Origin of the sequence: Hydrogenophaga sp. (assembly GCF_031426985.1) — a bacterium.
Taxonomy (GTDB): Bacteria; Pseudomonadota; Gammaproteobacteria; order Burkholderiales; family Burkholderiaceae_C; genus Hydrogenophaga.
On record NZ_JASJOY010000043.1, the window covers coordinates 1 to 114,577 of the forward strand.

Annotated in this window: 101 protein-coding genes and 1 other RNA gene (1 of these 102 cut by a window edge); 43 read left to right on the forward strand and 59 right to left on the reverse strand. The window is 67.6% G+C overall.

Annotated features, from left to right (window positions below):
• Positions 1-268 (reverse strand): acetolactate synthase small subunit (ilvN, locus tag RMP09_RS05530; RefSeq protein WP_310565003.1); only part of this gene is annotated, 268 nt, incomplete at its 3' end.
• A gap of 132 nt (positions 269-400) precedes the next feature.
• Positions 401-2,182: an acetolactate synthase 3 catalytic subunit gene (locus tag RMP09_RS05535; protein WP_310565004.1), complete on the reverse strand. Its 1,782-nt coding sequence runs from the start codon at positions 2,180-2,182 to the stop codon at positions 401-403.
• Positions 2,183-2,513: 331 nt separating this feature from the next.
• Here RMP09_RS05535 and RMP09_RS05540 point away from each other — a divergent pair, with 331 nt between their 5' ends.
• Genes RMP09_RS05540 through RMP09_RS05550 form a run of 3 tightly spaced genes read left to right on the forward strand, consistent with a single transcriptional unit; the run spans position 2,514 to position 3,992 of the window.
• Positions 2,514-2,996 carry an RDD family protein gene (locus RMP09_RS05540; RefSeq protein WP_409559687.1) on the forward strand — a complete coding sequence of 161 codons (483 nt, stop codon included), beginning with the start codon at positions 2,514-2,516 and terminating at the stop codon, positions 2,994-2,996.
• Entirely contained in the window at positions 2,993-3,382 is a 390-nt protein-coding gene (locus RMP09_RS05545) for a diacylglycerol kinase (RefSeq protein ID WP_310565006.1), read from the forward strand. The genes RMP09_RS05540 and RMP09_RS05545 overlap by 4 nt, the downstream gene beginning before the upstream one ends.
• Positions 3,383-3,404: 22 nt before the next feature.
• Positions 3,405-3,992: a TIGR00730 family Rossman fold protein gene (locus tag RMP09_RS05550; RefSeq protein WP_310565007.1), complete on the forward strand. Its 588-nt coding sequence runs from the start codon at positions 3,405-3,407 to the stop codon at positions 3,990-3,992.
• A 37-nt stretch (positions 3,993-4,029) separates the two neighbouring features.
• Here the strand turns inward: RMP09_RS05550 and RMP09_RS05555 are convergent, their stop codons facing one another.
• The gene (locus RMP09_RS05555; RefSeq protein ID WP_310565008.1) at positions 4,030-4,368 is read right to left on the reverse strand and encodes a P-II family nitrogen regulator; all 339 of its coding nucleotides are present in this window, start codon (positions 4,366-4,368) and stop codon (positions 4,030-4,032) included.
• A gap of 92 nt (positions 4,369-4,460) precedes the next feature.
• A complete protein-coding gene (locus RMP09_RS05560) occupies positions 4,461-6,149 on the reverse strand; it encodes an NAD+ synthase (RefSeq protein WP_310565009.1) in 1,689 nt (562 codons plus the stop codon).
• A gap of 25 nt (positions 6,150-6,174) precedes the next feature.
• Here RMP09_RS05560 and RMP09_RS05565 point away from each other — a divergent pair, with 25 nt between their 5' ends.
• The 6 genes from RMP09_RS05565 to RMP09_RS05590 all read left to right on the forward strand — a co-directional run bounded on the left by RMP09_RS05565 (position 6,175) and on the right by RMP09_RS05590 (position 9,857).
• Entirely contained in the window at positions 6,175-7,449 is a 1,275-nt protein-coding gene (locus tag RMP09_RS05565; protein WP_310565010.1) for a GNAT family N-acetyltransferase, read from the forward strand.
• Positions 7,450-7,543: 94 nt separating this feature from the next.
• Positions 7,544-7,861: a hypothetical protein gene (locus RMP09_RS05570; RefSeq protein WP_310565011.1), complete on the forward strand. Its 318-nt coding sequence runs from the start codon at positions 7,544-7,546 to the stop codon at positions 7,859-7,861.
• Positions 7,852-8,292 carry a polymer-forming cytoskeletal protein gene (locus tag RMP09_RS05575; protein ID WP_310565012.1) on the forward strand — a complete coding sequence of 147 codons (441 nt, stop codon included), beginning with the start codon at positions 7,852-7,854 and terminating at the stop codon, positions 8,290-8,292. Before RMP09_RS05570 ends, RMP09_RS05575 begins: the two co-directional genes overlap by 10 nt.
• Positions 8,293-8,316: 24 nt before the next feature.
• On the forward strand, positions 8,317-8,892 hold the full coding sequence (locus RMP09_RS05580) for a polymer-forming cytoskeletal protein (RefSeq protein WP_310565013.1): 576 nt from the start codon (positions 8,317-8,319) through the stop codon (positions 8,890-8,892).
• Between the two features lie 51 nt (positions 8,893-8,943).
• Positions 8,944-9,453, forward strand: a complete 510-nt coding sequence (locus tag RMP09_RS05585; RefSeq protein ID WP_310565014.1) for a hypothetical protein — start codon at positions 8,944-8,946, stop codon at positions 9,451-9,453.
• Between the two features lie 2 nt (positions 9,454-9,455).
• Positions 9,456-9,857, forward strand: a complete 402-nt coding sequence (locus RMP09_RS05590) for a polymer-forming cytoskeletal protein (protein ID WP_310565015.1) — start codon at positions 9,456-9,458, stop codon at positions 9,855-9,857.
• A 76-nt stretch (positions 9,858-9,933) separates the two neighbouring features.
• Here the strand turns inward: RMP09_RS05590 and ppa are convergent, their stop codons facing one another.
• Positions 9,934-10,470 (reverse strand): inorganic diphosphatase, encoded by a 537-nt coding sequence (ppa, locus tag RMP09_RS05595; RefSeq protein ID WP_310565016.1) that lies wholly within the window; start codon positions 10,468-10,470, stop codon positions 9,934-9,936.
• A gap of 312 nt (positions 10,471-10,782) precedes the next feature.
• Here ppa and RMP09_RS05600 point away from each other — a divergent pair, with 312 nt between their 5' ends.
• Positions 10,783-12,846 (forward strand): sodium-translocating pyrophosphatase, encoded by a 2,064-nt coding sequence (locus tag RMP09_RS05600; RefSeq protein WP_310565017.1) that lies wholly within the window; start codon positions 10,783-10,785, stop codon positions 12,844-12,846.
• A gap of 57 nt (positions 12,847-12,903) precedes the next feature.
• Here RMP09_RS05600 and RMP09_RS05605 read toward each other — a convergent pair whose 3' ends face one another.
• On the reverse strand, positions 12,904-13,527 hold the full coding sequence (locus RMP09_RS05605; protein ID WP_310565018.1) for a TetR/AcrR family transcriptional regulator: 624 nt from the start codon (positions 13,525-13,527) through the stop codon (positions 12,904-12,906).
• Positions 13,528-13,665: 138 nt separating this feature from the next.
• Between RMP09_RS05605 and RMP09_RS05610 the strand changes: the two genes are divergently transcribed.
• The 5 genes from RMP09_RS05610 (at position 13,666) to RMP09_RS05630 (ending at position 18,498) form a co-directional block, all read left to right on the forward strand.
• On the forward strand, positions 13,666-14,484 hold the full coding sequence (locus RMP09_RS05610) for a metal-dependent hydrolase (protein WP_310565019.1): 819 nt from the start codon (positions 13,666-13,668) through the stop codon (positions 14,482-14,484).
• 81 nt (positions 14,485-14,565) lie between these two features.
• Complete coding sequence (gene moaA / locus RMP09_RS05615; protein ID WP_310565020.1) at positions 14,566-15,681, forward strand: GTP 3',8-cyclase MoaA; 1,116 nt, start codon at positions 14,566-14,568, stop codon at positions 15,679-15,681.
• Between the two features lie 161 nt (positions 15,682-15,842).
• A complete protein-coding gene (gene mobA / locus RMP09_RS05620) occupies positions 15,843-16,478 on the forward strand; it encodes a molybdenum cofactor guanylyltransferase MobA (protein WP_310565021.1) in 636 nt (211 codons plus the stop codon).
• Positions 16,479-16,503: 25 nt separating this feature from the next.
• Positions 16,504-17,784, forward strand: coding sequence for a gephyrin-like molybdotransferase Glp (gene glp / locus RMP09_RS05625; RefSeq protein WP_310565022.1), 1,281 nt, complete (start codon positions 16,504-16,506; stop codon positions 17,782-17,784).
• Positions 17,785-18,015: 231 nt separating this feature from the next.
• On the forward strand, positions 18,016-18,498 hold the full coding sequence (locus tag RMP09_RS05630; protein WP_310565023.1) for a GreA/GreB family elongation factor: 483 nt from the start codon (positions 18,016-18,018) through the stop codon (positions 18,496-18,498).
• Positions 18,499-18,815: 317 nt separating this feature from the next.
• On the opposite strand, the gene RMP09_RS05635 is transcribed toward RMP09_RS05630, so the two are convergent.
• Positions 18,816-19,868 (reverse strand): AraC family transcriptional regulator ligand-binding domain-containing protein, encoded by a 1,053-nt coding sequence (locus RMP09_RS05635; RefSeq protein WP_310565024.1) that lies wholly within the window; start codon positions 19,866-19,868, stop codon positions 18,816-18,818.
• A 389-nt stretch (positions 19,869-20,257) separates the two neighbouring features.
• Between RMP09_RS05635 and RMP09_RS05640 the strand changes: the two genes are divergently transcribed.
• The 3 genes from RMP09_RS05640 to RMP09_RS05650 all read left to right on the forward strand — a co-directional run bounded on the left by RMP09_RS05640 (position 20,258) and on the right by RMP09_RS05650 (position 24,365).
• Positions 20,258-21,226 (forward strand): bile acid:sodium symporter family protein, encoded by a 969-nt coding sequence (locus tag RMP09_RS05640; RefSeq protein WP_310565025.1) that lies wholly within the window; start codon positions 20,258-20,260, stop codon positions 21,224-21,226.
• An 11-nt stretch (positions 21,227-21,237) separates the two neighbouring features.
• Positions 21,238-22,872: an AMP-binding protein gene (locus tag RMP09_RS05645; RefSeq protein ID WP_310565026.1), complete on the forward strand. Its 1,635-nt coding sequence runs from the start codon at positions 21,238-21,240 to the stop codon at positions 22,870-22,872.
• A gap of 185 nt (positions 22,873-23,057) precedes the next feature.
• A complete protein-coding gene (locus tag RMP09_RS05650; protein WP_409559688.1) occupies positions 23,058-24,365 on the forward strand; it encodes a serine hydrolase domain-containing protein in 1,308 nt (435 codons plus the stop codon).
• A gap of 150 nt (positions 24,366-24,515) precedes the next feature.
• On the opposite strand, the gene RMP09_RS05655 is transcribed toward RMP09_RS05650, so the two are convergent.
• The 4 genes from RMP09_RS05655 to RMP09_RS05670 all read right to left on the reverse strand — a co-directional run bounded on the left by RMP09_RS05655 (position 24,516) and on the right by RMP09_RS05670 (position 30,430).
• Positions 24,516-27,605 carry an efflux RND transporter permease subunit gene (locus RMP09_RS05655; RefSeq protein WP_310565027.1) on the reverse strand — a complete coding sequence of 1,030 codons (3,090 nt, stop codon included), beginning with the start codon at positions 27,603-27,605 and terminating at the stop codon, positions 24,516-24,518.
• A gap of 18 nt (positions 27,606-27,623) precedes the next feature.
• Entirely contained in the window at positions 27,624-28,856 is a 1,233-nt protein-coding gene (locus RMP09_RS05660; protein WP_310565028.1) for an efflux RND transporter periplasmic adaptor subunit, read from the reverse strand.
• 137 nt (positions 28,857-28,993) lie between these two features.
• On the reverse strand, positions 28,994-29,425 hold the full coding sequence (gene rnhA / locus RMP09_RS05665) for a ribonuclease HI (protein ID WP_310565029.1): 432 nt from the start codon (positions 29,423-29,425) through the stop codon (positions 28,994-28,996).
• 117 nt (positions 29,426-29,542) lie between these two features.
• Complete coding sequence (locus tag RMP09_RS05670; protein ID WP_310565030.1) at positions 29,543-30,430, reverse strand: methyltransferase domain-containing protein; 888 nt, start codon at positions 30,428-30,430, stop codon at positions 29,543-29,545.
• Between the two features lie 109 nt (positions 30,431-30,539).
• Here RMP09_RS05670 and gloB point away from each other — a divergent pair, with 109 nt between their 5' ends.
• Together gloB and RMP09_RS05680 are read left to right on the forward strand one after the other, a co-directional pair.
• Entirely contained in the window at positions 30,540-31,313 is a 774-nt protein-coding gene (gene gloB / locus RMP09_RS05675) for a hydroxyacylglutathione hydrolase (RefSeq protein ID WP_310565031.1), read from the forward strand.
• Entirely contained in the window at positions 31,310-33,019 is a 1,710-nt protein-coding gene (locus RMP09_RS05680; protein WP_310565032.1) for a transglycosylase SLT domain-containing protein, read from the forward strand. The genes gloB and RMP09_RS05680 overlap by 4 nt, the downstream gene beginning before the upstream one ends.
• A 15-nt stretch (positions 33,020-33,034) precedes the next feature.
• Here the strand turns inward: RMP09_RS05680 and RMP09_RS05685 are convergent, their stop codons facing one another.
• From RMP09_RS05685 to dnaX, 5 genes are all read right to left on the reverse strand, one after another.
• The gene (locus RMP09_RS05685; RefSeq protein WP_310565033.1) at positions 33,035-34,009 is read right to left on the reverse strand and encodes an ABC transporter substrate-binding protein; all 975 of its coding nucleotides are present in this window, start codon (positions 34,007-34,009) and stop codon (positions 33,035-33,037) included.
• 206 nt (positions 34,010-34,215) lie between these two features.
• Positions 34,216-34,620 carry an MAPEG family protein gene (locus tag RMP09_RS05690; protein WP_310565034.1) on the reverse strand — a complete coding sequence of 135 codons (405 nt, stop codon included), beginning with the start codon at positions 34,618-34,620 and terminating at the stop codon, positions 34,216-34,218.
• A 42-nt stretch (positions 34,621-34,662) separates the two neighbouring features.
• Positions 34,663-35,268, reverse strand: coding sequence for a recombination mediator RecR (gene recR / locus RMP09_RS05695; protein WP_310565035.1), 606 nt, complete (start codon positions 35,266-35,268; stop codon positions 34,663-34,665).
• A 17-nt stretch (positions 35,269-35,285) separates the two neighbouring features.
• Positions 35,286-35,618, reverse strand: a complete 333-nt coding sequence (locus tag RMP09_RS05700; RefSeq protein WP_310565036.1) for a YbaB/EbfC family nucleoid-associated protein — start codon at positions 35,616-35,618, stop codon at positions 35,286-35,288.
• A 78-nt stretch (positions 35,619-35,696) separates the two neighbouring features.
• Complete coding sequence (gene dnaX, locus RMP09_RS05705; protein ID WP_310565037.1) at positions 35,697-37,664, reverse strand: DNA polymerase III subunit gamma/tau; 1,968 nt, start codon at positions 37,662-37,664, stop codon at positions 35,697-35,699.
• Between the two features lie 75 nt (positions 37,665-37,739).
• On the opposite strand from dnaX, the gene ffs reads away from it, so the two are divergent.
• Positions 37,740-37,836: signal recognition particle sRNA small type (gene ffs / locus RMP09_RS05710), an RNA gene on the forward strand.
• Between the two features lie 81 nt (positions 37,837-37,917).
• Here the strand turns inward: ffs and RMP09_RS05715 are convergent.
• From RMP09_RS05715 to RMP09_RS05730, 4 genes are all read right to left on the reverse strand, one after another.
• Positions 37,918-38,919, reverse strand: coding sequence for a tripartite tricarboxylate transporter substrate binding protein (locus RMP09_RS05715; RefSeq protein ID WP_310565038.1), 1,002 nt, complete (start codon positions 38,917-38,919; stop codon positions 37,918-37,920).
• A 79-nt stretch (positions 38,920-38,998) separates the two neighbouring features.
• Positions 38,999-40,267 carry a TIGR03862 family flavoprotein gene (locus tag RMP09_RS05720; RefSeq protein ID WP_409559689.1) on the reverse strand — a complete coding sequence of 423 codons (1,269 nt, stop codon included), beginning with the start codon at positions 40,265-40,267 and terminating at the stop codon, positions 38,999-39,001.
• Between the two features lie 71 nt (positions 40,268-40,338).
• Positions 40,339-43,659, reverse strand: a complete 3,321-nt coding sequence (locus RMP09_RS05725; RefSeq protein WP_310565040.1) for a UvrD-helicase domain-containing protein — start codon at positions 43,657-43,659, stop codon at positions 40,339-40,341.
• Positions 43,656-46,286, reverse strand: coding sequence for a PD-(D/E)XK nuclease family protein (locus tag RMP09_RS05730; RefSeq protein WP_310565041.1), 2,631 nt, complete (start codon positions 46,284-46,286; stop codon positions 43,656-43,658). The genes RMP09_RS05725 and RMP09_RS05730 overlap by 4 nt, the downstream gene beginning before the upstream one ends.
• 116 nt (positions 46,287-46,402) lie before the next feature.
• On the opposite strand from RMP09_RS05730, the gene trxA reads away from it, so the two are divergent.
• From trxA to RMP09_RS05750, 4 genes are all read left to right on the forward strand, one after another.
• The gene (gene trxA, locus RMP09_RS05735; protein ID WP_310565042.1) at positions 46,403-46,735 is read left to right on the forward strand and encodes a thioredoxin TrxA; all 333 of its coding nucleotides are present in this window, start codon (positions 46,403-46,405) and stop codon (positions 46,733-46,735) included.
• Positions 46,736-46,917: 182 nt separating this feature from the next.
• Entirely contained in the window at positions 46,918-48,180 is a 1,263-nt protein-coding gene (rho, locus tag RMP09_RS05740; RefSeq protein WP_310565043.1) for a transcription termination factor Rho, read from the forward strand.
• 370 nt (positions 48,181-48,550) lie between these two features.
• Positions 48,551-48,808, forward strand: coding sequence for a type B 50S ribosomal protein L31 (locus RMP09_RS05745; protein WP_310565044.1), 258 nt, complete (start codon positions 48,551-48,553; stop codon positions 48,806-48,808).
• Positions 48,809-48,941: 133 nt separating this feature from the next.
• Positions 48,942-50,651, forward strand: coding sequence for a hypothetical protein (locus RMP09_RS05750; RefSeq protein ID WP_310565045.1), 1,710 nt, complete (start codon positions 48,942-48,944; stop codon positions 50,649-50,651).
• Positions 50,652-50,669: 18 nt separating this feature from the next.
• On the opposite strand, the gene phoR is transcribed toward RMP09_RS05750, so the two are convergent.
• From phoR to RMP09_RS05820, 14 genes are all read right to left on the reverse strand, one after another.
• Positions 50,670-51,992, reverse strand: coding sequence for a phosphate regulon sensor histidine kinase PhoR (gene phoR / locus RMP09_RS05755; protein WP_310565046.1), 1,323 nt, complete (start codon positions 51,990-51,992; stop codon positions 50,670-50,672).
• Positions 51,989-52,696, reverse strand: a complete 708-nt coding sequence (phoB, locus tag RMP09_RS05760) for a phosphate regulon transcriptional regulator PhoB (protein WP_310565047.1) — start codon at positions 52,694-52,696, stop codon at positions 51,989-51,991. The genes phoR and phoB overlap by 4 nt, the downstream gene beginning before the upstream one ends.
• 28 nt (positions 52,697-52,724) lie before the next feature.
• On the reverse strand, positions 52,725-53,426 hold the full coding sequence (gene phoU, locus RMP09_RS05765; RefSeq protein ID WP_310565048.1) for a phosphate signaling complex protein PhoU: 702 nt from the start codon (positions 53,424-53,426) through the stop codon (positions 52,725-52,727).
• A 17-nt stretch (positions 53,427-53,443) separates the two neighbouring features.
• Entirely contained in the window at positions 53,444-54,232 is a 789-nt protein-coding gene (gene pstB / locus RMP09_RS05770) for a phosphate ABC transporter ATP-binding protein PstB (RefSeq protein ID WP_310565049.1), read from the reverse strand.
• Positions 54,233-54,272: 40 nt separating this feature from the next.
• Positions 54,273-55,127, reverse strand: coding sequence for a phosphate ABC transporter permease PstA (pstA, locus tag RMP09_RS05775; RefSeq protein WP_310565050.1), 855 nt, complete (start codon positions 55,125-55,127; stop codon positions 54,273-54,275).
• Between the two features lie 2 nt (positions 55,128-55,129).
• Positions 55,130-56,110, reverse strand: a complete 981-nt coding sequence (gene pstC, locus RMP09_RS05780) for a phosphate ABC transporter permease subunit PstC (RefSeq protein WP_310565149.1) — start codon at positions 56,108-56,110, stop codon at positions 55,130-55,132.
• Between the two features lie 110 nt (positions 56,111-56,220).
• Positions 56,221-57,252 carry a phosphate ABC transporter substrate-binding protein PstS gene (gene pstS / locus RMP09_RS05785; RefSeq protein ID WP_310565051.1) on the reverse strand — a complete coding sequence of 344 codons (1,032 nt, stop codon included), beginning with the start codon at positions 57,250-57,252 and terminating at the stop codon, positions 56,221-56,223.
• Positions 57,253-57,671: 419 nt separating this feature from the next.
• Entirely contained in the window at positions 57,672-58,643 is a 972-nt protein-coding gene (locus RMP09_RS05790) for a cation diffusion facilitator family transporter (protein WP_310565052.1), read from the reverse strand.
• Positions 58,644-58,676: 33 nt separating this feature from the next.
• Positions 58,677-59,087, reverse strand: a complete 411-nt coding sequence (locus RMP09_RS05795) for an OsmC family protein (protein WP_409559690.1) — start codon at positions 59,085-59,087, stop codon at positions 58,677-58,679.
• Between the two features lie 68 nt (positions 59,088-59,155).
• Complete coding sequence (locus tag RMP09_RS05800) at positions 59,156-59,389, reverse strand: thioredoxin family protein (RefSeq protein WP_310565053.1); 234 nt, start codon at positions 59,387-59,389, stop codon at positions 59,156-59,158.
• Positions 59,390-59,392: 3 nt separating this feature from the next.
• Positions 59,393-60,331: an MBL fold metallo-hydrolase gene (locus RMP09_RS05805; RefSeq protein ID WP_310565054.1), complete on the reverse strand. Its 939-nt coding sequence runs from the start codon at positions 60,329-60,331 to the stop codon at positions 59,393-59,395.
• A gap of 39 nt (positions 60,332-60,370) precedes the next feature.
• Positions 60,371-61,417 carry a permease gene (locus RMP09_RS05810; RefSeq protein ID WP_310565055.1) on the reverse strand — a complete coding sequence of 349 codons (1,047 nt, stop codon included), beginning with the start codon at positions 61,415-61,417 and terminating at the stop codon, positions 60,371-60,373.
• Positions 61,418-61,494: 77 nt separating this feature from the next.
• Entirely contained in the window at positions 61,495-62,058 is a 564-nt protein-coding gene (locus RMP09_RS05815) for a TlpA disulfide reductase family protein (RefSeq protein ID WP_310565056.1), read from the reverse strand.
• Positions 62,055-62,663, reverse strand: a complete 609-nt coding sequence (locus RMP09_RS05820) for a sigma-70 family RNA polymerase sigma factor (protein ID WP_310565057.1) — start codon at positions 62,661-62,663, stop codon at positions 62,055-62,057. The genes RMP09_RS05815 and RMP09_RS05820 overlap by 4 nt, the downstream gene beginning before the upstream one ends.
• Positions 62,664-62,814: 151 nt before the next feature.
• Between RMP09_RS05820 and RMP09_RS05825 the strand changes: the two genes are divergently transcribed.
• From RMP09_RS05825 to RMP09_RS05835, 3 genes are all read left to right on the forward strand, one after another.
• Positions 62,815-64,296: a Ppx/GppA phosphatase family protein gene (locus tag RMP09_RS05825; RefSeq protein WP_310565058.1), complete on the forward strand. Its 1,482-nt coding sequence runs from the start codon at positions 62,815-62,817 to the stop codon at positions 64,294-64,296.
• 131 nt (positions 64,297-64,427) lie between these two features.
• Positions 64,428-65,549, forward strand: a complete 1,122-nt coding sequence (locus RMP09_RS05830; RefSeq protein WP_310565059.1) for a response regulator — start codon at positions 64,428-64,430, stop codon at positions 65,547-65,549.
• Between the two features lie 16 nt (positions 65,550-65,565).
• Positions 65,566-68,511: a hybrid sensor histidine kinase/response regulator gene (locus RMP09_RS05835; RefSeq protein ID WP_310565060.1), complete on the forward strand. Its 2,946-nt coding sequence runs from the start codon at positions 65,566-65,568 to the stop codon at positions 68,509-68,511.
• A gap of 34 nt (positions 68,512-68,545) precedes the next feature.
• On the opposite strand, the gene RMP09_RS05840 is transcribed toward RMP09_RS05835, so the two are convergent.
• The 5 genes from RMP09_RS05840 to RMP09_RS05860 all read right to left on the reverse strand — a co-directional run bounded on the left by RMP09_RS05840 (position 68,546) and on the right by RMP09_RS05860 (position 74,358).
• Positions 68,546-69,028 carry a SixA phosphatase family protein gene (locus RMP09_RS05840; RefSeq protein ID WP_310565061.1) on the reverse strand — a complete coding sequence of 161 codons (483 nt, stop codon included), beginning with the start codon at positions 69,026-69,028 and terminating at the stop codon, positions 68,546-68,548.
• A gap of 189 nt (positions 69,029-69,217) precedes the next feature.
• Positions 69,218-71,299, reverse strand: coding sequence for a polyphosphate kinase 1 (ppk1, locus tag RMP09_RS05845; RefSeq protein WP_310565062.1), 2,082 nt, complete (start codon positions 71,297-71,299; stop codon positions 69,218-69,220).
• A gap of 58 nt (positions 71,300-71,357) precedes the next feature.
• Complete coding sequence (locus tag RMP09_RS05850) at positions 71,358-72,464, reverse strand: glycosyltransferase family 1 protein (protein ID WP_310565063.1); 1,107 nt, start codon at positions 72,462-72,464, stop codon at positions 71,358-71,360.
• 37 nt (positions 72,465-72,501) lie between these two features.
• On the reverse strand, positions 72,502-73,383 hold the full coding sequence (locus tag RMP09_RS05855) for a UDP-2,3-diacylglucosamine diphosphatase (RefSeq protein ID WP_310565064.1): 882 nt from the start codon (positions 73,381-73,383) through the stop codon (positions 72,502-72,504).
• Positions 73,384-73,509: 126 nt separating this feature from the next.
• Positions 73,510-74,358, reverse strand: coding sequence for a GNAT family N-acetyltransferase (locus RMP09_RS05860; protein ID WP_310565065.1), 849 nt, complete (start codon positions 74,356-74,358; stop codon positions 73,510-73,512).
• Between the two features lie 199 nt (positions 74,359-74,557).
• Between RMP09_RS05860 and RMP09_RS05865 the strand changes: the two genes are divergently transcribed.
• From RMP09_RS05865 to RMP09_RS05900, 8 genes are all read left to right on the forward strand, one after another.
• The gene (locus RMP09_RS05865; protein WP_310565066.1) at positions 74,558-74,908 is read left to right on the forward strand and encodes an ArsR/SmtB family transcription factor; all 351 of its coding nucleotides are present in this window, start codon (positions 74,558-74,560) and stop codon (positions 74,906-74,908) included.
• A complete protein-coding gene (locus RMP09_RS05870) occupies positions 74,905-76,218 on the forward strand; it encodes a hypothetical protein (protein ID WP_310565067.1) in 1,314 nt (437 codons plus the stop codon). Before RMP09_RS05865 ends, RMP09_RS05870 begins: the two co-directional genes overlap by 4 nt.
• A gap of 82 nt (positions 76,219-76,300) precedes the next feature.
• Positions 76,301-77,344, forward strand: coding sequence for an ArsJ-associated glyceraldehyde-3-phosphate dehydrogenase (locus RMP09_RS05875; protein ID WP_310565068.1), 1,044 nt, complete (start codon positions 76,301-76,303; stop codon positions 77,342-77,344).
• Positions 77,344-78,621 (forward strand): organoarsenical effux MFS transporter ArsJ, encoded by a 1,278-nt coding sequence (gene arsJ / locus RMP09_RS05880; protein WP_310565069.1) that lies wholly within the window; start codon positions 77,344-77,346, stop codon positions 78,619-78,621. The genes RMP09_RS05875 and arsJ overlap by 1 nt, the downstream gene beginning before the upstream one ends.
• A gap of 29 nt (positions 78,622-78,650) precedes the next feature.
• Complete coding sequence (locus tag RMP09_RS05885; protein WP_310565070.1) at positions 78,651-79,163, forward strand: arsenate reductase ArsC; 513 nt, start codon at positions 78,651-78,653, stop codon at positions 79,161-79,163.
• A 12-nt stretch (positions 79,164-79,175) separates the two neighbouring features.
• Positions 79,176-80,204 (forward strand): ACR3 family arsenite efflux transporter, encoded by a 1,029-nt coding sequence (arsB, locus tag RMP09_RS05890; RefSeq protein WP_310565071.1) that lies wholly within the window; start codon positions 79,176-79,178, stop codon positions 80,202-80,204.
• 14 nt (positions 80,205-80,218) lie between these two features.
• Positions 80,219-80,824, forward strand: a complete 606-nt coding sequence (locus tag RMP09_RS05895; protein ID WP_310565072.1) for a DOMON-like domain-containing protein — start codon at positions 80,219-80,221, stop codon at positions 80,822-80,824.
• Positions 80,821-82,023: a DUF1343 domain-containing protein gene (locus RMP09_RS05900; protein WP_310565073.1), complete on the forward strand. Its 1,203-nt coding sequence runs from the start codon at positions 80,821-80,823 to the stop codon at positions 82,021-82,023. The genes RMP09_RS05895 and RMP09_RS05900 overlap by 4 nt, the downstream gene beginning before the upstream one ends.
• Before the next feature lie 109 nt (positions 82,024-82,132).
• On the opposite strand, the gene RMP09_RS05905 is transcribed toward RMP09_RS05900, so the two are convergent.
• Positions 82,133-82,750 (reverse strand): Crp/Fnr family transcriptional regulator, encoded by a 618-nt coding sequence (locus tag RMP09_RS05905; protein WP_310565074.1) that lies wholly within the window; start codon positions 82,748-82,750, stop codon positions 82,133-82,135.
• A 108-nt stretch (positions 82,751-82,858) separates the two neighbouring features.
• On the opposite strand from RMP09_RS05905, the gene RMP09_RS05910 reads away from it, so the two are divergent.
• Positions 82,859-84,706 (forward strand): sensor histidine kinase, encoded by a 1,848-nt coding sequence (locus RMP09_RS05910; protein WP_310565151.1) that lies wholly within the window; start codon positions 82,859-82,861, stop codon positions 84,704-84,706.
• 52 nt (positions 84,707-84,758) lie between these two features.
• Here RMP09_RS05910 and RMP09_RS05915 read toward each other — a convergent pair whose 3' ends face one another.
• From RMP09_RS05915 to RMP09_RS05935, 5 genes are all read right to left on the reverse strand, one after another.
• Positions 84,759-85,247: a GNAT family N-acetyltransferase gene (locus RMP09_RS05915; RefSeq protein WP_310565075.1), complete on the reverse strand. Its 489-nt coding sequence runs from the start codon at positions 85,245-85,247 to the stop codon at positions 84,759-84,761.
• Positions 85,247-86,581 carry a phosphoglucosamine mutase gene (gene glmM, locus RMP09_RS05920; RefSeq protein WP_310565076.1) on the reverse strand — a complete coding sequence of 445 codons (1,335 nt, stop codon included), beginning with the start codon at positions 86,579-86,581 and terminating at the stop codon, positions 85,247-85,249. Before glmM ends, RMP09_RS05915 begins: the two co-directional genes overlap by 1 nt.
• Positions 86,582-86,679: 98 nt before the next feature.
• A complete protein-coding gene (folP, locus tag RMP09_RS05925; RefSeq protein ID WP_310565077.1) occupies positions 86,680-87,510 on the reverse strand; it encodes a dihydropteroate synthase in 831 nt (276 codons plus the stop codon).
• Positions 87,511-87,576: 66 nt separating this feature from the next.
• Positions 87,577-89,493 (reverse strand): ATP-dependent zinc metalloprotease FtsH, encoded by a 1,917-nt coding sequence (gene ftsH / locus RMP09_RS05930; RefSeq protein WP_310565078.1) that lies wholly within the window; start codon positions 89,491-89,493, stop codon positions 87,577-87,579.
• A 175-nt stretch (positions 89,494-89,668) separates the two neighbouring features.
• Positions 89,669-90,331 (reverse strand): RlmE family RNA methyltransferase, encoded by a 663-nt coding sequence (locus tag RMP09_RS05935; RefSeq protein ID WP_310565079.1) that lies wholly within the window; start codon positions 90,329-90,331, stop codon positions 89,669-89,671.
• 44 nt (positions 90,332-90,375) lie between these two features.
• On the opposite strand from RMP09_RS05935, the gene RMP09_RS05940 reads away from it, so the two are divergent.
• The 3 genes from RMP09_RS05940 to RMP09_RS05950 all read left to right on the forward strand — a co-directional run bounded on the left by RMP09_RS05940 (position 90,376) and on the right by RMP09_RS05950 (position 93,674).
• The gene (locus RMP09_RS05940) at positions 90,376-90,846 is read left to right on the forward strand and encodes a YhbY family RNA-binding protein (protein ID WP_310565080.1); all 471 of its coding nucleotides are present in this window, start codon (positions 90,376-90,378) and stop codon (positions 90,844-90,846) included.
• Positions 90,847-90,923: 77 nt separating this feature from the next.
• A complete protein-coding gene (locus tag RMP09_RS05945) occupies positions 90,924-92,996 on the forward strand; it encodes a M3 family metallopeptidase (RefSeq protein WP_310565081.1) in 2,073 nt (690 codons plus the stop codon).
• Between the two features lie 45 nt (positions 92,997-93,041).
• A complete protein-coding gene (locus tag RMP09_RS05950; RefSeq protein WP_310565082.1) occupies positions 93,042-93,674 on the forward strand; it encodes a glutaredoxin family protein in 633 nt (210 codons plus the stop codon).
• Positions 93,675-93,732: 58 nt separating this feature from the next.
• Here RMP09_RS05950 and rpiA read toward each other — a convergent pair whose 3' ends face one another.
• Entirely contained in the window at positions 93,733-94,404 is a 672-nt protein-coding gene (gene rpiA, locus RMP09_RS05955) for a ribose-5-phosphate isomerase RpiA (protein WP_310565083.1), read from the reverse strand.
• A 41-nt stretch (positions 94,405-94,445) separates the two neighbouring features.
• On the opposite strand from rpiA, the gene RMP09_RS05960 reads away from it, so the two are divergent.
• A complete protein-coding gene (locus RMP09_RS05960) occupies positions 94,446-95,525 on the forward strand; it encodes a quinone-dependent dihydroorotate dehydrogenase (RefSeq protein ID WP_310565084.1) in 1,080 nt (359 codons plus the stop codon).
• Here RMP09_RS05960 and RMP09_RS05965 read toward each other — a convergent pair.
• Entirely contained in the window at positions 95,509-96,627 is a 1,119-nt protein-coding gene (locus tag RMP09_RS05965) for an NAD(P)/FAD-dependent oxidoreductase (RefSeq protein ID WP_310565085.1), read from the reverse strand. The genes RMP09_RS05960 and RMP09_RS05965 overlap by 17 nt on opposite strands.
• A gap of 96 nt (positions 96,628-96,723) precedes the next feature.
• Here RMP09_RS05965 and galE point away from each other — a divergent pair, with 96 nt between their 5' ends.
• Positions 96,724-97,734: a UDP-glucose 4-epimerase GalE gene (gene galE, locus RMP09_RS05970; RefSeq protein ID WP_310565086.1), complete on the forward strand. Its 1,011-nt coding sequence runs from the start codon at positions 96,724-96,726 to the stop codon at positions 97,732-97,734.
• 55 nt (positions 97,735-97,789) lie between these two features.
• Here galE and RMP09_RS05975 read toward each other — a convergent pair whose 3' ends face one another.
• The 12 genes from RMP09_RS05975 to RMP09_RS06030 form a co-directional block, all read right to left on the reverse strand.
• Complete coding sequence (locus RMP09_RS05975; RefSeq protein ID WP_310565087.1) at positions 97,790-98,572, reverse strand: serine protease; 783 nt, start codon at positions 98,570-98,572, stop codon at positions 97,790-97,792.
• Positions 98,559-99,668, reverse strand: a complete 1,110-nt coding sequence (locus RMP09_RS05980; protein WP_310565088.1) for a nucleotidyltransferase family protein — start codon at positions 99,666-99,668, stop codon at positions 98,559-98,561. Before RMP09_RS05980 ends, RMP09_RS05975 begins: the two co-directional genes overlap by 14 nt.
• Complete coding sequence (locus tag RMP09_RS05985; protein ID WP_310565089.1) at positions 99,665-100,585, reverse strand: HprK-related kinase A; 921 nt, start codon at positions 100,583-100,585, stop codon at positions 99,665-99,667. The genes RMP09_RS05980 and RMP09_RS05985 overlap by 4 nt, the downstream gene beginning before the upstream one ends.
• A complete protein-coding gene (locus RMP09_RS05990; RefSeq protein WP_310565090.1) occupies positions 100,582-100,845 on the reverse strand; it encodes a hypothetical protein in 264 nt (87 codons plus the stop codon). The genes RMP09_RS05985 and RMP09_RS05990 overlap by 4 nt, the downstream gene beginning before the upstream one ends.
• A gap of 56 nt (positions 100,846-100,901) precedes the next feature.
• Positions 100,902-101,513, reverse strand: a complete 612-nt coding sequence (locus RMP09_RS05995; RefSeq protein ID WP_310565091.1) for a hypothetical protein — start codon at positions 101,511-101,513, stop codon at positions 100,902-100,904.
• Positions 101,514-101,699: 186 nt separating this feature from the next.
• Positions 101,700-104,486 carry an XrtA/PEP-CTERM system TPR-repeat protein PrsT gene (prsT, locus tag RMP09_RS06000; protein ID WP_310565092.1) on the reverse strand — a complete coding sequence of 929 codons (2,787 nt, stop codon included), beginning with the start codon at positions 104,484-104,486 and terminating at the stop codon, positions 101,700-101,702.
• 16 nt (positions 104,487-104,502) lie between these two features.
• Positions 104,503-105,864 carry a PEP-CTERM-box response regulator transcription factor gene (gene prsR / locus RMP09_RS06005; protein WP_310565093.1) on the reverse strand — a complete coding sequence of 454 codons (1,362 nt, stop codon included), beginning with the start codon at positions 105,862-105,864 and terminating at the stop codon, positions 104,503-104,505.
• Positions 105,861-107,954 (reverse strand): XrtA/PEP-CTERM system histidine kinase PrsK, encoded by a 2,094-nt coding sequence (gene prsK / locus RMP09_RS06010; RefSeq protein ID WP_310565094.1) that lies wholly within the window; start codon positions 107,952-107,954, stop codon positions 105,861-105,863. The genes prsR and prsK overlap by 4 nt, the downstream gene beginning before the upstream one ends.
• Before the next feature lie 24 nt (positions 107,955-107,978).
• Positions 107,979-109,373: a TIGR03013 family XrtA/PEP-CTERM system glycosyltransferase gene (locus RMP09_RS06015; RefSeq protein ID WP_310565095.1), complete on the reverse strand. Its 1,395-nt coding sequence runs from the start codon at positions 109,371-109,373 to the stop codon at positions 107,979-107,981.
• Between the two features lie 85 nt (positions 109,374-109,458).
• The gene (locus RMP09_RS06020) at positions 109,459-111,444 is read right to left on the reverse strand and encodes a hypothetical protein (protein WP_310565096.1); all 1,986 of its coding nucleotides are present in this window, start codon (positions 111,442-111,444) and stop codon (positions 109,459-109,461) included.
• On the reverse strand, positions 111,423-112,628 hold the full coding sequence (locus tag RMP09_RS06025) for a pyridoxal-dependent decarboxylase, exosortase A system-associated (RefSeq protein WP_310565097.1): 1,206 nt from the start codon (positions 112,626-112,628) through the stop codon (positions 111,423-111,425). The genes RMP09_RS06020 and RMP09_RS06025 overlap by 22 nt, the downstream gene beginning before the upstream one ends.
• Positions 112,615-114,267, reverse strand: coding sequence for an acyl-CoA ligase (AMP-forming), exosortase A system-associated (locus tag RMP09_RS06030; protein ID WP_310565098.1), 1,653 nt, complete (start codon positions 114,265-114,267; stop codon positions 112,615-112,617). Before RMP09_RS06030 ends, RMP09_RS06025 begins: the two co-directional genes overlap by 14 nt.
• 73 nt (positions 114,268-114,340) lie before the next feature.
• On the opposite strand from RMP09_RS06030, the gene RMP09_RS06035 reads away from it, so the two are divergent.
• Positions 114,341-114,577: the 5' portion of an acyl carrier protein gene (locus RMP09_RS06035; RefSeq protein WP_310565099.1), read on the forward strand. 24 nt of this gene lie beyond the right edge of the window; 237 of the gene's 261 nt are visible here — the first part of the coding sequence; its start codon is at positions 114,341-114,343; its stop codon lies off the right edge, out of view.

Consider the following 114,577-nt stretch of genomic DNA (forward strand, 5'->3'; position numbering starts at 1 on the left):
TCACCAGCATGAGCTCACGCTCGGTGTAGGCGCCCTCGGTCAGGTCCACCACCTTCACGACTTCGATCAGGCGGTTCAGGTGCTTGGTGATCTGCTCGATGACGTCATCCGACCCCGTGGTCTGGATAGTCATGCGCGAGAGCGACGGGTCTTCCGTCGGCGCCACGGTGAGCGATTCGATGTTGTAACCACGGGCAGAAAACAGGCCCACAACGCGCGAAAGTGCGCCGGCTTCGTTTTCGAGCAGGACTGCGATGATGTGTTTCATGATGAGGATTCCTCTTTTCTGAGCCCTCCCCTGCGCACGGTAATGCGCAGGCTCGGCTGCAGATAGATTCGTCGAAGGGATGCACCAGAGCGTTGCGCACTGTCTCGCGCGCGGCGCCCGGTGCGGGGTGACTCAGAGCTCTTCGGAGCCCAGCAGCATTTCGGTGATGCCCTTGCCGGCCTCCACCATCGGCCAGACGTTCTCGGTCGGATCGGTGCGCACATCGATGAAGACGCAGCGATCCTTGATGGCCCGTGCTTCGCGCAGCGCGGCCTCGACGTCTTGTGGACGCTCGACCAGGATACCGACGTGACCATAGGCCTCGGCCAGCTTCACGAAGTTCGGCAGCGCATCCATGTAGCTGTGGCTGTACCGGCCCTGATAAATCAGTTCCTGCCACTGGCGCACCATGCCCAAGTAGCGGTTGTTCAGCGCCAGAATTTTCACTGGCGTGCCGTACTGCTGGCAGGTGGACAGCTCCTGGATGTTCATCTGGATCGAGCCTTCACCGGTGATGCACCAGCAATCGGCATCGGGCTTGGCCAGCTTGATGCCCATGGCGTAGGGCAAGCCCACGCCCATGGTGCCCAGGCCGCCCGAATTAATCCAGCGGCGCGGCTCGTTGAACTTGTAGAACTGCGCGGCGAACATCTGGTGCTGGCCCACGTCGGACGTGATGTAGCAATCGTCGTCCTTGGTCAGGTTCCAGAGCTGCTCCACCACCGCCTGCGGCTTGATGACCTGGGTGTTGGAACGGTCGAAGCGCAGGCAGTCTCGCGAGCGCCAGCCTTCGATCGTGTCCCACCAGGACGACAACGCCTTTTCGTCGGGCTTGGTCTGGCTTTCCTTGATCATGTTGATCAGCTCCGTCAGCACATCCTTGACGTCGCCGACGATGGGCACGTCGACCTTGACGCGCTTGGCGATGCTCGACGGATCGATGTCGATATGGATGATCTTGCGTTCGACGGACGCGAAGTGCTTGGGGTTGCCGATCACACGGTCATCAAATCGCGCACCCACGGCCAGCAGCACGTCGCAGTTCTGCATGGTGTGGTTGGCCTCGACCGTGCCGTGCATGCCCAACATGCCCAGGAACTTGCGGTCGGTCGCCGGGTAAGCGCCCAGGCCCATCAGCGTGTGGGTCACGGGGTAGCCCAGCAGGTCCACCAGCGTGCGCAGCTCGGGCACGGCGTTGCCCAACAACACGCCACCACCGGTGTAGATGTAGGGACGCTTGGCCGCCAGCAGCAGCTGCAGGGCCTTGCGAATCTGGCCACCGTGACCCTTGCGCACCGGGTTGTAAGAGCGCATTTCGACCGTCTCGGGATACCCCGTCCAGGCGGTCTTGTTGAACGAAATGTCCTTGGGAATGTCCACCACCACAGGGCCCGGACGGCCAGTGCGGGCGATGTGGAAAGCCTTTTTCATCACCATGGCCATGTCGCGCACATCCTTCACCAGGAAGTTGTGTTTGACGACGGGTCGTGTGATGCCGACGGTGTCGCACTCCTGGAAGGCATCCGAGCCGATGGCGGCCGAAGGCACCTGGCCGGTGATGATGACCATCGGAATGCTGTCGGTGTAGGCGGTGGCGATGCCGGTGATGGCATTGGTCACGCCAGGGCCCGAGGTGACGAGGGCCACACCGACGTCACCAGTGGCACGTGCGTAGCCGTCGGCCGCGTGCACCGCCGCCTGCTCGTGGCGCACCAGCACGTGCTGCATGGTGTCCTGCTTGTACAGGGCATCGTAGATGTAGAGCACCGCACCGCCCGGGTAGCCCCAGATGTACTTGACACCTTCGGATTGCAGGGCGCGCACCATGATCTCGGCGCCATTGAGCTGCTCGGGAGCGGGGGATTGCGTGGCAGCAGCGGCTGCAGAAGCCATTTCGGCCTTGGTGATTTCCATGATGAACCTTTCGAGAATTTCTCTGACGAAATACCTTGGGTGCTCCTTCACCCACCCTTGTGGGGCGGCGTTGGAACTTGAGGCCAAAGGACATGAGCGGACACATACCCCGCCGGACCTAGACCCGTTTGCTTTTTTGAATTGCAGCCCAATATTATTGCACTGCCGCATGGGTTTGGTGCAGACGCGGTGGTGGAAAACCGGCCGACTTCGCCGCGATGCGACAATTCCGGGCCTTTGCAGACGCCCAGACATGACCGCCACACAGCACACTACAGCCGCACAAGCGTCTGCTCCCGCCCCACTCACCGCCCCGCCCATCGCCCGCCGCATGGCCTGCTGGCTCTACGAGGGCATGCTGATGTTCGGCGTGGTGTTCATCTCGGGCTACCTGTTTTCCACCCTCACCCAGACGCGCCACGCGCTGGACAACCGGCACATGCAGCAGGCCTTCCTGTTCGTGGTGTTCGGCATCTACTTCACCTGGTTCTGGGCCAAGGGCCAGACACTGGCCATGAAGACCTGGCACATCCGCGTGGTGGACCGCCATGGCGCGGCCCTGACCCAGCCGCGTGCCCTGCTGCGCTACACGCTCTCGTGGCTGTGGTTTCTGCCGCCGCTGGCGGTGGGGGGGCTGTACGGCCTGCCGGGTGGTGAACTCGCGGTGATTGTGATCGGCTGGGTGGCCATCTGGGCCACCTTGTCGCGTTTCCATCCGCAACACCAGTTCCTGCACGACGTCCTGGCTGGCACGCGTCTGGTGCACCACAAACCCGCCGAGCCCACCAAGCGCAGAAAGTTCTGGCACCCATGAGCTCACGCGAACCCGTCAACGCCCAGAAGCAACGCACCGGGCTGTCCCGCATGGCGCACGCCTTTGGCTATTCCGTGGCCGGGCTGCGCGCCGGCTGGGGTGAAACCGCTTTCCGGCAGGAGGCCATCGCCGCGATGGTGATGCTGCCGCTGGCGTTCTGGCTCGGCCAGAGCTGGGTGGAAGTCGCCTTGCTGGCCGGCTCGGTGGTCATGGTCATGGTGGTGGAACTGCTCAACACCGGCGTGGAGAGCGCGATCGATCGCATCGGCCCCGAATGGCACGATCTGTCCAAGCGGGCCAAAGACATGGGCAGCGCGGCGGTGCTGCTGAGCTTGCTGGTGTGCGCCGGCATCTGGGGTGCCGCCCTGTGGGCTCGCCTGAGCTGAAACCAACACACGCCCGTTCGACATGACCTCCCCCGCCTTCTCTGTTTGCGTCTACTGCGGCTCACGCCCGGGCGCCGAGCCGCACCACACCGATGCCGCCGAACGTGTCGGCCGGTGGATCGGTGAGCACGGCGGTCAACTCGTATACGGCGGCGGCTGCAATGGCCTGATGGGCACCGTCGCACAGGCCACGCTGGCTGCGGGTGGCCGGGTGGTCGGCGTGATTCCCCAGGCGTTGGTCGAAAAGGAATGGGCCAACCACAACTGCACCGAACTGCACGTGGTGGACACGATGCACGAGCGCAAACGGCTGATGGCCGAGCACGCCGACGCGTTTCTCGCGCTGCCGGGCGGCATCGGTACGTTTGAAGAGTTTTTTGAGGTCTGGACCTGGCGCCAGCTGGGCTACCACGACAAGCCCATCGGCCTGCTCAACCTCGGGGGCTACTACGACGGGCTGCTGCAATTCCTGCGCGGCGCGGTGCAGCAGCAGTTCATGGGCGAGTGGCAGATGGACCTGGTGCGCGTGGACAGCAACGCCACGCGCCTGCTGCCCGACCTGGTGCAGGCCGCGGGGCTGTCACCCGCGGCGCGGCTGGACGCGATCTGAGTCTGAGCGAACCTGCGAAGCGCGCCTGAGCAGTGCGTCAGACCGCGGTTTCGTCCTGCTCGCCGGTGCGGATGCGCACCACGCGCTCGACCGGCGTCACGAAGATCTTGCCATCACCGATCTTGCCGGTGCGTGCGGCGCGGATGATGGCGTCGACGCAGCGGTCCACGTCGTCGGTCTTGACCACCACCTCCACCTTAACCTTGGGCAGGAAGTCCACCACGTACTCGGCGCCGCGGTAGAGCTCGGTGTGGCCCTTCTGGCGCCCGAAGCCCTTGACCTCGGTCACCGTCAGACCGGTCACGCCCTGCTCGGCCAGGGCCTCGCGCACTTCTTCGAGCTTGAACGGTTTGATGACGGCGGTGATCTGCTTCATGGGGGTCTCCAATGCGGGGGATGGCGTGAGCCGTCGATTATGCCCAAGGGTCTCGCGCCAGACCGTCTGCCCGCCGCATGACCCCGCGCCTTTCAGGCACGGTATTGGCTCGTGATGGGATAGCGCCAGTCCTTGCCGAAGCTGCGGTGCGTCACGCGGATGCCCACCGGCGCCTGACGGCGCTTGTATTCGTTGATGCGGATCAGCCGCACCACCTTGTCCACATCGGCTTTGGCAAAACCCTCGGCCACGATCTGCGCCGGGCTGAGGTCGTTCTCCATGTAGCGCTCGATGATGGCGTCCAGCACGGCGTACTCGGGCAGGCTGTCCTGGTCCTTCTGGTCCGGCCGCAATTCGGCGCTGGGCGGGCGCGTGATGATGCGCTCGGGGATCGGGTTCGCGCCGGTGCCATACGGGTCGTGCGCGTTGCGCCAGCGCGCCAGGCGGAACACCATGGTCTTGGCCACATCCTTGATGACCGCAAAACCGCCGGCCATGTCGCCGTACAGCGTGCAGTACCCGGTGGCCATCTCGCTCTTGTTGCCGGTGGTCAGCACGATGGAGCCGAACTTGTTGGACAGCGCCATCAGCAACGTGCCGCGGATGCGCGCCTGCAGGTTCTCTTCGGTGGTGTCTTCGGGGCGCCCCTCGAACAGCGGCGCCAGCGAGCCCTTGAAAGCCTCGAACTCGGGCGCGATAGCGATCTCGTCGTACCGCACCCCCATGCGCGCGGCCATGTCGCGCGCGTCGATCCACGAAATGTCGGCCGTGTAGGGCGAGGGCATCATCACCGCGCGCACCCGGTCCTTGCCCAGCGCGTCCACCGCGATGGCCAGCACCAGGGCCGAATCGATACCGCCCGACAGGCCCAGCAGCGCACCGGGAAAACCGTTCTTGCCCAGGTAGTCACGCACTCCGAGCACCAGCGCGTGCCACAGGTCCGCCTCCTGGCTGTGCGCCCGGTCGGTCTCGGCGGTGATGCGCCAGCCCCCGCCTTCGCGCGCGAACACGGCATCGAACCGCGCCTCTTCGAAACTGATGGCGCGGCCGGCCAGCACACCGTCGGCGTTCAGCACAAAACTGCGGCCCTCGAACACGATCTCGTCCTGCCCGCCCACCAGGTGGGCATAGACCAGGGGCAGCCCGACGGCACGGGCGCGTTCGCGCATGGTGGCCTCGCGCTCACCGCCCTTGCCGGTGTGGAACGGCGAGGCATTGATGACCGCCAACACCTCGGCGCCCGCGGCTTTGGCATCCGCCGCCGGCGTGTCGAACCAGGCGTCTTCGCAGATCAGCAGGCCCAGGCGCACCGGCTGTCCGTCGTCGCCCAGCACGTCGAACACGCAGGGCTGATGGCCCGGAACGAAATAGCGCCGCTCGTCGAACACCTGGTAGTTGGGCAACTCGCGCTTGGCGTAGGTGTGCGTGATGCGGCCTTCGCACAGCACGCTGGCCGCGTTGTGCAGACTGGCCACCGACACGCTGCGCTCGCGCCGCCCCGAGGCGTCCAGCCGGGCCGGATGCCCCACCACGATGTGCAGGTCTTTCAGATCGGCCGTCTCGGCCGCCAGCGCTTTGAGCGCATCATCACAGGCGTCGATGAAGGCCGGTCGCAGGAACAGGTCTTCGGCCGCGTAGCCGCACAGCGCCAGTTCGGGCGTGAGCAACACGCGCACACCGCGGGCCTGCGCCTCGCGTGCGGCCTGGGCGATGCGACGGGCGTTGCCCGCCATGTCGCCCACCACAAAATTGAGCTGGGCCACACTGATTTTGAGCGTCATGGATTCGGAACAACGAGGGAAACAAATGGGGGTCAGCGCAGTGCCGTCCAGCGGCGAAAGCAGCATCGCGCCAGAGCCAAACGATTATGTCATCCGGGTGTTCGACCACCCCGGCAACATCCCTGCGGCCGCGTGGAACGCCCTGCTCGCCCACGAAGCCGATCCCAGCCCTTTCATGCGGCACGAATACCTGTGCGCCTTGCACGACAGCGGCAGCGCCTGCGCCGACACGGGCTGGCAACCCGGCTTCGTGACGCTCTGGCAGGCCGGGGCGCTGCAGGCGGCCTGCCCGTTCTATCGCAAGCAGCACTCTTACGGTGAATACGTGTTCGACTGGTCCTGGGCCAACGCCTACGAACAGCACGGGCTTCGCTACTACCCCAAAGGCCTGGTGGCCGTTCCCTTCACACCCGTGCCCGGCGCGCGACTGCTGGCCGTGGACGGCGCCGCGCGCGCTGCGCTGGTGCAGGCGCTGCTGCAACGGGCGCGGGCTGAAGATCTGTCGTCGCTGCATCTGCTGTTCCTGCAGGAACACGATGTGGCGGCCTGTGCCGACGCCGGCCTGATGCTGCGCCACACCGTGCAGTTCCATTGGCACAACCACGCACCCGGCAATCCCGCTTCGGATGGCGGGCGCGCCGAGACCCCCTTCCACGATTTCGATCATTTCCTGGGCAGTCTGCAGCAGGACAAGCGCAAGAAGATCCGGCAAGAGCGGCGCAAGGTGGCCGAGGCCGGTGTGGTCTTTCGCCACGCGCAGGGAGCGGCCATCACCCCGGACGACTGGGACTTTTTTTACCGCTGTTACGAACGCACCTACCTGGAACACGGGAACGCGCCCTACCTCAGCCGTGACACCTTTGCCCGGTTGGCCCGCACCCTGCCCGAGCACTGGCTGCTGTTCATCGCCGAGCGCAACGGCCAGCCCATCGCCAGCAGCCTGATCGGCCTCGACGCCCCGCACGGCGTGGCCTATGGCCGCTACTGGGGGGCGCTGGAACGGGTGGACTGCCTGCACTTCGAAGCCTGCTACTACCAGCCCATCCAGTGGTGCATTGCGCAGGGGTTCCGGCGCTTCGAGGGCGGCGCCCAGGGCGAACACAAAATGGCCCGGGCCCTGCTGCCCGTGCGCACCACCAGCGCCCACTGGCTCGCGCACCCGGCCTTCGCCGACGCGGTGGAGCGTTTTCTGGCGCGCGAAGGCGCGGGCATGGACGACTACCTGCGCGAACTGGCGCAACGCAACCCGCTCAAAGCACCGGGCGAAACCCCTATGTCATTGCCGCACAATCGGCCATGACCCGTTGCGCGGCGCCTGCCATGGCGTGACATGCGTCATGGACCGCAGCCGCCGGCTGTAATCATTAGTTACACACTCTGTACACTCCGCCCCCATGGATGAGACCGACGCCTTTTTCACCCACACCATCGTGGGAGCCCCGCTCTCGGTGTTGCTGGGCCGGCGTCAGGCACATCCCAACACCCAGGCCTCGGGCCTGAAGGTGGACCTCGGCACCGGAGAGACCCGCCTCAGCCGCCTCTGGCAGGAATGGGTGGTGCTCAGCCATGCCTGCGATCCGGTTGGCCAGCCGCGCCTGCGACCCGGTCGCTTGCGCCGCGCACTGGAACGCCACGCACTGTGGATCGCCCTGGCCGGTGCGCTGGCCCTGGTCGGCACGGCCGTGTTCTGGGGGGTCTGGCTGTGGAGCTGAAAACCCCACAGGACACCCTGACCCTGGACCCGATCGCCATGAACGTGGTCAACCGCGTGGCGGCGGGCACGGTGCTCGACGGCGACCTGATGTTCGATGGCGGCCTGCTGGTGCAGGGAGAAATTTCGGGTCAGGTGCGGGTCAACGGGCGCCTCATCGTCTGGACCGGCGGCGTGGTCCGTGGGCGCATCCGCGTCAATGGTGACCTTTACCTCTTCGGCCAGCTGGGGGCGGTGGGCGGCAACCCGCACGACACCAGCCTGGAATGCCAGGGCATGGCCTATGTGTCCAAAACCGGCGTGTCCACCGGAACGCTCATGGCGCGGCGCCTGCAGCTCTACGAAGGCGCCGACTTGCAGGGCCCGTTCAAGACGCTCAAACTGGGGGACAACCTGCCGGTGCTGCACGACGTGCACGCCGGGCCGACCTGAAGCCCCCAACCGCCGAGCGTCGCCATGAAAGCCCACCGCTACCAGCACCCGGACCGACACCTCGAACAAGACATGGGAACACCCGACATGAACGACCAGGGATCGCCTGAGAACGGCTACAGCAACGATTTCGCCAACCCGAGCACGCTCGAAGTGGACGTGGGCCGTTCCATGCCGCCCAGCCAGGCCGCCACGCTGCCCACATTGCACACCGAAGTGCAGGCGCTGACCACCGCCAGCGGGCACGACAGCGGCGCCAGCCGCAGCATGGTGGCCGAGGGCATGCACTTTGTGGGCAACGCCTGGCTGCGCAGCCCCTGCAGCGTGGCCGGGCTGGTGGAGGGCAACCTCACCCAGGCCGACGGCGTGGAGGTGTCGGTGGTGGTGACCGAGACCGGGCACGTCAAAGGCGACATCACCGCTCAGAAGATTTCCGTGATGGGCCGTACCGAAGGCATCCTCGATTCCGGACAGGGCGAAGTGGCCCTGCACGACACCGCCAGCGTGCACGGTCTGGTGCGCTATGGGCGCATCCAGGTCAACGGAGCCGACCTCAACGCCACGCTCGAACGCGTGGCCCCCCAGAAGACCGGGGCCTGACGTCTGTCCATGCTGTGGCGCCGATCCGCATCGCACCTGACGATTCCACCCGTGGCGCCCGTTCCGGACGCCGAGTCCTTGCGCCGCGCCGCGCTGCAGGCGAGCTGGGCGCGTGGCCGCTGGGTGGCCCGGCGCCGCGTGGCCCTGCGCTGGGCGCTGTGGGCATCGGCGCGCTACCTCATGCCGGCGCTGGCGGTGTTCGGGATGGCGGCCTGGCTGTGGCTGGGTGTGCTGCCCGGCGTGCGCAACCCGTGGCCGCAGTTGCAGCAGTGGGCGGGATGGTCACCAGCCCCGGCGGTCGTCCCTTCGGCGCCCGTTGCACCCGTTACCCCCGCATTGCCTGCGCCGGCGGTCACCACGCCCAGCGAACCGCCTGCCGCCGTCGAATTCAGTCCGGAAGGCGAGGAGCTGCCCCGGCCCCTGGCGCTGAAGTTCGAAGCCCGCTGGGCTTCGGCGGCCCGGACGTCGCCACCCAGCGCAACGCCCACCTCCGCCGCGGCTGACCCCGAACCCTCCCCCCCTCTGAAACCCGAAAACTGGTTGCATAGCAAGGAACCCTGACCATGAACACACCCGCCTCCACCCGCCTCGTCCCGGCCGAACGCCTTTCGGCCATCACCAGCCTGATCGCCGAAGGGGCCGTGTTCGATGGCAACTTCCACACCACGCGCGATCAGGGCATCAAGGTCGACGGCCAGCTCAAAGGCAACATCACGTTCGAGAACGGCGGCACCCTGCACGTGGGCGCCACGGGCGTGATCGAGAACACCCGCCTGGAGGCCGACTACGTGTTCATCGAGGGCAAGGTGATCGGTACCGTGATCGCGCGCAAGGCGCTGGAGATCACCGGCTCGGCCACCCTGATCGGTGACGCCAGCTACGACGAACTGATCGACATGCACCCGCGTGCCCGCGTGCGCGGCAAGATCGAATACCGCGGCGACATCGACGCCGCACAGTCCTGATCGCCACCTCTGGCGTCCAGCAAAAAGGGCCTACCGGGTTGCCCCGGCAGGCCCTTTTTTCAAGGTCGGCTGAAGATCAGCTGTTGGCCTTGTTGTAGGCGGCGATGCCGTCCAGGATTTCCTTGTGGGCGGAGTCCTTGCCTTCCCAGCCCTGCACCTTGACCCACTTGCCCGGCTCCAGGTCCTTGTAGTGCTCGAAGAAATGCTCGATGGCCTTCAGGCGCATCGGGTTCAGATCGTCCGGCTTTTGCCAGCGGCTGTAGAGCGACAGGATCTTGTCGGTCGGCACGGCCAGCACCTTGCCGTCTTCGCCGGCTTCGTCGGTCATCTTCAGGATGCCGATGGCACGGCAGGGCACCACCACGCCGGGGATCAGCGGCACGGGCGTGATCACCAGCACATCCACCGGGTCGCCGTCGCCCGACAAGGTCTTGGGCACATAGCCGTAGTTGGTCGGGTAGTGCATGGCGGTGCTCATGAAGCGGTCCACGAAGATCGCGCCGGTTTCTTTGTCCACCTCGTACTTGATCGGGTCAGCGTTCATCGGGATTTCGATGATCACGTTGAACGCTTCGGGAACCTTGCTGCCAGGGGTGACGTTGTCGAGGGACATAGCTTCTTCTGAGAGTTGATGGAAAAGGGAGGCGGTCCTCGGGACACCACAGGTGTCACGGACCAGACATGGAACGCTGCGATCGTGAGCGCCAGCGCTGGGGATTAACCCTGATTTTACTGATTCCAGCCTGACTTCCTGACACAGATCAGTTCGCGGCCGAAGCAATTCCCGCTACATTGGGCCCGTTGGCCAATCGCCCTGCCCCACCCACCTTCGGGTGTGCGACGGACGCGAGGAAGCAACGCAGCGGGGGCCTCCCTCACAGCGTTGCCCCCTCCAAGTCAAACGCATTTCGAGCAGGAGTAAACGATGGTTGGACAATCTGCGCTGATCTTTGCGCTGGTGTGCGGGCTGGTGGCCGTGGTCTACGGTTTCTGGTCCCGCAGCTGGATTCTTTCTCAAGACCCGGGCAACGCCCGCATGCAGGAAATCGCCGGCGCGATCCAGGCCGGTGCTGCGGCCTATCTCGCCAAGCAATACACCACGATCGGCATCGTCGGCGTGGTGCTCGCCATTCTCATCGGGGTGTTTCTGGACGGAGCCACCGCCATCGGCTTCGTGCTGGGTGCGGTGCTCTCGGGCGCCTGCGGCTTCATCGGCATGAACATCTCGGTGCGCGCCAACGTGCGCACCGCGCAGGCGGCCACCCGGGGCATCGGCCCGGCGCTGGACGTCGCCTTCCGCGGCGGCGCCATCACCGGCATGCTGGTGGTGGGGCTGGGCCTGCTGGGTGTGGCCGGCTTCTTCTGGTTCCTGGTCGGCAACGGCAACCTCACGCCCGACAAGGACCTGGCCAAGCTGCTCAACCCGCTGATCGGTTTTGCCTTCGGCTCCTCGCTGATTTCCATCTTCGCGCGCCTGGGCGGCGGCATCTTCACCAAGGGCGCTGACGTCGGCGCCGACCTGGTGGGCAAGGTCGAAGCCGGCATTCCCGAAGACGACCCGCGCAACCCGGCGGTGATCGCCGACAACGTGGGCGACAACGTGGGCGACTGCGCCGGCATGGCGGCCGACCTGTTCGAGACCTACGCGGTGACGCTGATCGCCACCATGGTGCTGGGCGCGCTGATGGTGACCGCAGCGCCGATGCAGGCGGTGCTGTACCCGCTGGTGCTGGGTGGCGTGTCCATCATCGCCTCCATCATCGGCTGCTTCTTCGTCAAGGCCAGCCCGGGCATGAAGAACGTGATGCCCGCGCTCTACAAGGGCCTGGCCATCGCCGGTGTGCTGTCGCTGATCGCGTTCTATTTCGTGACCACGGCGATCATGCCGGACAACGCGATCGCGGCCGCCGGCAGCCAGATGAAGCTGTTCGGCGCCTGCGCCGTGGGCCTGGTGTTGACGGCCGCACTGGTCTGGATCACCGAGTTCTACACCGGCACGCAGTACGCGCCGGTGCGCCACATCGCACAGGCATCGACCACCGGCCACGGCACCAACATCATCGCGGGCCTGGGCGTTTCCATGCGTTCGACCGCCTGGCCGGTGCTCTTCGTCTGCGTGGCCATCATGGTGGCCTACTCGCTGGCCGGTCTGTACGGCATTGCGGTGGCTGCCACGTCCATGCTGAGCATGGCCGGCATCGTGGTCGCACTGGACGCCTACGGCCCCATCACCGACAACGCCGGCGGCATTGCCGAGATGGCCGAACTGCCCAGCAGCGTGCGCGACATCACCGACCCGCTGGACGCCGTGGGCAACACCACCAAGGCCGTGACCAAGGGTTATGCCATCGGCTCGGCCGGCCTGGCCTCGCTGGTGCTGTTCGCCGACTACACCCACAAGCTGGAGACCTATGGCCAGCACGTCACCTTCGACCTGAGCGACCCGATGGTCATCATCGGTCTGTTCATCGGCGGCCTGATTCCCTATCTGTTCGGCGCGATGGCCATGGAAGCGGTGGGCCGTGCGGCCGGTGCGGTGGTGGTGGAAGTGCGCCGCCAGTTCAAGGAGATCCCCGGCATCATGGAAGGCACGGCCAAGCCAGAGTACGGCAAGGCCGTGAGCATGCTGACCGGTGCGGCCATCAAGGAAATGATCGTGCCCAGTCTGCTGCCGGTGGTGGTGCCGATTCTGGTGGGCGTGCTCCTGGGCCCCAAGGCGCTGGGCGGCCTGCTCATGGGCACCATCGTGACCGGCCTGTTCGTGGCCATTTCCATGTGCACCGGTGGCGGTGCCTGGGACAACGCCAAGAAGTACATCGAAGACGGCAACCACGGCGGCAAGGGCAGTGAAGCCCACAAGGCGGCCGTGACCGGTGACACCGTGGGCGACCCCTACAAGGACACCGCCGGCCCGGCCGTGAACCCGCTGATCAAGATCATCAACATCGTGGCGCTGCTGATCGTGCCGCTGCTGCCGATGGCGACCTGAACAGCCCCACGCCCAAACAAAGGCCCGCTTCGGCGGGCCTTTTTTCATGGGGATGGGTCAGTGTTCGGGCGGCACATGCGCCAGCGCCCGCACGATCTCGCTGGCCGCCGGGGTCAGGCGGGTCAGCTGTTCGGCCTCGCCGCGCTCGATGGCCATCAGCACCAGTTCGTTGATGCCCCCCACCGCGGCCATGGCCATGGTGGGCGAGAGCGCGGGTGATGTGGTCGCGGCACCGGCGGGGCGGTTGACCGTCTCCAGCAGAAAGTCGGCCAGGTGCTGCATCACCTCGCGGCGCACCGCCGCCCCCTCGTCGCCCAGGTGGTGCACTTCCACGAACAGGGTGCGCAGCAGGCGCGGGCCGGCTGACAGTTGCCCAAAGTAGGCGTTCAGGGCGGCTTCGATCTGGTGGTGCCAGGGTTTTTCGGCCCGAACCGATTCGCTGAGCGTGCGCAGCGCCGAGGCGCTGAGCCCGCGGTACAGCGCCAGGAAGCAGGCTTCCTTGCTGGCGAAGTGTTCGTAGAAGGTGCGCTTGGACACCCCGGCTTCGCGCACGATGTCGGCGATGGTTGTGCCCGCGAAACCGCGGTCGGCCGCGCTGCTGCCCATGGCCTGCAGCAGCCGCGTGCGGTGTTCGGGCACCGGCTCGGCGGTTTCTGAAGAGGGTGGGCTGAGGGTGAACATGGTGCAGAGATGTTAGCCGCCGTACCCTGCCATCGGCTGACAAGCCTGGCCGCTCATGGCAAGCACCGGTTGACACCTGCTCGCGCAGCCGACACCATGCGCACAGGTACCAACAAGTACCAACCCCTTTGCCACACCATGACCGAACTGACCGTCCGCCGCCTGCTGATCGACCTGGAGCAACCCGTGGCCCGCCACTGGTGCAACGACGACGCCTTCCTCACCGCCTGGTTCAACGCCCTGTCCATGAGCTTTCCGGTCGGGGAGCAGTTCTTCATCGACGCGGTGCGCCGCGGCCACCAGGCCCTGCCGGCGGCCGAGCGGGGACGGCTGACACCGGAGATACAAGGTTTCATTGGTCAGGAGGCCACGCACCGCCGCATCCATGCCCTGTTCAACGCGCAGATCCAGCAACACGGGCTGGTCAATGAATGGGAACCGCGTGCGCGCCGGCGGCTGCAATGGATGGAAGGCAGCGACCTGCGCCACGGCCTGGCCATCACGGCGGCCAACGAGCACTTCACTGCGCTGTTTGCCGAATGGATGCTGGCCCACCCGGACCGGCTGGACGGTTGCGAGCCACGCCTGAAGGCCCTGTGGCTGTGGCACAGCGCCGAAGAAGCCGAACACAAGAGCACCGCGTTCGACCTCTACAAGGCGCTGGGCGGCAACCACGCCTGGCGGGTGAAGTGGATGCGGCGCGTGACCCTCATCTTCCTGAGCGACACCCTGCGCCAGACCGCCCACAACCTGCGACGCGACGGCACGCTCTGGCGCTGGAGCACCTGGCGCAGCGGCTGGCACCACCTGCTGGGCCACGACGGCCTGCTGCGCGCCAGCGCCCGCCCCTGGCGGGCCTATTTCAAACCCGACTTTCACCCCAGCCAGCAACACAGCGAGCGGTCGGCACAGTGGCTGGACGACAACCGCGCGCTCTACACCCGTGTGGGCGCCTGAGCACCGATCGGCGCGCAACATCCCCGCCGGGTCACAAGGTCGTGACGCCTCGTGCACCATGGGCTCGCCGATAATCCGCCCATGTCCGAACGCGTCATTCCCCTGATCGATCAACGCCTGCGCTCGCTGACCGCGCAGGTCCCGACCCAGGCCATCCCCGCCACGGGTTTGCTGGGCGACGCCCTGGGCCGGCCGCTGCGCGACCTGCGCATCAGCGTGACCGACCGCTGCAATTTCCGCTGCAGCTACTGCATGCCCAAGGAAATTTTCGACAAGGACTACGCCTACCTGCCCCACAGCGCTCTGCTCTCGTTCGAGGAAATCACCCGTGTGGCGCGCGTCTTCGTGGCACACGGCGTGCAGAAAATCCGCCTGACCGGTGGCGAGCCGCTGCTGCGCAAGAACATCGAAATCCTGATCGAACAGCTGGCCGCGCTGCGCACCACCGAAGGCCGGCCGCTGGACATCACGCTCACCACCAACGGCTCACTGCTCGAACGCAAGGCCGCCAGCCTCAAGGCCGCCGGCCTGCAGCGCGTGACGGTGAGCCTGGACGGACTGGACGACGCCATCTTCCGCACCATGAACGACGTGGACTTCCCGGTGGCCGACGTGCTGCGCGGCATCGAAGCCGCCCAGGCCGCTGGCCTGGGCCCGATCAAGGTCAACATGGTGGTCAAGCGCGGCACCAACGACCACCAGATCCTGCCCATGGCGCGCCATTTCCAGGGCAGCGGCATCGTGCTGCGCTTCATCGAGTACATGGACGTGGGCGCCACCAACGGCTGGCGCATGGACGAGGTGCTGCCCAGCGCAGAGGTGGTGCAACGCGTCCACGCCGAACTGCCGCTGGTGCAGCTGGAGCCATCGGCCCCGGGCGAGACCGCCGAGCGCTGGGGCTATGCCGACGGCTCGGGAGAGATCGGCGTCATCAGCAGCGTGACGCAGGCCTTCTGCGGCGACTGCAACCGCGCCCGCCTCTCCACCGAAGGTCAGCTCTACCTATGCCTGTTCGCCACCCATGGCCACGACCTGCGCCACCTCATCCGCGGCAGCGCGAGCGACGCCGAGCTGGCCAGCGCGATCGGCGCGATCTGGCAGGGCCGCAGCGACCGCTATTCGCAGCTGCGCGCGAGCATGCCGCCCGACCAGTCCACCGGCGGTCGCCGCGTGGAGATGAGCTACATCGGAGGCTAGATGACCCACCCCTGCGCCGCCTGCGGCGTCACCCCCTCAAGGGGGCGATGCGTGCGGCCCGGCAAAGCCGGTTCCGCCGCATCCTGGGTTTCGGTCACCTCGCGCCGAACACATCGATTGCGCCACCTGTTGCCCCATGCATCCCGTTCGCGAGGTCTCGCTTGATCCAATCTTCTGAAATCACCGCTCTGGTCCTGGCCGGAGGCCGAGGCTCGCGCATGGGCGGGGTCGACAAGGGCTTGCAGAAATTCCGCGACACGCCGCTGGCGCTCAACGCCCTGCTGCGCCTGCAACTGCAGGAAGGCGGTCTGATCGGCGACCTGATGGTCAACGCCAACCGCAACCTCGCCGCCTACGAAGCCTTCGGCCACCCGGTCTGGCCCGACAGCCTGCCCGACTACGCCGGGCCGCTGGCGGGTTTCCTGACCGGGCTCGCGCACTGCGAAACGCCCTACCTGCTCACCGTGCCCTGCGACACGCCGCTGTTCCCGCTGGACCTGGCACAACGTCTGGCCGCGGCCTTTGACGACCCGGCGACCGACATCGCCATGGTTTCAGCCCGCGAAGGCGGCGACGACACGGCCAGCGACCTGCGCACGCAGCCCGTGTTCTGCCTGCTGCGCGCCGACCTGCTGCCCAGCCTGACGGCCTTCACCCAGGCCGGCGGCCGCAAGATCGACCGCTGGACCGACCAGCACCGCACCGTGGTCGTGCCCTTCGACCGGCCGGGCGACGACCCGCAAGCCTTCTTCAACGCCAACACCCTCGCGGAACTGCAGTCGCTCGAAGGCGGCTGAGTTCGCGTTTTTTCCCTTTTTCGCCATGTCATCGATCGACCAGATCGCCGCCGCCCTGCAGGGCTACGACCCCAAGGCCCTGCCCGCCGAGCAGGTCAACCAGTTCCTCGCCCGCCTGGTCGAACCGGTGAGCGGCACCGACACCCTGGGGGTGTTCGACGCGCTGGGCCGCGTGCTGGCCGAGGACGTGGTCTCGCCCATCAGCGTGCCGCCGCACGACAACTCGGCCATGGACGGCTTTGCGTTCGACGGTGGCCAGCTGCGCGCCGGCGAGCCGCTGACGCTGCAACTGGCCGAGGGCACCGCCTTTGCCGGCACCGCCTGGGCCGGCACCGCACAGCCCGGCCAGTGCGTGAAGATCATGACCGGCGCCATCATGCCCAGCGGGCTGGACACGGTGGTGCCGCTGGAATTCGTGAACATCACGGCGGACCAGGTCACCATCCCGGCCAACGTGCTGCAACAGGGCGACAACCGCCGCCTGCTGGGCGAAGACCTGATGGCGGGCCAGGCCGCGCTGCGACGGGGCCAGACGCTCGGCCCCGCCGCGCTGGGCCTGATCGCCAGCCTGGGACTGCCCCAGGTGCCGGTGTGCCGGCGCCTGAAGGTGGCCTATTTCTCCACCGGCGACGAAATCCTCAGCCTGGGCGAGACGCCACGCGAAGGCGCGGTGTACGACAGCAACCGCTACACCGTGTTCGGCCTGCTCACGCGCATGGGCGTGGAAGTGATCGACATGGGCGTGGTCAAAGACGAACCCGCCGCGCTGGAAACCGCCTTCCGCACGGCCGCGGCCAAGGCCGACGCCATCATCACCAGCGGTGGCGTCAGCATGGGCGAGGCCGACCACACCAAGGCCATGATGAAGCAGCTCGGCGACGTCGCCTTCTGGCGCATCGCGATGCGACCCGGCCGGCCCATGGCCGTGGGGAAGATCGAACAAGGTGGTCAGTCGGCGGTGCTGTTCGGTCTGCCGGGCAACCCGGTGGCCGTGATGGTCACCTTCCTCGCCTTCGTGCGCCCTGCCCTGCAGCGCATGATGGGCTGCACGGCCTGTGAGCCGGTGCTGCTCAAGGCCCACAGCGCCGAAACCCTGCGCAAGAAACCCGGCCGCACCGAATACCAGCGCGGCACGGTCACGCGCGCGGCCGACGGGGCGCTGCAGGTGCGCACCACCGGCAACCAGGGCTCGGGCGTGCTCAGCTCCATGGTGCAGGCCAACGGCCTGATCGTGCTGCACCACGGCCAAGGCAGCGTGGCGGTGGGCGACGAGGTGGACGTGATGATGTTCGACGGGGCGATCTGAGGTCGACAGCCTCCGAACAGCAGACCGCAGGGGCTCATGCGACCCCGTGGCCACCGGTAGCGATCAAGGGACATCCGACCAGATCGCGCGAATGACGCCTGCTGCCCCGGTCCACCGGCAAACCCCACCCATGGCTGACGTTGACCTGCGGCCAACAGAAGCGTCAAGGGCTGGTGCAGCCCACCAGAATCAAAGCCTGCCCCCGCTTGTTCGAGATACCGACCTTTCATCATGGATAAATTTTTGCTGCAGCAGCAGGTGCTGGAACGGCTTGCCGCAGACCTGCTGCAGGCCGAACAGGCCGTTCGGGTGGCCCATGAAACGGCGACTCACGAAGAAAACATCGCCGAAAACAAATACGACACGTTGGGACTCGAAGCCGCCTACCTGGCCACCGGCCAGGCGCGTCGCGCCGCAGCCATCCGCCAGGCCATGGCAAATTGGCGCCAATTCCGCCCGAGCCCCTACGACGCGGGCAAAGGGATACAGCTCGGCGCGCTGGTCTGCCTGGTCGATGCCGACGACAAGCAGCAACTGCTCTTCCTCGGCCCGGTTGGGGGCAGCATGAAGTTGGTCAGCGGCGATCAACTCGTTCAGGTCATCAGCAACGAATCCCCTTTGGGCAGGGCCATGCTGGGTAAATGCGAAGGTGATGAGGTGTCGATACAGGTCGCGCCAATCCGACAGCAGTTTGAGGTGCTGCGGGTTCATTGAGCCGCGAGGATGCCGCTGTGAGGCCAAACCGTGAATGCACGGGGACACAACATCAAAGGCTGCAACCGTTCAGGTTTGTTCACCGACCCGTTGCGGTCATGGCGCCCCGTCAAACGGCCGCCTGGCTGCCGGCGTTCATCGGCTTGTGCGCAGACGTCGCATGAATGCTTCCGGGGCGTTTCAATCTCCAAGTTGACTTCGCCTGATGAGCCAGGAACAGGTCTTCAAAACCGCCAGCCCATTGAAATTCAACCTACAGTTTTCACTGAAGAAGGATCGGCGAGTTCTACCTGAGTGACAGAGAGATGAAAGGGAACCTACACGTCCGCCGTGCCATTCGAACGCCGGCCTTGCGCCCGGACATTGCGCGGACTCGTGCCTGCCCAACGACGGTAGGCTGCCGAAAATGCACTCTGGTTGGCGTAGCCCAGCATCAGGCCGATCTGTGTCAGTGAAAAGTTGTTTCCGCTGACCCATTCGGTGGCTCTGGTTCGTCGGTATTCGTCCTGAAGGTCGGCAAACGAAGTCCCCTGCTCCAGCAGCCGCCGGTGCAGGGTTCGGGGGTGGATGTGCAAAAACGCCGCCACGCTGTCGCGTGTGCAGCGCCCCGTGGACAGCAATTGTGCGATCAGGCGCCGGGTGACCATCACCACATCTGAGTCGGCTTGCAGGCGCTCCTGCTGGAGATAGGCCTGGACCAGCGGTGCATAGGCGTTGTCACGCACCACCGTGGGAGCCTCGAGCAGCTGTGGGGAAAAACAGATGGCATTGCGCACGCCCCGGTAATGCAGCGGGCAGTCAAAAAACTGTTGTGCCGACTTCGATGAACCCACAGGCGCATGCTGGAACGTCACCTCCCGAATCTTCACCCGATCGGCGCCCGACGTCAGCGCCAGAAACTGGTAAATGCGGCACAGACTCAGCTCCACCATTTGGGGGCCGCACCCGGAGCCGGGCTTGGGGGTATAGGCGATGCTGGCCGATTCACCAGTGATGCTGTCGCCGGGCTCGATATCCAGGCTGTAGCCGTTGGAATGGATCGATATGTTCATCTGGATGGCGTGGCAGGCCTCGCCCACGGTGTCGCTGAGCCGTGCCACCAGCCCCACAGCGCCCATGTAGTCCAGCGTTTTGACATGGCCCATTTGAATACCCAGGTCCGGGCATTTCCACTGCCGCGCGCAGGCCTCCAGAACCCCCACCGCAGCGGTATAGGAAATGAGGGCCTGCGGATCGTTGAGCAGCTCCAGCGTCAGCCCAAAACGCGCCAGCATCGGCGCCAGGGGTTGGTGGATGGACTGCGCAAACGACTCCAGCCCTGTCAGCGTTCTGGGGTGGGTGTAGTAGCCAGGGCTGGCGGTTTTCTTCATCGCAGGCCGTCCACTTCGGTTCATGGGGTTGGCAAATTATGTCCTCAATTCATAAGTACTTGTCCTGCATTCATAAGTCAAAGCAGCCGCCTATCTCTACCATCGGGGAACAAATAGAGCAGGAGACGCGCATGGGGTGCCCAACGGGCCAGTGCCACTCCGCCCCCGTTCGTACCCAACGACAGGAGACAAGCATGCACTTTCCCCGGACCACTCCCATTGGCACAGCCATCGCCAGCTGCCGCATCGGCACCGCGCTGGCACCGAGTACGCCAGTGAACACCGCCCAGTAAGCCGCGCCCTGCCGCGCAGCTGCACCACCAGCGCGGCAGGCTGTCGCGCACCTCACAACACCGGGACTTGCCAGCGCACCGCCCACGTCGCTGCGGATGCCCGCGGCTGCACAACCCACTTTTGAACAGAGAAACCTCATCATGCAAGCTGACATTGTTTCGTCCGTACTGCTGCCAGCCATCCTGGCATTCATCATGTTTTCGCTCGGCCTGGGCCTCACGACCGGCGATTTCCGGCGCATCGTGGCGCAACCGCGTGCATTGCTGGTGGGCGTGTTTTGCCATTTCGTGCTGCTGCCACTGGTGTGCTACCTGATGGTGCGCGCCTTTGGCATCACAGGCGCGTTTGCCGTCGGTTTCATGATCATTGCCTCCTGCCCGACGGGCAGCACCTCCAACATACTGACCTACCTGGCGCGTGGCGACGTGGCACTGGCCGTGAGCTTCACCGCCGTGGCCAGTGTGATGACCATGTTCACCCTGCCGTTCATCGTCGCCTGGTCGCTGGCCGAATTCATGGGCGCCCAGCAGACCGTTGCGGTGCCTGTGACCCTGATGATGGGGCAGATCTTCATGATGCTGGCCGTACCCGTGGCTGCCGGCATGCTGGTGCGCCACAAGTGGCCCGCCGCAACACAGCGCCGCGAGCCGGTGGCGACCCGCATTGCCACCGTGCTTTTCATCATCATTCTGGCGCTGGCCGTCGTCAAAAACTGGGCCTTGCTGCGCGACAACTTCACCACGCTGGCACCGTTTGCCATGGGCCTGAACCTGGTCATGCTGGCCGTGGGCTTCCTGGTGGCCTGGATGGCGCGCCTGTCGCGTCGACAGTCTGTCACATTGGGCATTGAGACCGCCGTTCAGAACGCCACGCTGGCCCTGGTGATTGCCAGCAGCGTGCTCAAGCAGGACGCCATGGCCGTCCCGGGCGCACTGTACGGCGTGCTGATGTACGCAGGCGGCCTGCTGTTTGCCAGCCTGATGCGACGTTTCACACAAGCGGACGCAACCCCAGCCTCCCAGCAGTCCTGTCCGGGTGCTGTCACCGCTGCTTCCGCCAAATAAGGAGACCCACCATGACTTCACGGCACTGGACCCAGAGCTACGGCAGCATGCCCCACGAGATCGACCCGGATCGCTACCCCAGCGTCACCGCCATGATGGACGAGGCCATGGCGCGCTATGCCGACAAGGTGGCCTTCAATTGCTTTGGCCAGACGCTGAGCTACGCGCAGGTGGACCAGCTCTCGGCCGCCTTCTGCGCTTACCTGCAGCACACCGTGGGCATCCAGAAGGGCGACCGCGTGGCGGTGATGTTGCCCAACCTGGCGGCCTTTCCGCTGGCCTTGCTGGGCATCATCCGCGCCGGTGCGGTGCAGGTGAATGTGAACCCGCTGTACACGCCACGCGAACTGGAGCACCAGCTCAACGACGCAGGCTGCAAAGCCATCGTCGTCTTCGGCGGCGCAACGCCCACGCTGGCCGAGGTCATCGCCCACACCCCCATCAAGTCCGTGATCACGGTGGGCCTGGGGGATGGTCTGGGTGCGCAGTTGCCCAGCCCGGCGGTGGATGCGCGCCTGACACAGGCCGTGCCCTTCACCAGCGCCCTGGCCGAAGGCGCCAAACTGGCGCGTGTGCCGGTGCAACTGAGCGGCGCTGACCCCTTGTTCCTGCAGTACACGGGCGGCACCACGGGCCTGTCCAAAGGCGCCACGCTCTCGCACCGCAACCTGGTGGCCAACACCGAGCAGTTCAAGGCCTTCATGGCCGGTGCCATGCGCGCGGGCGAAGAGGTGGTGGTCACGGCCGTGCCGCTTTACCACATCATGGCCCTGATGGTCAATTTCATCACCTACTTCTCCATCGGTGCTGAGAACTGGCTGGTGGCCAATCCGCGCGACATGGACGGCTTTGTGGCCACGCTCAAGGCCGCACGACCGAGCGTGTTCGTGGGCGTGAACACGCTCTACCAGGGCCTGACCCAGCACCCCGGACTCAAGGATGTGGACTGGTCGCGCCTGCGCCTGAGCGGAGGCGGGGGCGCCGCCGTGGTGGGTGTCACGTCCGACCGCTGGAAAGCCATCACCGGCAACTTCATTCGCGAAGGCTACGGCCTGTCGGAAACCAGCCCGGTGTTGTCTTTCAACCCCTTGTTCATCCACGACTTCTCCGGCTCCACCGGCTTGCCGATGCCGTCCACCGACATCAAGCTGCTCGACGAAGCCGGCCGCGAGGTGGCCCTGGGCGAGGCCGGTGAAGTGTGCGCCAAAGGCCCGCAGGTGATGAGCGGCTACTGGAACCAGCCCGAAGCCAACGCCGCCGCCTTCACCCCCGACGGCTACTTCAAGACCGGCGACGTGGGCGTGTTCGACGCGCGCGGCTTTCTCAAGATCGTCGACCGCAAGAAAGACATGATTCTGGTCTCGGGCTTCAACGTCTACCCCAACGACGTGGAAGCCGTGGCCAGCGCTTGCCCGGGCGTGGTCGAATGCGCCTGCATTGGCGTGCCGGATGAGCGAACCGGCGAAGCCGTCAAACTGGTTGTCGTCAAGGCTCCCAACTCGAATTTGACCGTTGAGGATGTCATCGACTACTGTCGAAAGGAGTTGACTGCCTACAAAGTACCCAAGCAGGTGGCATTTGCAGCAGCACTGCCCAAATCCTCCGTTGGCAAGATATTGCGACGGGATTTGCGCACAGCAGTCTGAATCATTCAAAACAGGGATTCCGCCATCAACAGCAAGGTCATTTCCTGAAAGGTCGCGCATGGATGAACGCTAACCACCTCAAGAGAATCAACCCAATTCAATGACTGAGCAGAGTGCAATTAACCTGGCACAACCTTCAAATTCCAGCCTGTCTTTGCCATCCACAACCACCTGTCAAAAACCCAATGAAACAAAAAATCACTTTGGCTGTCGTGACTGCAGTTCTCACCATGAACGTCGCGCATGCCCAGGCACAAAAAGCACCACTGACTGCAACCGAATCCGATCCGGTCAAGATGGGTTGGATGGTTGGTTCACCACCGCCCGCGGACAAACTGGTGCTGTTTTCGAACATGACGCACTACCGTTTTCCTCAGACGCGCTGGTCATTTGCGAATTTTCGCCAATTGGCTCCAACCAGCAACATTTCGCGCGGCGATGGCGTGGTGGCCGTGCTGCCGCGCGCGGAGCGCAGCGATATCGATGCGGTGACTTTCAAACCCATGGGGCGCAGCGAATCGATGACTTGGGCACAATCGCTGGAGGCCAATTACACCGACGCGATCGTGGTCCTGCACAAGGGGCGCATCGTTTACGAGCGCTACTCTGGCGTCATGAAGCCCAGCCAGCCGCACATGGCGATGTCGGTGACCAAGTCATTTTTCGGCACGCTGGGTGCGATGTTGGTTGCAGAGGGCAAGCTCGACGCCGATGCGCTGGTCAGCAAATACATTCCCGAACTGAAGGATTCCGCCTACGGCGATGCCACGGTGCGCCAAGTGCTGGACATGACCATCGGTGTCAAATACTCCGAAAACTACGCTGACCCAGGTGCTGAGGTCTGGCAGCATGCGCGCGCTGGTGGCGTCTTTCCGCGTCCGCCGGGCTATGCTGGCCCCACCACCTTCTACGAATTCCTTCAATCGCTGAAAAAGGAAGGCGAGCACGGTCAAGCCTTTGCATACAAAACCGTCAATTCCGACGTGCTGGGCTGGCTGATCCGCCGTGCCACGGGCCAAAACGTGGGCGAAGTCCTTAGCCAACGCATTTGGCAAAAACTCGGGACAGAGAATGACGCCTACATGCTCATCGACAGCGTGGGCACCGAGTTTGCCGGTGGTGGCTTCAACCCGACGCTGCGCGACATGGCGCGTTTCGGCGAAATGATGCGCCTGGATGGCCATTTCAACGGTCAGCAGATCGTTCCCAAGGCGGTCGTCGACGACATCCGAAACGGCGGTAACAAGTCAGACTTTGTGAAGGCCGGCTACGCCACGTTGCCGGGCTGGAGCTACCGCGACATGTGGTGGGTGTCTCACGACGATCACGGCGCTTATTCGGCCCGTGGCATCCACGGTCAGGCCATCTACATTGACCCGAAGGCCGAAATGGTGATCGCCCGCTTCGCATCATCCCCGCTCGCCGCAAATGCCCATCTGGATCCCACCTCGTTGCCGGCGTACCGCGCCTTGGCCGAGCACTTGATGCGCTAGTTAGGCACCAGGAACATCCGTGCAGTTCTTTCCCCGGGGCGGTTCACCGCTGCAAAGCGGTCCTCGACCCAATAGAACTGCGCGGATCTCGGTGGATCACCAGCCTCACGGCTGACTGCCATCAACGAACAAGGGCCCGCAGGCCCTTGTTCATTTCGCCACCAGCACATCCCCAGGCGCAGGCACCGGCGCCTCCGCCGGCAGCACCCGCGAGCCGTGCCTGGCCCGCGAAAGCAGCATGTACATGGTGGGCACCACAAAGAGGGTGAGCAGCGTGCCCAGGCTCATGCCGCCGACGATGACCCAGCCGATCTGCTGGCGGCTCTCGGCTCCGGCACCGGTGGCCAGCGCCAGCGGGATGGCGCCCAGCACCATGGCGCCGGTGGTCATGAGGATGGGGCGCAGGCGCAGCGCAGCGGACTCTTTCACCGCGTCGAGCTGGCTCTTGCCTTCTTCGCGCAGCTGGTTGGCGAACTCGACGATCAGGATGCCGTGTTTGGTGATCAGGCCCACCAGGGTGATGAGCCCGATCTGGCTGAACACGTTGAGCGTGCCCCCGGTGAACTTGAGCGCCAGCAGCGCGCCCAGCATGGACAGCGGCACGCTGAGCATGATGATGAAGGGGTCGACAAAGCTCTCGAACTGCGCGGCCAGCACGAGGTAGATGAACAGCAGCGAGAGCGCGAACACGATGGCCAGCGAACCCGAGGAGTTCTTGAACTCGCGGCTCTGGCCGTTGAGGTCGGTGGTGGTGCCCGGCGGCAGCACATCCTTGGCGATGGCGTCCATGATCTTGAGGGCATCGCCCAGCGCCAGTTCGGGCGCCAGGTTGGCGGTGATGGACGCGCTGCGGCGCTGACCGAAGTGGTTGAGGTCGCGCGGCACCACCACCTCGCGCAGCTGCACCAGCGAGGCCAGCGGGATCATGGCATCGCCCCGGCCGCGCACGAAGAGCTGGTCGATGTCCTCGGGCGCGCTGCGCTGCGTGCTGTTGGTCTGCACCACCACGTCGTACTGTTCGCCGCCCTGCTTGTAGCGGGTGACGATGCGACCGCCCAGCAGGGTTTCCACGGTGCGGGCAATGGCGTCCACGCTCACGCCCATGTCGATGGCGCGTTCGCGGTCCACGTCCATGCGGATCTCGGGTTTGTTCAGGCGCAGGTCGGTGTCCACCTGCACGAAGCCGGGGTGCTTGGCCATCTCGTCCTGGAAACGGCGTACCGTCTGCGAGAGATTCTGGTAGCTGTCGCTGGTGACGATCACGTAGTTGATCGGCCGCTCGCGAAAGCCCTGGCCCAGCGACGGCGGCGTGATGGGGAAGCCGCTGATGCCCGGCAACGCGCCGATGCGCGGCGCGATCTCGCGCGCGATCTGCTGCGTGCTGCGCGTGCGCTCTTCCCAGGGTATGGCGCGTAAAAACACCGTGCCTTGGGCCACCGTGGGGTTGCCGATGTTGCTGAAGACGCGGTCGAACTCGGGGTAGTCGGCACCGATGCGTTCGACCGCTTCGGCGTAGCGCCGGGTGTAGGCCAGGGTGGCGCCGTCGGGGCCGTTGATGTTCACCAGGATCACGCCCCGGTCTTCCAGCGGCGCCAGTTCCTGCTTGGTGGTTTGCAGCAGCCACCAGCTGCCCACGGCGCTGGCGACCATCACGCCCACCACCAGCCAGCGCAGGTTCAGGCCGACCGCCAGCAGCCGGCTGTAGCCCTTGGTGATGCCGACCAGCACCCGTTCCATGCCGCGGTCGAACCAGCCGGGGTGGGGGTTGTGGCGCAGCAGCTTGCTGCTCATCATGGGCGAGAGCGTGAGCGCCACAAAACCCGAGACCACCACCGCACCGGCCAGGGCCAGCGCGAATTCGGCGAACAGCCGGCCGGTGCGCCCGGGCGTGAAAGCCAGCGGCGCGTACACCGCCGCCAGCGTCAGCGTCATGGCCACGACGGCAAAGCCGATCTCTCTGGCGCCCTTGATGGCGGCCTCAAAAGGCGGCATGCCTTCTTCGATGTGGCGGTAGATGTTCTCCAGCACCACGATGGCGTCGTCCACCACCAGACCGATGGCCAGCACCAGCGCCAGCAAGGTGAGCGTGTTGATCGAAAAGCCGAACAACGCCATCAGCGCAAAGCTGCCGATCAGACTGACCGGAATGGTCACCAGCGGGATGATGGACGCGCGCACGGTGCGCAGGAACACGAAGATCACCAGCGCCACCAGCACCACCGCCTCGGCGATGGTGGTGTAGACCGCCTTGATCGAGCGGTCGATGAACACCGAGTTGTCGTTGGCGATGTCGACGTTGACGCCCGGCGGCAGATCGGTGCGCACCTTGTCGAGCAACTGGCGCACGCCGGCCGAGAGTTCCAGCGGGTTGGCCGTGGCCTGGCGGATCACGCCCAGCGAGATCGAATCGCGCCCGTTCAGGCGCACCGAGCTGCGCTCATCCTGCGGCCCCTGCTCCACCCGCGCCACGTCGCCCAGGCGCACCGGCAGACCGCCCACGTTGCGGACCGTGACCTCGCGAAACTGCTGCGGCGTCTGCAGGTCGGTCGCCGCGGTCACATTGAATTCGCGCTGACTGCTTTCGATGCGGCCAGCCGGCACTTCCAGGTTGGAGCGGCGCAGCGCATCCTCCACGTCCTGCACCGTCAGCTTGTAAGCGGCCAGTCGGTCCGGGTCGATCCAGATGCGCATGGAATAACGGCGCTCGCCATAGATGCGCACGTCGGCCGCGCCGGTGGCCGTCTGCAACACCGGCTTGGCGATGCGGTTGGCCAGGTCGGACAGCGCCAGTCGGTCGATGCGATCGGAATTCAATGAGATCCAGATCACCGGGAAGGCGTCGGCCTCGACCTTGGCGATGACCGGCTCGTCGATGCCCTGTGGCAGGCGCTGGCGCACGCGGCTGACCTTGTCGCGCACGTCGGCGGCGGCCGAGTCCGGGTCGCGCTCGAGCTTGAAGCGCACGGTGATGTTGCTTTGCTCCTGCCGGCTGGTGGAGGTGATGACGTCCACCCCCTCGATGCCGGCCAGCGAATCCTCCAGCGTCTTGGTGATCTGGGACTCCATCACCTCGCTGGACGCACCGGCAAAACGCGTCTGCACCGACACCGTGGGTTCGTCGATCTTGGGGTACTCGCGCACCGTCAGGCCCTGGAAGGACACCCAGCCGACCAACAGGATCAGCAGCGACAGCACGCTGGCAAAGACGGGACGGCGGATCGAGATTTCAGGCAGTTGCATGGCGCAGCTCCTGCGGGATCAACCGGCGTTCGGGGCTTTGGGGGCCGCCGGCGCACCCGTGGGCTTGCCGCCACCCTGCGGGCCGCCCGGCTGGCCGCCGGGGCGGTTCATGTCCACCATCCGCACCGGCGAACCGTCTTTCTGCAAGCGCTGCTGCCCCGCCACCACCACGGTGTCGCCCTCGGCCACGCCGCTGATCACCTGCACCTGCGCCCCGCGGCGCACGCCCAGCTGCACTTCGACACGGCGCGAGACCAGCTTGGCGCCATCGCCCTCGCCGTCCTTGACCAGCACCACCACGAACTGCTTGCCGCCCTGCGGCACGATGGCTTCTTCGGGCACCACCAGCGCCGCGTCGTTGGTCGCAAACACCGTGGTCACACGCGCGAACATGCCCGGGCGCAGCTCGCCGCCCGGTGCCGGCGGCAGCACCGCGCGCACGGCGATCGAACGGCCATTGGCGTCCAGCAGCGGGTCCACCGCCTGCACGCGGGCGTTGAAGGTCTTGTCCGGCAGCGCGTCCAGCGCCACCTTCACCGACTGCCCCGTCGCGATGCGGGTCTGGTAGCGCTCGGGCAGGCGGAAGTCCACCGTCAGCTGCGAGGTGTCTTCCAGGTTCACCAGGTCGGCGCCGTCCTTGACGTATTCGCCCAGGTTGATGTTGCGCAGGCCCACGGTGCCGTCGAACGGCGCCACCACCCGCATGCGCGCCAGCCGCGCCTGGGCCAGCGCCACCTGGGCATCGGCCACCTGCAGTGCGGCACGGCTTTCGTCCAGCACGCGCTGGGCCACAAAGGCCTGCGCCACCAGCTCTTCGTTGCGCTGGAGGTTGGTGCGCGCAATCGACCGCTGGGCCTGTGCCTGGCTGAGCTCGGCGCGCTGCAGCACGTCGTCCAGCTGCACCAGCAACTGCCCTTTGCGCACCCGCTGGCCTTCAGCGAAGCCGATCTGCGCGATGCGGCCGGCCACCTCCGGCCGCAGGATCACGCTCTGGCGCGAGCGCAGCGAGCCGACCGCCTGCGCGTCGTCCTGCAGCGCCATGGTCTTGACCTTGGCCACCTCGACGCTGACCGGGCCACCGCCTGCGCCGCCGGCACCCGGTCCACCGCCCCCCTGCCGCCCGCCCTGCCCGCCCGCTGCAGCCGGTTCGCCGGCCGGTCGGGCGGCACCGTTCTGGAACCACCAGGCCCCGCCAGAAGCCAGCGCGATGCCAGCGACGGCGACCCAGGTGTAAAGCGACTTGTTGGACATGTGGTGGGCGCGTGTGCGGAGGAAAACAAAGGATGACCGCCTCACACGGCGGTCATTTGTCAATCAATGTATCAGCGCAGATGCCGCTGCGCCCGCACAAGTTCCATGCACCTGTCACGCGCAGGGACGGCGCGGGATCAAGGCACGCCGCGGTTGGCCAGCGCATCGGCCCGTTCGTTGCCGGGGTCGCCCGCATGGCCCTTGACCCAGTGCCACTCGATGTGGTGCACCCCGTCGTGCACCAGGGCGTCCAGGCGCTGCCAGAGGTCGGCGTTTTTCACCGGCTGTTTGGCCGCGGTCTTCCAGCCCTTGGCCTTCCAGCCGTGGATCCACTCGGTGATGCCCTTGCGCACGTACTCGCTGTCCAGGTAGACGGACACCTTGCAGGGGCGCTTGAGCGCGCTCAGGCCCTCGATCACGGCCATCAGTTCCATGCGGTTGTTGGTGGTCCCGCGTTCACCACCCCACAGGTCTTTCTCGTGTCCATCGGACTGGAGAAAAACGCCCCAGCCACCCGGGCCGGGATTGCCCTTGCAGGCGCCATCGGTGTACATCACCACGTGGTTCAAATCAGATCACTCCAAAAGGTATGGGCAGGGCGCCAGCGGGGCCAGCACACCATGCGACGGGCTTGGCCAAGCCACTGTTGGGTCCCTTGAGGCCAGACGCGCGCTGGCGCCGAAGGCCTATTTCCGGTTCGCCACCGACACTGGCGCCACGGCCTTCATGCGGCGGGGTTTCCAGGACGGGCCCAGCAAGCGCACGCCGCGCACCCGCTTGACCGCCACAAAAAAATACACCGCGCCAAAAATGGACCACCAGCGGGCGCCGGCCGGGTCCATCCACGCGGTGCGCTGCAGCCACTTGTCGGTCCGCACAGCGGGCCGGTAGCAGCCAAAGCGCTCCGACTCTACTTCAAATCCCAGCAGCCGCAGCCAGTCGCGCAGGCGCCAGGGGCCGATGAATTCCCCCGCGTCGGGCAGGTACAGCGTGCCCATGCCCAGACCACCGAGGTGCAGCCGCTGCGCCAGGCGCGCACGCCCCTGGCGCAGACCCCAGAGGCTGGCCGGGTTCAGGCCGCAGATGACCACCCGCCCCTCGGGCACCAGCACGCGCTCGACCTCGCGCAGCACCTGGTGCGGGTCGGCGCTGAGCTCCAGCGTGTGGGGCAGCACGACCAGGTCCAGGCTGGCGGCGGGAAACGGCAGGGCCGCCGCGTCGGCGACCAGGGCCACGCGCGGGAGGTTCATGGCGGGGTGCACGGCGGCGTCTTCCGCCCTGGCGTCCCGGGATCGCGCAACGCCCGGGTGCACGTCCACGCTGTGGCGCCCTTCGCCGGTGAACAAGCCCTCGGTGGGCAGGCTCCAGGGCAAGGCCTCTTCGGGCAAGGCCACCCAGCGGTGCGGCATGCGGTTGGCCTGCAAAGCCTGCAGCTCCGGCAGGCCCAGCTGCAAGGCGTTGAAGCCAAACAGGTTGGCCACCGCCTGGTCCAGCCGTGCCTGTTCCCAGGCCAGCAAATAGCGCCCGGGCGCGGTGCCCAACCAGTGCTGCAAACTTATAATCGGAGGGTTCATGGACAGGGGGAAGCCCGACCCGGGCGGGTGATCTGCACAGGTCTTCGGCGACGCTGCCGCACTACTCTACACGCTCCCCCTCGCGCCCACTTCTTTCCTGCAAGGCCCCATGATTCTTCATCCCGTCCCCGCCTTCAACGACAACTACATCTGGGTGTTGCACGACGGCCAGCGTGCGCTGGCGGTGGACCCGGGCGAGGCCCATGGCCTGGCGCAGTGGCTGCAGCAGCAACGCCTGCAGCTGGACACCATCCTCATCACCCACCACCACCCCGACCACACGGGTGGCGTGGCGCAGTTGCGCGAGGCCACCGGTGCCCAGGTGTTCGGACCGCTGCGCGAGCGGGTGCCCGGCCCCTTCACAGGTGTCGAAGGGGGTGACGCCATCGAAGCATTGGGTCTGCGGCTGGAGGTGATCGATGTCCCCGGACACACCGCTGGCCACATCGCCTTTTTCGCCGCAGACGTGGACGGCGCGCCGCTGCTGTTCTGTGGCGACACGCTGTTTTCCGCCGGCTGCGGGCGCCTGTTCGAGGGCACGCCGGCGCAGATGCTGGAGTCGCTCACGCGGCTGGCCGCGCTGCCCGCCAACACCCGCGTGTGCTGCACACACGAGTACACCTTGTCCAACCTGCGGTTTGCCCTGGCGGTGGACCCTGGCAACCCGGTATTGGCCGAACACGCCAGCCGTTGCCAGGCCCTGCGCGAGCGGAACCTTCCCACCCTGCCCAGCTCCATTGGGCTGGAACGCCAGATCAACCCCTTTCTGCGCAGCCACGAGCCGGCCCTGGCCGCCGCTGCACAGGCCCACGACCCCTCGTCACCCGCCAACGCCCTGGGTGTGTTCACCACCCTGCGCGCCTGGAAAAACGTTTTCGCATGATCCCGACCCGACACCCCTTCACCCTGTGTGCGCTTGCACTGACCTTGCTGGTCGCCGGCTGTGCCAGCGCGCCGTCCAGCCCCTCCGTCGTGGCACCCGACGCCGCCGCGGTGGCGGTGCCCAAACCCTCCGCCCGCCCCAAGGCCAAGGCCGCACCGGTCACGAGCACCACCGACGCTGCGCTGAGCGCCATCACCACCGAAACCGCGACGACCGCCCCGGTGGTGTACCTGTCGGCGCCGGCCGACATCTGGGAACGCATCCGCCGCGGCTACGCCATGCCGGACCTGGACAACGAACTCGTGCGCGACCGCGAGCAGTGGTACGCCACGCGGCCCGACTACATCCAGCGCATGACCGAGCGCTCCGAACGCTACCTGTTCCACATCGTCGAAGAGATCGAACGCCGCAACATGCCGATGGAGCTGGCGCTGCTGCCCTTCATCGAAAGCGCGTTCAACCCGCAGGCGGTCTCCAGCGTCAAGGCCGCGGGCATGTGGCAGTTCATGCCCGCCACCGGCCAGTCCTTCGACCTCAAACAGAACGTCTTCCGCGACGACCGGCGCGACGTGCTCGCCTCCACCCGGGCCGCGCTGGACTACCTGCAGCAACTGCACGACCGTTTTGGCGACTGGCACCTCGCGCTGGCGGCCTACAACTGGGGCCAGGGCAACGTGAACCGCGCCCTCACCCGCAACCAGAAGGCCGGCCTGCCCACCGCCTACACCGACCTCACCATGCCGCTGGAGACGCGTCAGTACGTGCCCAAGCTGCAGGCGGTCAAAAACATCGTCGCGCGCCCCGAGGCCTTCGGCACCCAGCTGCCCCCCATCGGCAACCGGCCCTTTTTCGACACCATCACGCTCCAGCGCGACATGGACGTGGCGGTGATCGCCAGCCTGGCCGGCGTCAGCGAAAAGGACTTCCGGGCGCTCAACCCCTCGATCAAACAACCGGTGGTGATGGCCTCGGGCACGCCCAACATCTTGCTGCCCTGGGACAACGCGGTGGATTTCCAGCGCCAGTTGCAGTCGCACAAGGGCCAGCTGGCCAGCTGGACGGCCTGGATCGTGCCCAGCACCATGACCGCGGCACAAGCGGCCGACCGCGTGGGCATGAGCGAATCGGAACTGCGCAGCGTCAACAACATCCCGCCGCGCATGCTGGTGCGCGCCGGCTCCAGCCTGCTGGTGCCCCGCAGCGAGCACCGCGACGCCGACGTGCCCGAGCATGTGGCCGACAACGGCCAGCTGAGCCTGCAGCCCGAAATCATCCTCAAGCGCACCACGGTGAAAGCCCGCAAGGGCGACAACCTGGCACGCCTGGCCAGCCGCTACGGCGTGAACGCGGTGAGCGCCGCCGGCTGGAACAAGCTCGCCATCAACGCCCGACTCAAACCCGGCCAGCGCGTGACGCTGATGCTGCCGCAACGGGTGGCCCTGGCCAGCGCCAAGCCGTCGCGCAAAGCCGGTAAAACGCGCATCGAGGCGCGGCAGAGCCACCGTGCCGTCAAGGCCACCTCGGCAGGCGCCGGCAAAAAGGGCCAAACCGAGGCCGTGATCGCCCGGGCGGCGGTCAAAGGCAAGAAAACGGCGCGTCAGGCCCCGGCCAAAAAGTCGGCCCAGCTGGCCAAAACACCGATCACCAAGAAGGCCCGTGGCGACACCAAGGTCGCACTCGACAGCAAAACCGCCAAAAAACGCTGAGACCGGGCCGGCCGATCAGGCCCGAAAACGGGCCTTGGCCACGCGGGCGAACTCGTTGGTGAAGGTGCGCGCCAGGTCCACGCGCTGCAGCTGCGGCGCATCGCCAAACTGCGACAGCATGCGCACCACGGTCTGCGGTCCGTTCTCGGGCATCAGGCCGTCCGGCACCCACGACTCGCGCGCCCGGCTGAAGGCCGCCAGGTACAGGCTGCGGTCGCCCTCGAAATAGCTCTCGGGCACGGTCTTGTTCAGGTCGGACGGACCGGCCGTCTGCAACCACTTGAGTGCGCGCACCAAGGCACTGGCCATGGCCTGGCATTGTCTGGGGTGCTCGCCGACAAACCCGCTGCTGGCGCACAGGCTGCCGGCCGGCAGCGGGCCACCAAACACCTCCGCGTTGCCGCGCATGGTGCGCGTGTCGGCCACCACCCGCAGTTCGCCGCTTTGCTCCAGCTGGGTGATCAGGGGGTCGTGGTAACAGAGCGCATCCACCTGCCCGGAGCGGAACGCCGCCTCGGTGGCCGTCGCATGGGCAAAGACCTGGAAGTGCACATCCTGCGGACCAAGGCCTGCCCGGCCCAGCAGCAGGCGCGCGATGCGGTGGCTGGCCGAGCCCAGCGAGGTCACCGCCACACGGCGGCCACGCAGCTCACGCAGCTGGCGAAAGCCGCCCATGGTCTGCTGCGACACGCCCAGCACCAGCTGGGGTGTTCGCCCTTGCAGCACAAACGACCGCAACTGCTGCCCCCGCAGCTGCAAACCGATGGTGTGGCTGTACGGGCCCGACACCACATGCGCCGCCCCCGTGAGCACGGCCTGCAAGGCCTGGCCCGGCTCGCTGAAGTCGCGCACCAGCACGTCCAGCCCCTCGGCCGCGAAATAACCCAGGCGCTCGGCGATGGTGAGCGGCAGGTAACAGAACGAGGCTTTGTGGTCCACCGCCACGACCACCCGGCCCAGCGGCGCGCGCACGAGCGGGGGGGCGTTCACCGCGGCGGTGGGCGTTTGCGCTTTCACCGCAGGCAGGCCTGCGGTCAGCAACGCCGACGCGCACACACGACCCAGTCCCCGGCGACTCCACATGCTCTGCCCCACCTGCAAACAACTTGAATGCTTTGGAGCCTAGGCGCAAGGGTGGCCTGCCGCATCGGGACCACTCCCGAGCGGGTTTCCCCCAAGGGAACTTTTGAACGACGTCAGGCGAAGAGGATGGCGATGTTCACCGCCAGGGCCAGCGACCAGACGGCGCTGCGCGCGGTGGCCTGATCGGCCACGTAGAGCAGGATGTACACCAGCCGCAGCGTCACAAAAAGAAACGCCAGCAGGTCCAGCCGCGTCTGGTGGGCGCCCAGCTGGTGGGCGATGATGACCGCCCCCATGAACAGCGGCAGTGCCTCGAAGCTGTTGGCCTGGGCCGCGTTGGCGCGAGCGCGCCAGTCGCTCTGGCGCGCCAGCCAGGCGCGCGGGTGGTGGTTGTCGTATCCGCCTTCGCGGCGCGGCACAGCGAACATGCCCCACTTGGCCAGCCCGGCACAGCCGATGGGCAACAGCGCGGCCACCAACACGGCCCAATAGGCCACGGTCAGTCCGGCAAACGTCATTGAAAAACCCGTTTCAAAAAGTCACTTGGCCGGGTGCTGCGCTCAGCGCCGGTCCACCAGGGCGTGGGCGATGGTGCCCAGGTCCACATACTCCAGCTCGCTGCCCACCGGCACGCCACGGGCCAGGCGCGTGACGGTCACGCCGCGCTGTTTGAGCGCCTGCGCGATCACATGGGCCGTGGTTTCGCCTTCGGCGGTGAAGTTGGTGGCCAGGATCACCTCGCGCACCACCCGCTCACCGCCTTCGAGCGTGTCGATGCGCTCGAACAGCTTCTGCAACCCGATGTCGCGCGGCCCCACCCCGTCCAGCGGGCTGAGCTTGCCCATGAGCACGAAGTACAGACCTTTGTAGGCCCCGGTGCGCTCCATGGCCGCCTGGTCGGCGGGGGTTTCCACCACACACAGCTGGCCACGGTCGCGCCGCGGGTCCTCACAGGTCGGGCAGACCGGTGTTTCGGTGAAGGTGTGGCACATCGCGCAGTGCTGCACCGAAGTGCAGGCGTGCTGCAGCGCCTGCGACAGGCGCTGGGCCCCCTCGCGGTCGTGCTGCAGCAAATGAAACGCCATGCGCTGGGCCGACTTGATGCCCACCCCCGGCAGGCAGCGCAGCGCCTGCACCAGCAGTTCGAGCGAATGGGTTTCGGCCACGCGGGATCGGCCCGTGGTCAGAACGGGAACTTCATGCCACCGGGCAGACCCGGCATGCCGGCGGTGAGCTTGCCCATCTTTTCGTTGGACGTTTCTTCGGCCTTGCGCACGGCCGCGTTGAACGCCGCCGCCACCAGGTCTTCGAGCATGTCCTTGTCATCGGCCAGCAGGCTGGGGTCGATGGTCACGCGGCGCACGTCGTGCTTGCAGGTCATCAGCACCTTGACCAGACCGGCGCCGGATTCGCCCGTCACTTCGATGTTGCCCAGCTCGTCCTGGGCCTTCTTCATGTTTTCCTGCATCGCCTGCGCCTGCTTCATGAGGCCAGCGAGTTGTCCTTTGTTGAACATGGTGTTCCTTGGTGTCGTTTGTGAATGAATGGAATTCGATGCGGGCGCGAAGACCCGCGAAGCCGCAAGGCCAGGGGGCTAGGCCTTGAGCGTGCCGGGCACGATTTTGCCGCCAAAGTCGCGCATCATTTGCTGCACGAAGGGGTCGTCACGGATGATCTGCTCGGCTTCGCGCTGGCGCCGCGCCGCCTCGGCCGCCTGGCGCAAGGCCGTCGAATCGTCCACCGGACCGATCTCCACCGCCAGCCGCACGGCGTGCCCCAGGGTCTGCAGCGCCGTGGCCAGACGGTCCGGCGCGCTGCCCTGCTTGAGCGACTCGCGCTCCACACGCAGGACCCACTGGCCGGCATCGCGCGCCACCAGCTGCGACTGCAGGGCCAGTTCGCGCACCAGCGCCGTCACGGCTTCGGCACGCACCAGCTGCGTCACGGCATCGAACCAGAAGTCGCCTTCGGCACTGCGCACCGGCTCGCGCACCGGCGCGGCTTCGCCGGGGTCGCGCAAGCGGTCCAGCCGGCTCGACGGCCCCGGATCGCGCACCGGCACAGGCACCACACGGCGCGAGGTCATCACGCCTTCATCGGCCGGCGCCTCATCGGGCTCTTCGACCCAGGGGGCGTCTTCCGACTCGTCCAGTGGGACCAGTTCGTCGGGCGACGGCACCACACGGGCCGGCGGCACCGGGTGCGCCGGCGAGGCCACCGGTGATGCGGCGGGCGGGGGTGGCACCGCCGGGCGCACGGCGGGCGGCGGTGCCAACGTGGCCGGAGCAGCAACAGGTGCGGCGGGGGCAACAGCGATGGGCGCTGCGCCCGGGGCAGGCGCGCCGGTACTCGGCGGCACAGGCGCGGGCGGAGCCACAAGCGCGGCCGCCACCGGCGGTGCAACAGGGGCCTCAGCCCCGGTTTTCAGAGTTTTTTTTTCCGCCGCGGCGCCAGCCGCCGGCTTGAAGGCCAGCAAGCGCAACAGCACCATGGTCAGGGCGGCGTATTCGTCGGGCGCCAGGCCCAACTCGCCGCGCCCGTGCAGGCACAGGCTGTAGAGCAGCTGCGTCTCGTCGGCCGGCAAGGCATGGGCCAGTCGCACGATCTCGGGCGTGTCCGGGTCGTCCGACGCCATCAGCGCCTCGCGCTCGGGCACCGCCTGCAGCACCGCCATGCGCTGCAGCAGGCCGGTCATTTCTTCCAGCGTGGCGGCGGCGTTCAGGCCGTTGGCGCGCAGGGTGTCGATGGTGTCCACCACCGCAGCACCATCGGCCCGCGCCAGACCGTCGATCAGACGCAGCACATAGCTGCGGTCCACCGCGCCCAGCATCTGGCGCACGGTCGCTTCCTGCAGCTGGCCGCCACCGAAGGCGATGGCCTGGTCGGTCAGCGACAGCGCATCGCGCATGGAACCGCGCGCCGCGCGCGAGAGCAGGCGCAAGGCCAAGGGTTCGGAGGCCACGCTCTCGGCCTGCAGCACCCGGCCCAGGTGGTCGAACACGGTCTCGGGCGCCATCGGCCGCAGGTTGAACTGCAGGCAGCGCGAGAGCACGGTCACCGGCACCTTCTGCGGGTCGGTCGTGGCCAGCACGAACTTCAAATACTCGGGCGGCTCTTCGAGCGTCTTGAGCATCGCGTTGAAGGCGTGCCCGGTGAGCATGTGCACCTCGTCGATCATGAAGACCTTGAAACGCCCCTGCACCGGCTTGTAGACCGCCTGCTCCAGCAGCGACTGCACCTCGTCCACGCCGCGGTTGGATGCGGCGTCCAGCTCGGTGTAGTCCACGAAACGGCCCGAGTCGATGTCGGTGCAGGCCTGGCAGACGCCACAGGGCTCGGCGGTGATGCCGCCCTGCCCGTCGGTGCCCAGGCAGTTGAGCGACTTGGCCAGGATGCGCGAGACCGTGGTCTTGCCCACGCCGCGCGTGCCGGTGAACAGGTAGGCGTGGTGCAGGCGCTGCGTGGTCAACGCGTTCGACAGGGCCTGCACAACGTGCTCCTGCCCCACCATTTCGCTGAAATTGCGCGGACGGTATTTGCGGGCCAGGACGACGTAGGACATGGCGGCGATTCTAAGCGGCGCCCTCCCCCGCTCTGGCGGCAGCAGGCGGGTCTGGCATCGCCTACAATGCACCCCGACGGGCCTTCCCGCATGGCGAAGCGGCCAACCGGGTCAGGTGGGGAACCAAGCAGCCCTAACTGTGGAGTCAGTGCCGGGGTAGAGGCTCGTCACCTTATTCGTTCAGCGCCATCGGCGCACACCAAACAAAGGCCGCATCAGCGGCCTTTGTCGTTTCCGGGCTGGTCGTTCGCTTTCAGAACGCGTCGATCTTCAGGCCTTGCTGCTGCACCACGCGCTGCCAGCCTTCAAAGTCCTTCTGCAAAAACTGCCCCAGCTGTGCGGGCGTGCCGGTGGCGGGCTCCAGTGCGTCTTTGGCCAGGCGCTCTTTCACGTCGGGCATCTGCACCACCTGGGCCAGCGCAGCGTTGATCTGCCGCACCACGGCGTCGGGCGTGCCTTTCGGCGCCACCAGAGCGAAATAGTTGAGCACGTTGAAGTCGGGCATGCCAGCTTCCTGCATGCCGGGCACCTGCGGCAGCGCCGGGCTGCGGCCCGGGCTGGTGACGGCCAGCGCCTTGAGCTTGCCTTCGCGGATGTGCGGGGCCAGCGCCGGGATGGTGCCGGTGAGCAGCTGCAGCTGGCCGCTGATGGTGTCCAGCGTGGCCGGCGCGATGCCGCGGTAGGGAATGTGCGTGATGTAGGTGTGGGTGCGCGCCTTGAGCGATTCGAGCACCAGGTGGTTGACGCCACCGACACCGGCCGAGCCGTAGTTCAGCGCGCCCGGCTGCTGGCGCGCCAGCGTGACCAGCTCGGGCAGGGTGTTGGCGGGCACGTCCTTGTTGACCGCCCAGATCAGCGGCCCCTGGGCGATCATGCCGACGGGGGCAAAGCTGGCCAGCGGGTCGTAGCCGGCGCCGGGCAAGGCAGCGGGCACGGTGGTGAACGGCGCCGCGGCCAGCAGCAGGGTGTGGCCGTCGGGTGCGGCCTTGGCCACCTCTTGCGCGCCGATGGCGCCGGACGCGCCGGTGCGGTTCTCCACCACCACGCTGGCCTTGAACAGGTCCGACAGCTTGGCGGCCACCAGGCGGCCCATGGCGTCGGTGCCGGCGCCGGGCGCGAAGGGCACCACGATCTTGACCGGGCGGCTGGGCCAGCCGTCGGCCCAGCTCACGGGTGACGCGGCCACGCAGGCAGCGGCGACCAGGGCTTGCAGCAGCGGCCGGCGGCGCAGAGAACGAGAGGTGAAAGGACTCATGAAACGGCTCCGTGGAAAGGGGGATGACAGATCGGTGTCAAGCCTATGCCGGGCACATGAACCGCCTGTGACAAGCGCATCAGGTCCGCTGCAGCCAGGCCCGCACGCCCTGGCCGGCCCGCACGCCGCTGGCCAGGCAGGCGGTGAGCAGGTAGCCGCCGGTGGGGGCTTCCCAGTCCAGCATCTCGCCGGCGCAGAACACGCCCGGCGCGGCCTCGCACATCAGGTGCTCGTCCAGCACCTCGAACAGCACGCCGCCGGCGGTGCTGATGGCCTCGTCCAGCGGGCGTGCGGCCACCAGGTGCAGCGGCAGCGCCTTGATGGCAGCCGCCAGCTGGGCGGGGTTGTTCATTCCGTCCTTGCCCAGCACCTCGTACAGCACAGCGGTCTTGATGCCGTCCAGGCCCAAGCGGCTTTTGAGGTGGCTGGAGAGCGAACGCGAGCCGCGCGGGTGCGCCACTTCGCGCGCCACCCGTTCGGCGCTGAAGTCGGGCAGCAGGTCCAGCTGCAGCGTGGCGTGGCCGGTGCGGATGATCTCGTCGCGCAACAGGGCCGAGGCGGCGTAGATGAGGCTGCCTTCCACCCCGGTGGCCGTGGCCACGAATTCGCCCTTGCGTTCGAACGCCGCCCCCTGCGGCGGCTGGAAGCGGATGGCCACGCTCTTGAACGGCTGGCCGGCGTGGCGGTTGCTGAAGTGTTCGCTCCAGCCCACGGCGTGCGCGGGCACGGCCTGCACCGGCAGCGGCTGGCCGTCGCTCAACGGGGGGGCCTGCAAGGCCAGGTCGAAGCCGCAGTTGGCCGGCAGCAGCGGCGCCACCGCCACGCCGCGCGCGGCCAGCAGCGGCACCCAGGCGCCGTTGGACCCCAGGCGCGCCCAGCTGCCGCCGCCCAGGGCCAGCAGCACGGCGCGGGCACGCACCCGCACCTCGCCGGTGGGCGCGTCGAAGCGCAGGGCCTGTCCATCGGGTGTCCAGCCCAGCCAGCGGTGGCGCATGTGGAACTGCACCGCCGGGCCGCCACTGGCCGGGTGGCGCAGGCGCTGCAGCCAGGCGCGCAGCAGGGGTGCGGCCTTCATGTCGGTCGGGAACACGCGGCCCGACGAGCCGACAAAGGTCTCGACGCCCAGGCCCTGCGCCCAGGCGCGCACCTCGGCCGCACCGAAGGCGCGCAGCAGGGTTTCGATCTGCTGGCGGCGCTCGCCATAACGCTCGGCAAAGCGGTCGGCCGCTTCGGAATGGGTCAGGTTCAAGCCGCCCTTGCCAGCCAGCAGGAACTTGCGGCCCACCGATGGCATGGCGTCGAACAGGTGCACGGCGATGCCGGCGTGCGAGAGCACTTCGGCGGCCATGAGGCCGGCGGGTCCGCCGCCGATGATGGCCACCGGCAAATCGAGGGGTTCAGGGGAAACGGTGTCAGCGGTCACGTGGTTGCGGCGTCGGCCGGTATTTCAATGAGTTGCCCCAGCGGATTGATGAAGGCCAGGCGCACGGGCTCGCCCGGGTGCGCGAGGGAAAGCGCGCGATGGTAGCGCTGCAGCTGCGCGCGCAGTTCGGCCTGGCGCTCGGGGCGGGCGGCGCTCTTGTAGTCCAGCACCCACCAGCAGGCGGTGTCGGCGCGGCGCACCAGGCGGTCCAGCCGCTGCAGCTGGCCCTGGTCCCAGATGTCCACCTCGTTGCCCCAGTGGCTCAGCTGTGCAGCGTCCCAGGCCCAGGCGGCCTCGCCCCCCAGCATGGCCTGGGCCATCGCCAGGGCATCGCGGGCCTGGGCCGGCGTCAGGGCGAATTCGCGCGCCACCGCCTGCTGGTGCACATCGCCCCAGGCAAAACCGCCCAGCGGCGTGGGTACCCATTGCAGCAGGCGGTGCAGCGCCAGGCCGATGCGCGCGCGGGTGTCGTCTTCTGCCAGGCCCACTTCGACCGGGTTCGGCACGGGCGGCAGTGCGGTGCACACCGGCAGATCCAGCAGTTCGCACACCGAGGCTTCGGCGTCATCGCCCGTGGCGTCCACCGGTTCGGGCACCACCAGCGGCTGCGCCTGCGGTTCGATGCGCTGGCGCCAGCTGGGCGTGCTGGCGCTGCGGTGCGGCGTCACGCTGGAGATCACGATGCGCGCCTCGGCCCGCGTGAGGGCGACGTACAGCGCGTTCAGTTCTTCCAGGCCGCGGGCCTGCTGCTCGGCGGTCAGCAGCGCGGTGGCGCAGACCGGCGGAGCCTTTTCGCTGGCCAGGAAGATGAAGCGCTGGGGCCGTTCGGCCTCGCCGGGCCAGTCCACCAGCACGCCCATGCTCTCGGGCTTGGGCGGCTGGGCTTCGGTGTCGAGCATCAGCACGGTGTGGGCTTCCAGCCCCTTGGCGCCGTGGATGGTGAGCAGGCGCACCGCCCCGGTTTGCGCGGTCTGCGGCAGGCGGATGCCGCCGGCCTTGAGCGCGCGCACCAGGCGGTACGCCGTCAGGTAACGCCCGCCGTCCTGCGCCAGCGACTGGGCCAGCAGCGCGCGCAGCGAGGCCAGCACGGGCTCGCGCAGCCGCGGCGGCACGGCGGCGGCGTAGCGGGCCAGCAGGTCGCCGTCGCGGTAGATGGCGGCCAGGGCGTCGTGCGGCGGCAGCGTGCCCAGCCACTGCCGCCAGCGCGCCAGGCGTTGTGCGGCCTGCACCAGCCGGGCGTCGGTCGGCGCGTCGTCAGAGCCGTCCACGCTCAGCGTCTGCAGCAGGTCCCACCAGGCGGTGCGCGGCGGGGTTTCACCCGGCTGCGCAGCCGCCGCCAGGGCGGCGTCGGCCCGCCGGCACAGGCGAGCGATGCGGGCCAGCGCCGCGTCGTCCAGGCCCCCGATGGGGCTGCGCAGCGCCTGCGCCAGGCTCAGGTCGTGCGCGGGCGAGACCAGCGCGTCCAGCAGCGCCACCACGTCCTGCACGGCGGGGGCGTCGGCCAGGTCCTGCTTTTCGGGCTGTTCGGCGGCGATGCCGCGCTCGGCCAGCGCCTCGTGCAGCCAGCCCAGGCGTTCGCGCTTGCGCGAGAGCACCATCAGTTTGTCGGCCTTCACCGCGCCACTGGCGATCTGGGCCGCGATCCAGTCGGCCGCCCGCTCCGCCTCGCGCGCGCTCAGGCTGTCTTCGGGCTCCACGCGGGGCGTGTTCAGGCTGTCGCGCCAGACCGGCTCGCCCCCCCCCGTCGCCCCGTCGTCGCCACCATCGCGCGGCACCGGCGGCAGGGCCAGCACGGCGCCGGCCTCGTGGCTTTCGGTGGTGTGCTCACGGAACCCCGCGTAACCCGCGTCCAGCGCGGCACCGCCCATCACGGCGTTGAGCGCAGCGATCACGCCGGTGGCGCAGCGGCGTGTGTGGTCGCAGCTGAGCAACGCGCCCGACAGACCGTCGACCACAAAGGCCTGGGCGGCCTTGAAGACCTGCGGCTCGGCGCGGCGGAAGCGATAGATGGACTGTTTGGGGTCGCCCACCAGGAACACCGCCGGCGCCTCGCCCGAGCCGGCGCCGGCGTAGCCCGAAAGCCAGCCGTACAGTGCCTGCCATTGCAGGGGGTTGGTGTCCTGGAATTCGTCGATCAGCAGGTGGCGCACGCGCGCGTCCAGCCGCTGCTGCATCCAGCCCGAGAGTTCGGCGTCGCCCAGCAGACGGCGGGCCGCACCCTCGACGTCGTTCATGTCCACCCAGCCGCGCTCCTGCTTGAGCGTGCGGTAGGTGGCGATCAGCGTGCGCGCCAGGCGCGCCAGGCGCTGCTGGTGTTGCCAGGCCTGCTGCTGCACGCGCGCGGCCAGCACGCGCTGGCACAGGTCCTGGGCTTCGCGCACGGCTTCAATGCCGGCGAGCTTGTCGTTGAACTTGCGCGGCTCGTTCTTCTGCGTGAGCAGCGCGGTGATGGCGTCGTCGGGCCGGGCCGCGGTCACCGCGGTTTCCAGTTCCACGCCCTTGGCCGAGAAGGTGGGCGCGCTGGCCCGCCCCAGACAGGCCGCGGCCGCCAGCAGCAGAGCCCTGTGGTCGGCCAGCAGTGCCTGCGCCGGGTCGTCGTGCGCGGCCAGGTCCGGGTAGGCCACCGACAGCGGCTGCACCGACGCGTCCACGATGCCCTGTTCGTCGGCCAGCGCGAACTCCACCCGCTTGTTCAGCGCATTGCCCAAGGCCTTGAGGGTCTGGTGGCGACCGTGGCGCGCCACGCTGTCCATGAAGTCCTGCCGCAGGGCCGCGTCGGCCGCCACCGCGGCGTAAAAGCGCGGCCACACCAGGGCCACGGCTTCGCTGTCGTCTTCGAGCAGGTCGTGCTCGGCCGGCAGGCCCAGCTCCTGCAGCACCGCCAGCGGTGCGCTGCGCAGCAGCGATGCGAACCAGCTGTGGAAGGTGCGGATCTGCACCGGGCGGCCGGCGGCCAGCAGGCGGGCGTGCAGGTCGCGCAGGTCGGCGGCCCTTGCCTGTGCGGTCGCGGGGGCCATGCCGCGCAACACCAGCTCGGTCGCCAGTTCGGCGTCGGTCTTGTGGGCAAACACCCGCAGCCAGTCCTGCAGGCGCTGGCGCATTTCGCCCGCGGCCTTCTTGGTGAAGGTGATGGCCAGGATGTCCTGCGGCGCCGTGCCTTCCAGCAAAGCGCGCAGGATGCGCGAGACCAGCATCCATGTCTTGCCCGCGCCGGCGCAGGCCTCCACGGCCACGCTGCGCGCGGGGTCGCAGGCCACGGCATAGAACGCGGCGCGTTCAACCAGCGCGCCGTTGATGCGGTAGGCAGCCTGCGTCATGATCTGAAGTCCTTTCGGCACAGGCCGCGGGCGGCGCAGAAGTCGCACACCCGGCCCTCGCCCAGCGCCGGCAACGCGTGACCGGCGGCGACGCGTGAGAGGTCGTGCTGCAAACCCTCGATGAGCTGGTCGCGCGCCAGCGCGATCTCTTCCTGTTCGACCCAGCGGGTGGGCGTGTTGGCGCCATCGGTCTCGCGGGCGTCGGTGATGCTGAGGTAGGCGCCGCGCACGGTTTCTTCGCCCAGGAGCGCGGCGTAGAAGGCGATCTGCGTGTCCTCCAGCGGGTTTTTCACGCGCTCCAGCGTGGTCGCGCGCGGCTCGGTCTTGTAGTCGATCACCAGCGGAATGGGGCCTTCAGGGCTGGCCTGGCGGTCGATGCGGTCGAGCTGGCCGATCAGGCGCCAGGGGCCGACGCTGCGGGTCAGCGAAACCTCGGCCTGGTCGAACAGCGGCCCGCTGCCTTCGTGCGTGGCCAGCCAGGCGAGATAGCCCTCGCGCATCGCGGGCCAGGCGGCCATGAAGGGCAGGAAGCCGGCACCGGCCGCCCCTTCGTCCACCGACAGGCCCCGCGCTTGCACCTCGGCCTGGGCCAGGGCGTCCAGCCGCTGGCGATCATCCAGTCCGTCGGTGGGGTCGGCGGCCCGCGCTTCATGGAACGTCTTGAGCACCGCGTGCAGCCAGTTGCCCAGGTCGCGCTTATCGGGTTCGGCTTCGATCTCGTCGATCTGCTGCAGCCGCAGCTGGCGCAACGCAAAAAAGCGGTACGGGCAGTCGCGCAGGTCCTGGTAGGCACTGGCCGACAGGGCCTGGGGCAGCAGGTCGGCGGCGGTGGGCAGCGGATCGGCTTCGGGCACCACGGCCACGGTCCGGGGCACGCGGGGATCGGGCGCCACCAATGCACGCCCCTCGTTCTGCAAAGCCTGCACCCAGGGTGCGGCGGCCACCGCATCGCCCTGCTGCTGGCCGCGCCAGAGCAGTTGCAGGTGGGGCTGGGTCAGCAGATGCGCCCAGGCCGCCTGCCCGGCCAGCGCCAGGGCCTCGCGGCTGGGCAGGCCCAGCAGGGTGCGCTGCGCCGCGCTCCACTGGCCGGGGGGCTCCGGGCTGGGCGGCAGGTTCACCTCGTCACAGCCGGGGGCCACCACGGCGGCAAAGTCGCGGCCCAGCAGCTGCGCCATGGGCAACACCACCACCTGCGGCTCGGCGGGGTTGGCGGGCTGGAAGCTGGCCGCCTCCAGCGCGTCGCGCACCCAGGCACTGAACGCGGCCAGCGACCAGCGCCGGCCGGCCTTGCCCGGGGTGGGGGCATCCGCCGTGTCGACCTCCAGGGCCGCCAGCTCGTGGGCGGCGCCGTCCTGCAGCCGCAGCACGTCGATCACGCGCTGACCGGCGGCGTCCTGGCTGCAGGCAGACCACCAGCCATCGCGGCGCAGGGCTTCGGCCAGGTCCGTCAACCACTGCGGCAAAGGCCGCGGCGCCTGCAGACAGGCCAGCCCATCGGCCACGCCCGACGGCAGCAGCGGGCCGGTGGCCGGGTGGACCAGCACAGCCCCCCACGCGGCCAGGCCGTGGGCCCGGGCTTGGCGCTCGATGGCGGCGCTGGCGCCCGCGTGCGGCCCAGACTTGAGCCAGTCCAGCACGTCGTCGGTGCGCGCCCGGCGGTCGGCGGCGCGCAGCAGGCTCATCAGCCGGGCGGCGGCGTGGGTGGTCGAGAGTTTCCAGCCCGTCTCGTCGCGCACCGAGAGCCCGGCGCCATGCAGCAACGCGCCGATGCGGCGCGTCAGCGCCCGGTCCTGCGCCAGCAGTGCCACCGGGGTGTGCCCGGCATTGACCTGCGCCACCACGCAGGCGGCGGCGCGCTGGGCCTCGTCTTCGGCGTCGCTGCAGGCGTGCACCGCCACGGGGTCGGGCTGGGCATCGGCTGCGGCGAACGGCAGCAGCACACCGCGCTCGCCCCAGCGCAGCAGCAGCGCCTGGGCCAGCGGGTCGATTTGAAAACCGGGCACGACCAGCAGAGCGTCGGCCACCTGCCCCGGCGCGGCCAGGTCGGACCACAGCACATCGGTGGCGTAGGCCGACAGGCCGGCCCAGGTGAGCGCCAGCGTGGCGACCAGGCCTTCCCACTGCAGCGCCTGGCTGGCCGGCGCCACATCGGCGCGCAGGGCGTCGGCCCAGGCGGCGCGTTCGTGCGGCGGGCGGGCCGCGGCCAGCGGCGCCAGCTGGCGGGTGGCTTCCACCAGCCGCCCCACCAGCGTGGCGCGCAGGTCCGCGTCCAGCGACCGGCCCGCCACGCGGTCCAGCAGGCTGGCGGCGATCAGGCTGTCGCGCGCCATGTCGCCCGACCAGTCGGTGCTGCCCGGCACGAACGGCTGCAGCGACGCGGCCCAGTTGCGGGTCGATTCGAAGCGGGGGGTAAAGCCCGTGGGCGATCGCTGCGCCCAGGCCCGGCGCCCGGTGTCCATCATCTGGGCGTAGGGCACCAGCACCACCACGCGCGAGGCGTGCCAGCCCCGGGTGGTCATGTGTTCGCGCACCCAGTCCAGGCCGTGTGCCCACACCGGCGTGACCGTGTTTTCACTCTCGGCGCGGGCCGCCAGCTCGGCGAAGGGTTCAGGGCTGGCGGTCATCATGGCGCGGGCGTTTCTGTCACAATTGAAGTCGTTTTTCGGCATGTCGCGGCGCACACCGCCCCGACACCCGACGCCACTGTACCTTCCCCACCCTGACGCAACCCCTAGGACCGACCATGGCCAGCGACCTGATCAAACACGTTTCCGATGCTTCCTTCCAGGCCGATGTGCTGAACGCACCCGCGCCCGTGCTGGTGGATTTCTGGGCCGAATGGTGCGGCCCCTGCAAGATGATCGCCCCCATCCTCGACGAAGTGGCCGGCACCTACCAGGGCAAGCTGCAGGTGGCCAAGGTGAACGTGGACGAGAACAGCGAAGTGCCCGCCAAGTTCGGCATTCGCGGCATCCCCACGCTGATGCTGTTCAAGGATGGCCAGCTGGCCGCCACCAAGGTGGGCGCCCTGAGCAAGGCCCAGCTGACCGCCTTCATCGACCAGCAACTGGCCTGATCCCGCGCAGGCCTGGCCCGGGTGCAACGCCCGGGCCCGCTCAAAGCGGCTTTTTTTGCTGTCATAATCCGCCGCACCGCTGGCCACACACCGCCCAGCCTGTCTGCACCGCGCTCCGCCAACACCGCGGCACCAGCGCCCCTCCCCCGGTTCTGACAAGACTCCCTTTCGGAGCAATTTCCATGCACCTCAACGAACTCAAGGCACTGCACGTGTCTGAAGTCCTCAAGCAGGCCGAAGCGCTTGAGATCGAAAACACCGGCCGCATGCGCAAGCAGGAGCTGATGTTCGCCATCATCAAGAAGCGCGCCAAGGCCGGCGAGCAGGTGAACGCCGACGGCGTGCTGGAAGTGCTGCCCGACGGCTTCGGCTTCCTGCGCAACATGGACACCAGCTTCACGGCGTCCACCGACGACATCTACATCTCGCCCAGCCAGATCCGCCGCTTCAACCTGCACACCGGCGACATGATCGAGGGCGAGGTCCGCATCCCCAAGGATGGCGAACGCTACTTCGCGCTCAACAAGCTCGACGCCATCAACGGCCTGCCTCCCGAATCGAACAAGCACAAGGTGATGTTCGAGAACCTGACGCCGCTGTTCCCCAAGGAACAGATGCGCCTGGAACGCGACATCAAGACCGAAGAGAACATCACCGGTCGCGTCATCGACATCATCGCCCCCATCGGCAAAGGCCAGCGTGCCCTGATCGTTGCCCCGCCCAAGAGCGGCAAGACGGTCATGATGCAGCACATCTGCCATGCCATCACCGCCAACCACCCCGAGGTGGAACTGATGGTGCTGCTGGTGGACGAGCGTCCGGAAGAAGTGACCGAAATGCAGCGCACGGTGCGTGGCGACGTGATCGCCTCCACCTTCGACGAACCGGCCGCCCGCCACGTGCACGTCGCCGAAATGGTGATCGAGCGCGCCAAGCGCCTGGTCGAACTCGGCAAGGACGTGGTGATCCTGCTGGACTCGATCACCCGCCTGGCCCGTGCCTACAACAACGTGCTGCCCTCCTCCGGCAAGGTGCTGACCGGCGGTGTGGACGCCAACGCCCTGCAGCGCCCCAAGCGTTTCCTGGGCGCAGCCCGTAACGTGGAAGAAGGTGGCAGCCTGACCATCATCGCCACCGCGCTGGTCGACACCGGCAGCCGCATGGACGAGGTGATCTTTGAAGAGTTCAAGGGCACCGGCAACTGCGAAATCCACCTGGATCGCCGTCTGTACGAAAAACGCGTGTTCCCGTCGATCCAGCTCAACCGCAGCGGTACCCGCCGCGAGGAACTGCTGCTGGCGCCCGAGATCCTGCAGAAGACCCGCATCCTGCGCCAGTTCATGTACAACATGGACGAGATTGAGGCGATGGAAATGGTGCTCAAGAGCATGAAGGCGACCAAGAACAACTCCGAGTTCTTCGACATGATGAGAAGGGGCGGGTGAGTTCGGACTCCCCCCTGCGCCGCTGACGCGGCTTCCCCCCTCCGTGGCGCGCCGCTTTGCGGCGCTTCGAGGGGGGACAACACCAGCGGCCTGGCGAAGCCAGTTCCGCGGTGTTTCTGGATTGACTGCCCCTCACCTCCTGTACCCAGTTCGGTCCGCACCTCTACGGGGCGCGTGCCTGATTCAAGGATGCGGCGGAACTGGCTCCGCCAGGCCGCACGCATCGCCCCCTTGAGGGGGTGACGCCGAAGGCGGCGCAGGGGTGGAAGATAGCCCGCGCAGGGGTGGTACAATCGAAAGCTTTGCAACTTGCGGCAAGTACGAGAGAACGGTTCTTTCGCGGCTGTCGCACCTGACCTTAGGAATCGCCATGAAAGAAGGCATTCACCCCAACTACCGCGAAGTGTGCTTCGTGGACCTGTCGAACAACTTCAAGTTCGTGACCCGTTCCTGCGTGAACACCAAGGAAATGGTCAAGATGGACGACGGCCGCGAGCTGCCGCTGTTCAAGCTGGACACCTCCAGCGAGTCGCACCCGTTCTACACCGGCACGCAAAAGAGCGTGGACAACATGGGCGGCCGCGTCGAGAAATTCCGCAACCGCTACGGCAAGACCGCTGCCAAGTGATCTGGCCCGCGTTGTGCGTCAAGGCACAACCCACAAAAAAGCAGCCGCCTCGCCGGCTGCTTTTTTTTCGCCCGCCGATGGCTCCCGGCCCACAACGGGCCGGCCCCCGCCCTGCCCTGTATAGTCAGCCGCCGTGACCCAAACCACCCCCGCCATCGTGCCGCAATCGGCGGTGCGCCGCCTGCCCCGGCTGGCGCTCATCCTGTTTTGTGTGGCCTATGTGCTGCCCGGCTTTCTGGGCCGTGAGCCGTGGAAGCTGGCCGATGTGTCCGCCTTTGGTGTGATGCTGGAGATGGCCGCCGGCCACAGCAGCTGGTGGCAGCCGCAGGTGTTGGGCGAACTGGTGGACGAGCCCGGCCCGCTGCCCTACTGGTTGGGCGCGGCGTTCATCCGGCTGCTGCCCTTCCTGCCAGCCGACCTCGCGGTGCGCATCCCGTTCGGCGGTTTGCTGGCGCTCACGCTGTCCTGCACCTGGTACGCCGTCTACCACCTGGCACGCCAGCGTGGCGCGCAGCCGGTGGCGTTTGCCTTCGGCGGTGAGGCCCAGCCGGTGGACTACGCCCGCACCGTGGCCGACGCGGCCCTGCTGGCCCTGGTGGCCAGCCTGGGTCTGGCGCAGTTGTCACACGAAACCACACCCGACCTGGCCCGGCTCGCCGCCACCAGCGCCCTGCTGCTGGGCGCCGCGCGCCTGGCGCAAACCGATGACGCCCACCCCGCGCGCAGCCTGCTGCTCTGGGGCCTGGGAGCGGCCGGACTCGCGTTCAGTGGCGCGCCCTGGATCACCCTGGCCGCTGGCGCGGGCCTGCTGTTGTGGATCGGTTTGCCCCGCCCAGATGGCCCCGAAAACGGCGCCTTCCGCCGCCCCCTGGTCTGGGCGGCGGCCAGCCTGGCGGTGGTGATGCTCGCGGCTGCCGCGACCGGCCTGCTGCAGGGCCCGGCGCTGGACATGCCCGAGCGCTGGAGCGACTGGACGCGCTGGGGCCGGTTGCTGGTGTGGTTCACCTGGCCCGCCTGGCCGCTGGCGCTGTGGACGCTGTGGCGCTGGCGCCGCCAGCTGCGCCAGCCGCACGTGGCCCTGCCCTTGTGGATGGCCCTGGTCAGCGTTGTCAACAGCGCGGTCAACCCCGACTTCGACCGCGCCTTGCTGCTGGCCCTGCCCGCTCTGGCCACGCTGGCGGCCTTTGCCCTGCCCACGCTCAGCCGCAGTGTGTCGGCGCTGATCGACTGGTTCACGCTCATTTTTTTCACCGGCTGCGCGCTGATCGTCTGGACCGTGTGGGTGGCCATGATGACCGGCGTGCCCGCCAAACCGGCGGCCAACGTGGCCAAGCTGGCACCCGGCTTTGTGCCCGAGTTTTCCTTCCTGCTGTTCGCCGCAGCCGCGCTGGCCACACTGGCCTGGATCTGGCTGGTGGGCTGGCGCGTGGGCGCCCACCGCCAGGCGCTCTGGAAGAGTCTGGTGCTGCCCGCCGCAGGCGCCACGCTGTGCTGGCTGCTGCTGATGACGCTGTGGTTGCCCCTGCTGGATTTCGGGCGCAGCTACGGCCCGCTCTCGCGCCGTGTCGCCTCGCTGGTGCCGGCCGATGCCTGTGTGCTGGTGGACGGCCTGTCCAGCGCGCAGATCGCGGCTCTGCAGTACCACGGACGGCTCACGCTGGTGCGCACGCAGCGGCCCGAACACGCGGATGCACGGGCTTGTCACGCGCTGGTGGTGAACCCGAGCACCCAGGACACGCTGGACCAACGCGTGCAGCTGACCCAGTGGGCCTTCAAGGCCAGCGTCAGCCGTCTGACGGATCGCAAGGAGCGGCTGCTGGTGTACCAGCGCGTGGGCCAGTGAGCCAGGCCCTGGGCGCGATCAGTCGCCCGTGACCACCTCGCGCACCCGCGTGGGGGGCAGGCTCAGGATGAAGGTGGAGCCCTGCCCCTCCACGCTCTCGATCTGCACCTGCCCGCCGTGGCGCTGCACCACGTGCTTGACGATGGCCAGGCCCAGGCCCGTGCCACCGGTCTCGCGCGAACGGCTGCGGTCCACCCGGTAGAAGCGCTCGGTCAGGCGCGGCAGGTGTTCGGCCGCGATGCCCGGACCGCTGTCGGCCACAAAGAACTCGACGCCGCCTTCTGCGCGCGGACGCCAGCCCAGCCGGATGTGCCCGCCGCCCGGTGTGTAGCGCACCGCGTTGCTCGCCAGGTTGGACAGAGCGCTGAGCAACTCGCTGCGCACCCCCGACACCTGCACCGACAGACCGGGCTGCACTTCAATGGCGTGCGGCGGCTCGGCAATGGTGTGCGACAGGCCCTGCGCTTCCTGCACCACCTGGCGCAGCAGATCGTCGCCGTCCACCCACTCACCGGATCCCGGCGCCGGACTGCCCTCCAGGCGCGAGAGCGTGAGCAAATCGTTCACCAGCGTCTGCATGCGGTGGGCCTGCTGGCTCATCAACCCGAGGTAGCGGGCACGGTCCGCCTCTTCCAGCGGGATGCTCTGCATGGTCTCGACGAAACCGCTGAGCACCGTCAGGGGTGTGCGGATCTCGTGCGAGACGTTGGCCACAAAGTCGCGCCGCATGGTTTCGGCCAGCTGCACCGCCGTCACGTCGCGCGTGAGCATGAGCTTGCGCTTGTGGCCGTAGGCGTGGATCTGCAAGGAGATCTTGTTGGGCTGCGACGGTCGCTTGCCCGGGCCGTCGATCTGGATTTCGTGGCCGAAGTCGCCCTCGGCCAGGTAAGCCACAAAGGTCGGCGAACGCACCATGTTGCGGATCGCCTGCCCCAGGTCGCGCTGGGGGTCCAGCCCCAGGTGGGCGGCGGCGGTCTGGTTGCACCACTCGATCGCGCCGCTAGCGTCCAACAGCACCACGCCGTTGGGCGATGCCTGGATGGCCGACAGAAAATCCTCCAGCCGGGCGTCGCTGCTCTGCGCCTTTTTCTCCAGCTTCTTGAAGATCTTGCGGTTGCGGTCGAGCAGTTCACCCCACACCCCCGTCAGACGGGGTGTGCCGGTGACCTCGCCGTTGTTGAGCCAGCGCAACAGGCGCACGGCGCTGATGCCGTCCTGGATGCCCCAGGCCAGCGCGCCGAGCAAGGCGCCCACCAGCGTCCAGATGAGCGAGCCGCGGCTCCAGCCCCAGGCCGCTCCCAGCAGCACCAGGAACAGCAGGGTCAGTGTCCGGGCGATCATGAATGGGCGGTCTGCGTGCCTTGCGCGGTCAGGCGGTAACCGGCGCCGCGCACGGTTTCCACCATGCCGGCCGCATCGCCCAGCGACTCCCTCAGGCGTTTGACATGCACGTCCACGGTCCGCTCTTCGATGAAGACGTGGTCGCCCCAGATCTTGTCGAGCAGCGTCCCACGCGTGTGCACGCGCTCGGCGTGCTTCATGAGGTAGTGCAGCAGTTTGAATTCGGTCGGCCCGACCTTGAGTTCCTGGCCGCGGTAGCTGATGCGGTAAGTCCCCGCATCCAGCACCAGTTCACCGACCTGCACCGAGTCGTTGACGATCTCGGGCGCGCGACGGCGCAGCACGGCGCGGATGCGCGCCAGCAGTTCCTGGGTCGAGAACGGCTTGGTGATGTAGTCGTCGGCGCCGGCGTCCAGCCCCTGCACCTTGTCGCTTTCGTCGCTGCGCGCCGTCAGCATCAGGATGGGCACGGTCTTCGTGCGCTCGTGCTTGCGCCACTGGCGCGCCAGCGCGGCGCCGCTTTCGCCGGGCAGCATCCAGTCCAGCAGGATCACGTCGGGCAGCACAGCGTCCACCTCGCGCTGCGCGGCCTGGCCGTCGAACACCACGGTGGGCGCAAAGCCGTTGTGGCGCAGGTTGACGGCGATCAGTTCGGCGATCGCCGGCTCGTCCTCCACCACCAGCACACGGGGCAGCTTTCTCATGCTCGGGCCTCCAGTCTTGGCGAACGCTTCATCGGACCAGCGACTCCACCTTGTCGACCGACGAGTGGCGCACGTCCTCGCCCTTGACCACGAAGATGATCTGCTCGGCGATGTTCTTGGCGTGGTCGCCCACACGTTCGAGCGACTTGGCCAGGAACAGCAGGTTCAGGCTGGGCGAGATCGTGCGCGGGTCTTCCATCATGTAGGTGATGAGCTTGCGCAGGAAACCGTCGTACTCGGTGTCGATGGCGTTGTCGTCCTTGATGATGGCCAGCGCCATCGTGGTGTCGAGCCGGGCGAAGGAGTCGAGCGTCTTGCGCAGCATGCCGGCGGCCAGGTCGGCGGCCAGGCGCAGTTCGGACACGGGCAGCGAGCGCGGCGTGCCGCCTTCGATGATGGACTTGACCATGCGTGCCACGCGGGCGATCTCGTCACCGGCGCGCTCCAGGTTCTGGGTGGTGCGCGAGATGGCCATGAGGAAGCGCAGGTCGCGCGCCGTCGGCTGGCGACGGCCGATGGTGGAGATGATCTCGTGATCGATGTTCACCTCCATCTGGTTGATGCGGTTTTCGGTCTCGATCACCTGCTCGGCCGTTTCCAGGCTCATGTTGGTCAGCGCATAGACCGCCTGGTGCAGCTGCGACTCCACCAGCCCGCCCATTTCGAGCACGTGGGTGGAGATGGAATTGAGTTCGGCGTCGAACTGGCTGGAGATGTGTTTGTCGCCCATGCTGGTGCTCCCGTGGATCAGCCGAAACGGCCGGTGATGTAGTCTTCGGTCTCGGTCTTGGTGGGTTTGAAGAAGATCTGTTCGGTCGAGCCGAATTCGATCAGTTCGCCCAGGTACATGTAGGCCGTGTAGTCGCTGCAGCGGGCGGCCTGCTGCATGTTGTGCGTGACGATGGCGATGGTGTAGTCCTTCTTGAGCTCGTGCACCAGCTCTTCCACCTTGCCGGTGGAGATCGGGTCCAGCGCCGAAGTCGGCTCGTCGAGCAGCAGCACCGAGGGCTTGACCGCCACGCTGCGCGCGATGCACAGGCGCTGCTGCTGGCCACCGGAGAGCGACAGGCCGCTCTGGTGCAGCTTGTCCTTCACCTCGGTCCACAACGCGGCCTTGGTCAGCGCCCATTCCACGCGGTCGTCCATCTCGCTCCTGCTGATGTTTTCATACAGCTTCACGCCGAAGGCGATGTTGTCGTAGATCGACATGGGGAACGGCGTGGGCTTCTGAAACACCATGCCGATGCGGGCGCGCAGCAGGTTGATGTCCTGCTTGGCGTCCAGGATGTTCTGGCCGTAGAAGTTGATCGAACCCTCGGCGCGCTGGCCGGGGTAGAGGCTGTACATGCGGTTGAGGGTGCGCAGCAGCGTGGACTTGCCACAACCCGAGGGGCCGATGAAGGCGGTGACCTTGCGCTCCTCGATGTTCATGTTCACGTTCTTGAGACCGTGAAACTGGCCGTAGTAGAAGTTCAGGTTGCGCAGTTCCAGCGCATTGCGGGTGGTCGTGGCGGCAGCCGTGGCGGTAGCGGTCATGATCGGGTCCGGTTGGAGGAGGTGGAAAGGTCGAAGGACTTCACTTGGGCGACTTGTCGCGCAGGTAGACGCGGGCCACGATGTTCAGCGCCAGCACCGACAGGGTGATCAGCAGCGCACCGGCCCAGGCCAGGCGGATCCAGTTGTCGTAGGGGCTCATCGCGAACTGGAAAATCACCACCGGCAGGTTGGCCATGGGCTTGGTCATGTCGGTGTTGAAGAACTGGTTGTTCAGCGCGGTGAACAGCAGCGGCGCGGTTTCACCGCTGATGCGGGCCACGGCCAGCAGCAGGCCGGTGACCACACCGCTCTTGGCGGCACGCAGCGTGATCAGGGTGGCCACCTTCCAGCGCGGCGCGCCCAGGGCAAAGGCCGCTTCGCGCAGGCTGCCGGGCACCAGGCGCAGCATGTTTTCGGTGGTGCGCACAACCACCGGCACGGCGATCAGCGACAGCGCCAGCGAACCGGCCCAGCCCGAGAACCCGCCCAGCGTGGCGACCGCGATGGCGTAGACGAACAGGCCCAGCACGATGGACGGCGCCGACAGCATGATGTCGGTGACGAAGCGGGTCAGCTCGGCCGTCTTGCTGGTGTCGCCGTATTCGGCCAGGTACACACCGGCAAACACACCGATGGGCGTGGACACCAGCACCGAGAAACCCACCATGAGCAGGCTGCCGACGATGGCGTTGGCCAGGCCACCGCCTTCGGAACCCGGCGCGGGGGTGGACTGGGTGAACAGGTTCCAGTCCAGCGCGGCCAGGCCGTTGGAGAACAGCACGAACAGGATCCACAGCAGCACGGCCAGGCCCAGGCCCATGGCACCCATGGACAGGGTCAGGCCCACCTTGTTGGACAGCTGACGGCGGCGGTAGAGCGTCTGGTTGAATTCCATGATCACAGCCCCTTGGCCTTTTCGGCGCGGATGATCATCCACTTGGCCAGGGCCAGCACGATGAAGGTGATGACGAACAGCAGGAAGCCCAGTGCGAACAGGGCCGAGATGTGGAAGTCGGCGGCTTCGCCGAATTCGTTGGCCAGGGTCGAAGCGATCGAGGTGCCCGGCGAGAACAGCGAGGTGGGCATGCGGTTGGCGTTGCCGATCACGAAGGTGACCGCCATGGTCTCGCCCAGGGCGCGGCCCAGGCCCAGCATCACGCCGCCGATCACGCCCTTTTGGGTGTACGGCAGCACCACGCGGCGCACCACCTCCCAGGTCGTGCAACCCAGGCCATAGGCCGATTCGCGCAGGATGGGGGGCACGATTTCGAACACGTCACGCATCACGGCCGCCACGAAGGGCAGCACCATGAAGGCCAGCACGATGCCGGCGGCCAGGATGCCCATGCCGTTGGTGGAACCACCGAACAGGAAGCCGATCAGCGGCATGGAGCCCAGCAGCTTCTGCGCGGGCACCTGGAAGTAATCGGCGAACAGCGGCGCGAACACGAACAGGCCGAACATGCCGTAAATGATGGACGGCACGGCGGCCAGCAGTTCGATGGCGGTGCCCAGCGGGCGGCGCAGCCAGGGCGGGCAGGTTTCGGTCAGAAACAGCGCGATGCCGAACGCCAGCGGCACCGCGATCAGCAGCGCGATGCCGGCGCTGGCCAGGGTGCCGACGATGGCGATCGCGGCCCCGAATTCTTCATTGATGATGTCCCACTCGACGTACCAGATGAAGTGGGCGCCGAATTTCTGGAACGCCGGCCAGGCGTTGATGAACAGCGACACGATGATGCCCAGCAGGGCGACCAGCACCAGCAGCGAGAACAACTGTGTGATGCGGTGGAACGCCATGTCCTGCAAGCGCTGCTTGCGGGCGATCGACAACATCTGGGGATTGCCCGTATCGGCGGGCGCTTCTGTAACGGTCATGCTGGCTCCAGCGATGCTCATGGGAACTCCGTGGCCGATTATGTCGGTTCAATGACAAAAAAAAGACCCGCCGGCATGGATGCATACCGGCGGGTGCCCAGGCGAGCGGTTTACTTGGCGACCTGGTTCCAGACCTTGGCGCGGATCTGATCGGTCAGGCTGTCGGGCAGCGGCACGTAGTCGAGGTCGGAAGCGAGCTTCTTGCCGTTCTTGAAGGCCCAGTCGAAGAACTTCAGGGCTTCGGCGGACGCAACCTTGTCGCCGGGCTGCTTGTACATCAGGATGAACGAAGCGGTGCTGATGGGCCAGGCTTCAGCGCCCTTGGCGTTGACCATGGACACGCCCATGCCGGGCACGCTGAACCAGTCGGCGCCCGCAGCGGCGGCGGCGAAGGTCTTGTCGTCGGGGCTGACGTACTTGCCATCGGCGTTCTGCAGCTGCATGAAGTTCATGCCGTTCTTCTTGACGTAGGCGTATTCCACGTAACCCACGGCACCCTTGACGCGGTTGACGTTGGCGGCCACGCCTTCGTTGCCCTTGCCACCGACGGACGAAGCGGCCGGCCACTTGACGGCGGCGCCCTTGCCCACGGAACTGGACCACTCAGGGCTGACCGCGCTCAGGTAGTCGGTGAAGTTGAAGGTCGTGCCCGAACCGTCGGCGCGGTGCACCACGGTGATGTTTTCGTCGGGCAGCTTCTTGCCGGGGTTCAGGGCAGCCAGCTTGGCGTCGTTCCACTTGGTGATCTTGCCCAGGAACATGTCGGCCAGCACGGCACCGGTCACGCGCAGTTCGCCCGGCTTGAAGCCTTCGAGGTTCAGCACCGGCACGGTGCCACCGACGATGGCGGGGAACTGGACCATGCCGTCCTTGTCCAGATCGGCACCCTTGACCGGGGCGTCGGAGGCGCCGAAGGTCACGGTCTTGGCGCGGATCTGCTTGAGGCCACCCGAGGAGCCGATGGACTGGTAGTTCAGGCCCGTGCCGGTGGCGGCCTTATAGGCCTCAGCCCACTTGGCGTAGACCGGGAACGGGAAGGTGGCGCCCGCGCCGGTGATGTCGGCGGCAAAGGCCGTGCCCATGGCCAGGGTGGCCAGCGTGGCGGCGGCAACGGTCTTCAGAAGGGTGCGCTTGGTGTTCATTTAAAAGTCCTAGCGGGGTTGGTTGAAAGGATGAAGCGGACTGTAGTGAGGCTCTGTGACAGGTCTGTGACATTCACAAGACTTTTCAGCGGCGCCGCCCAACGCGGGGACGGGCGACGGATGGGCGCCGGGTGTTGCAGGCGGCCCGGAGCGGCGGCCCGCCAGGAGGCTGCGCGGCAGAAGGCATCGAAGCGAAACGCGCGACAACCGAGGATCGTGTGGTGCTACCGGCGAACCCAGGTTGGCCACCTGGGCGCAGAAGGTAGTACCGCAGGAGACCGGTTTGTCGCGTGTTGCAGCCGATGTTCCTTCTGCCGCGCAGCCGCCAAGGCCGCCCCGCCGGGGGGCCGATGCCGTCGAGGTGACCGGCTGGCGGCCGATCAGGGCCCGCGGCCCCCCCGCCTGATGGCGCACCACCGTCAGTGAGGATGGTGGTGGTCGTGGTGATCGTGGTGGTGCGCCGGGGTCGGCGCCTGCGCGGGCGCTGACCGCCAGTCGCCACAAGGCGCGGTGAACGGCTCGTTCACCACCTGCAGGGTGACGTGGGTGATCTCGAACCGGTCGTGCAGCAGGTCGGTTGCGGCCTTGAGAAACGCGTCGTCGGCGTGGCCGACCGGCATCACCAGGTGGGCGGTCATGGCCACTTGAGACGTGTCCATGGCCCAGATGTGCAGGTCGTGCACGCGTTCGATGCCGGGCAGGCCCATCAGGCTGGCGTGCACCGCCTGCGGGTCCACACGGTCGGGCACGCCGTCGAACAGCAGGTGCAAGGACTGGCGGAACAGGCTCCAGGTGCCCCAGAGGATCACGCCCGCGATCAGCAGGCTGACCACCGGGTCCAGCCAGGCCCAGCCCTTCCAGAGCGTCAGGGCACCGGCCAGCACCACCCCGGCCGAGACCAGCGCATCGGCGGCCATGTGCAGAAAGGCCCCGCGGATGTTCAGGTCGGTGTCCCGACCGCGCATGAACAACCAGGCCGTCACCGAATTGACGACGATGCCCACGCCGGCCACGGCCATGATGGTCACGCCCTCGTGGTCCGCCATCGGCTCGGGGGCCAGCAGGCGCCCCACCGCCTCCCAGACCAGCGCCCCCATGGCCACCAGCAGCAGCAAGGCGTTGGCAAATGCGGCCAGGATGCTGCCCTTGCGCCAGCCGTAGGTGTGGCGCGGGTTCGGTCGCAGCTGGCCCGCCAGGGCGCCACCCCAGGCCAGCACCAGCCCCGCCACGTCGCTCAGGTTGTGCCCCGCGTCGGCCAGCAGGGCCAGGGAATTGATGCGCCAGCCGTAGAAAGCCTCGATGCCGACGAAGGCCAGGTTCAGGGCGATGCCGATGGCAAACGCCCGGTTGAAACTGGCGGGGGCGTGGCTGTGGTCGTGACCGGCGCTCATGGCGTGTCCCTTCGTGCGGCGCTCAGGTGGCGTTCAGACGGTGTGGGCCTGCCGCCGCATCACGCCGCTCAGCTCGGTGCCCGGGGCCACGGTGTTGAACACGGTGCCGAATTTCTTCACGTTGTCGTGCAGCAGGGCCAGGCGCCGGTCGTCTTCGTCGGTGTCCACCACGATGTCGTAGGTGATGGACTCCATGCGCGGTGGCACGTCCTGGCGCACTCCGTGCACCCGCACCTCCACCCCGCGCAGCTCGAACTTGAGGATGGGCACCACCCGCTCGATGCCCTTGATCATGCAGGCCGAGAGCGCCGCCAGCAGCAGCTCGGCCGGGTTGAAGGCGTCCGGATTGCCGGCCAGGTCGGTGTCCAGGTCAATCTGCGCGTTCTTGCAGCTGGAACGGCTGAGGTGCGCGCTCTCGCGGCACGAGACCACATGGAACTGCATCTTGGTCGACGTCTGGTCGGGCATGTGGGAGGCCATCTGGGGTTGGGTGTCGGTCACGGCATTCTCTTTCAGGCCGCCAGCCACTGCTCGACCTTCTCGCGGCTGGGCACGCCGCCGGCGTGCACCACCTGGCCGTTGACCACCACGCCGGGCGTGCTCATGACGCCGTGGCCCATGATCTCGCGCAGCTCTTCGACCTTGGTCAGGGTGACGCTCACGCCCTGGGCCTTGGCCACCTGCTCGATGAGGGCGATGGTGTTCTTGCAGTTGGCACAGCCGGTGCCCAGAACCTTGATGTCCATGATTTACTCCTGTTCCATTTCGAGATAGGTGAGATTGGCGATCTGGGGCAACCAGACCTCCACGTGTTTGAGGTGCTGGTACGGCGCGGCGTCGAAGCGCTTGATGGCCGCGCTCATGTCGGTACCGGCGGCCACGGCCTGGCCCATGTGGGCGCGCAGGGCCCTGAGCAGGTTGCCGGTGTCCTTTTGTGCCTGCGCCAGCGTGGTCACGCGGCCGTGGCCGGGCACCACCACCGTCGGGTTCAAGGCTTCCAGCGCCTCGAAGGATTCGACCCAGGTTCGGGTCTTGCTCACCGGGTGCAGGCCCAGGATGCGGTCCACATAGACCACGTCGCCGGTGAACACCACGCCGCTCTGCGGCAGCCAGACCAGGCTGTCGCCCGGCGTGTGGCCGCCCTTGCGGTGCACCACTTCCAGCACCGTGCCGCCCATGTCCAGCCGGGTGTTGGCGTCGGTCAGCCAGCGTGTGGGCAGCACAATCTCCGTGCCGTCCATCTTGTCCTTGAGCACCGGCGCGTTGGCTTTCAGGTGTTCCGGACCGCGGGCCCGCATGTCGGCCTCGGCATCGGCGTGGGCCATGATCTCCGCCCCCTGCGCCTTGAAGTAGCCATTGCCCAGCCAGCGGTGGTCCTGCCCGCCGGTGTTGATGACCCATCGGATCGGTTGCGGCGTCACCTTCTTGGCGGCTTCGGCGATCTGGCGGGCGCTCTGGAAGCTGGCCCCCGGGTCGATCAGCACCGCCCCGGCGGGCGTGACCACCAGGCCGATGTTGGCGTTGAGCGCCTCGTTCTCATAGGTGCGGCCTTCGGTGTCGCCCACATGGGCATAGACGTTGGGCGCCACGGGTTGGAAGACCACCTCCACCGCCTGGGCGCTCCAGGCCAGGGTGGCGGCCACAGCGGCCACCAGAAACGGTTGGAATCCGGTCAATGGGATGCCCATGCGTTTGGTCTCCGGGTATTGATAGGGAAGGAAAAGCGGTCACAGCACCGCGTTGAAAACAAAACCCACCAGCAGGATGCCGCCGGCCACCACCGCCACGAACGTGGCGATGAGCCGGACCTTGAGCACCTTGCGCAGGATGATCAGTTCGGGCAGCGAGAGCGCGATCACGCTCATCATGAACGCCAGCACCGTGCCCAGCGCCGCGCCCTTGGCCAGCAGCGCCTGCACGATGGGGATCACACCGGCCGCGTTGGTGTACATCGGCACGCCGATCAGCACCGCCAGCGGCACCGACCACCAAGCGTCCTTGCCCATGAAGCTGGCCATGAAGTCCTGCGGCACCCAGCCGTGGATGCCCGCGCCGATGGCGATGCCCGCCAGGATGTAGGGCCAGACCTTGCCCACGATCTCGCGCACGGCCGCCAAGCCGACCTGCACCCGGTCGGCCAGCGTCGTGTCGGCCGCCTCGTAACCGGCCGACATCTTCGGCATGTCGCGCACCCAGTCCTCCAGGTGCGCCTCCATCTTCAGGCGCCCTATGATCCAGCCGGCCACGATGGCCACCGACAAGCCCAGGCCCAGGTACAGCGCGGCGATCTTCCAGCCGAACAGGCCCAGCAACAGCGCCAGCGCCACCTCATTGACCATGGGCGCCGAGATCAGGAACGAGAGGGTCACCCCCAGCGGCACGCCCGCCTGCACGAAGCCGATGAACAGCGGCACCGCCGAGCACGAGCAGAACGGCGTGACGATGCCCAGCGCCGCGGCCATCACATGGGCCACGCCCTCGGTGCGCCCGGCCAGCAGGGCCCGGGTGCGCTCGGGCGTGAAGTGGCTGTTGACCATGCCCATGACGAACACCACCCCGGTCAGCAGCAGCAAGACCTTGGGCGTGTCGTAGAAGAAGAACTGCAGCGCGCTGCCCAGGCGGCTCTGGCGGTCCAGCGGCAAGGCGGCCACCAGGGCTTCGGACGCCGGGATCAGCGACTGGTACAGGCCCCACCAGAGCGCCGCGGCGACCAGCAGGAAAGCCCGTGGCCGCCGGTTCGGCCAGCGGATCAGGGTCGATGCGAGGGTGCTCATGCCTCAGAAGACGAGGCCACCCGCCAAAAGATGCAGGTGCGCGAGAAAAAAACTTCGGCCGCTGCGATGTCAGCCGCTCAGATCAGCCCCGCCATGGCGTCCACGTCCTCGGCAAACATCTGGCCCTTCTCGGCCAGCACCAGCTTTCCATCGCGCCCGCGCAGCAGGGTGATGGGCAGGCCGCGCGGCTTGGGGAAAGCCTTGCGCCATTCCGGGCTGGCCCAGGCGGCGGGGAAGCTGTACCCCTTTTTCTGCAGGTACGCCACGGCGTCTTCGGGCTTTTTGTCGATGGACAGCGCCACCATCTGCAGGCCCCGGCCCTGCTGGCTTTGCCAGAGCTGTTCCATGCTGGGGCTTTGCAGCGCGCAGAACGGGCAGGTGCTGGACCACCAGTACACCAGCAGCGGCCGGCCTTCGGCCTGCGCCGGCTCGAACACCCCGCCGCCGAGCAAACCGATGCGCGGCACGGTCAGCGGGCTGCCCAGCGCCGGCAGCGGCGGCGCCTTGGCTTCTTCGGCCGCAGCCGAGGCCGGCTGTGCCCAGGCAGAAGCCCACGGGGCGGCAACCAGTGCGGCGGCTGTGGCCTGCAGCCAGCGGCGGCGGTCGCGGTCCGCCCGCGGATCGTCGGATTGGGAGTTCATGGGCTTTCTGATGGCGTTGGGTCGTGGCTCGGCGGTCCTGCCACGGGGCAGCAGGGGCTGGCCAGAGCGGGACGGGGCACAAAGTCTTCCACACAGCCCGCGTCGTCGAAGCGCACCTGACAGGCGCTGGTCATGTGCTCGCGCATGCGCCGGCGCGCCCGCTGCACGCGCGACTTGGCGGCCGGCAGGCTCAGGTGTTTCAGCGCCGCATAGTCGGCCTGCGCCATGCCCTGCAGGTCGCACAGTTCGATCGCTTCCCGGTCTTGCGGGTCCAGCTCGGCCAGCACGCGCGGCAGGCAGGCCTGGGCCAGCGCGTCCACCGCGTCGGCCGTGTCATCGGGTGCGGCCCACTGGTCCAGGTCGTCGGGCAGGGGGTGGCTGTCGCGGCCGCTGCGCAGGCGGTCGATGAGCGTGTTGCGGGTCACTTCGAACAGCCAGGCCCGGGGTTGCGCCACCGCGGCCCAGCCCTCGGCCCCATGGCGCAGGGCCTTGACCAGCACGTCCTGCAGCAGGTCGTCCGCCTCGGCAGGAACCGGCAGGCGCGTGCGCAGCCAGCGCCGCAGTTCGGGCGCGTGGCGGGTCCAGAGGGGCAGCAAGTCGTTCATGGCGGGCCAGTGCAGCAGGGTAACCCAAGCGGGTCGGCATTTCACCCCCCTTGGCGGGCCCCGCCCTGTGAAGGCGCTGTCATGTGCGTGCGTCACAATCCGCGCTCCTGCCTCCCCCGACGCACCACGCCCCTTGCGACCCTCCTGCCCCATGCTCAACGGTACCCTGCTCGCCGCCATCGACCTCGGCTCCAACAGTTTCCGCCTGGAAATCGGCCGTTTCCATTCCGGCCACATCGAGCGCGTCGAATACCTCAAGGAAACCGTGCGCCAGGGCAATGGGCTGGACGAGCAGAAGAACCTGAGCGCGGCGGCCATGCAGCGCGGCTGGGACTGCCTGGCCCGTTTTGCCGAACGGCTGCACGGCTTCCAGAAACATCAGGTGCGCGCCGTGGCCACGCAGACGCTGCGCGAAGCCGTCAACCGCGATGTGTTCCTCGAACGCGCCCAGCAGATCCTGGGGTTTGCCATCGAGGTGGTCTCGGGCCAGGAAGAAGCGCGGCTGATCTACCAGGGCGTCTCGCGCCTGCTGCCGCAGTCCGACGAAAAACGCCTGGTGGTGGACATCGGCGGCCGTTCGACCGAAATGATCCTGGGCCAGGGCTACGAGGCGCGGCGCATGGAGTCGTACCGCCTGGGCAGCGTGGCCTGGTCCACGCGCTACTTCCCGAAGGGCCTGTGCAGCACCGGCAGCTTCAAGACGGCCGAGATCGCCGCGCAGGCGGTGCTGGACGAGGCCCTGGGCACCTTCCCGGCCAGCGAATGGCGGGTGGCCTATGGCTCCTCGGGCACGGTGGGCGCGGTGGCCGACATCCTGGCCGCCAACGGCTTTGCCGCCGGTGTGGTGACCCGCCCCGGGCTGGACTGGCTGATGGACCGCATGGTCAAGGCCGGCAGCGTCGACGCGCTGCGCCTGGACGGCTTGAAGGAAGACCGGCGCGCCGTGCTGGGCGGTGGCCTGGCGGTGCTGCGCGCCATTTTTGGCCTGTTCGGTATCGAACAGATGCTGCCGGCCCAGGGTGCCTTGCGCCAGGGTGCGCTGTACGACCTGATCGACCGCGAAGGCAACGACACCGACGTGCGCGAACGCACCGTGCGCTGGCTGGCCGAGCGGTTTTCGATCGACACCGAACAGGCTGAGCGGGTGAGCACCGTGGCCTGTGCGCTGTTCGCCCAGATCGCCGCCGACAACGCGGACGGCCGTTATTCGCAGAAGCTGGCCTGGGCCGCGCGCCTGCACGAGATCGGCACCCACATCTCGCACGAGCGGTCCTACCACCACGGGGCCTACATCCTCGACCACGTGGACGCGCCGGGCTTTTCGTTCCCCGAACTGCACCGCATGAGCCAGCTGGTGCTGGGCCAGCGCGGCAAGCTGCGCAAGCTGGAGTTCGCCCTGGCCGACGAGCTGTTCGCCAAACAGCTGCTGAGCCTGCGCCTGGCGGTGTTGCTGTGCCATGCCCGCCAGATGCCCGAACACGCCGCCGTCCGCCTGTCGTACAAAAACGGGGCCTTCAGACTCGGCACCGCCGACGGCTGGGCCAAACGATTCCCGCAGTCGGCCTGGCTGCTGGGCGAAGAAGTGCTGGCCTGGCAGAAGTCGCCCTGGCGGCTGGCGGCCGAGATCCGTTGATGCGGGACACACCGGACGGCATTCCATCACGCTCGGCCCGCCCGCTCACGGGCGAGAAACCCTCATCCGGCCAGCACCGGGGCCCACGATCCTAGGATCGCGGTTTTCGAGCACAAGAAGAACGGGTTGGCATGGCATTGGTGGTGGTGGCAGAAGACGACAGCGGCACGCGCAAGCTGGTGAGCGTGGCCCTGGGCAACCAGGGGCACGAGGTGCTGGCCGCGGGCGACGGCCTGAGCGCCTGGGCGCTGGTGCGTGAGCATGCGCCCGAGGTCGTCGTCAGCGACGTGAACATGCCCGGCATGAACGGCTTCGAGCTGCTGCAGCGCGTGCGCGAACACGCCGACGTGGGCCTGACCCCCTTCATCCTGCTGACCTCGCTGCAGGAGCGGCGCGACATGCGCCAGGGCATGAACCTGGGCGCCGACGACTACATCACCAAACCGCTGCGCCCGCGCGAGCTGATCGACGCCGTGGCCGCCCAGCTCGGCCGCCAGGCCATGCGCCAGGCGGCCCGCGCCCTGCAGGTGCAGGCGGCGCTGACCGAAGCGCTGGAAGAGCAGGCCTGGGCCTTGCAGGAGCAATACGAACAGCGGCTCGCGCGCGAGCTCAGCGAACAATGGCCCGGCCAGGCCAGCGGCGAAGACAGCAGTTGCAGCCACCCCGACGCCACGGTGCTGTTCGCCGACATCCGCCACTACCCCGGCTGGCTGGCCGAACTCAGCCCGGCCGAGATGGGCCAGTTGCTCAAGCGTTTTTACGAACACAGCGGCGACACCGTGCACCTGTTCGGCGCCAGTGCCCTGCAGTTTGTCGGCGAAGGGGTGCTGGCCGTGTTCGCCGACACCGGCGATGCCAGCACCACCGCCCCGCACAGCCTGCGCGCCACCAAGGCCGCGCTGGGTCTGCGCAATGCCGCCGCGGGCATGGCCGGTTTCGTGCAGCGCCAGTTTCCGGGCCGGCCGCTGCCCGCCTTCGAGGTCGGCGTGGCCCTGCACCGCGGCCCCGTCGCCATGACGCGCATGGACGGCCTGCTGGGCGGCAACCCGCAGCTCATCCCGGTGGGCGAAACCGTGGTCGACGCCATGGCCCTGCAACGCCACGCCAGTGCAGCGACCGGCGCCATCACCCTCTCGGTGCCGGTGCTGCGCAGCGTCACCGGCGCGGTGCGCCCGGTCGCGCGTTACCTGCTGAGCCTGCCGCACCGCCGCGAGCCCATGGACGTGTGCACGGTCGAGCCCCTGCCCGGCTGAACGCGGGAGAACGTCCGTGACCGACGCCCTGCCCAAGCCGCGCCGCCGCCTGTCGCTCGGCCCCGCCCTCATCGCCGCCCTGGTGCTGGCCGCCCTGGTGCCGGCGCTGCTGGTGTCGTGGCTGCTGTCCTCCAACAGTTCACGCGCGATCGAAACCCTGGCCGAAAACGCCATGAGCCAGGCCGCCCACCGGGTGGACGTGGGCGCCCTGGCCCACCTGGGCGAGTCGCACACCGTGGTCAACGCGCTGGTGCCGCCCTTCGTGACCAGCGGCGCCGAAGGCGAACGCACCCGCCGCTGGCTGCAGGACACGCCCGCTTTCGAGCTGATGGCCCACGCGCTGACGCAGCAGTCGCCCAACGTGCCCTACCTGTACTTCGGGCGGGAAGACGGTGGCTTCTTCGGGCTCGAACGGGAAGACAACGGTTTCATCGTGCGCAGCATCCAGCCGGGCGAGAGCGGCCGGCGCCACTACCTCATCAAGGCCCCGGGCGACCGCAGCCAGCTGGTCAAGACCGAGACCAAAATCTACGACCCCCGCCAGCGCCCGTGGTACCGCCTGGCGGCCAGCACCGGACAACGCGTGTTCACCGATGTGTACCGCTCGGCGGTGAAGAACCAGTTCGACCTCACGCTGGCGCAACCGATCTACGACACCGACCAGAAAACGCTGCTGGGCGTGATGGCGGTGGACATGAGCCTGGCGCGCCTGACCGAGCTGATCCGCAGCACCCGCATCAGCGAGCACGCCGTGACCTACCTGGTGGACGCCCAGGGCCTGATGGTGGCGACCTCGGTGGACGAAGACCTCACGTACCAGCTGGACGGGAAGCCCCAGCGCATCAAGCCCGAACAGAGCAAAGACCCGCTGGTGCAGGCGTCGTACCGGCTGTTCAAGGAACGCGACCATGGCCGGCCGGACGGTCCGGGCCTGATGCGCCTGGAGACCAAGCAGGACTGGCTGCAAGGCCTGGGCCTGACCAACAACCGGCTGATCGCCATGCAGCGCCCCTTTGGGCAGAAGTACCAGCTCAACTGGCAGCTCATCGTGGTGGCACCGGAGCAGGACTTCACCCACCACGTGACGCGCGCGCGCCAGTGGGCGCTGGCGGCCATGGCCGGGCTGATCGGCATCAGCGCGCTGGTGGCCTTCGTGGTGGCGCGGCGCCTCTCGGGTCAGTTCCGCCTGCTCAACAGCTCGGCGCTGCGCCTGGGTGCAGGCGACGTGCCGCCGGTGCAGCAACACACGCGCTTTCGCGAGGTGCACAACCTCTCGCAGGTGATGCACGCCAGCGCGGTCCAGCTGCAGGCCTACCACGCCGAGGTGGAACAGAAGAACGACGCCCTGCGCGAAGCCGCCCTGCTGCTGGAAGAACGCGTGGCGCAACGCACCGCCGAACTGGCCGCCTCGCGCGAAGAAGCGCTGGCCGCGGTCAAGGCCAAGGCCGGCTTCCTGGCCGTCATGAGCCACGAGATCCGCACCCCGCTGCACGGCGTGGTGGGCATGAGCGAGCTGCTGGCCGAATCGCCCCTGACCCCCACGCAGCAGGACCTGCTGGGCGTGCTCAAGGTCTCCAGCGACCAGCTGCTGGCGGTGGTGGACGACATCCTGGATTTCTCCAAGATCGAGTCGGGCAAGCTCGAACTCGAACACGAGGCGCTGGACGTGCGCGCCACCATCGGGCAGGTGGGCGACATGGTGCGCTTCAAGGCGCGCGAAAAAGGCCTGACTCTGGTGCTGGACGTGGCGCCCGAGGTGCCGGCCGCCATCCGCGGCGACGTGACGCGGCTGCGCCAGGTGCTGCTGAACCTGCTGTCCAACGCCATCAAGTTCACCGAACGCGGCCAGGTGGCGCTGGCGGTGCAGGCCCGGCACGAAGCCGGGCAGCCGGTGCTGGCCTTCAGCGTCACCGACACGGGCACCGGCATCGCGCCCCACCGCCTGCCCCAGCTGTTCCAGCCCTTTGCGCAGGGCGACACGTCCACCGCGCGGGTGTACGGCGGCACCGGCCTGGGCCTGATGATCTGCAAGCACCTGGTGGCGCTGATGGGCGGCGAGATCGGCGTGGACAGCACGCCCGGGGTGGGTTCGTGCTTCCGCTTCACCGTCCGAGCCGAGCCGGCCGACCTGGCCCAGGTGCCCGTGCCGCGCCGCACCCCCCTGCCCCACGCCGCCCGCACCGAACGCGTGCTGGTGGTGGACGACCACCCGGTCAACATCAAGGTGGCCGGCGCCATGCTGCAGCGCCTGGGTTACCCGCACGCCAGCGCGTCCGGCGGTGCCGAAGCCCTGCAGGCCATCGAGGCCGCCCACGCCGCCGGCCAGCCGTTCGCCGTGGTGCTGCTGGACCAGCACATGCCCGGCCTGGACGGGCCGGACACGGCCCAAGCCATCGTGCAGCGCTGGGGTGCGATGGCCCCGGTGCTGATCGGCATGTCCGCGTCCAACCTCGGGTCCGACCACGCGCGCGCGCTGGGCGCCGGCATGCGCGAGCACCTGCCCAAGCCGCTGGAACTCGAACGCCTGGCGCGCGCGCTGCGCCAGTGGTGCCCGCCGCCTGGCGACGCGGTGGCCACAGCGGCGGACCACGCCGCAGCGGCCGACACCGCACCGGCCCTGGACCCGCAGCGCTGGCAGGCGCTGGCCGAATACGACGACGCCCACGGCAGCCTGCGGCGCGAGATCGCGGGCGATTTTCTGGACGCCCTGGCGGCGCGCACCGCCCACATCGAACAGGCCGCGACGGCCAGCGACACCGCGGCCCTGGAACTGGCGGCCCACGGGCTGCGCGGCGCGGCCGACAACCTGGGCCTGGCCGCCCTGGGCGCGCTGGGCCTGCGCCTGGAAGCCGCGGCTCAACAGGGTCGGGTGGACGACGCGGCATTCGCCGGCCTGCGCGCGACCAGCGAGGCCGCGGTGCAGGCCCTGCACACGGCCCTGGCCGCCCTGCCCCGCGCCTGAGGCCCTGCAACGGACGGCCCGGCGCTGGCCGGGCTCAGAGCAGTTCGGGCGTCTGCACCGTGACGATGACGGTCTGCATCGTGCCGTGGCGCTCGCGCTGGCGCAGCCACCACAGGGCGCCCTTTTTCATGGGGCAGTCCTCTTCGTTCAGATGCAGCAGGCGGGCGATCACCCGGCCCAGCGTGGGCTGGTGGCCCACCACCACCACCGGCGACTTGCCGTGGGGCCACTGCACCAGCTCCAGCAGGGCCAGCGGATCGCCTTCGGGCAGCAGTTCGTCGCGCAGCTTGAGCTTGCGCCCCATGGCCAGCGCGGTCTGTTCGGTGCGCTGCGCCGGGCTGGCGAAGATGCGCGCGCCGTCGGGCAGCTGGCGGTCCAGCCAGGCGGCCATGCGCGCGGCCTGTTTTTCGCCCCGGGGGGTGAGCTTGCGCGCCAGGTCCCGCGCATCGCCGGGCTGGCCGTGTTCCAGGTCGGGGTGGTCCACGGCTTCGGCGTGGCGCCAGAGGATCAGGTCCATCGTGGGCTCTCCGTGCGGCTCAGAGGCTGAGAGGAAATGGGGCGTGCCCGAAAGGGCACCCCAAAGCGCTGCCGGCAAGGCGCAAAGCACAGCCGTCGCTCGGGCTACGGCGCGCATTTGCAACGCAGCCGGCGGTGGTTTGGGGTGTCAAGGCGGGCATGACCGATTTCATCTCAGCCTCTCAACCTCTCAGCCGCGGCTGCCGTAGCGCGCCATCAGGTGGTTCTGCGCCGAATGCTGGACCGTGCGCGCCTTGCCCGCCGGTGCCGCGGCGGCGGCCGGCAGGTAGTGGCCGTCGGGTTGCAGCAGCCAGGCGTCCTTGGTGTCGTGCAGGTAGGCGAGCAGGCATTCGTCGATGATGCGTTGGCGCAGCGCGGCATCGGTCACGGGCCAGGCCAGTTCCACCCGCCGCAGCATGTTGCGGTTCATCCAGTCGGCGCTGGAGAGCCACAGGCTCTCCACACCGTCGATGCGGAAGTAGAACACGCGCGAGTGCTCCAGCAGCCGGCCGATGACCGAGCGCACGCGCACGTGGTCGGTCACGCCCGGCAGGCCGGCCGGCAGGATGCAGGCGCCGCGCACGATCAGGTCGATCTGCACCCCGGCCTGTGACGCTTCGGCCAGGCAACGCGCCAGCGGCTCGTCGGTCAGCGCGTTCATCTTGAGCACGATGCGCGCCTCTTTGCCGGCCCGCGCGGCGGCGGCCGCGGCCTCGACCTGCTCGGTCATGGCCTTGTGCAGGTGAAAGGGGGCGATCAGCGCCTTGTGCAGCCGGGGCAGCCGGTTCTGGCTGGCCAGGTGCAGGAAGATCTGGTCCATGTCGGCGGTCAGCGCCTCGTCGGCCGTGAGGTGGCTGATGTCGGTGTACAGCCGCGCCGTGCCGGGGTTGTAGTTGCCGGTGGACAGGTGGGCGTAGCGGCGCAGGCGGCCCTTTTCGCGCCGCGTCACCAGCAGCATCTTGGCGTGGGTCTTCAGGCCCACCACGCCGTACACCACCTGCGCGCCCACCGATTCGAGCCGCTCGGCGTAATTGATGTTGGCCTCCTCGTCGAAGCGCGCCTTGAGTTCCACCACCGCGGTCACTTCCTTGCCACGGCGCACGGCTTCGCGCAGCAGGTCCATCAGCTCGGACTTGGCGCCGGTGCGGTAGATGGTCTGCTTGATGGCCAGCACGTCGGGGTCTTCCACCGCCTCGCGCAGGAAGGCCAGCACCGCGTCGAAGCTCTCGTAGGGCTGGTGGACCAGCACGTCGCCCTGCTGCAGCCGTTCAAAAAAGCTCTGACCGGGCACCAGATCCACCGGCCAGCCGCCGGTGTAGCGCTCAAAGCGCAGCGCGGGCGCGTCCACCTGGTCGATCAGCTCGTTCAGCCGCACCAGGTTGACCGGGCCGGGCGCGCGGTACAGCGCCGGGGGCGGCAGGTCGAACTGCGCCAGCAGAAAGTTCGAGAGGTACTCCGAACAGCCCGCCGCCACCTCCAGCCGCAGCGCCTCGCCGTAGTGGCGCTGCTGCAGGCCCTTGCGCAGCGCAGTGCGCAGGTTCTTGACCTCTTCCTCGTCCACCGCCAGATCGGAATGGCGCGTGACGCGGAACTGCGAGAACTCGGTCACCTGCCGGCCGGTGAACAGGTCGGCCAGGTGCGAGCGGATCAGGCTGGAGATGGAGACGAAATGCGTCTGCTTGGAGCCCTTGGCCTGCGGCATGCGCACGAAGCGCGGCAGGATGCGCGGCACCTTGACGATGGCGATCTCGTTCTCGCGCCCGAACGCGTCCTTGCCCTTGAGGCGGACGATGAAGTTCAGCGACTTGTTGGCCACCTGCGGGAACGGGTGCGCCGGGTCCAGGCCCACCGGCATCAGCAGGGGCTGCACCTCGCGCTGGAAGTATTCCTTGACCCAGCGGCGCTGGCGCGGGTTGCGCTCGCCGTGCGCCACCAGCTTGATGCCCTTTTTCTCCAGCAGGGGCAGCAGCTCGTCGTTGTAGATCGCGTACTGCTGCGCCACCAGGGCGTGCACCGTGGCCGAGACGCGCTCGTAGCTCTCTTGGGTGTAGGTGCCGCGCTGTTCGTGCGTCTTGCGCGCGGCCAGCTGGGGGGCCATGCGCACCTCGAAGAACTCGTCGAGGTTGCTGGAAACGATGCTCAGGTAGCGCAGGCGTTCGAGCAGCGGCACGTCGGGGCGCCGGGCCCAGTCCATCACGCGCTCGTTGAAGGCCAGGATGCTGTGGTCGCGGTCCAGGAACGTGAGGCGGGGATGGGCGGGTGTGAGGCTCATGAAACCGTTGAATGGCTGGCCCGCGGCGTCAGAAGGACGCCGCGTTTTTGACGATTATTCAACGGTGCGATGACGGTTGTGTGACAACTGGCCGCGCACCTGACAGGGGCACCGGGCGCGAGACCGGCTCGTGGCGTGCCCGGCGCAGGTGGCGCGGCAGCGGCACCAGAAAGCGGGTGAACAGTTCGGCCGCGCGCGACCAGCCAAAACGCTGCGCCCGCTCGCGCGCCTGGTGGCGCGGCACTTTCAGCGCTTCGCGCCAGGCCTCGCCCAGGTCTTCGCGCATCGCGCCGGCCGCGCTGTCGCCCAGCACCTGCAGCGGCCCGTCCACCGGGTAGGCGGCCACCGGCACGCCGCAGGCCATGGCTTCGAGCATGACCAGGCCGAAGGTTTCGTTGCGGCTGGGGAAGACGAACACATCGGCCGCCGCATAGACCTGGGCCAGCTCGGTGCGCGGCAGCACACCCAGCCAGTGCACATTGGGGTAGCGGCCGCGCAGCTCGGCTTCGAGCGGGCCCACGCCGCACACCACCTTGCTGCCGGGCACGTCCAGGTCCAGAAAGGCGGCGATGTTCTTTTCGTACGACACGCGGCCCACGTACAGGCTCACGGGCCGCGCCAGGTGGCCCAGGCCGGGGCATTCGGTGGCCTGGGGCGCAAAGCCGAACAGGCGCGTGTCGACGCCGTGGGTCCATTCGCGCAGGTTTTTGAAGCCGCGCTGCGCCAGCATGTCCAGCACACCCCGGGTGGGCACCATGACCGCGGCGCTGGGCCGGTGGAAGTGGCGGAACAGCGCGTAGCCCCAGGACAGCGGCACGCCCAGCGCGGCGTGCAGGATCTCGGGGAACTTGGTGTGGAAGGCCGTGGAAAACGGCAGATCGTGGCGCCGGCAGTGGCGCCGCGCGGCCCAGCCCAGCGGCCCTTCGGTGGCAATGTGAATGGCGTCGGGCTGGGCGGCGCTGATCATCCGCGACAGGCGCCGCCCCGGCAGCACGGCGATGTCGATGCCGGCGTACCCCGGGCAGGGTCGGGTGCGGAACTGGCCGGGGTGGATGACCACGATCTCGTGCCCCGCGGCCTGCAGCTGGCGCACCAGCTCCACCAGCGTGGTGACCACGCCATTGACCTGGGGCGACCAGGCGTCGGTCACGAGCATCAGTTTCATGGGGTCTCCTTTGGTTTTTTTGGGAATCGCTGGGGTGTCAGGCTGTCTGACGCTGCAAAGGCACGGCGGGTTCCGCGCGGGCCGTGGCGGCGGCGTGCCAGTGCACCAGCTCCAGCCGCCCGTCCAGGTGTTCGACCAGGGCCGACAGGCTCTCGACCCAGTCGCCGTCGTTGCAGTACAGCGTGCCGTCGATGTGGCGCATCTCGGCCCGGTGGATGTGGCCACAGACCACGCCCTGGTAGCCGCGCGAGCGCGCCTCGGCGGCCACCGCGCCCTCGAAGTCGCTGACGTAGTTCACGGCGGTCTTGACCTTGTGCTTGAGGTACTGCGAGAGCGACCAGTACGGCAGGCCCAGGCGGGCGCGCAGGCTGTTGAGGTGGCGGTTCAGGCGCAGGGTGAATTCGTACAGGTTGTCGCCCACGTAGGCCAGCCATTTGGCGCACTGGATCACGCCGTCGAAATGGTCGCCGTGCACCACCCACAGGCGCTGGCCGTCGGCGGTGGTGTGCACCGCTTCGTTGAGCACCTCGATGCCGCCAAAGTGGTGGCCGTGGAACTGGCGCGCGAATTCGTCGTGGTTGCCGGGCACAAAAACCACGCGGCAGCCCTTGCGCGCGCGGCGCAGCAGCTTCTGCACCACGTCGTTGTGCGCCTGCGGCCAGAACCATTTGCGGCGCAGTTGCCAGCCGTCGATGATGTCGCCCACCAGGTACAGGGTCTGGCTGGGGTGGTGTTTGAGGAAGTCCAGCAGCGCCGCCGCCTGGCAGCCGGCGGTGCCCAGGTGCAGATCGGAAATGAAAACGGCCCGGTAACGGGGCCGTTCTCCTCCATCGCCGTGGGGCTCGTCGTCGGCCTCGATGCCCGGGGGCAGAGCCCCGGTGAGCCCCCATCCACCCAGCGCTTCAAACGTGGTTCTCATGAACGAATCCTCCTTCAACGCCGGTTTGGTGGCTCGCCCTGCCGCCCTCCAGGGCACCGCGGAACCGGCTTTGCCGGGCCGCCAGTGCCGCCCCCTGGGGGGTCGCGCGCAGCGCGGCGGGGGGGGTCAACCCAGAAAGTGCTTGCGGTAGCGGGCCGGCAGGTCCTGCAGGCGCATCATCAGCGGCAGGTCGGCGGCGTTGAAGTCTGGGTCCCAGGCCGGTGGGCCCAGCACCTTGGAGCCCAGGCGCAGGTAACCCTTGATCAGCGCGGGCGGCTCCACGTCCAGCGTGTCGTCCAGCTGCTCCACCGGCAGCGGCAGGCGCGGGCGCACATGCCATTCGATGGAGGCCAGGTGTTTGTCTTTCACCTGGCGCCAGATGCTGGCCGCGGCGTGACCGCCGCCCACCATGCCGTGCGGGCCTTCCATGTTCATCGGGATGCTGGCGCAGCCGATCATGGTGTCGAGCTGGTTGCGCACCATGAACTCGCCCAGCGCGCCCCACAGGGCCATGATCACGCCGCCGTGGCGGTGGTCCGGGTGCACGCAGCTGCGGCCCAGTTCCACCATGCGCTCGCGCAGGGTGCGCAGGCGGGTCAGGTCGAATTCGGTGTCGCTGTAGGTGCTGCCCACGCGCTTGGCCTGGGCGGGGGTGAGCACGCGGTAGGTGCCGATCACCTGGCGACTGGCGGTGTCGCGCACCAGCAGGTGTTCGCAGTAGTCGTCGAACAGGTCCACGTCGTGGCCGGGCACGGTCTTGGGCAGTCGGGCGCCCATTTCGCCAGCGAAGACGGCAAACCTCAGGCGCTGCGCTTCACGAACCTCGTCCAGATGGCGGGCCCAGGTGACTTCGATGCCGCCTGGCGCGGCCGGTGCCACCAGCGGCTGAGGCTGGAAATCGGTGCGGGGATGAAGTGCCCCCCGTGGCAGGGCGATGGTGGCGATGTCCAGTGTGGGGGTGGGCAGCTCTTTCATGGGGTGCTCCGGTTGGGCGTCCTCCGGGGACGCTGGGTTGGTTTTCACTCAGGTTCGCCAGCGATTCTGGAAACCGGACGTGACCCCCGCGTGGCATGCGCATGAAGCTTTCATGACACGGCCCCACCGCTGCGTGGCGGCTGCGCGCCGGGCGCGTGGTTGAGGCACAATCGCGCATCAATTCAATAATCATTGAAGTATGAAAACCATCACCGCCCAGGAACAGCAGACCGTGAGCGCCCTGTCGGCGCTGGCCCAGGTGCAGCGCCTGCGCGCCTTCCGCGCACTGGTGGTGGCCGGACCGGCCGGCCTGACGCCGGGCACCCTGTCGGCGCAGCTGGCCATCGCGCCCAGCGCCCTGTCCTTCCACCTCAAGGAACTGGCGCAGGCCGACCTGGTGAGCGTGGAGCCGCAGGGCCGGCACCTGATCTACCGCGCGCAGTTCGACCGCATGAACACGCTGCTGGCCTACCTGACCGAACACTGCTGCGGCGGGCAGCCTTGCGAGGTCGCACCCCCGGCCTGCACCGACTGCGGAGACCCGGCATGAACTTCGCCGACGCCATGAACCTGGGCTGCGCCTGCCAGACGCTGGAGACGCCGCGCCTGCAACAGCAGCTGGAGACCGAGCCCGCGCTGGCCGGCCTGACCGCACGGCTGGCCGAAAGCCACCCGCACCTGTTCTCGCGCTCGGCGGTGTTTCTCGACCCCGGTGTGATGGCGCAGATCACCGACGCGGTGGCCGCGCTGGAGCGCGTGATCGCCCTGCCCGCCTGGCAGCAGCAGGCGCTGGACCGCGCCCCCCAGATCGCCCGGCTCGACCACGGCCCGGCCGGTGTCTTCATGGGTTACGACTTCCACCTGGCCGACGGCGGCCCGCGCCTGATCGAGATCAACAGCAACGCCGGCGGCGCCCTGCTCAACGCCGCCCTGGCGCGGGCGCACCGGGCCTGCTGCGAACCGTTCCAGCAGGTGTTCGACCCGCAGGACAGCCTGCGGCAGCTCGACGAGGTCTTTGTCGCCATGTTCCGCGCCGAATGGCGGGCACAGCGGGGTGACGCGCCGCTGCGCAGTGTGCTGATCGTCGACGACGCGCCCGAGGCCCAGTACCTGGCGCCCGAGTTCCAGATGGCGCGCGCACTGTTCGCCGCGCACGGCCTCACCGCCGTGGTGGCCGACCCGCGCGCACTGCAGTGGCGCGATGGCGCGCTCTGGCACCCCGCCCTGCCCGCCGGCCTGCCGGTGGACCTGGTCTACAACCGGCTGACCGACTTCTACCTGCAGGACAGCGGGCACGAGGCGCTGCAGCAGGCCTACCTGGCGGGTGCTGCGGTGGTCACGCCGCACCCGCGCACCCACGCGCTGTACGCCGACAAGCGCAACCTGATCGCGCTGTCCGACGCCGCGCTGCTCGCCAGCTGGAGCGTGAGCGAAGCAGACCGCGCCCTGCTGCACCGGGTCGTGCCCGCGACGCAGCGCGTCAGCGCCGACAACGCCGAGGCGCTGTGGGCACAGCGGCGCGGCCTGTTCTTCAAGCCCGCCGCCGGCTTCGGCGCCCGCGCCGCCTACCGCGGCGACAAGCTGACCCGGCGCGTGTGGACCGAGATCCTGGCCGGGGACTACGTCGCCCAGACCACCGTGCCGCCCAGCGAACGGCTGGTGTCGGTGGAGGGCCAGACCGTGCGCCTCAAGCTCGACCTGCGCGCCTACACCTACCGCGGCCAGGTGCAGCTGCTGGCCGCGCGCACCTGGGCCGGCCAGACGACCAACTTCCGCACCGAAGGCGGTGGCTTCTCACCCGTGGTGGTGCTGCCTGCATCGGTGGACTTGGCTGTTCAGCCCACTGTGACCGCTGCATGACACTGCGGCGGTTTTCATCGGTTTGTCACAGGTCACCGAGACAATTCGAGTTTTATTGAAATATCAAACACAGAGCCACAAGATGAAAGTCGGTATCAACGGAATGGGCCGCATGGGGCGTCTGGCCCTGCGCGCAGCCTTCGGCGCCATCGAACGCGAAGCCATCGACCCGCGCAGCGGCAACCGCCTGGAGGTGGTGCACCTGAACGAAATCAAGGGCGGCGCCGCAGCGACGGCCCACCTGCTGGCCTTCGACACGGTGCAGGGCAAGTGGCGCGCCGACATCGCCGCCGAGGGCCACGACGCCATCCGCATCAATCACCAGCGCCTGTCGTTCAGCGAACACGCCACCGCCGCCGAGATCCCCTGGGGCGATCTGGGCGTGGACCTGGTGCTGGAATGCACCGGCAAGTTCCTCACGCCCGAGACCCTGCAGGGCCACCTGGACCGCGGTGCCCAACGCGTCATCGTGGCCGCGCCCGTCAAGGTGGGCGAGGTGCTGAACATCGTGGTCGGCGTCAACGAGCACCTCTACAACCCGGCGCGCGACCGCATCGTGACGGCCGCCAGCTGCACCACCAACTGCCTGGCACCGGTGGTGAAGGTGGTGCACGAAGCCATCGGCATCAAACACGGCCAGATCACCACCCTGCACAACCCGACCAACACCAACCTGGTGGTGGACGCACCGCACAAAGACCTGCGCCGCGCCCGCAGCGCCATGGTCAACCTGGCGCCCACGACCACCGGCAGCGCCACCGCCATCGCGCTGATCTACCCCGAACTCAAGGGCAAGCTCAACGGCCACGCGGTGCGCGTGCCGGCGCTCAACGCCTCGCTGACCGACTGCGTGTTCGAACTCAACCGCGCGACCACCGCTGAAGAAGTGAACGCCCTGTTCGAAGCCGCCGCCAAGGGCCCGCTGGCCGGCATCCTGGGCTATGAGAGCCGACCGCTGGTCAGCGCCGATTACGCCCGCGACACGCGCAGCTCCATCGTCGACGGCCTCTCGACCCTGGTGACCGACGGCACGCTGCTCAAGGTCTACGCCTGGTACGACAACGAGATGGGCTACGCCACGCGCATGGTGGACCTGGCTTGTCACCTCGAAGCCGCCGGCATCTGATGAACGCGACGACCACCGCCCCCGCCAGCCACGCGGTGCGCAACTACGCCATCGTCACCGCCGCCTACTGGGGCTTCACGCTCACCGACGGCGCGCTGCGCATGCTGGTGCTGCTGCACTTCTACAAGCTGGGCTATTCGCCGTTCACGCTGGCCTTCCTGTTCCTGCTCTACGAAGCGGCGGGCGTGCTGGCCAACCTGATCGGCGGCTGGCTGGCCACGCGCTACGGCATCCAGCGCATGCTGACCGTGGGCCTGGTGACGCAGATCACCGGTTTCACCCTGCTCTCGTTGCTCAACCCGGCCTGGACGGCCGCGATGTCGGTGGCCTGGGTGGTGATAGCGCAGGGCATCTGCGGCGTGGCCAAGGACCTGACCAAGACCGCCAGCAAGTCGGCCATCAAGGTCACGCAGGCGCAGGCCAAGGCCGAAGACGGCGGCAACAACCAATTGTTCAAGTGGGTGGCCTGGTTCACCGGCAGCAAGAACGCCATGAAAGGCATCGGCTTCTTCCTCGGCGGCCTGCTGCTGCAGGCGCTGGGTTTCCAGCACTCGCTCTGGGCCATGGCCGGGTTGTTGCTGCTGGTGCTGGCGGGCGTGGTGCTGTCGGTGCCGCCCCTGATGGGCAGGGCCAAGGCATCCAAATCCGCAAAAGAACTGTTCGCCAAAAACGCCGGCATCAACGGTCTGGCCGCCGCGCGCGTGGCCCTGTTCGGTGCGCGCGACGTGTGGTTCGTGGTCGGCGTGCCGGTGTTCCTCTATTCGCAGGGCTGGACCTTCACCATGGTCGGCGGCTTCCTGGCGGCCTGGACCATCGGTTACGGCCTGGTGCAGGCGCTGGCGCCGAGCCTGGTCCAACGCAGCCCCGACGGCCTGAGCCGCGAGGTGCCGGCCGCGCGCGGGTGGTCGCTGGCGCTGGCCATCATCCCGGTGGGCATCGCGGCCGCCGTGTGGCTGGAACTGCCCCACCTGCAGTGGTGGGTGGTCGGCGGCCTGGGCCTGTTCGGCTTCGCCTTCGCGGTCAATTCCTCGGTGCACTCCTACCTGATCCTGGCCTACGCCGGCAGCGAGAAGGCCGCCGAGGACGTGGGCTTCTACTACGCCGCCAACGCGCTGGGCCGTTTCTTCGGCACGCTGATGTCGGGCCTGCTCTACCAGTGGGGCGGCCTGCTCTACGCCCTGGTGGGTTCGGCGCTGATGCTGCTGATCTGCTGGCTGCTCACGCTGGCGCTGCCCACGCGCCTGGCCCTGCCTGCGGCCGCCACGCCCTCCACCTGAACGCCCTCCACTCCTTCAAAGGACGCCTCATGAACGCCCCCAAGGTCTACAACGTGCTCTTCCTGTGCACCGGCAACTCAGCGCGCAGCATCCTGGCCGAAGCCATCCTCAACGCGCAGTCGGCCGGACGCTTTCGCGCCTTCAGCGCCGGCAGCCACGCGGTCGGCACGGTGAACCCGGGCACCATCGACCTGCTGCAACGCAACCACTACCAGACCGAGAGCCTGCGCAGCAAAAGCTGGGACGAATTTGCGGCCCCCGGCGCGCCGGTGATGGATTTCGTCTTCACCGTCTGCGACCAGGCCGCCGCCGAGGTCTGCCCGGTCTGGCCGGGCCAGCCGATCTCGGCCCACTGGGGCGTGGCCGACCCGGCCGCCGTGAGCGGTGACGACGAGAAGACCCACCGCGCGTTCAACGACGCCTTCAGCCTGCTCTCGCGCCGCATTTCGCTCTTCCTGTGCCTGCCGATCGAGAAGCTCGGCCGCCTGGCGCTGACGGCCGAAGTGCGGCAGATCGGGCACGAACAGCCGGCCACGGTCTGATACCGTCACCCCATGGGACTGTTTGAACGCTACCTCACCGTCTGGGTCGGCCTGGGCATCCTGGCCGGGGTCGGCCTGGGCCTGATCACACCCGCCACCTTCGCCGCCATCGCCGCCGTCGAGGTGGCCCACGTCAACCTCATCGTCGCCGTGCTCATCTGGGTGATGATCTACCCGATGATGATCCAGATCGACTTCGCGGCCGTGCGCGACGTCGGCAAGAAGCCGCAGGGCCTGCTGCTCACCGTGGTCATCAACTGGCTGATCAAGCCCTTCACCATGGCGGCGCTGGGCGTGCTGTTCTTCCGCTACCTGTTCGCCGGCTGGGTCGATCCGCAGTCGGCCAGCGAGTACATCGCCGGCATGATCCTGCTGGGCGTGGCACCCTGCACCGCCATGGTCTTCGTCTGGAGCCAGCTCACCAAAGGCGACCCCAACTACACGCTGGTGCAGGTCTCGGTGAACGACCTGATCATGGTGGTCGCGTTTGCGCCCATCGCGGCGTTTCTGCTGGGTGTGACCGACCTCACCGTGCCCTGGCAGACCCTGCTGCTGTCGACCGTGCTTTACGTTGTGTTGCCGCTGGTGGCCGGCGTGCTGACGCGGCAGGCCCTGCGCAGCCGGGGCGGCGAAGCGGCCGTCGGCGCCTTCGTCCAGCGGCTCAAGCCCTGGTCGGTGGTCGGCCTGATCGCCACCGTGGTGCTGCTGTTCGGTTTCAAGGCCCAGACCATCGTGGCGCAACCGGCCGTGATCGGCCTGATCGCGATCCCGCTGCTGATCCAGACCTACGGCATCTTCGCCATCGGTTACCTGGGCGCACGCTGGCTCAAGCTGCCGCACGAGATCGCCGCACCGGCCTGCCTGATCGGCACCTCCAACTTCTTCGAACTGGCGGTCGCCGTCGCCATTTCGCTGTTCGGCCTGCACTCCGGCGCCGCCCTGGCCACGGTGGTCGGCGTGCTGGTGGAGGTGCCGGTGATGCTGTCGCTGGTGGCGCTGCTCAACCGCGTCGCACCGCGTGGGGCACCGCTGACGGCCTGAGAGAATACGGGGCTGTGACACACGCCCCGTCTTTCGCTCTTCACCCGCTGGTCTGCCACCCGGCCAGCCCCTGCCCGTTGCCCCTGCAGATCGGTGTGCGCCTGTCGGCCACCACCGGCGACACCGGCCCCGGCCTGCTGCTGCACTACGCACTGCAAGGCGACACCCGCCGACTGCGCCTGCCCGCGCCGGCCACGCCCGGACCGGCCGACGGCCTGTGGCAACACAGCTGCTTCGAAGCCTTCGTCGGCGTGACCGGCGACGGCGCGTACCGCGAGTTCAACTTCGCCCCGTCCGGCCAATGGGCGGCCTACCGGTTCAGCGGCCCGCGCCAGCGCGACATGGCTGCCGAAGCCGTCGGCGCCCCGGTGCGGCCCCGCATCGCCCTGGACCTCACACCGCAGACGCTGTCGCTGCAGGCCTGGCTGCCCTGGCACGCCCTGCCCGACCCCGCCACCCCCTGGGACATCGGCCTGACGGCGGTCATCGAAACCACCGACGGCCAGCTCAGCTACTGGGCGCTGCAACACCCGGCCCCGCGCCCGGACTTCCACCACCGCGGCGGCTGGCAAACGCTGCCCGACCTGCCCGCCCTTCTTTCTTCCGCTCCGACCCCATGAAATTCGGCCTCGAACGCTTTCTCGAAGACCCCGCGCTGCGCGCCCCGCTGGCCGGCCGCCGCGTCGCCTTGCTGGCCCACCCGGCCTCGGTCACGCGCGACCTGACCCATTCGCTGGACGCCCTGGCCGCCCTGCCGGATGTGCGGCTGACCGCGGCCTTCGGCCCGCAGCACGGCCTGCGCGGCGACAAGCAGGACAACATGGTCGAGTCGCCCGACTTCACCGACCCGGCCCTGGGCATCCCGGTCTTCAGCCTCTACGGCACCGTGCGCCGCCCGACCGACGCGATGATGGACATCTTCGACGTGCTGCTGGTGGACCTGCAGGACCTGGGCTGCCGCATCTACACCTTCATCACCACGCTGCGCTACGTGCTCGAAGCCGCCGCGCAACACGGCAAGGCGGTCTGGGTGCTGGACCGCCCCAACCCCGCCGGCCGCCCGGTGGAAGGCACGCTGCTGCGCGAGGGCTGGGAAAGCTTCGTCGGCGCCGGCCCCATGCCCATGCGCCACGGCATGACCATGGGCGAGCTGGGCCACTGGTTCATCGCCCAGCTCCAGCTCGACGTGGACTACCGCGTCATCACCATGGAAGGCTGGGCCCCCGACGCGGCGCCCGGCTTCGGCTGGCCGACGGATCGCACCTGGGTCAACCCCAGCCCGAACGCCGCCAACCTGTCGATGGCCCGCGCCTACGCCGGCACCGTGATGCTCGAAGGCACCACGCTCAGCGAGGGCCGCGGCACCACACGCCCGCTCGAACTCTTCGGTGCGCCCGACATTGACACCACGCGCCTGCTGGCCGACATGCGCCGCCTCGCGCCGCAGTGGCTGGCCGGCTGCCGGCTGCGCGCCTGCTGGTTCGAGCCGACCTTCCACAAGCACGTGGGAAAACTCTGCGCCGGCGTGCAGATCCATGTGGAAGACCCCACGCACTACGACCACGCGGCGTTCCAGCCCTGGCGCCTGCAGGCCCTGGCCTTCAAGGCCGTGCGGCTGCAACAGCCCGACTACCCGCTGTGGCGCGACTTCGCCTACGAATACGAACACGACCGCCTGGCCATCGACCTCATCAACGGCGGGCCGGCGTTGCGCGAGTGGGTGGACAACCCGGCGGCCACGGCCGCCGATCTGGACGCAGTGGCCGGGCCAGACGAGGCCGCGTGGATCGACACCCGGAAGCCGTTCCTGCTCTATTGAAACCCGCCCCCGGCGGCCCCGCCCACGATGGCACGGGGCCGTCCGGATTCAGAAGGGGTGCATGCACCCGCACGGCACAAGCGGATGGGCAGGATGCGTTCGCACCCGCTCAGAGTTCGGAAAGGCCGTCGCACCCCACGGAGGTCAGCACCCCGTGCCAGCGATCCACCTTGCGGAACATGCCCCGTTCGATCAGGACGGCGATCTGCCGCGCGACGGTTTCGCGCCGCGCCCCGAGCACGCTGGCCAGTTCCACATGGCTGGGGATGCGGAAGGCCTGGCTGCCCTCTTCGGCCGCGATCAGGTGCAAGGCCACGCACACCTTGACGAGAAAGCTGTCTTCGCGCACCAGCCGCGACCAGTCGGCCACGCTGCCGACGAAGGCCGCGACCGTGCGGTAAATCGCCTGCTGGAAGAGCGGCTGCTGCAAGGCGATGCGCCTGACCGCCTGCACATCCACCTCGCAGATCCGCATCGGGGTGATCGCCACCAGGCTCAGCAGCGCGGACTGGGCGAACGGCAGCGTGACCCCGATCAGGCGCCCCTTGCCCAGCAGGGCAATGGCCCGGTCGCCACTGCCCGCCCCCTGGCGCACGGCCTTGAGCAGACCCACCTTGACCACACCGAAAGCGTCGCCGTTACACCCCTGAAACTCCACCGTCTCCCCCACCGCGACGGTGCGCTCCCGAATCAGGGCGCTGAACTCGTCGTACTGCGGCTGGGGCAACACAGCGAACAGACAGCGCCCCCGCGTTGAACAGTGTTCGCAACGGGGCGGGGTTCCGGGTCTTGTCTTCCGCTGGGTGTTCTTTCTCATCGGCACGCGGTCTTCGGGATGGTCCAACTCGGGGCACAGGGCGGGGGCCTGCCGGGGAGCGCCGGCCTGAGCGGTCACCACCGGCGTGTAACGCATGCTACCGGTCAGGCCCCGGCCCACCCGGCACAAGCCCCCACCGCGCTGCGCGTCTCGTCACTAAACGTGCATATAGGCGCGCCGAAGAAAAAGCCGTTCGTCGATGATCGTGGTCAACCACCGCGCGTGCGCCTCGCCCTCCAGCGAGCGGCAGCGTCGCGCGCACAACAGAAAACGACATGCGCAAGAGAAGGGGACGCTTTGCTCGATGACACCGAAGAACGCAACGACCTGAGTTCGTGGTTGCGGATCCTTGAAACAATCGTGGCCCAAAGCGCCAACATGGTGGTGATCACCGACGCCGAACAGCGCGTGCGCTGGGTCAACCAGACCTACACCGACATCACGGGCTGGACGCTCCGCGAAGCACAGGGCCAACGGGCCGGCGAACTGGTCAAAGGACCGCTGACGAACCAGCAGGTCAGCGCCAAGGTCGGCCAACGGCTGCGCCAGGGTCTGTCGGTCTCTGGCGTGGAGATGATCAACTACCGCAAAGACGGGACCTCCTACACCGTCTCGCTGAACATCGAGCCCATCCGCGACAGCCGTGGCCAACCCGTCGCGTACTTCTCCCTCCAGACCGACATCAGCGACAAACGCGCGCTGGAGCAAGCCAACGCCCGGCTTCAGCACCACCTGCAGGTGGCGCAGCGGCTGGCGCGCCTGGGACGGGTGGAGTTTGACGCCGACACGGGCCACATGCAGTGGTCCAGCGAGGTGGACTGGATTCTCGAACGCCCGGCCGACGATGACGCCCCCAAAAGCTTGCAGACGCTGCTGGGTTACGTCGCGCCGTCCGCGCACTGGACCCTGAGCCAGTGCCTGAAGACGGTGCTGGAGAACGGTGGCGAGTTCGATCAGGAACTGCCGATCACCACCCACCGGGGACAGCGGCGATGGGTTCGCTGTCGCGGGGTGCCCGAGCGGCACAGCGACGGCACCCGTTCCGCCAGCACCTGGACCATCCAGGACGTCACCGTCTACAAAGATCTGATCGAGCAGAAACGGCTGACCAACGAAAAGTTGCAGGTCATGGTGGACCAGCGCACCCGCCACCTGGAAGAAGCCAACCGGTCGCTGGAGGCGTTCTCCCACGCGCTGTCTCACGACCTCAAGAAACCGATCAGGCACATGGTCAGCTACGCCGAGATCGTGCAGGAGTCACTGGCTTTGGGCGACACCCGATCGGCCCAGGCCTTCTGCCGCAAGATCGTGGGCGCGGGTGTGCGCATGCAGTCCCTGATCGAGGGCATGCTGGCGTTCTCGCGCATGGGCCGGCGCGGCATCAACCCGTCCTGGGTCGTGATGGAGGGCATGGTGGAGGAATGCCTGCACGAGGTGGCGGCTTCCTTCCCGGAGCGCGAGTTCTGCGGCACCGGCGCGCAGACCCTTCCGGCGGTCTGGGCCGATCCGGTGCTGCTGCGGGAGGTCTGGATCAACCTGATCGACAACGCCTTCAAGTACAGCCAGGCACAGTCACCGACGCGCCTGCATTTTTCATGCGTGGCCTCCGCCAGCGGCTGGACCCTGTGCATCGAAGACAACGGCCATGGATTCAATGAGGCGATGGCGCCGCAGATCTTCCAGATGTTCGGTCGCGCGGCACCCGACGAAAGCTTCGAGGGCGATGGCATCGGACTGGCCCTCTGCCAGCGCATTGTCCAGGCCCACGGCGGGCGCATCTGGGCCACCTCCCGGCAGGGCGAGGGTTCAGCGTTTTTTCTTCATTTGCCGCGCACGCCAGCCGCCGCGAACGAGCGCCGGATCTGAAAGCGCTGGCGAGCGGTCCGGACCAGCGCCTGGCGCGGCCGTGCCGCTCAGGTCACAACCACTTCTGGAAGAACTGGGCGGTCCCCATCGCGGGGTCCAGCTGGTAGCCCTCGTAACCGATGCGTGTGTAGAGCTTGACCGCCGGCGCATTGCCCGAGAGCACCTCCAGCGTCATCTTCACCGCACCGCGTTCGCGGGCGATGGTCTCGGCCAGGGCCAGCATCTGCTCGGCAATGCCACGACCACGGTGGCTGGCCAGCACGGCCACGTCGTGCACGTTGACCAGCGGCCGGCATTTGAAGGTCGAAAAACCTTCGATGCAGTTGACCAGCCCAACCGCCTGCGCGCCGTCGAAAGCCAGGATGCTGAAGGCCTGAGGGCGTGCGGCGAGTTCTCGCACCAGGTGGGTTTTCGCAAATTCGCTCAGCGGTTCGCCGCCACCGGCCGGATCGCTCGCGTACGCGTCCAAGAGCCACACCAGCGCCGCGGCGTCGACCGGGTCCGCGTAGTCCGCCCGACGCACCGAGAGAGCGGCCGCCATCAGCCGGCCTTCACCGCGGCCACCAGCCGCTCGGCGCAGGCCTGCGCCTGCTGCGGGTCGCGCGCTTCCACCATCACGCGCAGCAGCGGCTCGGTGCCGCTGGCACGGATCAGCACGCGGCCGGTCTCACCCAGCTCGGCTTCCACCGCCTGGGTTTCGGCGGGCAGCAGCGTGTTGGCCTTCCAGTCCTGGCCGGGCTGCAGGCGCACGTTGATCAGGGTCTGCGGGAACAGGGTCACGTCGGCCAGCAACTGGGCCATGGTCTTGCCGCTGTCCACGCAGGCGTGCAGCACCTGCAAGGCCGAGACCAGGCCGTCGCCCGTGGTGTGGCGGTCCAGCACCAGCAGGTGCCCGGAGCCTTCGCCCCCCAGCACCCAGCCGTGGCGCTCCAACTCTTCGAGCACGTAGCGGTCACCCACCTTGGCGCGCACGAACTTCACACCCTTCTTTTTGAACGCGACCTCGACCGCCATGTTGGTCATGAGCGTGCCCACCACACCCGGCACGTCGATGTCGCGCGCAATGCGGTCGGCCGCGATCAGGTACAGCAGCTCGTCGCCGTTGAACAGGCGGCCGCTGGCGTCCACCATCTGCAGGCGGTCGGCATCGCCGTCGAGCGCGATGCCGTAGTGCGCGCCGTGTTCTTTCACCGCCGCCACCAGGGCCTCGGGGTGGGTGGCGCCCACGCCCTTGTTGATGTTCAGGCCGTCCGGGCTGCAACCGATCTTGATGACCTCGGCCCCCAGTTCGTGGAACACATCGGGCGCGATGTGGTACGCCGCGCCGTGGGCGCCATCGACCACGATCTTCAGGCCCTTGAGGCTGAAGCTGTGCGAGCAGGTGCTCTTGCAGAACTCGATGTAACGGCCCGACGCATCGTCCAGCCGGCGCGACTTGCCCAGGTTGGCCGAGTCCACCCACACCGGCGCCTCGTCCAGCGCGGCTTCCACCGCGCGCTCCCAATCGTCGGACAGCTTGCTGCCCTGGGCGCTGAAGAACTTGATGCCGTTGTCGGCGAACGGGTTGTGGCTGGCGCTGATGACCACGCCCAGGCTGGCGCGCTGCGCCCGCGTGAGGTAGGCCACGGCCGGCGTGGGCACGGGGCCCAGCAGCACCACGTCCACCCCGGCGGAGTTGAAGCCGGACTCCAGCGCGGCTTCGAGCATGTAGCCGGAAATGCGGGTGTCCTTGCCGATCAGCACCGTGGGGCGGGCCTCGCCGCGCTTGAGCACGCGGCCCACGGCGTGCGCCAGGCGCAGCACAAAATCGGGGGTGATCGGGGCCTGGCCGACGGTGCCACGGATACCGTCGGTGCCGAAATATTGGCGGGTCATGGAGAGTCCTCTGCTGTTGTTCTGCGGGTGGCAACGGTCGCCATCGCCTCGGCGGCGATGGGGTTGGTCAGCCTTCGATTATCGGTGCCCCGATGCGCTCAAACGGCTGCGACCGCCCGCCAGACCTTGAGCGCGTCCACGGTGTCACGCACATCGTGCACGCGCACAACACGCGCCCCGCGGTCCACCGCCAGCAGGGCCGCGGCCACACTGGCGGCCAACCGGTCGGCCGGCCGCTCGCGCCCGGTCACGGCCCCCAGCGACGACTTGCGGGACCAGCCGGCGAGCAAGGGGTAACCCAGGTCCAGCAGTTCGGACTGGCGGGTGAGCAGGCTGAAGTTCTGCGCCACCGTCTTGCCAAAACCGATGCCCGGGTCCAGCGTGATGCGGTCGGCGCCCACGCCCAGCGCGCGCAAGGCCTGGGCACGGGCCTGCAGGAAGTCCCGCACCGGCACCAGCACATCGCCGTCCATGGGCGCGGCCTGCATGGTCTGCGGATCGCGGTGCATGTGCATCAGGCAGACGCCGCAGCCGGGATGCGCCGCCACCGCCTGCAAGGCATCGCCCCGGCGCAGCGCCCAGACGTCGTTGACGATGTCGGCCCCCAGGTCCAGCACCGCCCGCATCACCTCGGGCTTGTAGGTGTCCACCGACACCGGCACGCCCAGGCCCACCGCGCCGCGCACCACGGGCAGCACCCGGGCGAGTTCTTCGTCCAGCGTCACCGCCGGGCTGCCGGGCCGGGTCGACTCCCCCCCAATGTCCAGGATGTCAGCACCGGCCTTGAGCAGCTGCTCACAGTGCCGCAAGGCTGCGGTGCTGCTGGCGTGCTGCCCGCCGTCGGAAAAGGAATCGGGCGTCACGTTGACGATGCCCATGACCTGCGGTCGGCTCAGGTCGATCTGGAATCGGGTGGTCTGCCAGTGCATGAACAAGGGTTCCGAAAATGGACAACGGGGCCCAAAGGCCCCGTTGAGGAAGAAGCGTGTGAGCGATCAGGCCGCGGTCGGCGCCGGATCGGTGCTCACCGCCGGGGTGCCACCGCTGCCACCACCGCCAACCGAGGGGTTACGCGGCGTCCAGTCCTTGGGCGGACGGGGCGGCTTGCCGGCCATGATGTCGTCGATCTGGTCGGCGTCGATGGTTTCCCATTCCAGCAGGGCCGTGGCCATGGCGTGCATCTTGTCGCTGTGCTCTTCGATCAGGCCGCGCGCCAGCTTGTACTGGGCGTCGATGATGCGGCGCACCTCGGCGTCGACCTTCTGCATGGTCTGCTCGCTCATGTTGGTGGTCTTGGTCACCGAACGGCCCAGGAACACCTCGCCCTCGTTCTCGGCGTAGACCATCGGGCCCAGCGCGTCGGTCATGCCGTAGCGCATCACCATGTCGCGGGCGATGGAGGTCGCGCGCTCGAAGTCATTGCTGGCGCCGGTGGTCATCTGGTGCATGAACACTTCTTCGGCGATGCGGCCACCGAACAGCATGCTGATCTGGTTCAGCATGTAGTCCTTGTCGTAGCTGTAGCGGTCCTGCGCCGGCAGGCTCATGGTCACGCCCAGCGCGCGGCCACGCGGGATGATCGTGACCTTGTGCACCGGGTCGCACTTGGGCAGCAGCTTGCCGATCAGGGCATGGCCAGCCTCGTGGTAGGCGGTGTTCCTGCGCTCTTCCTCAGGCATCACCATGCTCTTGCGCTCGGGGCCCATGAAGATCTTGTCTTTGGCCTTCTCGAAGTCCTGCATCTCGACCACGCGCGCATTGCGGCGGGCGGCCATCAGGGCGGCTTCGTTGCACAGGTTGGCCAGGTCGGCGCCGCTCATGCCGGGCGTGCCGCGGGCGATCACGCTGGCGTTCACGTCGGTGCCCAGCGGCACCTTGCGCATGTGCACGTTCAGGATCTGCTCGCGGCCGCGGATGTCAGGCAGCGTCACATAGACCTGGCGGTCGAAACGCCCCGGGCGCAACAGGGCGGCGTCGAGGATGTCCGGGCGGTTGGTGGCGGCCACCACGATCACGCCCAGGTTGGTCTCGAAGCCGTCCATCTCGACCAGCATCTGGTTGAGGGTCTGTTCGCGTTCGTCATTGCCACCGCCCAGGCCGGCGCCACGCTGGCGGCCGACGGCGTCGATTTCGTCGATAAAGATGATGCAGGGCGCGTTCTTCTTGGCGTTCTCGAACATGTCGCGCACACGGGCCGCGCCCACGCCGACGAACATTTCCACGAAGTCAGAACCCGAGATGCTGAAGAACGGCACCTTGGCTTCACCGGCAATGCCTTTGGCCAGCAGGGTCTTGCCGGTGCCCGGGGGGCCGACCAGCAGCAGACCGCGCGGGATGCGGCCTCCCAGCTTCTGGAACTTGGCCGGATCTTTCAGGAAATCCACGACTTCCTTCACTTCTTCCTTGGCCTCATCGCAACCGGCCACGTCGGCGAAGGTCACGGTGTTGTTGTTCTCGTCGAGCATGCGGGCCTTGCTCTTGCCGAAGCTGAAGGCGCCGCCCTTGCCGCCGCCCTGCATCTGGCGCATGAAGTAGATCCAGACGCCGATCAGCAGCAGCATCGGTCCCCAGCTGACCAGCAGGGTCATGAGCAGCGAGCCCTCTTCGCGCGGGCGCACATCAAACTTGACATTGTTGTTGATCAGATCGCCCACCAGACCGCGGTCGAGGTAGGTGGCGGTGGTGCGGATGCGGCGGTCGTCCTGGGTGACCGCGACGATCTCAGTACCGCCCTGCCCTTCCTGGATGGTGGCGCTCTTGATTTGCTGGGCCTTCACCTGGTCCAGGAACTCGGAGTAGCCGACGTAGCCAGCACCGGCGGCCGCGCGACCGTCGAACTGTTTGAAGACGGTGAAAAGCACCATGGCGATGACCATCCACACGGCGATTTTCGAGAACCACTGGTTGTTCAAGTGCGGCTCCTGGCTGCAGAGTTGTCAGAGAAAGGCATGTCGGGCCCATTTTAGGACTTTCAAGAAGCCCTGGTCTTGACGAATGCCATGACGCTTGCTATCGCGTCCATCGCATTTTTCGGCGTTCAGCGCCCTGGCTCTGGGCTTCACCGACCAACGGTGGGGGCTTGAACATTCATTTCAGACCCCGGCCCACCAGAAAGGTTTCAGAAGATTGGTCGCGCGAGGCCTTGGGCTTGAAGGTTTTGACCACCTTGAAGGTCTGACGGAACAGGGCCACCAGGGCGTCGTACGCGCCACCGTGGAAAACCTTGACCACCAGCGCGCCATCGGCCTTGAGGTGCCGAACGGAGAAATCCACCGCCAGCTCCACCAGCAGCTCGATGCGGGCCGCATCGGTGGACCCAATGCCCGACAGGTTGGGCGCCATGTCCGACACCACCACGTCCACCTTGTCGACCCCGTGGTCCGCCAGCGCCTGCACCAGCTGGGCCAGCACCGCTTCTTCACGGAAGTCGCCCTGAAGAAACTGCACGCCCTCGATCGGGTCCATGGGCAGCAGGTCCAGCGCCAGGATGCGGCCATCGAGTTCGCCCACCGCCGCCCCGTCCGGGCTCAGGCGCCGGCGCAGGTACTGGCTCCAGGCGCCGGGGGTGGAACCCAGGTCCACGACAACATCGCCAGGGCGGATCAGCCCGAGCGATTCGTCGATTTCCTTGAGTTTGTAGGCGGCACGCGCACGAAAGCCGTCCTTTTGTGCGAGCCGCACATAAGGATCGTTGACGTGCTGGTTGAGCCAGGCCTTGTTGACCTTCTTGCTCTGGGTCTTGACTTTCATGCCCATAAAGGTCTTTTCAGTTCTGTGTAAACGATAATTGTCCCATGCCCCAGATCACACTCACTCCCGCCCAGCGCAAAGTCCATCGCGCCGATGCCCACCACCTCGACCCCGTCGTCCTCGTCGGGGGGGACGGTCTGACCGCCGCCGTCAAGAAAGAAGTGGACGCCGCCCTCAAGGCCCACGGCCTGATCAAGGTGCGCGTGTTCAGCGACGACCGCGCCGCGCGCGAAGCCATGCTGCAGACCCTGTCCGACGAACTGGACGCCGCGCCGATCCAGCACATCGGCAAGCTGCTGGTGCTCTGGCGCCCCCTGCCCGAGAAGGCCAAAGTGGTCGACGAAGACCGCATGCCCGGCCCCAAGGACGTCAAGGTGCTGAAGTTCAGCAAGCGCGGCGGCCAGCGTCCCGAGGTCAAGGTGGTGCGGGTGCTGGGCAACCAGCGCCTGACCACCGGCGGCCAGGTCAAGCGCGCCAAGGTGCTGCAAAAGAGCGTGAAAAAAAGCGCTCAGTGACCCGAACCGGTCGGTGCGCGCCCAGCCCCGGGGCGGCCCGGCTTGAACTTCCCTTTCCGCGCACCATCTGAAACCGCATGAACGCTGCCGCTCCGACCAACGCCCTGCTCGCCCCCGCCGACCTTCCGCTGTTTGATGCCATCACCCCGGCCCAGGTCGTGCCCGCCATGGACACCCTGCTGGCCGACGCCAGCGCCGCCCTGGAACGCGTGACGGCAGCCGATTTCCCGGCCGACTGGGCGGGTATCGCCCGGGTGCTGGACGTGGCGACCGAACGCCTGGGCCGGGCCTGGGGCGCCATCAGCCACCTCAACAGCGTGGCCGACACCCCCGAGTTGCGCGCCGCCTACAACGAGGCGCTGCCCAAGGTGACCGAGTTCTGGACCCGCCTGGGCGCCGACGAACGCCTGTACGCCCAGTACAAGGCCATGGACCCGGCCAAGCTGACGCCTGAGCAGGCACAGGCCCACAAGAACGCCATGCGCGGCTTTGTGCTCGGTGGCGCCGAGTTGCAAGGCGCGGCCAAAGAACGCTTTGCCGCCATCCAGGAACGCCACGCCGAGCTGGCACAGAAGTTCAGCGAGAACGCGCTGGACGCCACCGACGCGTTTGCCCTCTACGTGGACACGGCCGAACTGGCCGGTGTGCCGGACGACGTGCAGCAGGCCACGGCCGCCGCCGCACAGGCCGAAGGCAAGACGGGTCACAAGCTCACGCTCAAGATGCCCTGCTACCTGCCGGTGATGCAGTTCGCCCACAGCAGCGCGCTGCGACAGCAGCTCTACCAGGCCTACGTCACGCGCGCCAGCGAGCAGGCCGAGGGTGAAGCGGTGAAGTTCGACAACACCGCCATCATGGGTGAACTGCTGGCCCTGCGCCACGAAGAGGCCCGGTTGCTGGGCCACCGGCACTTTGCCGACGTGTCGCTGGTGCCCAAGATGGCCGAGTCGCCCGAGCAGGTGATGGGCTTTCTGCGCGACCTCGCGAAAAAAGCCCGCCCGTACGCCGAGCAGGACCTGGCCGACATGCGCAGCTTCGCCAGCGAACAGCTGGGCCTGAAGGACCCGCAGCCCTGGGACTGGCCGTACATCGGCGAGAAGCTCAAGGAAGCGCGCTACGCCTTCAGCGAACAGGAAGTCAAACCGTATTTCACGGCCCCCAAGGTGCTGGCTGGCCTGTTCCAGATCATCGAAACGCTGTTCGAGGTGGCCATCCGCCGGGACAGCGCGCCGGTCTGGCACCCCTCGGTGGAGTTCTACCGCATCGAACGCAGCACGCCCGCCGGGGTGCAGCTGGTGGGCCAGTTCTACCTCGACCCATCGGCCCGCACCGGCAAACGCGGTGGCGCCTGGATGGACGACGTGCGCGCCCGCTGGCTGCGCCCGGACACCGGCGCGCTGCAGACGCCGGTGGCCCACCTGGTGTGCAACTTCGCCGAGGGCGTCAACGGCAAGCCGCCGCTGCTGACGCACGACGACGTCATCACCCTCTTCCACGAGTTCGGCCACGGCCTGCACCACATGCTCACCCAGGTGAACGAGCGCGACGTCTCGGGCATCAGCGGTGTGGAATGGGACGCGGTGGAACTGCCCAGCCAGTTCATGGAGAACTTCTGCTGGGAATGGGACGTGCTCAAGCACATGACCGCCCACGTGGAAAACGGCGAGCCGCTGCCGCGCGCGCTGTACGACAAGATGCTGGCCGCCAAGAACTTCCAGAGCGGCCTGCAAACCCTGCGCCAGGTGGAGTTTTCGCTGTTCGACATGCTGCTGCACAGCCAGCCCGAGCCGGTCACCTCGGGTCCCGCCATGCTGGCCTTGCTCCAGCAGGTGCGTGCCGAGGTGGCTGTGCTGCAGCCGCCCGCCTACAGCCGCACCGCCAACACCTTCAGCCACATCTTTGCCGGCGGTTATTCGGCCGGCTACTACAGCTACAAATGGGCCGAGGTGCTGTCGGCCGACGCCTACGCCGCCTTCGAAGAGGCCGCGCAGGCCGCTGGCCGCAACACGCTGGACGTGGAAACGGGTCGCCGCTACCGCCAGGCCATCCTTGAGGCCGGCGGCAGCCGCCCGGCGATGGAGTCGTTCAAGGCCTTCCGCGGCCGCGAGCCCAGCATCGATGCCCTGCTGCGCCACCAGGGCATGGCTTGAGTTGCCGTTGCGCTTGCCGATAAGCGATCACAAGGAGTTGTCGCCATGAAACCTGCCCGTTTCACCGCCGTGTCGCTGTCTGTGCTGGGCTTGCTGGCCCTGCCGGCGCTGGCCCAGAGCGTCTACCGCATCGTGGGGCCGGACGGCCGCGTCACGTTTTCAGACCAGCCACCGATCGCCGAGCCCACCGCCAAGGCGGCGGCTGGCGCCGGCGCGTCCACCGGCGCGGCGGGCGGGCAACTGCCCTACGAACTGCGCCAGGTGAGCAGCCGCTACCCGGTGACGCTGTACACCAGCAAGGAGTGCGGGCCCTGCAACAGCGGCCGCAACCTGCTCAACGCACGGGGCATTCCGTATGCGGAGAAAACGGTCACGACCGCGCAGGACGTCGAAACGCTCAAACGCCTCAACAACGACGGCACCCTGCCGTTCCTGACGATCGGCGGACAGCAGATCAAGGGCTATTCGGATGGTGAATGGTCGCAGTACCTGGACGCCGCCGGTTACCCCAAGCAGTCCCAGCTGCCCAGCGGTTACCAGCGCCCGGCGCCCGCACCGCTGGTGGCCATCAAACCGGTGGAAGCGGCCGCACCCAAGAGTCCTGCGCCGGCCGCAGCTGGCCCGGCCGCTGTGCCGGTCGCCCCGCCCGTGACCAACCCGGCCGGCATCCGCTTCTGACCCGGATGGCACCCAGGGCGCGAGGCGCCCTGAGTGTCGAGATCGCCCTGGCCCGTCGTCAGAAGTTCAGCGTTCTCACACCCGCGCTGGTGCCCAGCAGGCAGACGCTGGCCTTCTGGTGCGCAAACACCCCCACCGTCACCACGCCGGGCCACTGGTTGACCTGGCTCTCGAAGCCCAGCGGGTCGGCAATCTGCAGGCCCGTCACGTCCAGGATGTGCTGACCGTTGTCGGTCACCAGCGGCTGCCCGTCTTTCATCCGCACCGTCGCCTTGCCGCCCATGGCGGCGAACTGGCGTGCCACACGCGCCGTGGCCATGGGGATGACCTCCACCGGCAGCGGGAAGGCACCCAGGTGCTTGACCATCTTGGATTCGTCGGCGATGCAGACGAAGCGGCGCGACTGGGCCGCCACGATCTTCTCGCGCGTGAGCGCCGCGCCACCGCCCTTGACCATGTGGCCGCTGGCGTCGATCTCGTCGGCACCGTCGATGTAGACCGACAGTTCGGCCACGTCGTTGGCCTCGAACACCGGAATGCCCAGCGCCTGCAGGCGCGCGGTCGAGGCCACGGAGCTGGACACAGCCCCCTTGATCTGGTCCTTGATCGACGCCAGGGCGTCGATGAACTTGTTGACGGTGGAGCCGGTGCCCACGCCGACGATCTCGCCGGGGGTGACGTATTGCAGGGCGGCCTGGCCCACCAGGGCTTTGAGTTCGTCTTGGGTCATTTGAGACAATCCGGGGTTGCTACGAATTTTGTGATTATCCAATGTCCCTTTTGCCCTACGGTCTCGCCCGCCCCTTCCTGTTTGGCCTGGACCCCGAAACCGCCCACGAACTGACGCTGGACAACATCGCGCGTTTCCAGCACTCGCCGCTGAACTGCCTGTGGGGCGAAAAGCGCATCGACGACCCCGTCACCCTGGCCGGCCTGCGTTTTCCCAACCGCGTTGGGCTGGCGGCAGGCCTGGACAAGAACGCGCGCTGCATCGACGGCCTGGCGGCCATGGGTTTCGGCTTCGTGGAAGTCGGCACTGTCACCCCCAAGGGGCAGCCGGGCAACCCCAAGCCGCGCATGTTCCGCCTCCCCGAACGCAACGCGCTGATCAACCGCCTGGGCTTCAACAACGAGGGGCTGGACGCCTTCCTGGCCAACGTGCAGAAGGCGCGTTTCCGGAAAAATGCGGGTGATGCCCCCATGCTGCTGGGGCTGAACATCGGCAAGAACGCCGCCACGCCCATCGAGCAGGCCACGGACGACTACCTCACCTGCCTGGACGGCGTCTACCCGCACGCGGACTACGTGACGGTCAACATCTCCAGCCCGAACACCAAGAACCTGCGCAGCCTGCAGAGCGACGAGGCCCTGGACGCCCTGCTGGGCGCGGTGATGCAGCGCCGCGAACAGCTGGCCCAGCGCCACGGCAAAGAGGCGCCCGTGTTCCTGAAGATCGCGCCCGATCTGGACGACGCGCAGATCGGCGTCATCGCCGCCACGCTGCAGCGCTACGGCTGCGGTGCCGATGGCCAGGCCAACGGCCGCCTGGGCGTGATCGCCACCAACACCACGCTCAGCCGTGATGCGGTCAAAGGCCTGCCGCACGCCGAAGAAACCGGCGGTCTCTCGGGTGCGCCGGTGCTCGAAGCCAGCAACCGCGTGATCCGCCAGCTGCGCGCGGCGCTGGGCAAGCGCTTCCCCATCATCGGTGTCGGCGGCATCCTCAGCGGCGCCGATGCGGTGAGCAAGATCGCCGCCGGTGCCGACGTGGTGCAGATCTACACCGGCCTGATCTACAAGGGGCCGGCCCTGGTGCGCGAGGCGGCGCAGGCCCTCAAGACCGGGCGCTGAGCAGCCCGGCCACGTGTTCGCCAATGGCCAGACAGCTCGTCAGGCCCGGCGACTCGATGCCGAACAGGTTCACCAGTCCCGGCACGCCGTGCACCGCCGGGCCGTCGATGCGGAAATCGGCCGCAGCCTCGTGGGGGCCGTTGATCTTGGGCCGCATGCCCGCGTAGCCCGGCAGCAGCGCGCCGTCGGGCAGGCCGGGCCAGTATTTGCGCACCTCGGCGTAGAAGCCATCGCCACGGGCCGGATCGACCTGCAGCGCCTCCGGATCGTCCACCCATTGAACGTCGGGGCCGAACTTGGCCTGACCGCCCAGGTCGATGGTCAGGTGCACGCCCAGTCCCGCGAGGTGCTTGTCTGGCTCCGGCGCCGGGTAGATCAGGTGCTGGAACGGCGACCGCCCCGCCAACGTGAAGTAACTGCCCTTGGCGTACCACGGCCGCGGCACATGGCAGGGGTCCAGCCCCTCGGTGCGCTGCGCCAGACCACAGGCCTGCAGCCCGGCGGCGTTGACGACCATGCGGGCCCGCAACGCCGTACCGTCCGCGGCATGCACCTCGATGCCCCCTGCCACCGCCCGCAGCCGATCGACCGCGCTGTGGCAGGCGACCAGGCCGCCCGCGTTCTCCAGGTCCCCTTGCAGGGTCAGCATGAGGGCGTGGCTGTCCACGATGCCGGTGGACGGTGAATGCAACGCGGCCAGGCATTTCAGGTGCGGCTCCATCGCCCGCGCCTGCTCGCGCGTGAGCAGCACCAGGTCGTCCACCCCATTGGCCCGCGCTTTTTGCACGATGGCCGGCAGCGCCGCCACCTGGGACGGGGTGTTCGCCACGATCAGCTTGCCGCAACGGCGATGGGCCACGCCGCGCTGCTCACAGTACCCGTAGAGCATGTGCTTGCCGCGCACGCACAGCTGCGCTTTGAGCGAACCGGCGGGGTAATAAATGCCCGCATGGATCACCTCGCTGTTGCGCGAACTGGTGCCCTGACCGATGGCAGCCTCCCGCTCCAGCACCATCACCTCACGCTCGCCCACGGCCAGCGCCCGGGCCACCGCCAGACCGACCACGCCGGCGCCGATCACCACCACGTCCACCTGTTCCAAGTTCGCACTCCTTCGGGCCGCACGCAGCCATTACAGTCACATTGTTGCGTGCGCTTGGCCGCATTTTCATTCGCAGATACCTCAAGGGACATCCACATGATCTTCGTCACCGGCGGCGCCGGCTACATCGGCTCTCACACCTGCGTGGAACTGCTGCAGGCAGGCCACGACGTCACCGTCTTCGACAACTTCTGCAACTCGCACCGCACATCGCTGGCACGGGTCGAGCGCATCACCGGCAAGGCGGTGCGCATCATCGAAGGCGATATCCGAGACGGCGCCGCGCTGCAAGCCGCGTTGAGCGAATGCCAGCCGTCGGCCGTCATCCACTTCGCCGGGCTCAAGGCCGTGGGCGAATCGGTGCAGCAGCCGCTGCGGTACTACGACAACAACGTGGTGGGCACGGTGCGCCTGCTCGAAGCCATGGAGGCCACAGGCGTGCGCCGCATCGTGTTCAGTTCGTCGGCCACGGTCTATGGTGACCCGCAAAAACTGCCCCTGACCGAGGACCACCCGCTTTCGGCCACCAACCCCTATGGCCAGACCAAGCTGGTGATCGAGAACATGCTGCGCGAACTGCAGCACAGCCAACCGGCCTGGCGCGTCGCCATCCTGCGTTACTTCAACCCGGTGGGCGCCCACGCCAGCGGCCTGATCGGCGAAGACCCGCAAGGCATTCCCAACAACCTCATGCCCTACGTCACCCAGGTCGCCATCGGTCAGCGCGAGTGCCTCAATGTCTGGGGTGGCGACTACCCCACGCCCGACGGCACCGGCGTGCGCGACTACATCCATGTGGTGGACCTGGCACTGGGCCATTTGCGCGCCATCGAATACCTGGCGGGTCACGAAGGCTGCACCCAAACCAACCTGGGCACCGGCGTAGGCTACAGCGTGCTGGACATCGTCAAGGCGCTGTCGGCCGCGAGCGGCCGCGAGATCCCGTACCGCATCGCCGAACGCCGTGCGGGCGACGTGGCCGCGTGCTACGCAGAACCTGCACTGGCCCAACGCCTGCTGGGGTGGACCGCGCAGCGTGGACTGCAGCAGATGTGCGAAGACGCCTGGCGCTGGCAGCAGGGCAACCCGAGCGGCTACCGCAGCTGAACGAAGGGCCGCGGAAGCTGTTTCAAACCAGCGCCCGCGCCCCAGTGGCTCCACATCAGCGCTGCGCCGGCCGGGCCAGCAGTTCTTTCACATGGACCGCAGGGATGGCGTAGGAAATGCCCGACGGCTGGCTCAGGGCCGACTCGCGCGTCCCCTTGATCAGCACCATGTTCATGACCCCCACGACCTCACCGGTCTGCGGGTTGAACAACGGCCCACCGCTGTTGCCGGGGTAGGCCGTGGCGTCCAGCTGGAAGATTTGGAAGGTGCCATTGCGCAGCCCGCGCACGGCCCGCCCCTGCAACTGGCGCGCAGAGGGACTGGGCAAGGCCGCTTCGGTGATCGACGACACCAGGGCGCGGTGGGTCACGGGCGAATACCCCAGCACCCCTCCAATGGGGAACCCCGTGAAGGCCAGCTCGTCCCCCTCCCTCACCCGCGTTGAGTCGCCCAGAGACAGCGCGGCAACGGCCGGGCCCTCCATGCGCAGAAGGGCCAGGTCGTACTCGTCGCTGTGCGCCAGACGCTCCACCCCGCGCATCTGCCACCGACCGTCCGCCCCCCGCACCTGCACCACCAGCGCCGGTGCCTCGCTCAAGCCGGTGGACTCGGGCAGCACGTGCGCGTTGGTCACCACCTGCGAGCCGTCGCCCACCACAAACCCCGTGCCTCGCAGCTGAAAGCGCGGGTTGTCGGTGGCCTTGTAGGTGCCCACGATGACGATGGCGGCTTTCACGCGCGGCACAGTGTCGGCCAAGGTTGACCCGAAGCTCGACACCGGATGGACCAGCGCCACGAGACCCAGCGCAGCCGCCATGAACGCTTCACGTCTTTTCACGATCCGCCCCTGAAACAAAAACGGCCCGCATCGCCTTGCGCGACAGGTGCCGCAACAGCAGGCCGGGCGGCATGCGCAGCCAATGGCCACGCAGATACAAAACCGATCGGGCCACGGGCGCCAACCGGTTGGTCAGCAGCGGATGCCGCGGAAGCACCGCCGCTTCCCAGCAACGCTCCAGCCAAGCCTGCCGTGTTGACTGTGCATGAAATCCCGAAGCCTGGGCCAGTTGTTCCAGCCATCCGGAGGGCAATGGCGTGGACATGACATGCCGTGTCAGTCTGAGCGCCTGGAAAAGCGGAAGACCCAGGTTGAGTTCGACCGCCCGGTGCAGCAACCGATCGAAGTAAGACCCGTCCTGCGAAAACTCCCGCACCAGCGCATCAAGATCCACCACGCCACGCAACCCGGTGTCGAGTTCGCCTTCATGGGTGAGATGCGCGGCACTGTGCAGCAGCATGTCCACGGGGGCCAGCACGCGCAATCCCGCAAAGGATGGCAAGGGCAACGCGGCCTCCATGAGGCGCCCCGCATCGAGCTTGATGCGCCCCGTCGGCGGCAGGATGTTGTGGTGCAGATCGATGACCGTCCCGCGACTGATGTGCCGCATCGGCGGGATCTCATGCATCCACGTGCGGTAATAGCGTTGATCGTAGGCATCGCGATTGGCCGAAATCCAGCCCGCCATCATCAAAGCGGATTCCGCTTGCGGCAGCAATTCGGGCGGGACCATCAGATCGATATCGGACACCATGCGTCCATCAGCGGCGTCCAGCCCGGCCAACGCATAGGCGGCACCTTTGAGCACGACCACAGGGATGCCGGCCTCGACAAACACCTGGTCGATGACACGCAACTCCAGCGCCAGTTCCCGGTGCTGCCGCTCGGCCAGCAGGCTGGCCGATTGCAAATGCACCGCGACGCGAGCCGGCACCGGGGCCTGATGCGCCTCAGCGCGCTGGCCGATGCGCGCCAGCAAATCGCTGGCACGCCCCAGTCGCACCACAAGGTCCCACTCACGTTCGCCCAATGCGCCCAGATCGGCCCCCGGCTTCAGGGTCTGCAACAAGGTCTCAAGGCCCGCCAATCCGTTCATGGCAGCTCCACCTGCGCCGCCATCCAGCCCAGCGCACCGTCCAGATCGTCGTATGCAAGGTCGAATGTTTTCACCTGCTCTGTCAGCCGCACCAGGGCGCGAAAGCCATCGCGCCCATGCACCTGATGGTTGAAACAGTTGGAGAACAGTTCGGCCAACGCACTGGCCTTGCCTCGCGGCACAACCGAAAGACCCGTCCCGGGCTGGTAACGTGGAAACACGACCCACGCCGGAGCCGCCGGCAACTGCGCTTTTTCCAGGCTTTCATCAGAGATGGCCATGTGGCACACCGTTCCTTTGAGCGTGTCGTGTGCCATGGGGCCGAAGCGAGCCTCAGGCGCGCGCGTCTTCATGAGGTCGATGGAGCGGTTCTTCAGGCTGATCGGGCGGGACGACGGCGTCACCTGCAAGGTCTGCGGATCCAGCAGGACCATCTCGTCCGACAACAGGCGCCAGCCATCCATCATCAGGGCAGCACAAAACGTGCTCTTGCCCGAGCCGGGCGGGGCCGGGAGCAACACCGCGCGGCCATCCCGCTCCAGAACCGCCGCGTGCAGGGTGATCCACCGGTGGCAATGGCTGGTGACACACCAGTTCAGTCCCCATTCGAAAAAGGCAAAAGCCTCGTTGATGGCCAAGGGGGTGAACGGCTCAAAGCCGTCCATCTGAAAAACGCATTTGGCGCGCCCCGAGCCGCGACGGGCCAGTACCGCCACATGGAAGTCGGAAAAACCGTCTTCTGCAGCCGGAAGGACCTCATGCCTGGCATACAGGGCCATCAAACCCTCTGCAACGACCGGAACATCGCTTCGGATGTTCACCACAAACGGCGCCACGCGCAGCCGGACACCCTCTTCCCGTAGGCGCCGCGTCAGAACAGGCAGCGGTATCTCGCCCAACCGCGGAGCCAGGGTCACAGCGACCGCCGCTCCACCAGCCCCTGGGACCTCAAACCTTGCAGCAGCTTTTCCACCGCCGCCTGATCGTGTTCCTCCAGTTCGTCCCCCAGAAGGCTGCGCGCCAGGAACGGCACGTCCACACCCGAGGAATGGATCATGAGCAAGCGCAGAACTTCGCCGGCCACGGGCGAGAACTGGATGACGGAAGCACCCAGATCATCGTGCAGCACCGCACCATCGTCGAAATGGCACAGATCAAAATCGAGAGGGCGGGACAAAAGCCATCGGTCCGACGGCTGTGGACAGGGTGTTGGCGACGCGCAATCGACCGGCATCAGCCAAGGACGAAGTCAAAATACGCCACCCATCGGGCCAGGGTCCAGGTTTCGCCCGCAACAGGACTCCAAGTGCCGCCGCTGTTCCAGATGTTCTTGCAGTCATCCGCCGAGAGAAGAGCCGTCGAAGGGTAGACCCTTGCGGTCAGATACGCAGCCGTCACGTGACGCGCCAGCGCGACGTCGCCACCACCACCGGTCATGTCGAACACCTGTTGAAGGCTCTTGTTCGAGAAGGTCCCCCCCGGGTTTCGGGTGAACCCAGTCGGGCTGGCAGGGCTGTAGATCGAAAGAAATTTTGTCGTGACCTTGAAGTTGGAGGGCACCAGTCCTGTGTTGTGCTCCTTCCAGTAGCCGTGCGAGAAGCATCGGTAGTCGGTGTTGATCCGAGGCGATTGGCTCGCGTTCGGATTGGTGATCGCAGCCGCCCCCAATGAGGCAAACGTCGACGGCTTGACGCAGTACGCGGTCCCGGTCCCGGCCAGCACACTGTTGCTCTTGAGCGCCACGACCACCGGTGCCGCTGACAACCCAGCGCGCATGAGCCGACGCCGCGATACACCACCGCCACTGCCTTGATGCTGCTCGTGTTTTGAGAGGTCTTCACTCATGATCGTCTACCTGTGTCTGTTTCGTTGATGCGTTTGCACCGAGGAACAATGATTTCCCGGGTGTACCAAGCAAGATTCCTGCCTGAGAACCCGGGCATCCCAGTGGGTTGATTTGAAACAGAAAATTTCAGCCGCTCTTGACTTCAGGCATGACCAAGACAAAAGTGGCAATTTTCCCGACACTCTTCACCCCGCATCCTTGAGCAGGCGCTGCACTTCTGCCTGACCCGAAAACTTGTCCCCCATGGCGCTGAGTTCGTCCAGCAACTTGCGCGCCGCAGCCTTGTCACCCGCCTTGATCTGCATTTTCGCCAAGTTCAGTTTGAACACGGGCGCGTCGGGCTTGAGTTCCAGCACTTTCTTTTGCAGGTCGATCGCCTTGGCATGCTCGCCCTTGGCCGACAGCAGCATGGCCAGGGTATCCATGAAGGCGGGCTGCTTGGGTGCGACGGCATTGGCCTTTTCGGCCAGCGCAATGGCGTCGCCACGCCCTTGCTGCCCCGCCAGCCAGGCCAGGTTGTTCAGGGCCAACGCATTGTTCGGTTGTTGGGCGATCACGCGCTCGTAAAGAGCAGAAGCCACCGGCAGTTGCCCCGCCGCAATGGCGCGGTCGCCCTGGTACATGGCCATGGCCACGTCTTTGGGGTGACCTTTGCTCCATTCGGCCGCCCAGCGTTCTGCGTCGGCCGTCTTGCCGCTGGCGATCAGTGCCGCATGCAGCTTGATGGCGATCTCGGGCGAGGCCGCGAGCTTGAGACCGGCGCGGTAGGCGGTCACGGCGGCGTCCCACTGCTTGCCAGCAGCCTGGATGTCGCCTTCCAGCGAGAAACCGATCGCTTCTTTCGGGCGCTGCTTCTGCACCGTCTTGCTGATCGTCAGGGCCTGCTCGGGCTGCCGGTTCTGCAACGCCAGTTCGGCCAGTGCGCGTTGTGCGGGCAAGAAGTCCGGCTGGATATCCAGGGCCTTGCTCAAGCTCTGCATGGCGGCCTTGGGGTCCTTGTTGGCGGCCTGGGCACCGGCCATGAGCATGAAGGGCGCAGGCGATTTCGGCACCAGTGAAGCCAGCTTGTTGAAGCTGGCGATCGCCTGGTTGTGCTCGCCACTGGCGGCCTGCGCCCGCCCGAGCGCCGCCACCACATCGGCCGACTCGGGCAGGGCCGCCACCGCCGACTGCGCGGCCGACAGCGCGGCCGCATGGGCCTTGCGCCGCAAGTGGTGCTCCACCAGCATGACGCGCGGACGGGCCTCGGTCGGGGCGGCCTGCACCGCCTGCTCGATGGCCTGCACCACCTTGTCCGCCGGGGCGCCGGTGCGTTGGCGCACGTCGGCCAGGGCCAGCCAGGCCTGGGCGTTTTTGGGCGATCGCTGGGTCAGCGCTTCCAGCCGTTTGATGGCGGTGTCGGGCTGCTTGTCGGCCAGATCCAGCGTGGCCAGACCGGCCACCGCCGCGAGGTATTCGCCATCGACCGCCACCGACTCATCGAACGCCTTGCGTGCACCCGCCCGGTCGCCTTTGAGCATCAGCGCCAGGCCGCGCAGGTGCTTGGGCATCGGGTCCTGGGCGCGCTTTTTCTCCAGGTTGCCGATGGCGGTGAGCGCCTTGTCAAACTCCCGCCGCTGCATGTGGGCGTTGATCAGCGCCATGTCGGCCACGATGCCACTGTCCTGCGCCGAAATGTCGTTGAGCTCGCTGAGCGCCAGGTCCGTCTGGCCCATCTGGAACTGGCTCAGCGCGAGCGATGTGCGCTTGCCCGGGTCTTTCGGGTCGGCCGCGGCGGCGCGCTTGAAATACGCCTGCGCCTGGGCGAAGTCGCCCTTGGCCATGTAGGCCCGACCGGCAACCGACAACATGCCGGTGTCGGCGTCCGTGGTCTCAGGCTTGAGACCATCGGGCAACGCGGCAATGGCCTGGTCCACCTGACCCGCCCGCAGGTGCGCCAGCACCAGGGAACGCCGCGCCAGATGCAGGCCGGGTGCGGCCTGCAGGGCCTTGCTCAGCAAGGTTTGCGCCTGGACCACAGAGCCGACCTGCAACTCGATCACACCGGCAATCTCGTTGGCCGTCGGGCTGTCGGGCGTGCGCTTGAGCAGCTCTTGCACCTTCTCTTTGGCGAGCTTGAAGTCCTTTTTCTGCACGGCCAACTGCGTTTGCAGGTACAGCGTGACCGGATGCTTCGGCGCCAGGGCCACCAGTTTGTCCAGCGCCTGCGCAGCCTCGTCGGCCTTGCCCTCGGCCATCAACATGCGCACCAGTGCCGCGTGGCCGTCCAGGAACTTGGGCGCCGCTTCGACCGCCGCGCGGTAGGCGGCCAGGGCCTCGTCGCGCTGCCTCACGCCATAGAGCAGCACGTCACCGCGCAACTTGTGCGCCTCGGCGTTCTTGGGTTCCCGCCGGATCAGCTGGTCGAGTTCCACCACCGCTTCGTTGAACTGGCGGTCGGCAGCCTTCAGGCGCGCGCGCTCGATCAACGCAGGCGCGTATTCGGGCTGCAGTTGCAGCGCGGCCTCCAGCCGCTGGCGGAAGTTCTCCACCTTGCCTTCGGCGCGCCAGGCCACGGCCAGCGAGGTCAGCAGTGCGGCCTGCGCCTGGGGCGATTCCAGGCGCACCTGATCGAAGGCTTCCGTGACCTTGCGGGCCTGGCCCTGAGCCAGCCAGGCACGGGCGAGCAGCGGCGAAACCTCATCGGGTTTGTGGTTCTGCTCGCGCGCCTTGCGCAGTTCGGCCTCGGCCCCCACAGCGTCCCCCTGGGCCAGCAACGCCTGACCGAGCAGCAGGCGCGCCTCGGGCAGGTTGCTCTGTTCCTGCAACGCGTTCTTGAGCTCGATGATCGCGGTCGCGTTGTCGTTCTTCTGCAGGTTCTCGCGAGCCGAGGCGATGAGTGCCTGCGGGTCCTGGCTGCTGCAGGCGCCCAGCGCACTGGCCAGCAACAGCGTCGCCGAAAGGCGGGTCAGGGATGGGTTCAAGCGCTTCATGGGGTTCTCTCCGGCCTCACTTAAGGCCCAGTCGGTGCATCACGTCGTACAGCGTCGGGCGGCTGACGCCCAGCATTTCAGCGGCCTTGAGCACATTGCCGTTGGACCGCGCCAGCGCGGCAATCACCGCTTTTTTCTCGGCTTCGTCGCGCACGGTCCGCAAGTCGAGAACGGCCTCTTCGCTGGCGGCAGCAGAGGTCGGCAGCCCCAGGTCGTCGGCGGTGATCTGGCTGCCGTCGGCCATGATGGCCGAACGCTTGAGGCAGTTCTCCAGTTCGCGGATATTGCCGGGCCAACCGTGGGCTTCGATGGCCCGCAGCGCGTCGGGCGCCAGGCTCAGGCTGCGGCGGTTCTGCTCCTGCGCAAAGCGGCGCGTGAAGGCATGCGCCAGCAGCGCCGAATCACCGATTCGCCCCCGCAGCGGCGGGATGTTGACGACGATCTCGGCCAGGCGGTAGTAGAGGTCTTCGCGGAATTTGCCTTCGCTGATGAGCCTACGCAGGTCCTGGTGGGTGGCGCAGACGATGCGCACATCGACGGGGATTTCCTGCCGCCCGCCCAGGCGCTCGATCACCCGCTCCTGCAGAAAGCGCAACAGCTTGGCCTGCAGCGCCATGGGCAGGTCGCCGATTTCGTCGAGCATCAGCGTGCCGCCATGGGCCGTCTCGATCTTGCCCAGCGTGGTCTTGGCCGCACCGGTGAACGCGCCCTTCTCGTAGCCGAACAGCTCACTTTCCAGCAGGTTTTCGGGGATGGCTGCGCAGTTGATGGCGACAAAACGCGCGGACTTGCGATTGGATGCCTGATGCAGACCGCGCGCCAGCACCTCTTTGCCGGTGCCGCTCTCGCCCAGCAGCAGCACCGTCGCGCCACTGTTGGCCACCTTTTCAATGGTGCGGCAGATGCGCAGCATCTCGGGGTCGCGCGTGATCAGGCCGGCCAGCGCGTCGGGCTGGCGCATGGCCTGCAGGCGCCGGTTCTCGGTCTGCAATTCGTGCAGCCGCAGCGCGCGCTGCACCGTCAGCGCCAGGATCTCAGGCTCGAACGGCTTGGCCAGAAAGTCGTAGGCCCCCATGGCCACGGCCCGCAATGCGTTGTCCTGCGCGTTCTGACCGGTCAGCACGATGACCTTGGTGTCGGGTGCGGCGGCGAGCATCTGCTCAAGCAGCGCAAAGCCTTCGGCGCTGCCGTCGGCGTCGGGCGGCAACCCCAGGTCCATGGTGACCACGGGTGGGTTGTGGCGGCGCAACTGATTGAGCGCCGATTCGCGGTCGTCGGCGGCGACGCTCTCGAACTGGTCCAAGGACCATTTGATCTGTTTTTGCAGGGCCAGATCGTCTTCGACGATCAGCAGCTGAGCGGCTTTTTCCGAACTCATGCTTCTTCCAGGGTTTGCAGGTCGGAGCGGCTGAAGCTCTCGATCAGCGGCAGCAGCAAGGTCACCACGGTGCCCTCGCCCTCCCGGCTGTGGACATCGACTTTGCCGCCCAGTTCCTGCACGTATTGAAAACTCTCGTAGGCACCAATGCCCATGCCCGTGTTTTTGGTGGTTTCGAAGGGCTTGAACAGACGGTCGCGCATGAACGCCTCCGACATGCCGTGTCCATTGTCACCCACTTCAACTCGCGCATGACTGCCCATCCGGTCGATCTTGAGCCACACCCGCTGCTCGGGCGTTGTCGCATCCAGCGCGTTGTTCACCAGATGCCCGATCACGCGTTCCATGCGTTCGGCATGGCCCCGTGTGGCCACCGGCTGGGTGGAGGCCACATCCAGCTGGCGGCCACGGCGCTGCACCGAGGCCTCCAGCGTGTGGGCAATGCGCGCGAGGTCAACACCGACCGCCGCACCCACGGGCGTCGCGCCTTCGCGCAGCTGAAGCATGAGCTGGCGCATGCGCTCCAGCGAGTTTTCCACCGTCATGATCATGTCCGCCTGAAACTCCGGGTTGTGCGCCAGCCGCTGGGCGTTTTTCATCATGAGCGAGAGCTGGGTCACGATGTTTTTGAGGTCGTGCACGACAAAGGCCGACATCCGGCTGAACGCTTCAAACTTTCGGGCTTCGAGCAAGGCTTCGGTGGCCTGCATCTGGGCCAGATAGCTCGCGGCCTGGCGGCCGGCGGTCTTGAGCAGATCGGTGACTTCCCAGTTCACGTCCATGCGCGTCCGCGGGCTCGCCAGCAGCGCGAAACCCAGCAGCTCCTGGCCCAGCCACAAAGGCACCAGCAGCCAGGCCTGCGGCTGCGCCTGCAGCCAGGCGGGCAACACCAGGTGCTCGTACATCTGCGGCTTGCGGCGGTATTCCTCCAGGTTCACCACCCAGCCGGTGCGGCGCATGAAATCCAGCAAGGCCGAGTCCGCCGGTTCTTCGTCGGCCGTCCGGGCGAGGTTCCAGCTGGCGGTGTTGCGCAGCTTTTTTTCCTCGGGTCGGTGCATCCACAGCGCGCCGGCCGGGCTTTCCAGCATGTCGGCCAGCCCCCGGATCACCCGCGGCCCCACATCCTGGGGATCGGACGCGGCCGACAGGGTCTGTGTGAAACGCAGCCATTCTTCGCGGTAGTCGTAGCGGTAGCGCAGAAAGTGCTTGCCCAGCCAGACGCGCAGGCGGGCGCGCAACGACCGGGACCAGGCCACCGCGGCCAGCAGCACCAGCGCCAGGAACACCAGCGCCAGCTGGATGCCACGCCCCCAGTCGCCACCGAAGTAGCGCACGTAATAGCCCACGCCCGAAATGAAGAGCAGGTAGGCGCCGACGATCAGCAGGCTGGCCGAATGGAAGATCACCCGCTGCGACACCCGGATCTTGCCGATCCAGTTGCGGTGCCGCGTGCTCGAGAGCAGCAGCAGCGGCATCAGCGCGGCATGGACCAGGCCGCGGATGCTCAGGGCGTCGCCGTCCATGCCACCGAACAGCACCGCCTGCGAGAACAGGTACAGATCAAAAACGAAACTGCCCGCCAGCCCCACGCAGATCGGCTTGGCGTTCCACTGCGCGTCTTCCGGCAGATTGCGAAACAACTGCTCCACCAGCACCAGGCCCAGCACCGACAGCAGCATCAACATCAGAAACACCAGGCCCAGACCGGCACCGCTTTCGCGGCCACTGAGCAGCAGCGCCGCAAAGCCCAGCACCGGCACGGCGTAGGCCAGCGGGCCGATCCATCCCAAACCGACCGCGTCGTCCTGCCCCTGGCGGATCAGGCGCACCAGAAACACGAACCACGCGCCGTAGCGCGCCATGTCCAGCAAAAGGGTCCAGAACCACCAGCCGCCGCCAGCGTCCAGCGCCAGCCAGCCGCTGCCGGCCCACAGCGCCGTCAGCACCACCGCGGTCAGCACCGCCAGCCCCGTGCGGTTGACCGGGCGCCGCAAGTGGCCACGCCCGAGCAGATACACCGCCAGCCCGCCGTAGGCCAGCAATGCCAGACCAAAACCCCAGCGCGTCAGTGGCAAAGCCAGTTCGTTCATGCGCGGGGCCTCAGCATGGCTCGCTCACTGCGCGCCCTTGCCCGTGAGCACGACGCCCACGGTCTGGAACAGGATGACGAGGTCCAGGAACAGCGAATGGTTCTTGACGTAGTACAGGTCGTATTGCAGCTTCTCGACGGTGTCTTCCTTGGACGAACCGTACTGGTAGCTGACCTGCGCCCAACCGGTCACACCGGGCTTGACGCTGTGCCGCACGGCATAAAACGGGATCTCCTGGGTGAGCTGCTCGACGAAATACGGCCGCTCCGGGCGCGGCCCCACCATGCTCATGGTGCCCACCAACACGCTGAACAGCTGCGGCAACTCATCGATGCGCAGCTTGCGAATGATGCGCCCCACGCGCGTGATGCGGCTGTCACCCGCCGTGGCCCAGCGGGGCACACCGTCCTTTTCCGCGTCGGTGCGCATGCTGCGGAACTTGACAACATTGAACACCGCCCCGAACAGGCCGACACGTTCTTGCCGGTACAGCACGGGTCCCGGGCTCTCCAGCTTGATGGCCAGCGCCGCCAGCAGCATCAGCGGTGAACTGAGGATGATCAGCACCAGCGCGGAAAAGATGTCGAACACCCGCTTGGTGCCGGTGCGCCAGAAGCCCTGGTTGAAGCCATCGCCAAAGATGAGGAAACCGGCCGACATGGCGTCCAGGCGGATCTGGCCGGCGTTCTGCTCGAAATAGGTTGCGACGTCGATCACGCGCACACCCGAGAGCTTGCAGTCCAGCAGCTCGCGCATGGGCATGCTGCCGCCGCGCCGCTCCGACAGCGCCACCACGATTTCATTGATGCGCTGGCCGCACACCAGCGCCTGCAGGCTCTGCAGCGGTTCCAGCACATCCCGCTGCGGCACCAGGTGCTCCCGCTCGTTGGGGCTGGCAAAGAAACCCACCAGCTCGGTGTGCGCGCCCGGCCGGCGCATCCGCTGGCCCACCGCCTGCGCGCGGCTGCCGGTGCCATAGATCAAGGCCCGGTTGCGCGGCACGGCGCGCGGCAACAGAGCCGCCCCCAGCACCTGGTAGAGCAACAGCAAAGAGGTGGCCAGCATCACGATCACCACCGCCCAGCTGCGGCCGTAGAACGCCGGCAAGGGCAGGAACAGCAGCACCGCGATCACCACCACGCCCATCACCAAAAACGACACCAGTGCCCGCGCCCAGACCTGGGTGGCACTGAAGAAACTGCCACTGTCGTAGAAGCCCAGTGTGGCATTGACCACCAGGAAGCTCATCCCCATGAGCACACCACGGACCAACCCCTTGAGCAGTTGCTCGCTGCTGACCGCATCCACCCCCGTCACGGCCAGCAGCGTGATCAGGAACGCCAGCGTGATGACCGCCAGGTCCAGAAACAGCTGCAGCAGCGTCCCGCGATGGAAGAAATGATTAAAAACCTTGATCAAAACCTTCCCCTGACCGCCTCCGACAAGCTGAGCAGCTGTCGGAACATCTGACACTGAGAATAGCGCGCAATCTATAGCATTACAATCAGTTACGGTGCTGTGTCCGTCGATTTGTCCACAGACCCAGGACCATCACCAGGGTCATCAAGGCCAGCAGCAACACCCTGGGCACCTCGCTGATGCTGATCAGCGCACCCACCGACAGGAAGCCGAGCGCTGCCGCACCGTAGGCCCAGGCCAGCGAGTCGCGCGCCGCCAACCCGCGGCCAACACCGACCATGGCCGCAGACGCGAGCGCAGCCAGCAGCAGCCACCCCATCAAGCCCAGTTCCAGCAGCAGGTCCAGGTACAGGTTGTCGATGTGCCAGGGCTGGTAATAGGCCTGCGCTGCCGGCATCCAGTGGCTCAGCCCAGCTGAAAAGTCGGTGTTCTGCAACCGTTGCCGCCCGTGCGCATCCCACAACTGCACCGACAGCAGCTGGCTGCGTTGCCCGGCTTGGGTGGCGTGCAGGGTCAGCATCGCCGGAAACGCCCCGCCATTGGCCAGAGAGCTGGCCGCATGCACCGGCAGCGGGTGGCCGCGCAGGCGAAGGCTGAGCCAACCGCCACGGTTTGGGTCCCCTGGGGGCACGGCGCCGTGCGCCCACTGGCAGCGCAGGCTGTGGATCAGGTGACGCTGACACACCGACACCAGCACCAGGGCCCCGGCAGGGCCGGCCAGTCGAAGCTTCACCGTGTAGCCCTCGGGGTCGCGCAGGAGCACCTGCTGCGCCACCCCGAACTGAAGCGCCAGTTCGTCGCGGCTGTCGGGGCCGCTGAGCGCCAGCACACCACGGCCCTGCGCATCTCGCTGCCAGGCGGCACGGCCGGACAGTTCACTTTCCATGCCCAGCGCGCGGTATTGGGCGGTGAAGCGCCCCATCCCCAGCCCCCACCACCAACCTACCCGGTCTGACGCGGGGGACTGCAACAAACCGACACCTCGCTGCCAGTGCGCCCAGCGGCCCAGCAGGTCTTTGCTGGTTTGCTCCAGGCGATCGCCCAGAAACGCACCGGCTCCGATCACGATGCCCCCCTGAACGATCAGGCCGATCAGGGTCACCATCACCACACGGCGCCGACCAGGCCCATGACCGTCGTGCGGCAGGTGGAAGACCCGCGTGGCCAGGGCCCAAGCCAGCAGCACGATCACAAACGCCCCCACCACCCCGCGCGAGTACGTGGTCAGCAACACATAGATCGTCAGCCACAGCAGCCCCAGCGCCAGCCACCAGCGGCTGCGGGTGGGCGCCATCCACACGGCCCACAGTGCCAGGGGCGCGGCCAGCGCCAGGTACGCATCGATGGCACCACCGCCGACGTGCATCTCCCAGAAAGCCGCGCTGGTGCGGTAACCCGAGACGAAATCCAGCAGCCCGACCTGCGATTCACGCTCCCACAACACCAGCCCGCCCACCAGCGCCAGACCAGCCACCATGCCGCGCACAAAGGCCAGGCCCGACGCCTGCCGATCTGCAGCAACTGCGCGCCAGGCCAGCGGCGCCAGCAGCAGCGCCCAGACGAAGGACTTGGCCACCCGCACGCTGTTCCAGGCCGACAGGTGGTCGGCATACAGCCCTTGCAGCAGCGCATCCCGCCAGTCGGTGTGCGGCGGCAGCGGCGGTGCGTCCAGCCAGCCGCGCCAGAACGCCTGCAGCACGCACAGGGCCAGCCCAAGGCCTGCCCAGCCCCACCACCGCGGGACGGCACCGGGAGTGATCGCCGGTGCGGCCCAGGCCATGCGTGCGTACCCACCGGCCAGCACCGCCATCACGAACAGGTCGGATTCGTCGACCAGCCACCAGCCGGTCCAGGGGAAAAAGTTCAGCACGGGCAGCAGCGCCGGCAGCCAGAACAGCCAGCACGCGGGCCGCCAGGCGGTGACCGTGGCCACCAGCCAGACACCCGCCAACGCGCCCAGCGGGGCTACCGGGTGCTGCGCCGCCAGCCAGAGGGTGGCGCACAGGGCGGATGCGGCGAGCAGTGCCGCGCCGGCGCGCGTGAGCCCTGTCAGACCAGCACTTCCGCGCAAGGCGGGTGCCCCAGAAAAGCCTGCGGGCTGGCACTGGCCCCGTAGGCGCCCGACTGGAACACCACCACCCAGTCCCCCGGCTGCGCCACCGGCAGCTCCACCCGCTCGGCCAGCAGGTCCAACGGGGTGCACAGCGGACCGACGATGCTCACCACCTCACGCTCGGCTGTGCCCATGCGGTTGCCAATGGCCACCGGGTAATTGCGGCGGATCACCTGGCCAAAGTTGCCACTGGCGGCCAGGTGGTGGTGCAGGCCCCCGTCGGTGATCAGAAACACCTGCCCGCGCGAAACCTTGCGGTCCAGCACCTGCGCCACGTACACGCCCGCTTCCCCCACCAGATAGCGCCCCAGCTCGACCTGCAGGCGCGCACCGGGCAGCGCCCGGCCCACCCGGTCCTGAACCGTGGCCAGCGCTGCCGTGACCGGCGCCAGGTCCAGCGCCTGCTCGTTCGAAAAATAGGGAATGCCCCAGCCACCGCCCAGGTTCAGGTGTCGCACCGGCGCGGGCGCATCGGCGCTCAGGCGCAGCAGCAACTCGCCGGTGGCCAGCGTGGCCTGCGCCAGCAATTCGCCTTTGAGCATCTGCGAACCTGCGTAGAGGTGGAAGCCCTCGAACTGCTGCCCAGCCGTCGCAATGGCCCGCAGCAGCGCCGGCACCTGCTCGGTGTCCACACCAAAGGGCTTGGCGCCACCGCCCATGCGCATGCCCGCACCGCGCAACTCGAAGTCCGGGTTCACGCGCACCGCCACGCGGGCGGGCCGGCCGTGCCGGGCACTGGCCTCGGCCAACAAAGGCAGCTCGCGGAACGACTCCACGTTCACCAGCACGCCGGCGGCCACAGCAGCGTCCAGCTCGCTGGCGCGCTTGCCCGGCCCGGCGAAGCTGATGGCGCCCGGTGCCATGCCCGCCGCCAACGCGCGCTGCATCTCACCGGCCGATGCCACGTCCAGCCCATCCACCATCGGTGCCATGAACGCCAGCAACTCGGGCATGGGGTTGGCCTTGATGGCGTAGTGCAGGTCCACGCCGCTGGGCAGTGCCGCACGCACCTCGGCCACCCGGTGGGCGATGCGCTGGCGGTCGTAGGCGTAAAACGGCGTCTGACCTACTTCGGCCACCAGCGCCGACAAGCGCCGACCGCCGACCACCAGGTCGCCACCCTCGACATCAAAGCCCTGCATGCTCAGCCTTCCATCGCTGGCGGTCCAGCTTGCCATTGGGGTTGCGCGGCAGGGGCTGGGCCACCCAGTGCACCACCGCCGGCACCATGTAGGCGGGCAGCTGCGCACGGCAATGTGCCAGCAGGGCCGCGGTGTCGCGAGCGGCATCGCCACTGGCCGTGGCCGACGCCACCGCCGCCACGTGGATCGCCTGGCCCAGGGCATCGTGCTCCATGCCCACCGCCAGCGACTCCTGCACCAGCCCGCTGGCGAACACGGCCTCCTCCACCTCGGTCGGGCTCACCCGGTAGCCCGAGGTCTTGATCATCTCGTCGCGCCGGCCCACAAAGTACAGGTAACCCTCGGCGTCCCGGCGCACCGTGTCACCTGAAAACACTGCGATCTCGGGCGCTGGCCGCTCATGTCCTCCCGCCTGGAAGTGCGAGGGCAGCGGCCTGAAGCGCTGCGCCGTGTCTTCCGGTCGCCGCCAGTAGCCCTGCGCCACCAACGGGCCGCGGTGCACCAGTTCGCCAGGTTCGTCCACGGCGCATTCACCGCCGTCTTCGCGCAGCACCAGCACCTGCACATTGGGGATCGCGCGGCCGATCGAATCGGGCCGGCGGTCCACCTCCCCTGGCGGCAGATAGGTCGATCGAAACGCCTCGGTCAGCCCATACATCAGGAACGGCGCGGCCTGTGGCGCCTTGGCGCGCAACACGTCCAGCGTCGCCCGTGGCATGCGCCCGCCCGTGTTGGCCCAGTAGCGCAGGCGTGCCGTCGCCTCGGGCGGCCACGCCAGTGCGGCCAGCTGCATGTACAGCGGCGGGACCGCGGTCAGCCCGGTCACGCCCTCGCGCGCCATGGCCAGCAGCACATCGCGCGGCATCAGGTAATTCAGCAGCACCACCCGCGCGCCCACCAGGAACGCCGTGGTCAGCTGGCTGAATCCCGCGTCAAACGACAGCGGCAGCGCCGCCAGCAGCACGTCGTCCCGGTGATTGCCCAGGTAGCCCGCCACACTCGCCGCCCCGGCAATCAGGTTGCGGTGCGACAGCACCACGCCCTTGGGCCGCCCAGTGCTGCCGGAGGTATAGAAGATGGCCGCGGTGTCGGTTTCCAGCCTGGGCGGCGGCGTCCAGGCCAGCGCACTCTCGCTCACCGACGCAGGCCAGCCATGCACTGTCCAGTGCCCATCACCCCCATCGCGGTCGTCGTCCAGCTCGGCATCCACCAGCACCACCTGGGCCAGCCCCGGACAGCCGGGCAACACCGGTGCCAAGGCCCCCAGCCTGGCGACAGACGTCACCAGCACCCGGGCGCCACTGTCCTGCAGCACATGCGCCACCTGTGCCGACTTGAGCACCGGGTTCACCGGCACCAGCACGCCCCCCGCCGCGGTGGCGGCAAAGCTCGCCACCACGGTCTCTATCCGTTTGTCCAGGTACACCGCCACCCGATCTCCCGGGGTCAGCCCGTGGCGCAACAAGGCCCGTGCGAACAACTCGATCTGGGCTTGCACCTCTGCATAGGAACAGCGACGCCCCTCCGACACCAGGGCCAGCGCCTCTGGCCAGCAGGCCGCCGCCCGTGCGGGCAAATCGTGCAGCAGCGTCGGCGGCCAAGCCGTTCGTCCGCTGGTCACAGGGTTCGGTTGGGACATGCACGGCATGGTAAGCGAAGGTTTCCGGGCGGAGGATGCGGGGGCGAGGCGTCCGTCCCTAGAATCAGGTCCCATGAACCACCTGCCCGACGTGCTCCGCGTGCTCGACGACGCCCTGCAACTGCAGGGGCGCAGCACCAGCTTCAACGCCAACACCCCGCTGCTGGGTGCCCTGCCCGAACTCGACTCCATGGCCGTGCTGGCCGTGGTCAGCGGACTCGAAGCGCACTTCGGCATCGCCTTCAGCGACGAGCAACTCTCCGGCACCAGCTTTGCCACCGTTGGCAGCCTGTGCGAATTGGTGGCCGAG

Bases quoted from the DNA above. Each gene is read 5' to 3' on its own strand.
- RMP09_RS05865 (WP_310565066.1), top strand. From the start codon at position 74,558: ATGAAAACCATCACCGCCCAGGAACAGCAGACCGTGAGCGCCCTGTCG.
- RMP09_RS05820 (WP_310565057.1), bottom strand. From the start codon at position 62,663: ATGAACGACTTGCTGCCCCTCTGGACCCGCCACGCGCCCGAACTGCGG.
- RMP09_RS05565 (WP_310565010.1), top strand. From the start codon at position 6,175: ATGGGGGTCAGCGCAGTGCCGTCCAGCGGCGAAAGCAGCATCGCGCCA.
- RMP09_RS05570 (WP_310565011.1), top strand. From the start codon at position 7,544: ATGGATGAGACCGACGCCTTTTTCACCCACACCATCGTGGGAGCCCCG.
- RMP09_RS05605 (WP_310565018.1), bottom strand. From the start codon at position 13,527: ATGTTCACCCTCAGCCCACCCTCTTCAGAAACCGCCGAGCCGGTGCCC.
- RMP09_RS05850 (WP_310565063.1), bottom strand. From the start codon at position 72,464: ATGAAACTGATGCTCGTGACCGACGCCTGGTCGCCCCAGGTCAATGGC.
- RMP09_RS05655 (WP_310565027.1), bottom strand. From the start codon at position 27,605: ATGCAACTGCCTGAAATCTCGATCCGCCGTCCCGTCTTTGCCAGCGTG.
- RMP09_RS05855 (WP_310565064.1), bottom strand. From the start codon at position 73,383: ATGAGAACCACGTTTGAAGCGCTGGGTGGATGGGGGCTCACCGGGGCT.
- rho (WP_310565043.1), top strand. From the start codon at position 46,918: ATGCACCTCAACGAACTCAAGGCACTGCACGTGTCTGAAGTCCTCAAG.
- ppk1 (WP_310565062.1), bottom strand. From the start codon at position 71,299: ATGAGCCTCACACCCGCCCATCCCCGCCTCACGTTCCTGGACCGCGAC.
- RMP09_RS05870 (WP_310565067.1), top strand. From the start codon at position 74,905: ATGAACTTCGCCGACGCCATGAACCTGGGCTGCGCCTGCCAGACGCTG.
- rpiA (WP_310565083.1), bottom strand. From the start codon at position 94,404: ATGACCCAAGACGAACTCAAAGCCCTGGTGGGCCAGGCCGCCCTGCAA.
- arsB (WP_310565071.1), top strand. From the start codon at position 79,176: ATGGGACTGTTTGAACGCTACCTCACCGTCTGGGTCGGCCTGGGCATC.
- RMP09_RS05730 (WP_310565041.1), bottom strand. From the start codon at position 46,286: ATGATGACCGCCAGCCCTGAACCCTTCGCCGAGCTGGCGGCCCGCGCC.
- RMP09_RS05650 (WP_409559688.1), top strand. From the start codon at position 23,058: ATGAAACAAAAAATCACTTTGGCTGTCGTGACTGCAGTTCTCACCATG.
- arsJ (WP_310565069.1), top strand. From the start codon at position 77,344: ATGAACGCGACGACCACCGCCCCCGCCAGCCACGCGGTGCGCAACTAC.
- gloB (WP_310565031.1), top strand. From the start codon at position 30,540: ATGATTCTTCATCCCGTCCCCGCCTTCAACGACAACTACATCTGGGTG.
- RMP09_RS05860 (WP_310565065.1), bottom strand. From the start codon at position 74,358: ATGAAAGAGCTGCCCACCCCCACACTGGACATCGCCACCATCGCCCTG.
- phoB (WP_310565047.1), bottom strand. From the start codon at position 52,696: ATGAGAAAGCTGCCCCGTGTGCTGGTGGTGGAGGACGAGCCGGCGATC.
- RMP09_RS05600 (WP_310565017.1), top strand. From the start codon at position 10,783: ATGGTTGGACAATCTGCGCTGATCTTTGCGCTGGTGTGCGGGCTGGTG.
- RMP09_RS05935 (WP_310565079.1), bottom strand. From the start codon at position 90,331: ATGAAAGTCAAGACCCAGAGCAAGAAGGTCAACAAGGCCTGGCTCAAC.
- folP (WP_310565077.1), bottom strand. From the start codon at position 87,510: ATGCACTGGCAGACCACCCGATTCCAGATCGACCTGAGCCGACCGCAG.
- trxA (WP_310565042.1), top strand. From the start codon at position 46,403: ATGGCCAGCGACCTGATCAAACACGTTTCCGATGCTTCCTTCCAGGCC.
- pstS (WP_310565051.1), bottom strand. From the start codon at position 57,252: ATGAACACCAAGCGCACCCTTCTGAAGACCGTTGCCGCCGCCACGCTG.
- RMP09_RS06025 (WP_310565097.1), bottom strand. From the start codon at position 112,628: ATGCAGGGCTTTGATGTCGAGGGTGGCGACCTGGTGGTCGGCGGTCGG.
- RMP09_RS05875 (WP_310565068.1), top strand. From the start codon at position 76,301: ATGAAAGTCGGTATCAACGGAATGGGCCGCATGGGGCGTCTGGCCCTG.
- glmM (WP_310565076.1), bottom strand. From the start codon at position 86,581: ATGACCCGCCAATATTTCGGCACCGACGGTATCCGTGGCACCGTCGGC.
- RMP09_RS05805 (WP_310565054.1), bottom strand. From the start codon at position 60,331: ATGGGCATCCCATTGACCGGATTCCAACCGTTTCTGGTGGCCGCTGTG.
- RMP09_RS05825 (WP_310565058.1), top strand. From the start codon at position 62,815: ATGCTCAACGGTACCCTGCTCGCCGCCATCGACCTCGGCTCCAACAGT.
- RMP09_RS05980 (WP_310565088.1), bottom strand. From the start codon at position 99,668: ATGAACGGATTGGCGGGCCTTGAGACCTTGTTGCAGACCCTGAAGCCG.
- dnaX (WP_310565037.1), bottom strand. From the start codon at position 37,664: ATGTCCTACGTCGTCCTGGCCCGCAAATACCGTCCGCGCAATTTCAGC.
- RMP09_RS05610 (WP_310565019.1), top strand. From the start codon at position 13,666: ATGACCGAACTGACCGTCCGCCGCCTGCTGATCGACCTGGAGCAACCC.
- RMP09_RS05580 (WP_310565013.1), top strand. From the start codon at position 8,317: ATGAAAGCCCACCGCTACCAGCACCCGGACCGACACCTCGAACAAGAC.
- RMP09_RS05950 (WP_310565082.1), top strand. From the start codon at position 93,042: ATGAAACCTGCCCGTTTCACCGCCGTGTCGCTGTCTGTGCTGGGCTTG.
- RMP09_RS05900 (WP_310565073.1), top strand. From the start codon at position 80,821: ATGAAATTCGGCCTCGAACGCTTTCTCGAAGACCCCGCGCTGCGCGCC.
- RMP09_RS05560 (WP_310565009.1), bottom strand. From the start codon at position 6,149: ATGACGCTCAAAATCAGTGTGGCCCAGCTCAATTTTGTGGTGGGCGAC.
- prsK (WP_310565094.1), bottom strand. From the start codon at position 107,954: ATGAACGAACTGGCTTTGCCACTGACGCGCTGGGGTTTTGGTCTGGCA.
- RMP09_RS05800 (WP_310565053.1), bottom strand. From the start codon at position 59,389: ATGGACATCAAGGTTCTGGGCACCGGCTGTGCCAACTGCAAGAACACC.
- RMP09_RS05590 (WP_310565015.1), top strand. From the start codon at position 9,456: ATGAACACACCCGCCTCCACCCGCCTCGTCCCGGCCGAACGCCTTTCG.
- RMP09_RS05945 (WP_310565081.1), top strand. From the start codon at position 90,924: ATGAACGCTGCCGCTCCGACCAACGCCCTGCTCGCCCCCGCCGACCTT.
- RMP09_RS05545 (WP_310565006.1), top strand. From the start codon at position 2,993: ATGAGCTCACGCGAACCCGTCAACGCCCAGAAGCAACGCACCGGGCTG.
- RMP09_RS05540 (WP_409559687.1), top strand. From the start codon at position 2,514: ATGGCCTGCTGGCTCTACGAGGGCATGCTGATGTTCGGCGTGGTGTTC.
- RMP09_RS05690 (WP_310565034.1), bottom strand. From the start codon at position 34,620: ATGACGTTTGCCGGACTGACCGTGGCCTATTGGGCCGTGTTGGTGGCC.
- RMP09_RS05745 (WP_310565044.1), top strand. From the start codon at position 48,551: ATGAAAGAAGGCATTCACCCCAACTACCGCGAAGTGTGCTTCGTGGAC.
- RMP09_RS06030 (WP_310565098.1), bottom strand. From the start codon at position 114,267: ATGTCCCAACCGAACCCTGTGACCAGCGGACGAACGGCTTGGCCGCCG.
- ppa (WP_310565016.1), bottom strand. From the start codon at position 10,470: ATGTCCCTCGACAACGTCACCCCTGGCAGCAAGGTTCCCGAAGCGTTC.
- RMP09_RS05700 (WP_310565036.1), bottom strand. From the start codon at position 35,618: ATGTTCAACAAAGGACAACTCGCTGGCCTCATGAAGCAGGCGCAGGCG.
- prsT (WP_310565092.1), bottom strand. From the start codon at position 104,486: ATGAAGCGCTTGAACCCATCCCTGACCCGCCTTTCGGCGACGCTGTTG.
- RMP09_RS05910 (WP_310565151.1), top strand. From the start codon at position 82,859: ATGGTCCAACTCGGGGCACAGGGCGGGGGCCTGCCGGGGAGCGCCGGC.
- pstA (WP_310565050.1), bottom strand. From the start codon at position 55,127: ATGGAATTCAACCAGACGCTCTACCGCCGCCGTCAGCTGTCCAACAAG.
- RMP09_RS05830 (WP_310565059.1), top strand. From the start codon at position 64,428: ATGGCATTGGTGGTGGTGGCAGAAGACGACAGCGGCACGCGCAAGCTG.
- RMP09_RS05840 (WP_310565061.1), bottom strand. From the start codon at position 69,028: ATGGACCTGATCCTCTGGCGCCACGCCGAAGCCGTGGACCACCCCGAC.
- RMP09_RS05715 (WP_310565038.1), bottom strand. From the start codon at position 38,919: ATGAGTCCTTTCACCTCTCGTTCTCTGCGCCGCCGGCCGCTGCTGCAA.
- RMP09_RS05725 (WP_310565040.1), bottom strand. From the start codon at position 43,659: ATGACGCAGGCTGCCTACCGCATCAACGGCGCGCTGGTTGAACGCGCC.
- RMP09_RS05815 (WP_310565056.1), bottom strand. From the start codon at position 62,058: ATGAACTCCCAATCCGACGATCCGCGGGCGGACCGCGACCGCCGCCGC.
- RMP09_RS05680 (WP_310565032.1), top strand. From the start codon at position 31,310: ATGATCCCGACCCGACACCCCTTCACCCTGTGTGCGCTTGCACTGACC.
- galE (WP_310565086.1), top strand. From the start codon at position 96,724: ATGATCTTCGTCACCGGCGGCGCCGGCTACATCGGCTCTCACACCTGC.
- RMP09_RS05790 (WP_310565052.1), bottom strand. From the start codon at position 58,643: ATGAGCGCCGGTCACGACCACAGCCACGCCCCCGCCAGTTTCAACCGG.
- RMP09_RS05795 (WP_409559690.1), bottom strand. From the start codon at position 59,087: ATGCAGTTCCATGTGGTCTCGTGCCGCGAGAGCGCGCACCTCAGCCGT.
- RMP09_RS05915 (WP_310565075.1), bottom strand. From the start codon at position 85,247: ATGGCGGCCGCTCTCTCGGTGCGTCGGGCGGACTACGCGGACCCGGTC.
- RMP09_RS05630 (WP_310565023.1), top strand. From the start codon at position 18,016: ATGGATAAATTTTTGCTGCAGCAGCAGGTGCTGGAACGGCTTGCCGCA.
- RMP09_RS05535 (WP_310565004.1), bottom strand. From the start codon at position 2,182: ATGGAAATCACCAAGGCCGAAATGGCTTCTGCAGCCGCTGCTGCCACG.
- prsR (WP_310565093.1), bottom strand. From the start codon at position 105,864: ATGAGTTCGGAAAAAGCCGCTCAGCTGCTGATCGTCGAAGACGATCTG.
- moaA (WP_310565020.1), top strand. From the start codon at position 14,566: ATGTCCGAACGCGTCATTCCCCTGATCGATCAACGCCTGCGCTCGCTG.
- RMP09_RS05555 (WP_310565008.1), bottom strand. From the start codon at position 4,368: ATGAAGCAGATCACCGCCGTCATCAAACCGTTCAAGCTCGAAGAAGTG.
- RMP09_RS05645 (WP_310565026.1), top strand. From the start codon at position 21,238: ATGACTTCACGGCACTGGACCCAGAGCTACGGCAGCATGCCCCACGAG.
- RMP09_RS05885 (WP_310565070.1), top strand. From the start codon at position 78,651: ATGAACGCCCCCAAGGTCTACAACGTGCTCTTCCTGTGCACCGGCAAC.
- phoR (WP_310565046.1), bottom strand. From the start codon at position 51,992: ATGATCGCCCGGACACTGACCCTGCTGTTCCTGGTGCTGCTGGGAGCG.
- pstB (WP_310565049.1), bottom strand. From the start codon at position 54,232: ATGACCGCTACCGCCACGGCTGCCGCCACGACCACCCGCAATGCGCTG.
- RMP09_RS05670 (WP_310565030.1), bottom strand. From the start codon at position 30,430: ATGAACCCTCCGATTATAAGTTTGCAGCACTGGTTGGGCACCGCGCCC.
- RMP09_RS05550 (WP_310565007.1), top strand. From the start codon at position 3,405: ATGACCTCCCCCGCCTTCTCTGTTTGCGTCTACTGCGGCTCACGCCCG.
- phoU (WP_310565048.1), bottom strand. From the start codon at position 53,426: ATGGGCGACAAACACATCTCCAGCCAGTTCGACGCCGAACTCAATTCC.
- RMP09_RS05960 (WP_310565084.1), top strand. From the start codon at position 94,446: ATGTCCCTTTTGCCCTACGGTCTCGCCCGCCCCTTCCTGTTTGGCCTG.
- RMP09_RS05810 (WP_310565055.1), bottom strand. From the start codon at position 61,417: ATGAGCACCCTCGCATCGACCCTGATCCGCTGGCCGAACCGGCGGCCA.
- RMP09_RS05640 (WP_310565025.1), top strand. From the start codon at position 20,258: ATGCCCGCGGCTGCACAACCCACTTTTGAACAGAGAAACCTCATCATG.
- RMP09_RS05940 (WP_310565080.1), top strand. From the start codon at position 90,376: ATGCCCCAGATCACACTCACTCCCGCCCAGCGCAAAGTCCATCGCGCC.
- pstC (WP_310565149.1), bottom strand. From the start codon at position 56,110: ATGACCGTTACAGAAGCGCCCGCCGATACGGGCAATCCCCAGATGTTG.
- RMP09_RS05635 (WP_310565024.1), bottom strand. From the start codon at position 19,868: ATGAAGAAAACCGCCAGCCCTGGCTACTACACCCACCCCAGAACGCTG.
- glp (WP_310565022.1), top strand. From the start codon at position 16,504: ATGTCATCGATCGACCAGATCGCCGCCGCCCTGCAGGGCTACGACCCC.
- RMP09_RS05660 (WP_310565028.1), bottom strand. From the start codon at position 28,856: ATGTCCAACAAGTCGCTTTACACCTGGGTCGCCGTCGCTGGCATCGCG.
- RMP09_RS05720 (WP_409559689.1), bottom strand. From the start codon at position 40,267: ATGGCCGCCGAAGTGCTCTCGCACGCCGGCATCGCCGTGCACCTGTTC.
- RMP09_RS05995 (WP_310565091.1), bottom strand. From the start codon at position 101,513: ATGAGTGAAGACCTCTCAAAACACGAGCAGCATCAAGGCAGTGGCGGT.